97 protein-coding genes and 2 pseudogenes (1 of these 99 running past the window's edge) are annotated in these 115343 nt (G+C 69.2%); 59 read left to right on the top strand and 40 right to left on the bottom strand.

The window, feature by feature from the left end; all coding sequences use genetic code 11:
- Both OD750_RS09060 and OD750_RS09055 read right to left on the bottom strand, forming a co-directional pair.
- Window positions 1–241 carry the 5' portion of a hypothetical protein gene (locus OD750_RS09060; RefSeq protein WP_263544972.1) on the bottom strand. 212 nt of this gene lie to the left of the window's left edge, so only the first 241 of its 453 coding nucleotides appear in the window; it begins with the start codon at window positions 239–241; the stop codon falls past the left edge of the window.
- An 85-nt stretch (window positions 242–326) separates the two neighbouring features.
- Window positions 327–1466 (bottom strand): acyltransferase family protein, encoded by a 1140-nt coding sequence (locus OD750_RS09055; RefSeq protein WP_263544973.1) that lies wholly within the window; start codon window positions 1464–1466, stop codon window positions 327–329.
- 197 nt (window positions 1467–1663) lie between these two features.
- Here OD750_RS09055 and OD750_RS09050 point away from each other — a divergent pair, with 197 nt between their 5' ends.
- The 9 genes and pseudogenes from OD750_RS09050 to OD750_RS09010 form a co-directional block, all read left to right on the top strand.
- Window positions 1664–2209, top strand: a complete 546-nt coding sequence (locus OD750_RS09050) for an RNA 2'-phosphotransferase (RefSeq protein WP_263544974.1) — start codon at window positions 1664–1666, stop codon at window positions 2207–2209.
- Window positions 2206–3204, top strand: coding sequence for a glucokinase (locus OD750_RS09045; RefSeq protein ID WP_263544975.1), 999 nt, complete (start codon window positions 2206–2208; stop codon window positions 3202–3204). Before OD750_RS09050 ends, OD750_RS09045 begins: the two co-directional genes overlap by 4 nt.
- Complete coding sequence (locus OD750_RS09040) at window positions 3201–4208, top strand: glycosylasparaginase (protein WP_263544976.1); 1008 nt, start codon at window positions 3201–3203, stop codon at window positions 4206–4208. Before OD750_RS09045 ends, OD750_RS09040 begins: the two co-directional genes overlap by 4 nt.
- Entirely contained in the window at window positions 4205–4948 is a 744-nt protein-coding gene (locus OD750_RS09035) for a copper homeostasis protein CutC (RefSeq protein WP_263544977.1), read from the top strand. The genes OD750_RS09040 and OD750_RS09035 overlap by 4 nt, the downstream gene beginning before the upstream one ends.
- Window positions 4949–4955: 7 nt before the next feature.
- Complete coding sequence (locus OD750_RS09030) at window positions 4956–5369, top strand: hypothetical protein (RefSeq protein WP_263544978.1); 414 nt, start codon at window positions 4956–4958, stop codon at window positions 5367–5369.
- Between the two features lie 141 nt (window positions 5370–5510).
- Entirely contained in the window at window positions 5511–6440 is a 930-nt protein-coding gene (locus tag OD750_RS09025; RefSeq protein WP_263544979.1) for an MBL fold metallo-hydrolase, read from the top strand.
- Window positions 6431–7108, top strand: coding sequence for a DsbA family protein (locus OD750_RS09020; RefSeq protein WP_263544980.1), 678 nt, complete (start codon window positions 6431–6433; stop codon window positions 7106–7108). The genes OD750_RS09025 and OD750_RS09020 overlap by 10 nt, the downstream gene beginning before the upstream one ends.
- Window positions 7109–7187: 79 nt before the next feature.
- Window positions 7188–7508 (top strand): gamma-glutamylcyclotransferase family protein, encoded by a 321-nt coding sequence (locus OD750_RS09015; protein ID WP_263544981.1) that lies wholly within the window; start codon window positions 7188–7190, stop codon window positions 7506–7508.
- 67 nt (window positions 7509–7575) lie between these two features.
- A pseudogene (locus tag OD750_RS09010) lies at window positions 7576–7751 on the top strand (transposase); the annotation flags it as partial.
- Between the two features lie 141 nt (window positions 7752–7892).
- Here the strand turns inward: OD750_RS09010 and OD750_RS09005 are convergent.
- On the bottom strand, window positions 7893–9020 hold the full coding sequence (locus tag OD750_RS09005; protein ID WP_263544982.1) for an FIST N-terminal domain-containing protein: 1128 nt from the start codon (window positions 9018–9020) through the stop codon (window positions 7893–7895).
- A 401-nt stretch (window positions 9021–9421) separates the two neighbouring features.
- On the opposite strand from OD750_RS09005, the gene OD750_RS09000 reads away from it, so the two are divergent.
- Both OD750_RS09000 and OD750_RS08995 read left to right on the top strand, forming a co-directional pair.
- Entirely contained in the window at window positions 9422–9637 is a 216-nt protein-coding gene (locus OD750_RS09000; RefSeq protein ID WP_263544983.1) for a hypothetical protein, read from the top strand.
- 120 nt (window positions 9638–9757) lie between these two features.
- On the top strand, window positions 9758–10090 hold the full coding sequence (locus tag OD750_RS08995) for a gamma-glutamylcyclotransferase family protein (RefSeq protein WP_263544984.1): 333 nt from the start codon (window positions 9758–9760) through the stop codon (window positions 10088–10090).
- Window positions 10091–10174: 84 nt separating this feature from the next.
- Here OD750_RS08995 and OD750_RS08990 read toward each other — a convergent pair whose 3' ends face one another.
- Window positions 10175–11002, bottom strand: coding sequence for a carbonic anhydrase family protein (locus tag OD750_RS08990; RefSeq protein ID WP_263544985.1), 828 nt, complete (start codon window positions 11000–11002; stop codon window positions 10175–10177).
- Window positions 11003–11333: 331 nt separating this feature from the next.
- Between OD750_RS08990 and OD750_RS08985 the strand changes: the two genes are divergently transcribed.
- A complete protein-coding gene (locus tag OD750_RS08985) occupies window positions 11334–11786 on the top strand; it encodes a hypothetical protein (protein WP_263544986.1) in 453 nt (150 codons plus the stop codon).
- Window positions 11787–11929: 143 nt separating this feature from the next.
- Window positions 11930–12994, top strand: a complete 1065-nt coding sequence (locus OD750_RS08980; RefSeq protein WP_263544987.1) for a DUF5694 domain-containing protein — start codon at window positions 11930–11932, stop codon at window positions 12992–12994.
- 473 nt (window positions 12995–13467) lie between these two features.
- On the opposite strand, the gene OD750_RS08975 is transcribed toward OD750_RS08980, so the two are convergent.
- On the bottom strand, window positions 13468–13683 hold the full coding sequence (locus OD750_RS08975) for a type I toxin-antitoxin system SymE family toxin (RefSeq protein ID WP_263544988.1): 216 nt from the start codon (window positions 13681–13683) through the stop codon (window positions 13468–13470).
- A gap of 453 nt (window positions 13684–14136) precedes the next feature.
- On the opposite strand from OD750_RS08975, the gene OD750_RS08970 reads away from it, so the two are divergent.
- From OD750_RS08970 to OD750_RS08950, 5 genes and pseudogenes are all read left to right on the top strand, one after another.
- The gene (locus OD750_RS08970; RefSeq protein WP_263544989.1) at window positions 14137–14625 is read left to right on the top strand and encodes a CC0125/CC1285 family lipoprotein; all 489 of its coding nucleotides are present in this window, start codon (window positions 14137–14139) and stop codon (window positions 14623–14625) included.
- Between the two features lie 483 nt (window positions 14626–15108).
- On the top strand, window positions 15109–16389 hold the full coding sequence (locus tag OD750_RS08965; RefSeq protein WP_263544990.1) for a sugar MFS transporter: 1281 nt from the start codon (window positions 15109–15111) through the stop codon (window positions 16387–16389).
- Window positions 16386–17324 (top strand): annotated as a pseudogene (locus OD750_RS08960) (carbohydrate kinase family protein); the annotation flags it as partial. The gene OD750_RS08965 and the pseudogene OD750_RS08960, both read left to right, overlap by 4 nt.
- A 6-nt stretch (window positions 17325–17330) precedes the next feature.
- A complete protein-coding gene (locus OD750_RS08955; protein ID WP_263545068.1) occupies window positions 17331–18533 on the top strand; it encodes an AGE family epimerase/isomerase in 1203 nt (400 codons plus the stop codon).
- A gap of 16 nt (window positions 18534–18549) precedes the next feature.
- A complete protein-coding gene (locus OD750_RS08950) occupies window positions 18550–19932 on the top strand; it encodes a glycoside hydrolase family 47 protein (RefSeq protein WP_263544991.1) in 1383 nt (460 codons plus the stop codon).
- Here OD750_RS08950 and OD750_RS08945 read toward each other — a convergent pair.
- A complete protein-coding gene (locus OD750_RS08945) occupies window positions 19929–20288 on the bottom strand; it encodes a hypothetical protein (protein ID WP_263544992.1) in 360 nt (119 codons plus the stop codon). The two genes, OD750_RS08950 and OD750_RS08945, sit on opposite strands and share 4 nt — an antisense overlap.
- A 237-nt stretch (window positions 20289–20525) precedes the next feature.
- Here OD750_RS08945 and OD750_RS08940 point away from each other — a divergent pair, with 237 nt between their 5' ends.
- Window positions 20526–21263, top strand: coding sequence for a hypothetical protein (locus OD750_RS08940; RefSeq protein ID WP_263544993.1), 738 nt, complete (start codon window positions 20526–20528; stop codon window positions 21261–21263).
- Here the strand turns inward: OD750_RS08940 and OD750_RS08935 are convergent.
- The gene (locus tag OD750_RS08935; protein WP_263544994.1) at window positions 21243–22403 is read right to left on the bottom strand and encodes an MFS transporter; all 1161 of its coding nucleotides are present in this window, start codon (window positions 22401–22403) and stop codon (window positions 21243–21245) included. The two genes, OD750_RS08940 and OD750_RS08935, sit on opposite strands and share 21 nt — an antisense overlap.
- A 59-nt stretch (window positions 22404–22462) precedes the next feature.
- Between OD750_RS08935 and OD750_RS08930 the strand changes: the two genes are divergently transcribed.
- A complete protein-coding gene (locus OD750_RS08930) occupies window positions 22463–23074 on the top strand; it encodes a helix-turn-helix transcriptional regulator (RefSeq protein ID WP_263544995.1) in 612 nt (203 codons plus the stop codon).
- Here the strand turns inward: OD750_RS08930 and OD750_RS08925 are convergent.
- Window positions 23036–23734, bottom strand: a complete 699-nt coding sequence (locus tag OD750_RS08925) for an HAD family hydrolase (protein WP_263544996.1) — start codon at window positions 23732–23734, stop codon at window positions 23036–23038. The genes OD750_RS08930 and OD750_RS08925 overlap by 39 nt on opposite strands.
- Before the next feature lie 218 nt (window positions 23735–23952).
- Window positions 23953–25326: an FAD-binding oxidoreductase gene (locus OD750_RS08920; RefSeq protein WP_263544997.1), complete on the bottom strand. Its 1374-nt coding sequence runs from the start codon at window positions 25324–25326 to the stop codon at window positions 23953–23955.
- 176 nt (window positions 25327–25502) lie between these two features.
- On the opposite strand from OD750_RS08920, the gene serA reads away from it, so the two are divergent.
- The 3 genes from serA (at window position 25503) to OD750_RS08905 (ending at window position 30866) form a co-directional block, all read left to right on the top strand.
- A complete protein-coding gene (gene serA, locus OD750_RS08915; RefSeq protein ID WP_263544998.1) occupies window positions 25503–26738 on the top strand; it encodes a phosphoglycerate dehydrogenase in 1236 nt (411 codons plus the stop codon).
- 222 nt (window positions 26739–26960) lie between these two features.
- Window positions 26961–29369, top strand: coding sequence for a winged helix-turn-helix domain-containing protein (locus OD750_RS08910; RefSeq protein ID WP_263544999.1), 2409 nt, complete (start codon window positions 26961–26963; stop codon window positions 29367–29369).
- 96 nt (window positions 29370–29465) lie between these two features.
- On the top strand, window positions 29466–30866 hold the full coding sequence (locus tag OD750_RS08905; protein ID WP_263545000.1) for a hypothetical protein: 1401 nt from the start codon (window positions 29466–29468) through the stop codon (window positions 30864–30866).
- A 121-nt stretch (window positions 30867–30987) separates the two neighbouring features.
- Here OD750_RS08905 and OD750_RS08900 read toward each other — a convergent pair whose 3' ends face one another.
- The 3 genes from OD750_RS08900 to OD750_RS08890 form a co-directional block, all read right to left on the bottom strand.
- Window positions 30988–33942 (bottom strand): S8 family serine peptidase, encoded by a 2955-nt coding sequence (locus OD750_RS08900; protein ID WP_263545001.1) that lies wholly within the window; start codon window positions 33940–33942, stop codon window positions 30988–30990.
- A 61-nt stretch (window positions 33943–34003) separates the two neighbouring features.
- A complete protein-coding gene (locus OD750_RS08895) occupies window positions 34004–39466 on the bottom strand; it encodes an Ig-like domain-containing protein (RefSeq protein WP_263545002.1) in 5463 nt (1820 codons plus the stop codon).
- Between the two features lie 174 nt (window positions 39467–39640).
- Complete coding sequence (locus OD750_RS08890) at window positions 39641–41968, bottom strand: winged helix-turn-helix domain-containing protein (RefSeq protein WP_263545003.1); 2328 nt, start codon at window positions 41966–41968, stop codon at window positions 39641–39643.
- Window positions 41969–42131: 163 nt separating this feature from the next.
- Here OD750_RS08890 and trmY point away from each other — a divergent pair, with 163 nt between their 5' ends.
- Complete coding sequence (trmY, locus tag OD750_RS08885; protein ID WP_263545004.1) at window positions 42132–42725, top strand: tRNA (pseudouridine(54)-N(1))-methyltransferase TrmY; 594 nt, start codon at window positions 42132–42134, stop codon at window positions 42723–42725.
- On the opposite strand, the gene OD750_RS08880 is transcribed toward trmY, so the two are convergent.
- Both OD750_RS08880 and OD750_RS08875 read right to left on the bottom strand, forming a co-directional pair.
- Complete coding sequence (locus tag OD750_RS08880; protein WP_263545005.1) at window positions 42716–43129, bottom strand: hypothetical protein; 414 nt, start codon at window positions 43127–43129, stop codon at window positions 42716–42718. The two genes, trmY and OD750_RS08880, sit on opposite strands and share 10 nt — an antisense overlap.
- Window positions 43126–43680, bottom strand: a complete 555-nt coding sequence (locus OD750_RS08875; protein WP_263545006.1) for an RNA polymerase sigma factor — start codon at window positions 43678–43680, stop codon at window positions 43126–43128. The genes OD750_RS08880 and OD750_RS08875 overlap by 4 nt, the downstream gene beginning before the upstream one ends.
- Window positions 43681–43789: 109 nt before the next feature.
- Here OD750_RS08875 and OD750_RS08870 point away from each other — a divergent pair, with 109 nt between their 5' ends.
- Window positions 43790–44113 (top strand): DUF6249 domain-containing protein, encoded by a 324-nt coding sequence (locus tag OD750_RS08870; protein ID WP_263545007.1) that lies wholly within the window; start codon window positions 43790–43792, stop codon window positions 44111–44113.
- A 1263-nt stretch (window positions 44114–45376) separates the two neighbouring features.
- Here the strand turns inward: OD750_RS08870 and OD750_RS08865 are convergent.
- Window positions 45377–46933 carry an FAD-dependent monooxygenase gene (locus OD750_RS08865; RefSeq protein ID WP_263545008.1) on the bottom strand — a complete coding sequence of 519 codons (1557 nt, stop codon included), beginning with the start codon at window positions 46931–46933 and terminating at the stop codon, window positions 45377–45379.
- Between the two features lie 36 nt (window positions 46934–46969).
- Between OD750_RS08865 and OD750_RS08860 the strand changes: the two genes are divergently transcribed.
- Both OD750_RS08860 and OD750_RS08855 read left to right on the top strand, forming a co-directional pair.
- The gene (locus OD750_RS08860; protein WP_263545009.1) at window positions 46970–47536 is read left to right on the top strand and encodes a DUF1801 domain-containing protein; all 567 of its coding nucleotides are present in this window, start codon (window positions 46970–46972) and stop codon (window positions 47534–47536) included.
- Window positions 47537–47692: 156 nt separating this feature from the next.
- The gene (locus OD750_RS08855) at window positions 47693–48073 is read left to right on the top strand and encodes a VOC family protein (protein ID WP_263545010.1); all 381 of its coding nucleotides are present in this window, start codon (window positions 47693–47695) and stop codon (window positions 48071–48073) included.
- A gap of 360 nt (window positions 48074–48433) precedes the next feature.
- Here OD750_RS08855 and OD750_RS08850 read toward each other — a convergent pair whose 3' ends face one another.
- Window positions 48434–49216 (bottom strand): sterol desaturase family protein, encoded by a 783-nt coding sequence (locus OD750_RS08850; RefSeq protein ID WP_263545011.1) that lies wholly within the window; start codon window positions 49214–49216, stop codon window positions 48434–48436.
- A 180-nt stretch (window positions 49217–49396) separates the two neighbouring features.
- On the opposite strand from OD750_RS08850, the gene OD750_RS08845 reads away from it, so the two are divergent.
- Window positions 49397–51304, top strand: a complete 1908-nt coding sequence (locus OD750_RS08845; RefSeq protein WP_263545012.1) for a winged helix-turn-helix domain-containing protein — start codon at window positions 49397–49399, stop codon at window positions 51302–51304.
- 30 nt (window positions 51305–51334) lie between these two features.
- Here the strand turns inward: OD750_RS08845 and apyS are convergent, their stop codons facing one another.
- The 6 genes from apyS to apyO all read right to left on the bottom strand — a co-directional run bounded on the left by apyS (window position 51335) and on the right by apyO (window position 57777).
- Window positions 51335–52315 (bottom strand): RiPP biosynthesis methyltransferase ApyS, encoded by a 981-nt coding sequence (gene apyS / locus OD750_RS08840; protein WP_263545013.1) that lies wholly within the window; start codon window positions 52313–52315, stop codon window positions 51335–51337.
- Window positions 52312–54213, bottom strand: a complete 1902-nt coding sequence (gene apyD, locus OD750_RS08835; protein WP_272841903.1) for a RiPP biosynthesis radical SAM protein ApyD — start codon at window positions 54211–54213, stop codon at window positions 52312–52314. The genes apyS and apyD overlap by 4 nt, the downstream gene beginning before the upstream one ends.
- 55 nt (window positions 54214–54268) lie before the next feature.
- The gene (gene apyI / locus OD750_RS08830) at window positions 54269–55045 is read right to left on the bottom strand and encodes a RiPP maturation protein ApyI (RefSeq protein WP_263545015.1); all 777 of its coding nucleotides are present in this window, start codon (window positions 55043–55045) and stop codon (window positions 54269–54271) included.
- Window positions 55042–55887, bottom strand: a complete 846-nt coding sequence (apyH, locus tag OD750_RS08825; RefSeq protein WP_263545016.1) for a multinuclear non-heme iron-dependent oxidative enzyme ApyH — start codon at window positions 55885–55887, stop codon at window positions 55042–55044. The genes apyI and apyH overlap by 4 nt, the downstream gene beginning before the upstream one ends.
- A 61-nt stretch (window positions 55888–55948) precedes the next feature.
- Complete coding sequence (gene apyA / locus OD750_RS08820) at window positions 55949–56167, bottom strand: aminopyruvatide family RiPP (RefSeq protein ID WP_263545017.1); 219 nt, start codon at window positions 56165–56167, stop codon at window positions 55949–55951.
- 254 nt (window positions 56168–56421) lie between these two features.
- Entirely contained in the window at window positions 56422–57777 is a 1356-nt protein-coding gene (gene apyO, locus OD750_RS08815; RefSeq protein ID WP_263545018.1) for a RiPP biosynthesis cytochrome P450 ApyO, read from the bottom strand.
- 120 nt (window positions 57778–57897) lie between these two features.
- Between apyO and OD750_RS08810 the strand changes: the two genes are divergently transcribed.
- The gene (locus OD750_RS08810; RefSeq protein ID WP_263545019.1) at window positions 57898–59865 is read left to right on the top strand and encodes a right-handed parallel beta-helix repeat-containing protein; all 1968 of its coding nucleotides are present in this window, start codon (window positions 57898–57900) and stop codon (window positions 59863–59865) included.
- On the opposite strand, the gene OD750_RS08805 is transcribed toward OD750_RS08810, so the two are convergent.
- The gene (locus OD750_RS08805) at window positions 59859–60779 is read right to left on the bottom strand and encodes a glutaminase (RefSeq protein ID WP_263545020.1); all 921 of its coding nucleotides are present in this window, start codon (window positions 60777–60779) and stop codon (window positions 59859–59861) included. The two genes, OD750_RS08810 and OD750_RS08805, sit on opposite strands and share 7 nt — an antisense overlap.
- A gap of 128 nt (window positions 60780–60907) precedes the next feature.
- On the opposite strand from OD750_RS08805, the gene OD750_RS08800 reads away from it, so the two are divergent.
- Entirely contained in the window at window positions 60908–63190 is a 2283-nt protein-coding gene (locus OD750_RS08800) for a CocE/NonD family hydrolase (RefSeq protein ID WP_263545021.1), read from the top strand.
- Between the two features lie 43 nt (window positions 63191–63233).
- Here the strand turns inward: OD750_RS08800 and OD750_RS08795 are convergent, their stop codons facing one another.
- Entirely contained in the window at window positions 63234–63776 is a 543-nt protein-coding gene (locus tag OD750_RS08795) for a hypothetical protein (RefSeq protein WP_263545022.1), read from the bottom strand.
- 324 nt (window positions 63777–64100) lie between these two features.
- Here OD750_RS08795 and OD750_RS08790 point away from each other — a divergent pair, with 324 nt between their 5' ends.
- Window positions 64101–64790 (top strand): hypothetical protein, encoded by a 690-nt coding sequence (locus tag OD750_RS08790; RefSeq protein ID WP_263545023.1) that lies wholly within the window; start codon window positions 64101–64103, stop codon window positions 64788–64790.
- 18 nt (window positions 64791–64808) lie between these two features.
- Here the strand turns inward: OD750_RS08790 and OD750_RS08785 are convergent, their stop codons facing one another.
- The 4 genes from OD750_RS08785 to OD750_RS08770 all read right to left on the bottom strand — a co-directional run bounded on the left by OD750_RS08785 (window position 64809) and on the right by OD750_RS08770 (window position 68388).
- Window positions 64809–65840: an NADP-dependent oxidoreductase gene (locus OD750_RS08785; protein ID WP_263545024.1), complete on the bottom strand. Its 1032-nt coding sequence runs from the start codon at window positions 65838–65840 to the stop codon at window positions 64809–64811.
- A gap of 98 nt (window positions 65841–65938) precedes the next feature.
- Window positions 65939–66541, bottom strand: coding sequence for a TetR/AcrR family transcriptional regulator (locus OD750_RS08780; RefSeq protein ID WP_263545025.1), 603 nt, complete (start codon window positions 66539–66541; stop codon window positions 65939–65941).
- Window positions 66542–66575: 34 nt separating this feature from the next.
- Window positions 66576–68033, bottom strand: coding sequence for a tetratricopeptide repeat-containing glycosyltransferase family protein (locus OD750_RS08775; RefSeq protein ID WP_263545026.1), 1458 nt, complete (start codon window positions 68031–68033; stop codon window positions 66576–66578).
- A gap of 40 nt (window positions 68034–68073) precedes the next feature.
- Complete coding sequence (locus OD750_RS08770; RefSeq protein WP_263545027.1) at window positions 68074–68388, bottom strand: hypothetical protein; 315 nt, start codon at window positions 68386–68388, stop codon at window positions 68074–68076.
- A gap of 236 nt (window positions 68389–68624) precedes the next feature.
- Between OD750_RS08770 and OD750_RS08765 the strand changes: the two genes are divergently transcribed.
- Window positions 68625–69326 carry an ion channel gene (locus tag OD750_RS08765; protein WP_263545028.1) on the top strand — a complete coding sequence of 234 codons (702 nt, stop codon included), beginning with the start codon at window positions 68625–68627 and terminating at the stop codon, window positions 69324–69326.
- Window positions 69327–70618: 1292 nt separating this feature from the next.
- On the opposite strand, the gene OD750_RS08760 is transcribed toward OD750_RS08765, so the two are convergent.
- Window positions 70619–71524 carry a cyclase family protein gene (locus tag OD750_RS08760; protein ID WP_263545029.1) on the bottom strand — a complete coding sequence of 302 codons (906 nt, stop codon included), beginning with the start codon at window positions 71522–71524 and terminating at the stop codon, window positions 70619–70621.
- Window positions 71525–71660: 136 nt separating this feature from the next.
- On the opposite strand from OD750_RS08760, the gene OD750_RS08755 reads away from it, so the two are divergent.
- The 3 genes from OD750_RS08755 to OD750_RS08745 all read left to right on the top strand — a co-directional run bounded on the left by OD750_RS08755 (window position 71661) and on the right by OD750_RS08745 (window position 75807).
- On the top strand, window positions 71661–72605 hold the full coding sequence (locus OD750_RS08755; protein ID WP_263545030.1) for a DMT family transporter: 945 nt from the start codon (window positions 71661–71663) through the stop codon (window positions 72603–72605).
- Between the two features lie 75 nt (window positions 72606–72680).
- Entirely contained in the window at window positions 72681–73640 is a 960-nt protein-coding gene (locus OD750_RS08750; protein ID WP_263545031.1) for a thioredoxin domain-containing protein, read from the top strand.
- Window positions 73641–74622: 982 nt separating this feature from the next.
- Window positions 74623–75807, top strand: a complete 1185-nt coding sequence (locus OD750_RS08745) for a translocation/assembly module TamB domain-containing protein (RefSeq protein ID WP_263545032.1) — start codon at window positions 74623–74625, stop codon at window positions 75805–75807.
- Window positions 75808–75878: 71 nt separating this feature from the next.
- Here OD750_RS08745 and OD750_RS08740 read toward each other — a convergent pair whose 3' ends face one another.
- The 4 genes from OD750_RS08740 to OD750_RS08725 form a co-directional block, all read right to left on the bottom strand.
- Complete coding sequence (locus tag OD750_RS08740; RefSeq protein ID WP_263545033.1) at window positions 75879–76178, bottom strand: hypothetical protein; 300 nt, start codon at window positions 76176–76178, stop codon at window positions 75879–75881.
- A 212-nt stretch (window positions 76179–76390) separates the two neighbouring features.
- On the bottom strand, window positions 76391–77152 hold the full coding sequence (locus tag OD750_RS08735) for a DUF72 domain-containing protein (RefSeq protein ID WP_263545034.1): 762 nt from the start codon (window positions 77150–77152) through the stop codon (window positions 76391–76393).
- On the bottom strand, window positions 77149–77928 hold the full coding sequence (locus tag OD750_RS08730; RefSeq protein WP_263545035.1) for a DNA-formamidopyrimidine glycosylase family protein: 780 nt from the start codon (window positions 77926–77928) through the stop codon (window positions 77149–77151). Before OD750_RS08730 ends, OD750_RS08735 begins: the two co-directional genes overlap by 4 nt.
- Before the next feature lie 177 nt (window positions 77929–78105).
- Window positions 78106–78540: an Lrp/AsnC family transcriptional regulator gene (locus OD750_RS08725; RefSeq protein ID WP_263545036.1), complete on the bottom strand. Its 435-nt coding sequence runs from the start codon at window positions 78538–78540 to the stop codon at window positions 78106–78108.
- Window positions 78541–78872: 332 nt separating this feature from the next.
- Between OD750_RS08725 and OD750_RS08720 the strand changes: the two genes are divergently transcribed.
- The 4 genes from OD750_RS08720 to OD750_RS08705 all read left to right on the top strand — a co-directional run bounded on the left by OD750_RS08720 (window position 78873) and on the right by OD750_RS08705 (window position 85967).
- The gene (locus OD750_RS08720; protein ID WP_263545037.1) at window positions 78873–81740 is read left to right on the top strand and encodes a collagenase; all 2868 of its coding nucleotides are present in this window, start codon (window positions 78873–78875) and stop codon (window positions 81738–81740) included.
- Between the two features lie 187 nt (window positions 81741–81927).
- Window positions 81928–82872 carry a nuclease-related domain-containing DEAD/DEAH box helicase gene (locus tag OD750_RS08715; RefSeq protein WP_263545038.1) on the top strand — a complete coding sequence of 315 codons (945 nt, stop codon included), beginning with the start codon at window positions 81928–81930 and terminating at the stop codon, window positions 82870–82872.
- On the top strand, window positions 82872–83783 hold the full coding sequence (locus OD750_RS08710; RefSeq protein ID WP_263545039.1) for a 3'-5' exonuclease: 912 nt from the start codon (window positions 82872–82874) through the stop codon (window positions 83781–83783). The genes OD750_RS08715 and OD750_RS08710 overlap by 1 nt, the downstream gene beginning before the upstream one ends.
- Before the next feature lie 132 nt (window positions 83784–83915).
- The gene (locus OD750_RS08705; RefSeq protein WP_263545040.1) at window positions 83916–85967 is read left to right on the top strand and encodes a S9 family peptidase; all 2052 of its coding nucleotides are present in this window, start codon (window positions 83916–83918) and stop codon (window positions 85965–85967) included.
- A gap of 50 nt (window positions 85968–86017) precedes the next feature.
- Here OD750_RS08705 and OD750_RS08700 read toward each other — a convergent pair whose 3' ends face one another.
- Window positions 86018–86350, bottom strand: coding sequence for a hypothetical protein (locus OD750_RS08700; protein WP_263545041.1), 333 nt, complete (start codon window positions 86348–86350; stop codon window positions 86018–86020).
- Window positions 86351–86428: 78 nt separating this feature from the next.
- Complete coding sequence (locus OD750_RS08695; RefSeq protein WP_263545042.1) at window positions 86429–86761, bottom strand: hypothetical protein; 333 nt, start codon at window positions 86759–86761, stop codon at window positions 86429–86431.
- A 365-nt stretch (window positions 86762–87126) separates the two neighbouring features.
- On the opposite strand from OD750_RS08695, the gene OD750_RS08690 reads away from it, so the two are divergent.
- From OD750_RS08690 to OD750_RS08680, 3 genes are read left to right on the top strand one after another with little or no spacing between them, the layout of a single operon-like run.
- Complete coding sequence (locus OD750_RS08690; protein WP_263545043.1) at window positions 87127–87741, top strand: TetR/AcrR family transcriptional regulator; 615 nt, start codon at window positions 87127–87129, stop codon at window positions 87739–87741.
- Entirely contained in the window at window positions 87738–88847 is a 1110-nt protein-coding gene (locus OD750_RS08685; RefSeq protein ID WP_263545044.1) for an efflux RND transporter periplasmic adaptor subunit, read from the top strand. The genes OD750_RS08690 and OD750_RS08685 overlap by 4 nt, the downstream gene beginning before the upstream one ends.
- Before the next feature lie 29 nt (window positions 88848–88876).
- On the top strand, window positions 88877–91963 hold the full coding sequence (locus OD750_RS08680; RefSeq protein ID WP_263545045.1) for an efflux RND transporter permease subunit: 3087 nt from the start codon (window positions 88877–88879) through the stop codon (window positions 91961–91963).
- A gap of 54 nt (window positions 91964–92017) precedes the next feature.
- On the opposite strand, the gene OD750_RS08675 is transcribed toward OD750_RS08680, so the two are convergent.
- Window positions 92018–93760 (bottom strand): insecticidal delta-endotoxin Cry8Ea1 family protein, encoded by a 1743-nt coding sequence (locus OD750_RS08675; RefSeq protein ID WP_263545046.1) that lies wholly within the window; start codon window positions 93758–93760, stop codon window positions 92018–92020.
- Between the two features lie 218 nt (window positions 93761–93978).
- Here OD750_RS08675 and OD750_RS08670 point away from each other — a divergent pair, with 218 nt between their 5' ends.
- Together OD750_RS08670 and OD750_RS08665 are read left to right on the top strand one after the other, a co-directional pair.
- On the top strand, window positions 93979–95580 hold the full coding sequence (locus tag OD750_RS08670; protein WP_263545047.1) for a sulfatase-like hydrolase/transferase: 1602 nt from the start codon (window positions 93979–93981) through the stop codon (window positions 95578–95580).
- A 101-nt stretch (window positions 95581–95681) separates the two neighbouring features.
- Window positions 95682–97007: a PI-PLC domain-containing protein gene (locus tag OD750_RS08665; protein WP_263545048.1), complete on the top strand. Its 1326-nt coding sequence runs from the start codon at window positions 95682–95684 to the stop codon at window positions 97005–97007.
- Between the two features lie 79 nt (window positions 97008–97086).
- Here the strand turns inward: OD750_RS08665 and OD750_RS08660 are convergent, their stop codons facing one another.
- Window positions 97087–97656: a Slp family lipoprotein gene (locus OD750_RS08660; protein ID WP_263545049.1), complete on the bottom strand. Its 570-nt coding sequence runs from the start codon at window positions 97654–97656 to the stop codon at window positions 97087–97089.
- Window positions 97657–98053: 397 nt separating this feature from the next.
- On the opposite strand from OD750_RS08660, the gene OD750_RS08655 reads away from it, so the two are divergent.
- Window positions 98054–98785, top strand: coding sequence for a response regulator (locus tag OD750_RS08655; RefSeq protein ID WP_263545050.1), 732 nt, complete (start codon window positions 98054–98056; stop codon window positions 98783–98785).
- A gap of 96 nt (window positions 98786–98881) precedes the next feature.
- Here OD750_RS08655 and OD750_RS08650 read toward each other — a convergent pair whose 3' ends face one another.
- Window positions 98882–99589, bottom strand: a complete 708-nt coding sequence (locus OD750_RS08650; protein WP_263545051.1) for a Crp/Fnr family transcriptional regulator — start codon at window positions 99587–99589, stop codon at window positions 98882–98884.
- Between the two features lie 152 nt (window positions 99590–99741).
- On the opposite strand from OD750_RS08650, the gene OD750_RS08645 reads away from it, so the two are divergent.
- The 12 genes from OD750_RS08645 to OD750_RS08590 all read left to right on the top strand — a co-directional run bounded on the left by OD750_RS08645 (window position 99742) and on the right by OD750_RS08590 (window position 110638).
- On the top strand, window positions 99742–100782 hold the full coding sequence (locus tag OD750_RS08645; protein WP_263545052.1) for a hypothetical protein: 1041 nt from the start codon (window positions 99742–99744) through the stop codon (window positions 100780–100782).
- A gap of 7 nt (window positions 100783–100789) precedes the next feature.
- A complete protein-coding gene (gene hemN / locus OD750_RS08640) occupies window positions 100790–102190 on the top strand; it encodes an oxygen-independent coproporphyrinogen III oxidase (protein ID WP_263545053.1) in 1401 nt (466 codons plus the stop codon).
- A 135-nt stretch (window positions 102191–102325) separates the two neighbouring features.
- The gene (ccoN, locus tag OD750_RS08635; protein ID WP_263545054.1) at window positions 102326–103777 is read left to right on the top strand and encodes a cytochrome-c oxidase, cbb3-type subunit I; all 1452 of its coding nucleotides are present in this window, start codon (window positions 102326–102328) and stop codon (window positions 103775–103777) included.
- Between the two features lie 12 nt (window positions 103778–103789).
- A complete protein-coding gene (gene ccoO / locus OD750_RS08630; protein WP_263545055.1) occupies window positions 103790–104395 on the top strand; it encodes a cytochrome-c oxidase, cbb3-type subunit II in 606 nt (201 codons plus the stop codon).
- A 2-nt stretch (window positions 104396–104397) separates the two neighbouring features.
- Window positions 104398–104556, top strand: a complete 159-nt coding sequence (locus OD750_RS08625) for a cbb3-type cytochrome oxidase subunit 3 (RefSeq protein WP_263545056.1) — start codon at window positions 104398–104400, stop codon at window positions 104554–104556.
- Complete coding sequence (gene ccoP / locus OD750_RS08620; RefSeq protein ID WP_263545057.1) at window positions 104553–105458, top strand: cytochrome-c oxidase, cbb3-type subunit III; 906 nt, start codon at window positions 104553–104555, stop codon at window positions 105456–105458. The genes OD750_RS08625 and ccoP overlap by 4 nt, the downstream gene beginning before the upstream one ends.
- Window positions 105455–105736: a hypothetical protein gene (locus tag OD750_RS08615; protein ID WP_263545058.1), complete on the top strand. Its 282-nt coding sequence runs from the start codon at window positions 105455–105457 to the stop codon at window positions 105734–105736. Before ccoP ends, OD750_RS08615 begins: the two co-directional genes overlap by 4 nt.
- Window positions 105733–107154: a cytochrome c oxidase accessory protein CcoG gene (gene ccoG, locus OD750_RS08610; RefSeq protein ID WP_263545059.1), complete on the top strand. Its 1422-nt coding sequence runs from the start codon at window positions 105733–105735 to the stop codon at window positions 107152–107154. The genes OD750_RS08615 and ccoG overlap by 4 nt, the downstream gene beginning before the upstream one ends.
- Complete coding sequence (locus tag OD750_RS08605) at window positions 107151–107312, top strand: hypothetical protein (RefSeq protein WP_263545060.1); 162 nt, start codon at window positions 107151–107153, stop codon at window positions 107310–107312. The genes ccoG and OD750_RS08605 overlap by 4 nt, the downstream gene beginning before the upstream one ends.
- 13 nt (window positions 107313–107325) lie before the next feature.
- The gene (locus OD750_RS08600; protein WP_263545061.1) at window positions 107326–109749 is read left to right on the top strand and encodes a heavy metal translocating P-type ATPase; all 2424 of its coding nucleotides are present in this window, start codon (window positions 107326–107328) and stop codon (window positions 109747–109749) included.
- Entirely contained in the window at window positions 109746–109901 is a 156-nt protein-coding gene (gene ccoS, locus OD750_RS08595) for a cbb3-type cytochrome oxidase assembly protein CcoS (protein WP_263545062.1), read from the top strand. Before OD750_RS08600 ends, ccoS begins: the two co-directional genes overlap by 4 nt.
- Window positions 109898–110638 carry a sulfite exporter TauE/SafE family protein gene (locus OD750_RS08590; protein WP_263545063.1) on the top strand — a complete coding sequence of 247 codons (741 nt, stop codon included), beginning with the start codon at window positions 109898–109900 and terminating at the stop codon, window positions 110636–110638. Before ccoS ends, OD750_RS08590 begins: the two co-directional genes overlap by 4 nt.
- On the opposite strand, the gene OD750_RS08585 is transcribed toward OD750_RS08590, so the two are convergent.
- Both OD750_RS08585 and OD750_RS08580 read right to left on the bottom strand, forming a co-directional pair.
- Entirely contained in the window at window positions 110623–111195 is a 573-nt protein-coding gene (locus OD750_RS08585) for a hypothetical protein (RefSeq protein ID WP_263545064.1), read from the bottom strand. The genes OD750_RS08590 and OD750_RS08585 overlap by 16 nt on opposite strands.
- Window positions 111196–111269: 74 nt before the next feature.
- On the bottom strand, window positions 111270–111938 hold the full coding sequence (locus OD750_RS08580) for a CPBP family intramembrane glutamic endopeptidase (RefSeq protein ID WP_263545065.1): 669 nt from the start codon (window positions 111936–111938) through the stop codon (window positions 111270–111272).
- Between the two features lie 290 nt (window positions 111939–112228).
- On the opposite strand from OD750_RS08580, the gene OD750_RS08575 reads away from it, so the two are divergent.
- A complete protein-coding gene (locus OD750_RS08575; protein WP_263545066.1) occupies window positions 112229–114187 on the top strand; it encodes a LodA/GoxA family CTQ-dependent oxidase in 1959 nt (652 codons plus the stop codon).
- Window positions 114187–115343, top strand: a 1157-nt coding sequence (locus OD750_RS08570) for a tryptophan 7-halogenase (protein WP_263545067.1), incomplete at its 3' end; no start/stop codon positions are given. The genes OD750_RS08575 and OD750_RS08570, both read left to right, overlap by 1 nt.

The raw sequence follows: 115343 nt of genomic DNA, 5'->3' as shown, positions 1-115343 counted from the left end.
CGCGCAGCACCGCGGCGCGCCAGCGTTCGACGTCGGCGTCGCTCGTTCCGGGTTCGAACACCGCCACGTAGTCGAAGCGCGTGTCGGCGTCGACGCGCGCCTCGGCGGCCGCGACGGAGGCGGCGGGCTTGAGCGCGATCGCCGCTGCGGCGCACGCGCCGGCGAGGCAGAACAGCACCAGCGCGCGATGCAGGCGGCGCACGCGGACCGCGCGGCGGCTGACGGTGGCGTCGACGATCATGATTCCCCCGAACGTTCAGTTCGGCGGCGAATGTCCGCGATCGCCCGTGCGGGGAAAACCCCGCGTTCGCGGGGTATCTTTCGCGTTACCGGGCGTCGGCCGTCACGGCCCCGGCGCGAAACGCCGCCGCGCGCCGTTCGCGCAGACGCAGCAGCGGCCGTTCGATCGCGTAGTACAGCAGCGCACCGCCCGCGAGGGACGCCGCGGCATACGCGCCGAACGCGACGAAGCCGCCGTCGTCGAGCCACGCGCCGGCATGCGTCCGCACGAGATGAAAAATCGGCTTGTGCACAAGATAAAGACTGTACGAAATCGCCGCGAGCCACGCGGCGCCCGGCACGCGCACGCGCGCCAGCACGCCGCGATCGGATGCGCCGGCCGCGACGAGCAGCGCGAGGCCGAGCGACAACAGCGGATAGCCGAACGTCGTCGCCGCGAAGCCCGTGCGGTTCGAAAACAGCGCGACCGCCGCCGCGACCACGACGAGGCCGCCGAGCGCGAGCGCGTTCGCCCGCGCCGTCAGGTGCGTCCACAACATCGGCCGGTACGCGCGGATCGCCGCGAGCACGACGCCGGCCAGGAGGCCGTCGAGCCGCGTCCAGGTCGGATAGTAGATGTCTTCGATGAAGCGCTGGCCGAAGCTGCGCGCCACGCCCTCGACGCCGCGCACCGGCGCCATCTCGTGGACCCAGATCCAGCCGCGCAGCGCCATGCCGAAGGCGACGATCGCGACGCACACCGCGACGAAGCGCGCGACCGACGGGCGCCGCGAGAGCCACCATGCCGCGAGCGGAAACACGAGATAGAAATGTTCCTCGACGCACAGCGACCACGCATGCGAGAACGCGCGCTGGTGCTCGTAGTCGATGGCGAGGTTCAGCGTGAACGTGAGGAACTGCCACGGCGGCGCGATGCCGTCCGCTTCGCGAAATCCCGGCCACGCGAAGTACAGCGCGAGCACCGTGAGGTACGCCGGCAGCACGCGGTACGCGCGGCGGCGGTAGAAATCGCCGAACCGCAGCGCGCCGCCGCGCGCGAGCGGGGCCAGCACCTGCCCGCCGATCAGAAAGCCCGACAGCACGAAGAAGAGGTCCACGCCCATCCAGCCGGGCTCGGCGACCGGATCGAACGTGGGCCCCAGGCCGCCGACGATATACGAATGAAACAGCATCACCCACGCGACCGCGATCGCGCGCAACAGATCCAACCCGGGCAGACGGCTCACGAGATTCCCTTCAAGGTTTTGAACGAGGTTTCGATAAGACGAGGCGCATTGATTCGATCGGCGAGGTATGCGACAACGCGCGACGCACCGCGAGCATAGCCGCGCCGCGCATCGTTCCGCCGCCGCGTTCCGCGCGCCTGCGCCGAAGCGGTGGCGCGCGACCGGCGAGCCGGTACGCCGTTCCCTGCGAGCCACGCATGAAGCCCGACCTCGTCAAGATCAGCAAGTTTCTGAGCTACGTCCTGCGCCACGAACCCGACGCGATCGGCCTCGACCTCGACGCGCAAGGCTGGGCGAGCGTCGACGAACTCATCGCCAAGGCCGCCGCCAAGGGCACGCCGCTCGACCGCGACGGCATCGCCGCCGCCGTCGCGACGAACGACAAGCAGCGCTTCGCCCTGTCGCCCGACGGCGCGCGCATCCGCGCGAACCAGGGCCATTCGATCGCGGTCGATCTCGCGCTCGCGCCGCAGACGCCGCCCGACGTGCTCTATCACGGCACCGCGACGCGCTTCGTCGACAGCATCCGCAGGCAGGGCCTCGTCGCCGGCGAGCGGCAGCACGTGCACCTGTCGGCCGATCGCGCCACCGCGACGAACGTCGGCGCGCGGCACGGCGTGCCGATCGTGCTCGTCGTCGACGCGCGCGCGATGCATGGGGCCGGCCTCGCGTTTGCGCGTTCGGACAACGGCGTCTGGCTGACCGGCGCCGTGCCCGCGCAATACCTCGACATTCCCGCATGAGCGCGCGGCGGCTGATCGCGGCCGACGTCGGCGGCACGCACGCGCGGCTCGCGCTGGTCGACGGCGCGGGCGACCGCGTCGCGCTCGCGCGCTACGAGCGCTACGCCTGCGCCGACTTTCCGAGCCTCGCCGCGCTGATCAAGCAATACGTCGACGGCCTCGACGGACTCGGCGAGACGGCATCGATCGATGCGACCGTCGCGATCGCCGGCGTGCTCGACGGCGACCGGCTGATCAATACGAACCTGCCGTGGCCCGTGTCGTCGTCGCAGACGCGGCGCGAGGCGGGCCTCGGCCGCCTGCACCTGATCAACGACTTCGAAGCGCTGGCCTATGCCGCGCCGGCGATCGACGAGATCGACACGCGCCTGTTGTGCGGCCCGACGCGGCCGACGCTCGCGGGTCCGATCGTGCTGATCGGCCCCGGCACGGGCCTCGGCGCCGCGCTGTGCTTTCGCGGCCCGCCGCTGACGGTGCTGCCGACCGAGGCCGGCCACGCGGCGCTCGCGGTCGGCACGCCGCGCGAACTGGCGGTGCTGCAAGTGCTGATGCGGCGCTGGCCGCACGTCGACGTCGAGCGCGCGCTGTCGGGGCCGGGGCTCGTGAACCTCGCCGCGGCCGTCGCCGAACTCGAACGCGTCGCGCCGCGTCACGCCTCGCCCGCCGCGATCGTCGCCGCCGCGCGCGACGGCGACGCGGTCGCGGCCGAAGCGCTCGCGATGTTCTGCGCGCTGCTCGGCAGCTTCGCCGGCGATCTCGCCACGACGTTCGGCGCGAGCGAGGTGTACGTCGCCGGCGGCGTCGCCGAGCACATCGGCGACGACCTCGCGGCCGGCGCGTTCGCGGCGCGGTTTCTCAACAAGGGCGTGCTGCGCGAGCGGCTGGCGCGCGTCACCGTGCGGCTCGTCGACCACGGCAGCCTCGGCGTCGCCGGCGCGGCGCGCTGGCACCGGCGCCACGCGACGATAGAAAAACCGGCAAAGGGTTCGACATGACGACACGACGCACGTTTCTCGGCACCACGCTCCTCGCCGCCGCCGGCGGCACGCTCGCGGCGAAGGCGCCGTCGGAAGTGCGGCCGCGCGGCAACGCGCCGCGCGTGGTATCGACGTGGGACTTCGGCATCGGCGCGAACGCCGCGGCGTGGAAGACGCTCGCGGCGCAAGGCTCGGCGCTCGACGCGGTCGAGGCCGGCGCGCGCTGGGCCGAAGCCGACCTGTGCAACAGCACGGTCGGGCGCTGCGGCTATCCCGACCGCGACGGCGTGCTGACGCTCGACGCGAGCATCATGGACGGCGACGGCCGCTGCGGCGCGGTCGCGGCGATCGAAGACATCGCCCATCCGATCAGCGTCGCGCGCAAGGTGATGGAAGCGACGCCGCACGTGCTGCTCGTCGGCCAGGGCGCGCAGGATTTCGCGATATCGCAAGGATTCAAGAAAACCCCGCTGCTGACCGACGATGCGCGCAAGGCGTGGCAGGAGTGGCGCAAGACATCGAACTACGCGCCGCGCGTCAACGCGGAGCGCGACGGAAAACCCGGCGACAAGTCCAACCACGACACGCTCGGCATCCTCGCGATCGACGCGCACGGCAGGCTCGCCGGCGCGTGCACGACGAGCGGCATGGCGTGGAAGCTGCGCGGACGCGTCGGCGACAGTCCGATCGTCGGCGCCGGCCTGTACGTCGACGGCGACGTCGGCGCGGCCACCGCGTCGGGCGTCGGCGAGGAAATGATCCGCAGCGCCGGCGCGTTTCTCGTCGTCGAATTCATGCGCCAGGGCAAGTCGCCCGCCGCGGCGTGCCGCGCGGCGATCGACCGCATCGTCGCGAAGCGCCCGCAGGCGAGCAAGGGCGTGCAGGTGTGCTTTCTCGCGCTGAACAAGCTCGGCGAGGTCGGCGCGTGCGCGCTGCAGGACGGCTTCGTCTACGCCGTCTGCGACGGCGCCGACGCGGAATCGAACGTCCTGACCAAATCGACGTCGGTCTACGGCGCATGAGCGAACGCCGCATTCTGGAAATTGCCGCGAATTCCCTGACCTCGGCGCTCGCGGCGCAAGCCGGCGGCGCCGACCGCATCGAGTTGTGCGAAAACCTCGGCGAAGGCGGCACCACGCCGTCGTACGGCACGATCGCGCTCGCGCGCGAGCGGCTGACGATCGCGGTGTACGTGCTGATCCGCCCGCGCGGCGGCGATTTCGTCTACGACGGCGACGAGCGCGAGGCGATGCGCCGCGACGTCGCGATGTGCCGGCAGCTGCGCTGCGACGGCGTCGTGCTCGGCGCGCTCGACGTCGACGGCGACGTCGACATCGACACGTGCCGCGCGCTGATCGACGAAGCCGGAACGATGGGCGTCACGTTCCACCGCGCGTTCGACGCGGCGCGCGATCCGGTCGCGGCGCTCGAACGCATCGTCGACCTGCGTTGCGAGCGCGTGCTGACGTCGGGCGGACAACCGACGGCGCTCGCGGGCGCCGACGCGATCGCGGCCTACGCGCGGCAGTCGGCGGGCCGCATGCGCATCATGGCCGGCGCCGGCGTCAATGCCGCGATTCTGCCGGAATTGATACGACGCGGCGGCGTGAACGAAGTCCACGCGTCGGCGAGACGCCTGCGCGCTTCGCCGGCGACGAATCGCGCGGGGCTGCTGCCGGGTCTGGAGCCCGACTACATGGCCACCGACGTCGACGAAGTGCGCGCGTTGCGCGCGGCGCTCGACGGCTCGACAACGAAGTAGCCGATCCATGCGCACGGTCCGCTACAAGCGTCACGAATACCACTGGCCCTACCCGCAGCGCCGCAACGCGTCGCTGATCGTTCTGGTCTACGACATCCCTTATTTCGGCGCCTGCGGCATCTTTCCGCCGTTGCACGTCTGCAACCAGTGCTTTTCGAGCGGCGGCGGCGATGGCGGCATGAGTCCGGGCGCGAGCTGGGAGCCGTTCGAAATTTCGGCCGACGAATACGCTGAACTTGTCGAAGCGGTTCGCACACTCGATCCGAGCACACTCGCGGACCAGGCGAGATACGCGAGAGACAAGTTCGCGTTCGACAGCACGTTCGACGACATCGCGGATCAGTTCGACTGGATGGAAGCCGTCTGCGACAAGCATCGCGAAGCGTTCCATCGCCAGTTGTTCGGGCCTCGAAGCGACTGACGAAGCTTCGGACAACGCACCCGAAGTCACCTCGGCGCATTGTCCCGAAACCCATAACAGTCTTTCGGCCCGCACACCGTTTTTCGCGCGTCGGTATTGGCCTATCGTGGCGGCCGTGCATCCGCCATCGGGGATACCGTCATGAAAACGCACGCTTCGGGCATCGTCTGCGCCCTCGCCGCCATCGCCCTCGCCGCCTGCACGCCGCAGGCGCCCTCGCCCGCGAGTCCCGCGTCGCCGCCCGCGGCTGCGGCGCCCGTTCGCCAGGCGCTCAGGACCGACGTCTACAACCCCGGCGCGAGCGGCATCTTCCAGGTGGCCTCGACGCTCGTCACCGGCGCGAACGACGCGGTGCTCGTCGACGCGCAGTTCTCCACCGTCGACGCGCAGAAGCTGGTCGAGCGGATCAAGACCTCGGGCAAGCGCCTTACCGCGATCCACGTCAGCCACGGCGATCCCGACTACTACTTCGGCCTCGTCGCGCTGACGGCGGCCTTCCCCGACGCGAAGGTGCTCGCGACGCCGCAGACCGTCGAACACATCCGCGCCACCTCGGCCGCGAAACTCGCGTTCTGGGGACCGAAGCTCGGCGCGGGCGCGCCCGACCGCATCGTGATTCCCGAACCGCTGCAGGGCGATCGCATCGATCTCGAAGGCAACGCGCTGCAGATCGTCGGACTCGACGGCCCGACGCCCGATCGCACGGTCGTGTGGATCGCGTCGACGAAGACGGTGCTCGGCGGCATTCCCGTCGTCGCGGGCGAACACGTGTGGATGGCCGACACGCAGACGCCGCAGTCGCACGCCGACTGGCTCGCGATGCTCGATCGCATCGCCGCGCTCAAACCCGACACCGTGATTCCGGGCCACTTCAAGCCGGGCGCGCCGCAAGGTCTCGACGCGGTGCGCTTCACCGGCGACTACATCCGCGCGTTCGACGAAGAAACCGCGAAGGCCGCGAACGCCGATGCGCTGATCGCCGCGATGAAGCAGCGCTATCCCGATCTCGACGGCGTCTCGTCGCTCGAACTGAGCGCGAAGGTCGCCAAGGGCGAAATGCAGTGGCCGTAGTCGCGTCGTCCGCCGTGCTGCACTACGTCTACGATCCGCTGTGCGGCTGGTGCTATGCCGCCGCGCCGCTGGTAGAAGCCGCTCACGCGATAGCGAACCTCGCGATCGAACTGCACGGCGGCGGTCTCATGAGCGGCGCGAACCGCCGACGCATCGACGCGCGATGGCGCGACTACGTCATGCCGCACGATCGCCGCATCGCCGAAATCACCGGCCAGCCGTTCGGCGACGCGTACTTCGACGGCCTGCTGCGCGACACGTCGACGGTGCTCGATTCGACGCCGCCGATCGCGGCGATCGTGACCGCCACGACGCTCGCGGGCCGCGGACACGACCTGTTGCGACGCATACAGCGCGCGCATTTCGTCGAAGGCCGGCGCGTCGCCGACACGGCGGTGCTGCAGTCGCTCGCCGAAGATATCGGACTGGACGCGAACGACTTCGCCGACACGTTCCGACAGGTTTCCGGCGATGACGTCGACCGGCACATCGTCGAAAGCCGCGCATTGCTCGCCGAGGTCGGCGGTCGCGGCTTTCCGACGTTCGCGCTGCGCCGCGGCGCGGGCTGGCAGGTGCTCGACGTCGGGCCGCATCTCGGCCAACCGTCGCGCTGGACGGCCTATCTGATCGAACAGATCGGCATATCCGCGCAACACGCGACACGGTAACCTGCGCGGATCGGTCGCCGCCGCGCGCGCTGTCGCACGGTTCGCGGCGTGCGTCGAAACCCACCGTCGGAAACCATCGATGACCGAGCGTCTTTTCGTCTATGGAACGCTCGCGCCCGGAAAGCCGAACGCGCACGTGCTCGCCGACGTGCCGGGACGCTGGGAACCGGCGACGGTCACCGGCACGCTGCATGCCGAGGGCTGGGGCGCGGCGCAGGGCTATCCCGGCATCGTGCTCGACGACGACGGCGACATCGTCCCGGGTCTCGTCTTCTCGTCGGACGAACTCGCGAACCACTGGGCGCGCCTCGACGCGTTCGAAGGCGACGGGTACGAGCGCGTGATCGCGAAGGCGCGGCTGGCGACGGTCGCGTCGTCGAGGCCTTCATTTATCGGTTGAGCGGGCGCTAGGGATGGTCTGAACAAGCCTCGCGCCGCAGTGCAATAGTCCCATTCTGCAATCGCCAGTGAGCTTCTCCGACGCTGAGTACGCGGGCAAGCGCAAGAAGACGCGTCGGGAGATTTTTCTGGCGGAGATGGATCAGGTGTTGCCGTGGGATCGGTTGCCGGGGGGATCGAGCCCCACTACCCCAAGCAGGGCAATGGTCGGCCGCCGTACGCACTGAAGACGATGCTGCGGATTCTGAAGTTGAAGATGTCGAGCGGTCTGTAGCGCAATGCTCGAAAAAATTTAGCCGGGCCGCCGTCTAGTGCGAGGGCGAGAAGGTCATGTACGCCGTTGTCCCTACGAATTGGCATCGCCGCTCCCGAAACCGAACCGCGATCAGGTCGGGCGGGCAAGCGCGATCCCGCACAATGTCTGGTTGACGTGCTGGCTGTTGAATTGCTCGCCGTACGTTGAAAATCCGACGACCCGGTGAGAGGCGAATATCGACCCCACACTTTCAAGCAGTCCCGCGTTCTCAAGGTCGAGCCGGCGCAGCACACAGTCGAATGCAAGGATGACGGCGGGCTCGCCCACGCATCTGACCACATCGTCGAACGCTCGCTCCACGGTAGCAATCGGATCCGTTGTTTCGGCCAAAGTAACAATGGTACCTACCCCAACCGCGCTGAGGCAGGTCAGTGATCCGTCATGGTTCGCCTTGCTTACGGACCGCACGTAGTAGTCCTCGCCGAAGCGAATCATCATCGGGTGCCTTGCGAACACGTTCGCGTCTAGTGCTCCCGGAGAGACGCCTGCAGCGTTCGCGTAGGCCTCGGTCGCCGGTACACCGTTGAGCGTATGGATCGTTCGCTCCCTGGAATTGGTGCCGGTCACGACAAGCTTTACGGTGGTCGGCCGGAAATGCTGTAGCTTGAACGGGACGAAGGGCACCGTTGTTTCACAGTCGACATAGACGGCTGCGTCGCTCAGGAATTGACCATCGTGAAATACGAACGTCCGGTCGAACGCGAGGTCGTCGCCGGCGGAACCGCCAACGATTGGAATCGCGCCGACCGCCTGATAGAGAGCAGCGGTGAGGCGCTCTTCACACATCGACAGACCATCGCACAACAGCAGCCCGAAACGCCGTCGTCGTGGCATGCTTGAGATTTCGCGAGTGCCAATGCGCTGCGCGATCTGTTTCGCCTTGTCTTGGCAGTCAGCAAGCGGATGAATCAGATACGGGGTTGCACGAAGAACGCCGCCAAAAAATGCAACGGCGCAAATGCCATGTCGCACGAAGCCGCCCGGCCCGATCTGTCCCGCCGTAGTGCAGCCGACAGTCGGGCAGTCGAACGCCTCGGTCAGTGCATCGCCAAGCGCTTCGAGATCGTAGCCCACGGACGTAAAAAACAGCACGAAGTCGGGAGCCCGCGAGCCCCATTGCAAGACGATGTCCGCGACGGCGTCGCGAGGTATAGACGCGGTGCTGGCCGCCAACAGGGAAAAGTCCGGCGTGTTCATAAAAAACCTCGTGGCTAGCTTCGAGTATCGGCCGCCGCTCGACGATTCTTGAGCGCAACCGGCGAATTCGCGACGCTGCGGAGGTCAAGAATTTTCGGAGGATCCAGGAAGGTTCGCAGTCAGCGACGGTGCGCTTTGCCTCCCGGAGTCTCCTTTGCCGGCATTCGTCGACGCACGCAAGAGTGGCCGAAGGTCGCGTCCGTCGGGAGTTTTCAAGTCTCGGGGCTGGATCGTGGGCCTTACTATCTGTGCTGGCGACGTCGACAAGGACCGACCGAACGCGCCGGCGCTCCCGGCCCCGGAACGTAACAAATTGTGGAAATGGCGCTGCGACGCGCAGCGCGCCGCCGCCACGGGATGCCGCTTGCCCCCTCAGTGGTAATTCCGCAGGGGGATCTTCCATGTTTCAGCGCCACGTGCTCGCTTCGATGCTCGACCAGCTCCGCGACGCCATCGCGACGCGCGACGCCAACGCCGTCGGCCTGCTGCGCGACACGTCGACGGTGCTCGATTCGACGCCGCCGATCGCGGCGATCGTGTGCGCCGCGGCGCGGGCTGGCAGGTGCTCGACGTCGGGCCGCATCTCGGCCAACCGTCGCGCTGGACGGCCTATCTGATCGAACAGATCGGCATATCCGCGCAACACGCGACGCGGTAACCTGCGCGGATCAGTCGCCGCCGCGCGCGCTGTCGCAAGGTTCGCGGCGTGCGTAGAAACCCACCGTCGGAAGCCATCGATGACCGAACGTCTTTTCGTCTACGGAACGCTCGCGCCCGGAAAGCCGAACGCGCACGTGCTCGCCGACGTGCCGGGACGCTGGGAACCGGCGACGGTCACCGGCACGCTGCATGCCGAGGGCTGGGGCGCGGCGCAGGGCTATCCCGGCATCGTGCTCGACGACGACGGCGACATCGTCCCGGGTCTCGTCTTCTCGTCGGACGAACTCGCGAACCACTGGGCGCGCCTCGACGCGTTCGAAGGCGACGGGTACGAGCGCGTGATCGCGAAGGCGCGGCTGGCGGACGGTGATGTCGTCGACGCGTTTATCTATCGGTTGAGCGGACGGTAGCGATCGCGCCAAAAGCCCGCATCGCTCAACCACAGAAACGCCGAACCCGTCGGCGTCTCTGCGGAAGACGCGAGACCCTATCCCTCAAGGCCGCGGCGATTTCGGCGTAACGAGGTACACCGTCGGCGGCGGCGTCGTGTACTGCCGGAGCGTGCGCACGTTGGTCCGCGATACACCCGCTGCCTGCAATGCCGTCATCAGGTCGCTGATGCTCGTGTCGTTCGTCCGTATCGGATCTCTCAGCACGAACCACCGGATGCCCGGCGTGCACGGCGGCGTCGTCAGCGATCCCATGTAGTGGAAGAACGGCAGCTGCGTGAACCGGCGCAGTATCCGGCCGACGTCGACCGCCCTGGGCGCGGAGGTCTGCACACCGAGCGAAGCGGTCGCCTCCGCGAGCGTCGTGTCGACCCCGCCGCCCAGTTCCCACTGCGCCGCGAAGACCGCGACGTTCTTGTCCGCGTCCACCGCCTTGATGTGCATTTCCAGCCTCGCGTCTCCGGACGCGAGGTGCTCGCGCGCATTGTGGAAGTGGAAACCGATCGGCGTATAGGTGACGCCGCCCGATTTTCCGCCGACGCCCGGATTGAACGTCACCGACGGACCCGGGTTCGGCGTGAACACGACGTTGCGCTCGAAAGGATCGAGCGTCGCCTGCGTGACGACGTACGAATCGTTCCACGGTGTCGGTGCGAAGTTGATCAGATCGATCGGCGACTGCTGCGACGACGTATCGCGGCATTGCGCCGGCCAGCGGTCGCTTTCGGGATAGTTCCAGCTCGGCTCCGACGCACCGGCGTATTCGCCGGACGCGTAGGGCTCGGCCGCATGGCCGCCTCCCTCGCGCGGCGCGTGCGCGCAACCGGAAACGGCGCAAAGCAGTACGACGACCAGCACGGATTTGAACACCATGGGGCACCTCATCGAGAGACTTGCCGCTGCGCGCCGGGATGCGTCGACGAGGCGTCGACGGAACCCGGCTCCGGGCGTTCACGGGCATCGAACGGCGAGCGTGCCGACGCGTCGCCGCGACGAATCGCGGCGGTCACGGCCGCCCCTTTCGGCGTGACGCTGATTTTTACACTAACAGCACTTTTTACCAGCGGCAAGCGGAATGATAGGCGCTCGCGCGTTGTTCCGCTGCGCGCTTCGTGGTGAGGTTTTCGCGGCGCAAACCGGCTGTCCACGCGGACACGCGCGGGTTCGGCTAAGCTCGCGCGATCTTCTCGCGCAAGGCTCCGACATGAAGGCGCTCTACCTTTCCCTGCTGCTCGCGCTGCCGGTATCGCCCGCTCCGTCGTTCGCGCAAACCGCCGCCGTCGTGCGCGACATCGGCAAGACCGATGCGCTGCGCAAGCGGCTGCTCGACGCGCTGCGCACGCCGATCGAGAAGGATCTGGGCCAGGAGGTGCAGTTCGTCGTGCGCACGCTGCGCGTACAAGGCGACTGGGCGTTCGTCGTCGCGCAGCCGCAAAAGCGCACCGGCGCGGCTATCGACTACGCGAAGACGCGCTACGCCGAAGCGATCGCCGAGGGCCTGTTCGACGGCGGCACCGTGTTCGCGCTGCTCAAGGGCGAGCGCGGACAATGGAAGACCACCGCTTTCGTCATCGGCCCGACCGACGTCGCGTACGCCGCATGGCCCGACGAATACGGCGCCCCGGCGGCGCTGTTCGGGCTGCCCGCGGGCGACTGAGCCGAAAGGGTACCTGCGCGCCGATGCAACCCTGCACGGCGGTTCGTGCATCTACGCCCGCGGATTCGACGACCGCGACCCGTGCCGACAACAGGCCTCGCGCGCGCGTCGGCTCGCCCACGCAACACGTCTTCGGAGCGGATATGCACAAACGGTACGCGGCACTCGGCCTCACCCTCGCGGTTTTCTCGATCGGCGCCTCGGCGCGGCAGCCCCTGCCCGCGCTCGACCGCGAGGTCGCCGGCGATCGCACGCAGATACTCGTCCTCGGCTCGGTCCATCTGTCCGGCATGCCGAAAAGTTTCAAACGCGAATCGATCGAACCGGTGCTCGACAAGCTGGCCGCGTTCAAGCCGCAGATCGTGACGATCGAAAGCCTGCCCGGCGAGCAGTGCGACCACGTCGCGCGGCATCCGGCGATCTATCTGCCCGAAGACCTCGAGCCGTACTGCCGCAGCACCGCCGAAGCGAAAGCCGCGACGGGCCTCGATGTGCCGGCGGCGACGGCGAAAGCGTACACGACGCTCAAGACCTGGCCGGCCGATCCGACGCCGGCGCAGCGCCGCGAACTGGCCTCGGTATTCCTCGCGGGCGGCGAAGCGGCGTCCGCGCTCGTGCAGTGGCTGCGCCTGCCGCCGGCCGAACGCAAGGCCGGCGACGGCCTCGACGCGACGCTCGTCGCGCAGCTCGAAAAATTCGCCGCGTCGAACAACGAAAGCTTCGCGATCGGTGCTGTGTTGGCCGCGCGCCTGGGTCTCGAACGCGTCTACGCCGTCGACGACCACACCGGCGACGCCGCGCAGTTCGCCGACGCGAAAGCCTACGGCGATGCGGTCATGAAGGCATGGGAAGCGGGCGCCGGGCCGGCGAAAGCGATGCGCGAACGCGACGAGGCGCTGCGCAACGGCAGCGACATGCTCGCGCTGTACCGCTACATCAACCAGCCGGAAAACCAGCGCATCGCGATCGAAGCCGACTTCGGCGCCGCGCAGCGCGACCCGTCGCCGCAGCGCTACGGGCGGCAGTATGTCGGCGGCTGGGAAGCGCGCAACCTGCGCATGGTCGCGAGCATCCGCGTGGCGTTCCGCGACAGGCCCGGCGCGCGCGTGCTGTCTATCGTCGGCAGCTCGCACAAGCCGTGGTTCGACGGGCTGCTCGGGCAGATGCAGGGCGTCGATATCGTGGATGTGCAGAAGATTTTGAAGTGAGGCGTGCCGGTGCGAATCGTGCCGGCAGCGCGTCGACGCTGCCGAAACGCCGGTTTTCGAGGCGTTTCGGCGCCAAAACGACGCGTTGAGTATCCACCAGTCATCGTCGAGTGATTTTTACTGACCCCCGGGTAACGCACTACCCGACCGTGAGTGCGGCGCAGTCGCGCGTGAGTACGCGTCAGTGACGCGAGACTGATCGCCACTCGACGCCGGGCAAAAATCACTCGCCGGCCGGTACCGCGGATATGGCGGTCGAGTGACGATCACTCACGCGAGACTGCGCGGCACTCACGCGTGAGTGATCACGGGTCGGCGGTCTCTGATTTTTGCGCAACGATGAGTGATGGCCACCCGACGCGGGTCTCCGCCCGCGCGGCAGACCGAAATACGGCGGCGTTCGGGACGTTGCGTGCGAAAAACGGGGGCTGACGCAAAGCAGCCCCGCGAACGGGGCTGCCGGGACGGTGGCGCTAGACGCGCGTGATGACGAGCTTGCCGGGCGTGGCGACGACGTCGAGTGCGTCGGCGGGCGAAAAGCCGGCGGTGGCGAGCCAGTGGCCGCAGAGGCGGATATAGGGAACGGGGCCGGATTCGCGGTAACGCGTGGCGGTGGCCGGGTAGATCGTCGTGCCGACGTGCAGACGCTTCCGGATGGGGTTTCGTGCGGTAGGCTTGGGCTTGGCCATGATCCACTTCCTTATAAGTGGGTTTTGGTTAGCGAACGGCGTGGTGACAGCCGCGCCGTTCGCGCTTACCCAAGCGGCCGATCGATGTCGCGCTTTCAGCCTTTCGCTTTTCAGCTTTCGGCGATTGGTCGCTGTGGGCGACCTTTCAGAGCCCCGCGCGCAGGCCGGTCAAGGATTCGGTTTTATCGAACTTGCGCAGTCCTTGACCGGCCGAGCACGGGGCTATGCTGGGACGACCGCAGCGAACAGTTGTATTGCCCGACACGCCGCGAGCTTTTCACCGATTGTCGAAAATTTGCATCGTTGTTTCTTTGTCTCCCCTTAACGAGACCGAGCATTCGCGCGCAAGTGGCGCTTCAAGCGACGGACGCAACTGCCGCGTTGCTGAGGACTGGAGCTGAGAGGTTCGTAGCCATAACATCAGGCTTAGGGGCATGGACTTGGAGGGGGACCATGAACAGTAAACTTGCCGGTATTCTTAGTTTCGTTACGCTGCTGTCAGCATGTGCAACTACCTACCAACGAACCGGTTTCTCCGGCGGCTTCTCGGAAACGCAGCTCGCACCGGACGTCTTCAGGGTTTCCTTCTCGGGTAACGGATTCACCACACCGGAACGCGTTCAGGATTTTGCAATGCTTCGGGCCGCGGAACTTTGTAGTGGCGTCGGCCACCCGTATTTCGCGGTCGTCGACTCTGTTGACCAGTCGGTTACGCAGAACGTCACTATGCCCGGCATGGCGCAAACGACGGGGCAAGTTAACGTAGTCGGGAACACAGCGGTCTATAGCGGAACTACGACTTACAGCCCCGTACAGACTTACTCGTTCTACAAGCCCGGGGTCGGGATGATGGTCCGCTGCCTTCGCGAGCAGATCGAAGGCAGTATGACCTTCGACGCACAGTTCCTAAGCACGACCATTCGAGCAAAATATGGTCTGTGAGAATCGTGGGATGACTGTTTCGACAGTCGCGTCGCGACTGGCGCCACGACTGGCTGCTCAATCCATATGTCACCGGTGATCAACTAACGCGGCGCACAACATCGTCATTCCAGCGCAAGCTCACTGCTGTCCGGGATAAATGTGCATAGTGCCGGCGAGTGTATTTTTTCTGTCAGAACAACGAAGACCTCGGCGTCGCCCCCTCTCCCAACCCTCTCCCCCAAGCAAGCTTGGAGGAGAGGGCTCGAGCGCCGCGACGCCTGAATCCTCGGCTCCTTCTCCCCCAACAGCGTTGGGGGAGAAGGTTGGGATGAGGGGGCGACGCACATGATCTCGTCGAGGTTTTGGTTTTCGTCGCTACCGTGATACGGCGAGGATCGCCGGCGATTGCTGCACCGCGCCATGCATTCATACTCACGTCTATGGCCAAATTAGATCGATCCAGCCCGCATCGCACCTAGCGTCCTACACCCCGGAGCCCCCATGCCCCAGCACCACCGCTCGGCCCTCGTCGTCGTCACGGTGATGTTCTTCCTGTGGGGCTTCATCACGGAGCTCAACGACGTCCTGATTCCGCATCTCAAGGACGTGTTCACGCTCACGTACTGGCAGGCGATGCTGATCCAGTCGTGCTTCTTCGGCGCCTATCTCGTGATGTCGATCCCCGCCGGCCGCGTGATCGCGCGCGTCGGCTATACGCACGGCATCGTACTCGGCCTCGTCGTCGCCGGGTGCGGCGCCCTCGCCTTTCTGCCCGCCGCCGCGTTTCATTCGTATCCGCTGTTTCTCGGCGCGCTGTTCGTGCTCGCCACCGGCATCGTGCTGCTGCAGGTGTCGGCCAATCCCTACGTCAGCCTGCTCGGCGCACCCGAGCGCGCCGCGAGCCGCCTGAGCTTCGCGCAGGCCGTCAATTCGCTCGGTCATACGCTCGGCCCCTACGTCGGCGGCCTCTTGATCCTCGGCGGCACGGTGCTCGGCGCCGACGCGCTCGCGCGCCTCTCGCCCGACGAACTCGCCGCGTACCGGCAGACGCAGGCGAACAGCGTGCAGCTGCCTTACGTCGGCCTCGCCGTCGCGCTGTTCGCGCTCGCAGTCGTCGTGAAACTGTTTCGCCTGCCGCCGATCGTCGAGGCGACCGAACAGGCCGCCGACCATCGCACCGGCTTCGCCGAGGTGTGGCGCCATCGCCGCCTGCGCTACGGCGTCGTCGCGATCTTTCTCTATGTCGGCGCCGAGGTGACGATCGGCAGCTTTCTCGGCAACTACCTCGCGCGACCGGACATCGGCGCGGTCGCGCCGGCCGACGTCGGCGGCTATATCTCGATGTACTGGGGCGGCGCGATGATCGGCCGCTTCGTCGGCGCGGCGCTCTTGCTGTCGGCCGATCCGCGGCGGCTCGTCGTGATCTACGCGGCCATCGCGATGGCGCTGCTCGCGACGACGATCGCCGCGAGCGGTTCGATCGCGATGTGGAGCGTGCTCGCGGTAGGCCTCGTCAACTCGATTCTGTTTCCGACGATCTTCACGCTCGCGATCGAAGGCCTCGGTCCGCTGACGCAGCGCGCGTCGAGCCTGCTCGTGACCGCGATCTTCGGCGGCGCGGCGATTCCGTTCGTGCAGGGCGCCGTCGTCGATGCACTCAAAGCATCGCTCGGCGACGAGACCGCTGCGCTGCAATATGCCTTCCTGATTCCTCTTCTGTGCTACGCGTACGTCGCGTGGTACGCCGCGCGCGGCTCGCGCGCTCAGTTGGACCGTTCATGACGAAAATCGTGTGTTTCGGCGAGGCCCTGATCGACTTCCTCGCACAGCCGCCCGCCTCGCCCGACGCGCCGCGCGCGTTCCTGCAATATGCCGGAGGCGCGCCCGCCAACGTCGCCGTCGCGTGCGCGCGGCTCGGCGCCGACGCGCGGTTCGTCGGCATGGTCGGCGCCGATCTGTTCGGCGATTTCCTCGTGGAAAGTCTCGACGCGGCCGGCGTCGGCACGCGCGGCGTCGTGCGCACGAGCGCGGCGAAAACCGCGCTCGCGTTCGTCGCGCTCGACGCCGACGGCGAACGCAGCTTCAGCTTCTACCGCCCGCCCGCGGCCGACCTGTTGTTTCGCGCCGAACACTTCGCGGCCGACGCGTTCGACGGCGCGTTCGCGCTGCACCTGTGTTCGAACAGCCTGACCGAAGAAGCCATCGCCGCGACGACGCTCGACGCCGCGCGGCGCGCGCGCGAAGCCGGCGCGCACGTCTGCGTCGATCTGAACCTGCGCCCCGCGCTGTGGCCGATCGATCTCGATCCGCGCGCGCGGCTGTGGCGGCTGCTCGACGAGGCCGACATCGTGAAGCTCACGCGCGCCGAACTCGACTTTCTCGCGCCGGGCGACGCGCCGGCCGTGCTCGCGCGCCTGTTCGCCGCGCGCGCGCAACTCGTCGCGATCACCGACGGCGCCGCGCCGGTCGAATGGCATACGCGCACGCAACGCGGCACGATCGACAGCTACGCCGTGCGCGCGATCGACACGACCGGCGCCGGCGACGCGTTCGTCGCGGGCATGCTGTGCCGCCTCGCGCGGCACGCGGCGATCGACGATCCGCGCGCGATTGACGACGCGCTGCGCCACGGCGCGGCGGCCGGCGCGCTCGCGGTCACGCGTCATGGCGCGTTCGCGGCGATGCCGGCACTCGCCGAGGTCGAAACCCTGATCGAGAACGCGATGACCGCGACGCCGCCCGCCCCCGACTTCCGTTCGCCCGACGCGCTGCGCGCGCACATCGCGCACACGATGGCGTTCTACCACCCGCGCTGCATCGATCCGCAGGGCGGCTTCTTCCACTATTTCCGCGACGACGGTTCGGTCTACGACGCGTCGCACCGCCACCTCGTCAGCAGCACGCGCTTCGTCTTCAACTACGCGACCGCGTATCGCGAATTCGGCGAGCCGGACTATCTCGACGCCGTGCGCCACGGGCTGCGCTATCTGCGCGACGCGCACCGCAACGCCGATACCGGCGGCTACGCGTGGACGCTGCGCGACGGCAAGGTCGAGGACGATACGAACCACTGCTACGGCGTCGCGTTCGTGCTGCTCGCGTATTCGCACGCGCTGCAGGCCGGCGTCGACGACGCGCGCGCGTGGATCGACGAAACGTGGGACCTGCTCGAGGCGCGCTACTGGGACGCGGCGTTCGGCCTGTACCGCGACGAGGCCGACCGCGACTGGCATTTCTCCGCATACCGCGGACAAAATGCCAATATGCACCTGTGCGAGGCCATGCTCGCGGCCTTCGACGCGACCGGCGAGCGCCGCTGGCTCGACCGCGCGCTGACGCTCGCGCAGAACATGACGCGGCGCCAGGCCGACAAGGCCGGCGGCCTCGTCTGGGAGCACTACGACATCGACTGGAACGTCGACTGGAACTATCACCTCGACGATCCGAAGCATCTGTTCCGGCCGTGGGGTTTCCAGCCGGGCCATCAGACCGAGTGGGCGAAGCTGCTGCTGATCCTCGATCGCCACGTCGACGCCGACTGGCTCGTGCCGAAGGCGCGGCAGCTGTTCGACGTCGCCGTGCAGCGCTCGTGGGATGCGTCGCGCGGCGGACTGTACTACGGCTTCGCCCCCGACGGCCGCATGTGCGACGACGACAAGTATTTCTGGGTGCAGGCCGAATCGCTCGCGGCGGCGGCGCTCCTGGCCGCGCGCACCGGCGACGCCGCGTACTGGCAGTGGTACGAGCGCCTGTGGGCGTATTCGTGGACGCATTTCGTCGACCACCGCCACGGCGCGTGGTACCGCATCCTCGACGCCGACAACCGCCGGTACTCGGACGAGAAGAGCCCCGCCGGCAAGACCGACTACCACACGATGGGCGCGTGCTACGAAGTCATGCACGTGCTGCGCTCGCACCGCTCGTAAGCCCTCGGAGGCTCGCATGTTCGCCCGACGCATCCTCACGCTCGCCGTCGTCGCGCTCGCCGTTGCCGGCTGCGCGAGCGCTCCCGCGACGAAATCGTCGTCCGCGATGACCGAACGCGAGGCGAGCGCGCTCGCCGATCGCGTGAAGACCGAAACGCGGCATGCGTGGCAAGGCTACGTGAAGTACGCGTGGGGCCACGATGCGTTGAAGCCGCTGACGCGCGCGCCGCACGACTGGTACGGACCGTCGCTGCTGATGACGCCGGTCGACGCGCTCGACACGCTGCTGATGATGGGCCTCACCGACGAGGCGAAAGCCGCGCAGGAGCTCATCGTCGCGAAGCTGTCGTTCGATCACGACGTCGACGTGCAGGTGTTCGAGGTGACGATCCGTCTGCTCGGCGGCCTGATCACCGGCTACCAGATGACGCGCGATGCGCGGCTGCTCGCGCTCGCCGACGATCTCGGCCGGCGCCTGATGCCGGCCTTCAAGTCGAAGACCGGCCTGCCTTACCGCTACGTGAACCTGAAGACCGGCGCGGTGCGCGACGGCGTCAGCAATCCGGCCGAAACCGGCACGCTGCTGCTCGAATTCGGCATGCTCGCGAAACTCACCGGCAAGGCCGACTACTACGACGCGGCCAAGCGCGCACTCGTGGAAACGTATAACCAGCGCTCGCCGATCGGACTCGTCGGCTCGCAGATCGACGTGGAAACCGGCGCGTGGACGAACCCGAGCGCACACATCGGCGGCGGCATCGATTCGTACTACGAATATCTGTACAAATGCTGGCGCTTGTTCGGCGACGCCGACTGCAAGCGGATGTGGGACGACAGCATCGGCCCGGTCAACCGCTATCTCGCCGACGAAGTGCGCGGCGGCGAACTGTGGTACGGCCGCGCCGACATGAACACCGGGCAGCGCACGGTCACGCGCTACGGCGCGCTCGATGCGTTCATGCCGGCGCTGCTCGCATTGAGCGGCGACGTCGACCGCGCGGCGCGGCTGCAGGCGTCGGGGCTCGCGATGTGGCGCGCGCACGGCATCGAGCCCGACGCGTACGACTACGCGGCGCAGAAGGTGCTGCGGCCGACGTATCCGCTGCGGCCCGAGATCGTCGAGTCGGCGTATTACCTGCACCGCCTCACCGGCCGGCCGGAATATCGCGCGATGGGCAAGGAGATGTTCGAGGACTTCGTGCGCTGGTGCCGCACCGACGACGGTTACGCGGCGCTCAAGGACGTGACGACGAAGGAACGCGACGACGCGATGGAGAGCTTCGTGTTCGCCGAGACGTTCAAGTATTTCTGGCTGCTGTTCGCGCCGCGCGACGCGTTCGACTTCGACGCGGCGACGTTCAACACCGAGGCGCATCCGTTGCGGTTGCCGGCGCGCTAACGCCCGTGCGTCGCGGGCAGGCACCCCGCCGCCGCGAGCGTTCGCCAATCGGCCGTCAACGGCCGCCACACGCCGTCCTCGCCGAGCAGCAGCGTGCGGCTGAGCCGCCGCCGCGCCTCCGGCGTGAGCGGTCGCACGCCGCCGCGCGCGTCGCCGCACGCGGCCGGCGCGTCGAGCCCCTGCGCCCGCCGCCACGCGTGATAATCCTCGGCCTTGTCGGCCGTCAGTTCGATGCGGAGCGCGACACCGCCGCTCTGCGCCGTCGATGCGATCGGCATCACGCCGAACGACAGCGCGAGCAGACAATGCCATCGGCCCGCACCGATGGACTGCTGCTTCCGGGCACCCGCTTTCATGCCCTGCACCTCTACTGCAAGCGGCCCGCAAAGTGCGCGGGCCGGTGTTGCCCCTTGCCGTCGATGCTAGGCGCCGCTTTTTTGTCCCGCTAGTGGACAGATATACAACCTGTAAGATGAAACAGGTGACAAAACGCAAAAACCGCGACCGCGAACACCGAAGAGCCCGGCGCTTTTCTTCGCCGCGACAGCGGGTTACCTTGCGCCGGCGCGGGGATCTCTTCCAAGGTGAAATTTATGTCACTTACACGTCTGGTCGTGCGCGCGATCGCGTGCGACGGAAAGTTTCTCGGCCCCGACGCGGGCGGTGCGTGGATCACCGTGCGCGATCCGGCCACCGGCGTCGTCTACGCCGACCAGCTCGTCACCGGCACGAGTTCCGGCCCCGCCGATCTCATGACCGTCTCGCAGCCGCGCACCACGCCGGTCGCGCCCGACGCCGACACGCCCGCGCTCGACATCACGATCGACCTCGCCCAGCCCACCCTGCTCGAAATCAGCGCCGAAGGGCCGTGGAAACTGCAGCCACAGGGCATCGGCATGAATCGCGTGGTCATGACGCAGACGGTGCTGCCCGGCGTCGGTCTCGTCGGCGAGGTGCTGCCGGGCGGCATCGCGACCGGCTTCCAGATCCAGATTCCCGGCCTCGCGGTGACGCTCGACGCGCCGATCGGCAAGAGCGGCCTGAGCGTCGACATCGGCGCGTACGTGTCGATGATGTGCGGCTGCAAGATCTCGACGTCGCCGCCGTGGCCCGACAGCGATTTCGTCGTGACCGCCGACGTGTTTCACGGCGACGCGCTGATCGCGTCGGTGCCGATGCAGCTGACGTCGACGCCGAGCCAGTATTCGGCCACTTATCTGCCGCCGCAGATTCCGCGCGGCAGCCTGTACACGGTGCGTGTGCGCGCGTCGCAGAAAAGTTTTCCGAACTCGGGCGTCAGCAACGTCGTGTCATTCGTCGCGGGCTGGTAGCGGGCGTATCGCCGCGAGCATCAGTACGAGGCACGCGGCCGACAGTATCGCGCCGCACCACGCGGCGGCCGGCCACCCGCCGCGCGCGACGCACCACGCCATCAGCGGCGGCCCGAGCAGCGAGCCCGACGCGCCGAATTGCGTGATGAGGCCGTTCGCCGCGGGTATCGCCGTCGGCGAACCGGCCGCGTGCGGCAGCAGCGAGAACGCGATCGCCGGCAGCACGCCGGAGATCGCGTTCAGCGCGACGGCGACCGCCGCGACCGTGCCGAGCTGCGGCAGCTGGCGGAATACGAAGAACAGCAGTACGGCCGGCACGATCACGCAGACGGCGATCGGCCAGCGCAAGCCCGCGCGGCGATGCGCGAGCCACGCGGCGAGGGCGCTGCCGGCGACCGTGGCGAACGAGGCCAGGCCCGTGAGCAATCCCGCCGTGCGCGGCGTCGCGCCGGCCTCGTCGACGAGAAACGTCGGCAGCAGCGCGAGCAGGCCGACCTCGAACAACGCATAGCAGCCGAAGCCGACCGCGAGCTGCCACGCGCGCAGGCCCGCGCCGCGACGCCCCTCGCCGCCGAACGAGGCGCCGGCGCCGCGGACGGTCGTGAGCCACGTGACGACGAACGCGACGGCCGCGATGGCTGCGCTCGCGACGATCGCGCCTCGCCACGACGACGCTTCGGCGAGCGTACCGGCGCCGATCGCGCCGGCCGCGACGCCGGCCGGCACGAAGCTCGACCACAGCGACAGTGCCGGACCGCGCTGTGCATCGGTCGCGGTTTCGATGATGAGCAGCGGCGCGGCCGTGACGACGCCGAGATAGCCGAGCCCTTCGAGCGCGCGCCACGCGTACATCGACGTCGCACCACCGGCGAGCGACTCGCCGATGCCGGCGATCGCGATGAGCCCGATGCCGGCGAGCAGCGTCGGCTGCAGGCCGGCGCGGCGGCCGAGGCTCGCCGCGACGCGGCCGAGCGTCGCGCCGCCGATTTCCAGCAGCGAGATCACGAACGCCGCGGCCGTCAGCGACATGGCGAGTTCCACGCGCGCCAGCGGCATCAGCGCCGCCATCTTGCCGAGCTGCGCGGCGGCGATCACGCCGAGCGCGTAGTACCACACGATGCGATATCCGCGGTTTTGCATGCGAACTCCGGTTAAGATGCGCGCGCCCGCGGCCCGTGCCGCCCGGCGAGAGAAACCCGATGAACACTTCCGTCATTGCCTGCCGCGACGCCGCGCAACTCGCGCGCTCGCTGCGCATCTGGCGCATGCTCCGGCGCATCAAGCAGCACCATGCCGGCGAACTGCTCGGCGTATCGCAGGCGACGATCTCGCGCTGGGAGAACGGCAACCTCGCGCCGACGCCCGACGAGCAGACCGCGATCCGCGAACTGCTGCACGCGCGCCTCGACAGCGCGGCCGACCGCGAGCTGGCGCGCATGGTCGACGAGTCGACGCGCGCGGTGCATCTCGTGTGCGACCTCACCCACCGCCTGCTCGCGCTGTCGGCACAGCGCGAACGCCAGTGCAGCATTCCGCGCAACGATCTGATCGGCCGCTCGCTGTGGCGCTATGCGAGCCCCGAAATCGTCGCGGCGGAAAGCACGCTCGCCGACGTCGGCTGGTTCGAAGCGGCGCCGCCGGCCGTGGAGATCCGCACCGGCGCCAATACGTCGACCGAGGTGCGGATACTCAAGAGCCGCATGCGCTGGGTGCGCTTTCGCCTGTCCGACGGCAGCTACGCGCGGCTCGTCGAAACGATCGCGCTCGAGCCGTCAGCCGATCCGCCTGAGCAGGTCGGCGAGGCCGCCTAGCGCGTCGATCTGCACGAAGCGCGGCGCGTCCACCGGCGCGTCGACGTGCTCGTGCACCCACGTCAGCGCGTGCGGCACGTACACGCCCCAGCTGCCCGCGGCGATCGCCGGCACGATGTCGGATTTGAGCGAGTTGCCGACCATCATGCCGCGTTCGGGTCCGTCGCCGTGACGCGCGAAGATGCGCTCGTAGGTGCCGACGTTCTTGTCGCTGACGATCTCGATCGCGTCGAACATGTCGCCGAGGCCGGAAAGTGCAATTTTGCGCTCCTGGTCGAACAGGTCGCCCTTGGTCACGAGCAGCATGCGATACGAACCCTTCACGTGTTCGAGCGTTTCGCGCACCTGCGGCAGCATGTCGACCGGATGCGCGAGCATCTCGCGGCCGGCGTCGAGGATGTCGCGCAGCGCCTTCGTGCCGATCGCGCCGCCGCTGACGTCGATCGCGGTTTCGACCATCGACAGCATGAAGCCCTTGATGCCGTAGCCGTACAGCGCGAGGTTCTTCTTTTCGGCCTGCAGCAGATGATGCGAGATCGCGTCGGCGTCGCCGTAGTCGGCGAGCAGATCGGTGAAGCGCCGCTCGGTGATCCGGTAGAAGTGCTCGTTCTGCCAGAGCGTGTCGTCGGCGTCGAAGGCGATGGTGGTGAGGGTGGGCATGTGCGGTTTCCGAACGCCGATCGAAGGACTCCCTCTCCCCCAAGCTCGCTTGGGGGAGAGGGTCGGGGTGAGGGGGAAGACGCCGGAGTCTTCGTCGAGGCCGACGAAACGTGATGCGTCGCCCCCTCACCCCAGCCCTCTCCCCCAACGGCGGTTGGGGGAGAGGGAGGAGCGCAAAGCCTATCCCCGCCTTCGCCCCAAGTCCCGGAATATCGTATTCACGGATCGAACAACTTCCCGGGATTCATGATCCCGTGCGGATCGAACACCCGCTTCATCCCGCGCATCAGCGCGATCTCGGCTTCGCTGCGCGCGCTGGCCAGGTACGGCTTCTTCACGAGCCCGATGCCGTGCTCGGCCGAGATGCTGCCGCCGTGCGCGTGCAGGATCGCCGCCATGCGCTTCGTCACCGTCTCGCACTGCGCGATGAAATCGGCGTCCGACACGTGCGCCGGCTTCACTACGTTGATATGCAGGTTGCCGTCGCCGATGTGGCCGAACCACACCACGTCGAAGTCGGGATATTCGCGCGTCAGCAGCACCTGCATCGCGTCGAGGAAATCCGGCACCACGGCGATGCGCACCGAGATGTCGTTCTTGTACGGCCGGTACTTCGCGAGGCTTTCGGTGATTCCTTCGCGCAATTTCCACAACGCCGCAGCCTGCGCGTCGCTCTGGGCGATCACGCCGTCGGTCACGAGGCCGCTTTCGAGGCAGTGCTCGAACACGGCCAGCGCCTCGGTTTCGTTCTCGTGGAACTCGGTCACGACGTAGTACGGGCTCGCCGTCTCGAACGGATTCTGCGCGCCGTGCGCGACGACGTGGTGCAGCGCGCGGTCGGTGAAGAACTCGAAGGCTTCGAGCTTCAGGCGCCGCCGGCATTCGCCGAACACCCGCATCAGCGCGTCCATTGCCGGCAGCGCGAACAGCATGACGTTGCACGGCGGCGGCGGTTCGGTCAGTGCGAGCGTCGCTTCGACCACGAGTCCGAGCGTGCCTTCCGATCCCACGAAGAGATGCCGCAGGTCGTAGCCCGTCGCGTTCTTGACGAGGCCGCGGTTGAGTTCGAGCAGTTCGCCGCCGCCGGTCACCACTTTCAGGCCGGCGATCCACTGCCGCGTATTGCCGTAGCGGATCACGCGGATGCCGCCGGCATTCGTCGCGATGTTGCCGCCGATCTGGCACGAACCGCGCGCGCCGAAATCGACGGGATACATGAGGCCGTGTCCGCGCGCCGCCTCGTGCACGGCCTGCAGCGCGATGCCCGGCTGCACGGTCAGCGTGCGGTCGACCGCGTCGAAGCCGAGCACCTTGTTCATGCGATCGAAGCTCACCACGAGTTCGCCGTGCGCGGCGACCGCGCCGCCGGAAAGCCCCGTGCGTCCGCCCGACGGCACGATCGCGACGCGATGCGCGTTCGCCCAGCGCACGATGCCCTGTACTTCGTCGATCGAGCCCGGCAGCGCGATCGCGAGCGGCGCGGGCGTCCAGCGGCGCGTCCAGTCGCGGCCGTAGTGTTCGAGATCGCCGGGTTCGGTGCGCAGCACCAGGTGCGGCAGGTAGCGGGCGAGTTCGGCGAGCGATGCGGTCATGGGCGTCTCGATTCTCAAGCGGGCGAGCCTGCCAGCGTCGCGCGGCAACGTCTACTGCTGCGCTGCCGCAAACCGGCGAAGTTCTGGCATAGTCTGGGTGTCCACAACCGGCGACCGGCACCGTACGGTGCCTGCGTGCCGTTGCGGAATCTTCTTTTCATTCGAACACTTAGGCAATGAAAAAGACCTCGTTTCCGAAGCAGGACATCCGCGTTCTCTTGCTCGAAGGCGTCAGCCGCAGCGCGGTAGAGACGTTCAAGGCCGCCGGTTATTCGCAGATCGAATATCACGAAAAATCATTGCCCGAAGCGGAGCTGAAGCTGCGTATCGCCGAGGCGCATTTCGTCGGCATCCGCTCGCGCACGCAGCTGACGGCCGCGGTGCTCGGCGAAGCCAAGCGCCTGCTCGCCGTCGGCTGCTTCTGCATCGGTACGAACCAGGTCGATCTCGCCGCGGCCGAACTCGCCGGCATTCCGGTGTTCAACGCGCCCTACTCCAATACGCGCAGCGTCGCCGAACTGGTGATCGCCGAGGCGATCCTGCTGTTGCGGCGTATTCCACAAAAGAACGCGGAATGCCATCGCGGCGGCTGGTCGAAATCCGCGGCCGGCAGCTTCGAGGCGCGCGACAAGGTGCTCGGCATCGTCGGCTACGGCCACATCGGCACGCAGGTGGGCCTGCTCGCCGAAGGCCTCGGCATGCGCGTGATCTACCACGACATCGAAACGAAGCTCGCGCTCGGCAACGCGCGCACGTCGGCGGGCCTCAACGACCTGCTCGAACGCGCCGACGTCGTGACCCTGCACGTACCCGAAACGCCGCAGACGAAGCTCATGATCGGCGCCGACCAGCTCGCGCGCATGAAGCAGGGCGCGACGCTGATCAACGCCTCGCGCGGCACGGTCGTCGACATCGACGCGCTCGCCGCCGCACTGCGTTCGGGGCACATCGGGGGCGCCGCGGTCGACGTGTTTCCGGTCGAACCCAAGGGCAACGACGACGCGTTCGTCTCGCCGCTCGTCGGCATGGACAACGTGATCCTCACGCCGCACGTCGGCGGCTCGACGCTCGAGGCGCAGGACAACATCGGCATCGAAGTGGCCTCGAAACTCGTGCGCTACAGCGACAACGGGTCGACGCTGTCGGCCGTCAACTTCCCCGAGGCGTCGCTGCCCGAACATCCGACGAGCCGGCGCCTCCTGCACATCCACCGCAACGTGCCGGGCATGCTCTCGCGCATCAACGACATCTTCTCGCGCGAGAACGTCAACATCGACGGCCAGTACCTGCAGACCGACGCGAACATCGGCTACGTCGTGATCGACGTGTCGGTGGCCGAGGAGCGCGCGGCGGAACTCAAAGACGCGCTCGCGGCGATTCCCGGCACCTTGCGTACCCGCGTCCTGTACTAGTGGCCTGTAGCAGACAAATCGAAAGTAGCTCACTCGTCCTGGCCGCGCAGTACTTGCTGCTCACTCGGCCGATAGCGGGTGCTATCGGCCTCGCTCCGCAGCGGCGTCCTGCACGATGCGTCCTTCGCGATCCCTCTTCCGATTTATCTGTTACAGGCCACTAGGCAGAGACTACCCCCATGACGGGAGCGTATCCTCGCGCTCCCCGCATCACGGCCGCTTATGACCCACCGCGCCTACCGCTTCGGCGACTACCGTCTCGACCCGGCGACGCGCGTGCTCGCGCGCGGCGACGAGCCCGTCGCGCTGCCGTCCAAGGCGTTCGACTGCCTCGTGTACCTGATCGAGAACCGCTCGCGCGCGGTCGGCCGCGACGAGCTGATCGCCGCGGTCTGGGGCAAGGTCGACATCGGCGACAACGTGCTCGGCCAGACCGTGCTGTTCGCGCGCCGCGCGATCGAGGACACCGGCAAGGAACAGCACGCGATCCGTACGATCGTGCGCTACGGCTACCACTGGGTCGCGCCGATCGAGATCGAGACGGTCGGCGAACCGGCGACCGCCGAGGCGACGCCCGCGCCTTCGATCGCGCCGGCACCCGTCGCCGCGCCGGCTCCGGCCGCGCCGCCGCCACCCGCGCCGGCAGCTTCGCCTGCCCCGATACCCATCGAACCGCGGCGCCGACTGCTGCTGCCGGCGCTCGCGCTCGGCGCGACAGCGCTCGTCGCGGCGTTCGCGTGGCAGCGCTGGCGCGAGCCGGCACCCGCCCCGGTCGCGAGCGTCGGCGCCAACCTGCTGGTGCTGCCGGCGACGGTGACGGGCGACGACGAATCGAGCTGGGTACGCCTGGGCGTGATGGACCTCGTCGCGTCGCGCCTGCGCGCGGCCGGCCTCGCGGTGGTGCCGAGCGACAACGTCGTGGCGCTCGCGCGCGGACTCGACGGCGCCGCGCTCAAGCGCGAACGCCTCGAAGACCTGACCGACACGACCGGCGCGCAAGTCGTCGTCGACGCGCAGGCCGAGCGCATCGGCGACGCCTGGCGCATCGCGCTGCGCACCGTGCACGGCCGCGAGCCGCCGATCGACGTGCAGGAAACCTCGCCGGACCTTCTCGGCGCCGCGCGCGTCGCGGCCGACCGCCTCGCGCAGCGGCTCGGCGGCGCGCCGGCCGCGGCCGACGGCGACACGACGAGCGAGCCCGCGTTCGCCGCGCTCCTGCAGCAGGTCGACGCGGCGATGCTGTCCGACCGCCTCGACGCCGCGCAGGCGCTGCTCGAACGCGCGACGCCGCAGCAGCGCGAGCGTCCCGAAACGCGGCTGCGGCTGGCGCAGATCCACTACCAGGCCGGCCGCTTCGACGCCGCGCGCAGCGCCTTCACCGAACTCGCCGCGAGCGTGTCGGCCGAACAGGACCCTGTCGTGCATGCGCGCGCGATCTACGGCCTCGGCGTGCTGGCGATGATCGCGCGCGATCCCGCCACGGCGATGCCGCGCTTCAACGCGGCCGTCGCCCTGCTGCAGGGCCGCGGCGTGCCGGCGATTCTCGGCCGCGCGCTCGCGGCGCGCGCGTCGGCGCATGCCACGCAGAACGATTTTGACGCGTCGATGACCGACCTCGCCGCCGCGCGCGTCGCTTACGAAAGCGCCGACGACGGCCTCGCGCTCGCGGTGCTCGACGCGAACGTCGGCGCGTTCGAACTCTTGCGCGACCGCCCGGCCGAAGCGGCCGCCGCGCTCGACCGCGCGATCGCGCGCTTCGCCGCGTTCCGCATGCACGCGGCCGAACTCAACGCCCGAGACGCTGCCGCGCACGCGCGCCTGATGCTGCTCGATCCGCGCGCCGCGCTGGCGCTCGAGGCGCGCATGCACGAACTCGGCGAGCAGGTGGCCGATCCGCAGCGGCGCGCCACCGCGACGCTCACGCGGGTGGAAATCCTCGCCGCGAACGGCCAGACGGCGAACGCGCGCGTCCTGCTCGACGCCGTGCGCGCGGCCGGCGGCGATGGCGCCGATCCGGCGATCAAGGCGCGCGCCGACGCGATCGCGGCGCGCCTGGCACTGGCCGACGGCGACGCGGCGCAGGCGGCGACGCTCGCCGCCGCGGCGCTGATATCGCTGCCGGACAACGACGACACGCGGCAGGCCGCGCGCGCGCGCCTGACGCTCCTGCGCGCGCAGCTCGCGAGCGGCGGCAAGCAGGACGCCGCGGCGAGCGTTGCCGCGATCGCCGAGTGGGCGCGCCGCGTCGCAACGCCGGGCGCGACGACGTACGCGAAACTCGCGCAGGCCGAGGCCGCGGCGAGCGCGAACGCGCCCGACGCGGGCACGCAATTCGAAGCCGCGCTCGCCGCGGCGGATCAAAATCGCATTCCGATCGACCTCGTCGCGGTGGCGCAAGGCTATACCCGCTGGCTCGCAACGCATCTCGATCCCGTTCGCGCGGGCGTGCTCGCCGAGCGGCTCGGCGCGTGGGCCGACCACGACTACGACGCGGCGCTGCTGCAGCTGACGCTGTACCACGCGCTCGGCCAGAACGCCGCGTGGCGCAGCGCGCTCGACCGCTGCCGGCGCACGGCCGGCGAACGCGCGATTCCGGCCGCGCTCGCCCAGGCGCCGTCGAATCGGCTATAGCCTTCGCGAATGCGGCTTTGACGGGTTCGGTATGCGTGACACGGAACTTCCTTCGACGCTTGCCGGGTCGTCGAACCCGATCCGGAGGAACACCCGATGCATCGCAACACCCCGCACCGCCGCACCCTGGCCGTCCTGATCTGCGGCCTCTTCGCCGCCGCCGCATCCCCCGGCTTTGCCGCCGACGGCCAGCTCGATCCCGCGTTCGGCACCGGCGGCACGAGCTTCATCCTGCCCGACGGCGTGCAGGCGCACGAATTCCGCACGACCGTGTCGACGGTGCTGGCCGACGGCAGCATCCTCGTCGGCGGCACGCGCAACAAGATCTTCCAGAACAACCCCGACCCGCACATGCGCGCGGTGCTCGTGCGCCTCCTGCCCGACGGCACGCCCGACCCCGCGTTCGGCAATCTCGACGGCATTCCCGGCGTGCACGAATACCCCGACCTCGTGCCGGGGGACCAGCAGCAGATCATCGAGGCGATGCGCGTACTCGAGGACGGCTCGATCGTCGTCGCCGGCAGCGCGAACGCGTTCGGCCCGCTCACGGGCTTCGTGCTCAAGGTCGGCGCGAACGGCGAACTCGACGCAACCTTCGACGAAGACGGCATCGCGCTGATTCCCGGCGTGTTTCTGCACGGTCTCGCGATCGACGCCGCGGGCCGCGTGATCGTCGGCGGCGAACGCGCGACGCCGAGCCTCGATTCGGCGATCCTCGCGCGCCTCAACGCCGACGGCACGCGCGACACGACGTTCGGCACGAACGGCATCGTCACGCTCGACACCGGCGCGAACAGCACGTATTTCACGACGCTGACGCTCGATGCCGCCGGCCGCATCCTCGTCACGGGCCAGGCGGCGACGCCGGACTTCACGTACGACGCGCACGTCACGCGCCTGACCGCCGACGGCGCGCTCGACCCGACGTTCGCCGGCGGCGGCATGCGCCGCTTCACGCCGCCGGGACACGCCGCGTCGACCTACAACGGCGTCGACAACCTCGTGCTCGACGCGCGTGGCCGCATCACGGTCAGCGCGTACTACAACACCGACGAGAACGGCGTAAACGTCGCGCTCGGGCGGCTCGACGCCGACGGCACCGACGATCCGTCGTTCGGCAGCGCCGCGACGCCGGGCTGGCGCGACGTCGATCTCGTGCCGGGCGCGTGGGGCCGCTACGTGTCGGGCCTCGCGCTGCAGAGCGACGGCAAGCTCGTGTTCTCGGTGAGCTACGCGGCACCGAAATCGAAGCAGGGCTTCATGGCGCTGCGCACCAACGCCGACGGCAGCGCCGACACGAGCTTCGGCACGAACGGCAAGTTCGAAGTGGACCTCGCGCCCAACGGCATCTACAGCGACTCGACCGCGCTCGTGCTGCAGGCCGGCAAGCCGGTGATCACGGGCCAGAGCGCGCGCACGACGGGCTCCAACCTGCTCGACTTCGCGGCGGTGCGGCTCGACGGCGATCTGATTTTCGCCGATCGCCTCGGGGATTGAGTTCGGGGTTTGCGAACCGTCCGGCACGACGCCGGGCGGTTCTTCGTCCGCAAGACCGCCGCGGCACGGCACCGGCGCGGAGGGGATGGCACGCCGGTGCCGCACCGCAACGTCCCTTGCGCTAGCGCTCGACCGGCGCCTCGCCGCCGAGCGCGATCGCCTGCCCGCCGGCCGTCGTGCCGAGCGCGCGGATCACCCAGTTCGCGTTCGAACCGATCGCCTCGGGATTGAGCCGCAGGTTCGCCGTCGCGAGGTTCGGGTCTTCGCCCGCGTAGTCGCCGACGTACGAGCGGCGGCGGAACACCGACAGCTCGCCGGTCGCCGGTCGCGGCCCGGTGCCGGTCGGACTCGCCAGCGCGATCACGACGTCGCCCGGCCCGTTCAGCACGATCGGCGGCGCGAACGTCACCGTGCGCAGCCGCGCGCCGGCCGTCGATACGACGTAGTTCTTGAACGAGCCGGCCAGCGTCGCGCCGTTCGACGGGTCGCGGTCGTCGTCCTGGTACACGTAGACGTCGTAGCGGTCGCCCTGCGCGACGTAGCTCGGCGAACCGGTGAGGAACGTCGCCGACGTCAGCGTGATCGGATACGCCGAGGCCGGCGGCGAGAAACGGTTCGCCCACAGAAAATTGCAGCGCGGCTCGCAGCCGATCGCGCTGTAGCCGGCGCTGAACGCGTCGATGCGGAAGTTGCACCAGCCGCCCGCGCAGTCGACCGACACGGCGCTGCCGCGCACCGCCACCGGCAGGTGCTGCACCGGCGAGCGCCCTTCCTTCTCGCGCAGCCGCACGCTGCCGAACGACAGCGCGCCGGGCTGCGTCACGTCGACGATTTCCGCCTCGAACGCGAGCGTCTGCGTCTGCCCCGGCGCGAGCGTGAACGTCGACGGCGTGGCCGTGAGCCTGTATTGCGCGGGCTGGTCGAACTCGACCGTCCAGGTGCCGGTCGCATCGAGCCGGTTGCGCACCGTGCGCGTGAACGTGCACGACTCGCCGCACTGCATGTCGCGCAGGCTCGCAAGGTTCAGCGCCTTGATCGGCAGCGTGCCGCCCGACGGATTCGCGGCGCGGTAGTTCGCATCGGTCTCGTCGAACGTCAGTCCCGCGAGCGCCGCCGCGGCGACGTCGATGCGGCCGCTGCCGACGTCCTCGCTCGTCCACGGCGTCGTGCCGTTCTCGCGCGTGCCGGGCACCGCCGTCGTCATCAGCGCCGACTTCACCTCGCCGCCCGACCACGACGGATGCAACGCGCGCAGGAGCGCCGTCGCGCCGGTCACGTGCGGGCTCGCCATCGACGTGCCGCTCAGGATTTCGTAGTCGCCCGACGCGGGGTCGGTGGCCGCGTAGATGTCGACGCCGGGCGCCGACACGTCGGGCTTGGCGAGATCCTCGAGCGGCGCCGGCACCGGCCCGCGCAGGCTGAAGCTGCCGATGACGTCGCCCTGGCGCGCGGTCAGGCCCTGGCGCCGATAGTCCCCGCGCGCGCCGGCGGCCGGTTCGAGGCCGTCGGCGAACACGCGGTCGGCCGGGCCCGGAGCGTCGACGTGCGCGCCGACGAACGCGACGAGCGCGTCGGCGATCGCGAGCGACGAGATGCTGTACGCGGTCGCGCCGGCCGGCGCGCCGTCGGTCGCCATCGTGAAGTTCGTATCGACGTTGTTGACGACGATCGTCGCGTCGGCGCCGGCCGCGGCGGCGTTCGCGATCTTCTCGCCGAAGTTGCAGCCGCCGCGCCGCACGATCGCGATCGATCCGTTGAAATATCCGGCAGGAATTCCACCGTCCGCCGTGCACGCGCCGGGGTTTCCGGCGTAGAACCGCAGCGGCGCGCGCGGCCGGTCGATCGTCTGCGGCGGCGGCAGCGTCGCGCTGCCGGGCGTCAGGATCATGTCGCTCAGGAGCGGGGACGGCTCGCCCGGTCCCGTTACCGTCAGCAGCGGGCCGAGGAAGCGGTCGTGCGTCGAGGCGGCGACGGTCGTCACCCACGGACCGAGATTCGCGACGAGCCCGGTCGGCACGGCGCACTCGGCGCCGGTGTTGCCGGCCGCCGCGACGACGGCGATGCCGCTCGTCGCGGCGGCGAGGAAGTGCGCCGAGTCGTTCCACGGATCGCCGCCGCCGCAGCGCGGGCCGATCGAATAGTTGACGACGTCGACGGCGTCGGCGATGACGTTCTGCACGGCCGACCGCAGCATGTCGTCGTAGCAGCCGGTCGCGATGCACGCCTTGTAGCTCACCACCTGCGCGCACGGCGCGACGCCCGACATCGCCCAGCCGGCCGGCAGCATCGGCGCCGGCACGGCCGAGCCGTCGATCGCGTTGCCCGCCGCGGTCGACGCCACGTGCATGCCGTGGCCGACGCCGGTTTCGGGCGCCGGGTTCGAACCGGTGCAGCGCACGCCGTCGTTGGCGACGCAGTCGCGCGCGACGAGCTTGGGCGCCGCGGCCGAGAACCCGCACGCGGCGTCGTTGCCGAACGACGGGTGCGCGCGGTCGACGCCGCTGTCGATGACGCCCACGCGCATGCCCTGCCCGCGCGTGGCGCTCGCGCCGAACGGCAGCGACGTGCCGTTCCAGACGCGGTCGGCGCCGATGAACGCGGGGCCGCGGTACGACGAGAGCGGATGCACGCGCACCGGCGCGACGCGCGCGACGTGCGGCAGGCCGGCGACGATCCGCGCCTCGCCGGGCGACAGCGCGACCGAGACGCCGTTTTCCGTCACCGCGTATTCGTACGCGACGGCGACGCCGCGGCCGAGCGCGGCTTCGATCGCCGCGACGTGCGCGGCGCGGCGCGATTTCAGATGATCGAGGTAGGCGCGCGACGGCGCCGAGTCGGCGTCGAGCGCGTGCCGCGCGAACGGCACGTCGAACGGCGCGGTGCGCGCGTAGCCGGGCACGCCGCCGGTGTACGCGGCGAGGCCGGCCTCGTCGAACGTGACGAGATAGCGGCCGACCGGCGACGCGTCGACCTCGCGCACGGCGAGCGCGTCGGGCGTGGCCGCGCCGGCCGGCGCGCCCGCGGCGCACGCGAGCGCGATCGAGGCGCACAGTGTTCGGAATGCGAAAAGTTTCATGGTGTATTCCGTAGCATTCGAGGGCGCCGCGCGCCGCTGTCGCGGTGCGCGGCGCGGTGGTTCACGGCGACTGGAAGCCGTCGGCGAAGATCCGGTCGTTCGTTTCGCCCACGGTGAGCGACACCGGGATGCGCACGAGCGCGCGGCTGCGGTCGTTGCTGAACGCGCACAGCTGCGCGCGGTAGTCGCCGGGCGCGAGACCCGCGGCGTCGAGTCGCAGTTCCACCGGCGTGTGCGAGCCCGGCGTCAGGAGGCCGCCGACCTGGTTGAGCGACAGCCACGGCACCTGCGACGGATCGGCGCATGCGCCGCCGGTCGTCGCGATGCTCATCGCGTACATCGAGAAGTAGCCGTACGAGGAGATCGGCTCGATCGGGAACGATCCGATGCGCCACGGCGCGCCGGTCGCAAGATCGATCGCGAACATGCCGCCGCCGCCGAGGTTGTACAGGTGCCCGGCCGCGAGGTACAGCGTGCCGGTCGCGTCGTCGAAGTCGAGGCTGTGCGGCCCGTTGTTGATGAGGTCGAAGCCGAGCGAACCGACGTACGCGGCCTTGCCCGTGGTCTTGTCGATCGCGACGAGCGCGTTGCCGATCGTGTCGACGCCGTACATCGCGCCGTCCGGCGCGACGGCGATGTCGGCGATGCACAGCGGGCTGCCGGTGTCGATCGCGCCGACGCGCGTGCCGCGGCCGGTCGCGGGGTCGACCGTGTACAGGTCGGATGCATTGCCGGCCGAGCAGAACTGCCCGCCGGTCGTCGATGCGTACAGCGTGCGGGTGGCCGGGTCCCACGCCATGCCGGCCCAGCGCGGGTACGGCGGCTTGTCCCAGCCCTGCGGCGCGCTCACCTGCGGGTCGGCCGCGATCACCGTGTACTCGCGCGAGGTGGGGTCGTACGTCGCGAACGTGAAGTCGCTGTCGGCCGCACTGTTGTACATGTAGATTCTGGTGAAATCGTCGCCGACGAAATCGCCGCCGTAGATCTGGCCGAGCGCGGCAGTGCCGTACGACTGCACGAACTGCGACGGATCGGCCGCGTCGAAGCTCACCGGATACGTGTAGCCCGACTCGTACGCGACGCCGTACGCCGGTACCGCGAACAGCGAGGCGTCGCGCGCCGGCGGCGCCGCGCGATACGGCCCCGCGAGCGCCGCCGGCGGCACGAGCTGGTCGACCGGGGTCGGCACGAAGACCGAGCCCTCGGGCGGGAAATGCCCGCGCGCGGCGGCTTCCTTGAGCGACCAGTCGAGGTTCAGGTCGCCGGCGTTGCCGATGACGAGCGTCTGCGCGGCGACGCCGCCCGGCGCGACGCTCGCGGCGACGCTTTCGCGGTCGAGCGTGATCTTCGGCCGGCCCACCGCGATCGCGACGTCGGCCGACGCGTAGTGCGGCACGTCGGTCGGCGTCCAGGTGATCGACGTATTGTTGCCGAGCACCGGGCTGTCGTAGCTGTACTGGATCGACTGCGGCGGATCGGCGTACGTGCCGAAGTCGACGAGGCCCACGCTCGCCGAGCCGCCGTTGTCGGGATTCGGCGACGCGACGACGTCGAAGTTCAGTTCCTTGTAGACGTAGTGAATGCGGCCGGTGGTTTCCTCGAACACGGCCTGGAACGTGATGCCGCCGGCGGGGTTCGGGAAGCTCGCGTGGTCCTTCTCGTGCCACTGCACGATGAAGCGGCGGTTCGGCGCCGTGCCGACGGTCTGATGGTAGACGTGGCCGTTCGGGCCGAGGTTGTCCCAGTACGGCAGCACGTAGTTCATGCCGTCGAAATAGACCGATACCTCGGCCGCGACCTCGCGGTTGTCGCCCATGAACGGCGGCACGGTCAGGAGCGTCGGCACGGGACACGCACCGTCGCCGGCGCCGCGCTGCAGCTTGATCGTGCCGGCGTTGTTGATGCACGCCATGCCGACGCCGTCGAGAAACGTCTGGCCGAAGTACGTGATCGGAAACGGCAGGTCGTACAGCGGCCGGCCCTCGTAGACGCCGGACGACACGTCGGCGCCGGTCGCGCTGATGTCGGTGAACGCGACGCCCGAGTTCGGCGTGACCTCGTAGTTCGGCCGGTTCGCCGCGGCGGTCCATGTGAACTTCGGCGCCTGCGTGTCGCCGCCGACCGAGATCATGCGGTTGTAGCGATACGTCTCGCCCGGCGCCAGCGGGTGCTCGAGGCGATGAAAGAAGCGATCGGCGCCGAGCAGCTGGTACTGCGTCGCATTGCCGTACGTCGCCATCGTCAGCGTGTGGTGGTTGAGCGTGACGCTGCCGCGGTTGATGACGGTGAAGCAGTAGTTGAGCGCGGTGCCGGCCGGCGCGTCGAGCGAGGTCGCGGTGCCGCAGGTCGGGGGCGGCGACGTGCTGACGGTGACGCGCAGCTCCAGGCCCCCGTGGTCGATCGCCTCGTTGCGCAGCGCGAACGACGTGGCGAGGCCGCCCGCCGTCGCGGTGACGGCGTACGCGCCGCCGGTCGCGTTGGCGCGCGCGGTGACGCGCGCGACGCCGTCGGCGTCGGTCGTCGCGGTCGTGGCCGACAGCGTCGCGCCGGCGCCGCTCGCGGGCGCGTCGAACGTCACGTCGATGCCGCGCACCGGCCGGCCCTGCGTATCGTTCACGCGCACCGCGAGCGGCGCGGCGAACCCGGTGCCGACCGCGGTGATCTGCGCGCCGCCGGCGGCGACCGTCACCGTGCCGACGCGGTCGAACACGGCGTCGATCGTGCAGTCGCCGAGGATGCGGCCGGTCGTGTACGTGCCGCCGGCGAGCGTGCCGCCGCAGCCGCCGATCGTGGCGAGGAAGTAGCCGGCGTCCGGCGTCACCGCGAAGTTCGCGGTCTGCGCGAACAGCACCGACTGCGGCGTGGCCGGGCTCAGCGCACCGTGCGCGCCGGCGGCCGGCGTGACGGTGTAGGTAACGGTGTCGAGCAGGAAGTCGGCCGTCACGGTGCAGTGCGACGTGACCGGGCCGGTGGTGTAGACGAGGCCGTCGAGCGTCCCGCCGCAGCCGGTCACGGTGCCGATCACGTAGCCCGCGTCGGGCACGATCGTGAACTGCGTGGTGCCGCCGGGGCCGACGCTCTGCGGCACGTTCGGCGTGATCGTGCCGTTGGCCGCCGCGTACGGCGTGACGGTGAACGCCGCGACGTCGATGCCGCCGTCGGCGGTCAGCCGCACGATGCCGCGCCGGTTGTATGCGCCGACGGTCGTGAACCAGCCGCCGACGACGATCTTGCCGTCGGCCTGCACCGCGATCGCCGTCGCGCGGTTGTTCAGCGGCACGTTGAACGCGGCGTCGAGCGCGCCCTCCGCGGTGAGGCGCGCGAGGCGGGCGCGAGGCTGCCCGTTGGCGTTCGCGAACTCGCCGCCCACCAGCACCTTGCCGTCGGCCTGCACCGCGATCGCGCGCACGGGCGAGCCGATCGTCGCCTCGAACGCGATGTCGCGCGTGCCGCCCGGCAGCATGCGCACGAGCCGCGAATCGACCGGCGTGCCGTCGCCGAGATTGATGTTGGCCTGGCCGCCGATCAGGTAGCGGCCGTCCTCGTAGCGATACAGCGCGTAGACGGCGCCGCCGGCCGCCGGAAACGTGGCGTCGAGCGTGCCGTCGGCGTTGAGGCGCGCAAGGCCCCGCTTGGCCGTGCCGTTGTACGCCGTGAAGCCCCCGCCGATCACGATCTTGCCGCCCGGCTCGGCGACGACGGCGTACACCGTGGTGCTCGCGCCGGCGCCGGGGTCGAACGTCGTGTCGAGCGTGCCGTCGGCGTTGAGGCGCGCGACGCGGTTGATCTCCACGCCGTTGACCACCTGGAACGCGCCGCCGATGACGATCTTGCCGTCGGCCTGCACGGCCGCCGCGTACACCGTGCCGAGGATCTGCGCCTGGAACGTCGCATCGACGGTGCCGTCGGCGCGTACGCGCACGAGTCCCACCTGGCTGCCCACGAGCGTCGCGCCGTCGGGCTGCCGCGCGAGCGCGTAGACGTTGCCTTCGGACTGCGGATACGCGCTCTCGGCGTTGCCGCGACGCGGTTCGAGCCGCGCGAGCGACTGCCGCGGCAGGCCGCCGATGCGGCTGTACGTGCCGCCGGCGATGATGCGGCCGTCGGGCTCGAGCGCCACGGCGTCGATCGAGCCGTTGGTGTCGGGGTCGAAGAACACGTCGTCCTCGTCGATGTACGTGGCGACGATCGTGCAGTCGCCCCAGATGTAGCCCGTCGTGTAGACGTTTTCCACGCGCGTGCCGCCGCAGCCGGCGATCGTTGCGAGCGCGAAGCCGGGATTCGCCGCGATCGTGAACTCGCGCCGCGTGCCTTCGTCGACGAAGAGCGTGCCCGACGGCGAGATCGTGCCGTTGGTCGCCGCCGCGGTGACACGCAGCGGGCCGGCCGCGCCGTTGTCGAGGCGGCCGTCGGCGTGCACGCGCGCGAGCCGGCCGCGCGGCAGGCCGTTGATGTTGGCCCACGCCCCGCCGATGACGGTCTTGCCGTCGGGCTGCACGGCGAGCGCGCCGATCGACTGTCCGCCGGCGTTGAAGTCGCCGAACGTCGTATCCGGAGCGCCGTCGGGCAGCAGGCGCAGAAGGCCGCCGAAGCCGTTCGGCACCATCAGGCGGCCGTCGGCGCGCCGCGCGATCGGACCGTAGACGCCCGCGAGCGCCGGCGGCACGAACGTCGGGTCCACCGTGCCGTCGACGTTCATGCGCACGAGATGGCCGTAGGTCGTGCCGTTCATCGACAGCGCGTTCCACGCGCCGACGACGAACTTGCCGTCGGGCTGCACCACGAGGCCTGCGATGACGTTGGCGAGCACGTCGGGCACCGGCGTCGCCGTGTCGGCGCTGCCGTCGGGCATCAGGCGCGCGAAGAAGTTCTGGCCGCCGACGAGCACGCGGCCGTCGGCCTCGCCGGCCAGCGAGTACACGTCGCCGGTGATCGTCGCGGCCGGCACGAACGCGAGGTCGAGGCTGCCGTCGGCGTTCAGGCGCGCGACGCGGTTGCGCGGCTCGCCGCCGACGCCGCCGAACACGCCGCCGACGAGAATCTTGCCGTTGGCCAGCGGGTGGATCACCTTGATGCGGTTCTCGAAGCTCGATCCCGTGGTGAACGCGTCGACGAAGCTCGTGTCGACCGTGCCGTCGGCGTTCACGCGCAGGAGGCCGCCCTTGCCGTTGACGCCGGCGCCGGCAACGAGCGCGCGTCCGTCGGGCAGCGCCGCGACGGCGTTGGCCTGGTCGGTCGCGACGTTGACGAACGCGGTGTCGAGGTTGCCGTCGGCGAGGACGCGCGCGAAGTGGCTGCGCGCCACGCCGTTGATCGTCGAGAACGCGCCGGCGACGAGCACCTTGCCGTCGGGCTGCACCGCGACGCTCGTGACGATGCCGTCGGCGTAAGGGCTGAACGCGTGCGCGGCGGTGCCGCAGGCGAGCGCGAGCGCGGCGAGCGCCCGGCCGGCGTAGCGGCGCAGCCGGTCGCGCGCCGCGTCGCGGCGGCGCGGCGGCGCCGCGGTGTGAAGGTCGTTGTGCATCGAAATCCCCGTAGAGGTCGGGCGCGTGGATCGCGCGTTGTCGTTGTGCGTGCCGCCGCGCGGGTTGCGCGGGGCCGTCGCCGACTCTGCGCGAACGGTTCCGCGCCGGCCGCCACGGCCGCTGACGGCGCGTGACAGGCGATGACAGCGCGTGACAGCCGGCGCCGCGAGGCGCTACGGCGCGGCCGGCGCCGCCGTCAGCGCCGCGGGAATCGCGCGCTCGCCGGCCAGCGTGCGCGCGGCGTCGAGCGCCAGGCGCCAGTTGTCGTGATTGCCGAGCGCGTGGAACACCCGCGCGCGCAGCAGCGCGCAGTCGTAGTCGTCGCGCGTCCATACGCCGACACGGCCGGCGAGTTCGGCGGCCTTGGCGCGCTCGCCGCGCGGCAGCAGCCAGTCGACATAGGCCTGCGCCGCGAACAGCACGAGCGCCGGCGTACCGGCGTCCTCGGCGATCGAGAGCGCGCGCTCGAAATCGCGCCGCGCGGCGGTGTCGTCGCCGCCGTGGCTCGCCCACTCGGCGCGCGCGATCCAGAACACCGACGAAAGGCCCTCGTCGTGCTCGGGCAGCCACGGCGCGATCTTCGCGTCGGTCGCCTGCCCGAGCGCCGAGAGCGCGCGCTGGCGCAGCAGTATCAGATAGGCGTAACGGTCGTATGAAGGATCGCGCGGCCATTTTTCGAGCGCGGCGTCCACGGCCCGCACGACGTCGGCCATGCGGCCCTCGTGCCACGCGAGATCGGCCTGCATGTCGTACAGATAGCGCAGCGACTCGGGCCGCAGCCCGCCGTAGCGCTCGCGCGCGTCGCCGACCACCTCGCCGGCTTCGCGGAAGCGGCCGAGCGCGATCAGCAGGCGCACGCGCCGGTTGACGACCGTGAGCGCGAGCCCCGGATCGCCGATGCGCTCGCGCAGCGCCCACTGCCGGTCGCTGAGGTTCGCGACCTCGGGCCATCGCAAGAGGCCCGCGTAGGCGTCGTTGAGCACCAGTCGCAGCGTAACCACCCGCTCGACGACGCCCAGCGCCTCGTATTGCGTCATCGCCGTGTCGAGGTAAGGCAGCGCGAGATCGAGCCGCTTGCGGTCGATCTGCAGCAGTCCGAAGCCGGCCTCGACGTGCGCGACGCGCAGCGGGTCGCCGGCCTGTTCGGCGATGAGCCGCGCGCGGCTGTAATCCGACGCGCCGCCGTCGAGATCGAACAGCGCCGCGCGCGCCAGGCCGCGCCGCGTGAGCGCGTCGGCGAGGTCGAGCGGCGCCGGCACGTGCTCGAGCACGCCGACGGCGGCGTCGAGATCGGCCACCGCGCCCGCGAAATCCGAACGCCGGAACTTGAGATTGCCGCGCAGCGTCAGCGCCCTGCCTCGCGGGATCGGCGCGCCGCCGATCGCCGGATCGGCGAGCAGCCGCTCCACCGCCTCGGCGGCCTGCGCGTGGCGGCCGGCGCGGAAATCGAGATCGGCGAGGCGCAGCCGCACGTCGGGCAGCGTCCGCGCCGATTCGGGCAGGTCGTTCAGGATCGTGCGCGCCAGCTCCAGCTGGTTCGTCAGCGACGCCGCCTGCGCCTGCTGCATGCGCCGCTGCACCGCATCGGAGCCGGCGTCGTCGCCGGCCGGACGCCGGCCGAGCGCCGCGGCGAGCAGATCGGCCGCCACGGCCGCCGCCCGGATCGGGTCGGCCTCGCGCGCCTGGACGCGGCGCGAAGCACCGTCGGCGCCGAGCGCCGCGAGTTCGACGGTCCAGCGCTCGCCGGCCGACGCGACGACGCCCTGCACGATCAACCCGGCACCGAGCACGGCGCGTACGCGCGCGTGGTCGGTCGGCGCGACCGGCGAATCGGCGCCGTACAGCGCGGTGACGACGGTCTTGCTCGGCGACACGCGCAGACCGGCGCCGCGGAGGCGCTCGGCGATGAGGTCCATCGCGCCAAGTTCGAGCCAGTTCGCGTCGGCGTCGGCGCGCACCGCGATCGGCAGCACGACGAGCGCATTCGCGGCGGCCGCCGCGTCGCGCGCCGCGGCGCCGTCGTGCGGCCACCAGTGCACGGCGACCGCGCCGCCGAGCGACGCGAGCAGGGCCGCGGCGAGCACCCAGGCGCGCCGGTGCGAACGCGGGCTCGCGGGCGGCTTCGATTCGGCGGCATCGGGGCTCGCGAGGGCCGGCGCGGCGTCGGCCGGCGGCGAGGACCGTTCGGTGTCGACCGCGGCGACCTCGCCGACCCAGCGATACCCGAAACCCGGCGCCGTGCGGATCATGCGCTGTGCCTGCGCGTCGTCGCCGAGCGCGCGCCGGGCGCGCGCGATCACCTGGTTCAGATGCCCCTCGGTGACGTCGGCGCGGCCCCAGACCGCGGCGACGAGCTCGTCGCGTCCGACCGCGCGGTCGCGGTGTTCGATCAGCCAGGCGATGGTGTCGAAGACATACCGGTTGACCGGCAGCAACGTATCGCCGCGCCACAGCTCGCGTTCGGCGATCCTGACGCTGAAGTCCTCGAAGGTGTACCGCACGACGTTCGACCGATCCGTACCTGAGCGTCGGTCGATCATAGCGCCGCGATCCGGTTTTGCGGATCGCACGCGAGGCCTTCGCATGCGGCGATTGACTGACGCGGGCTTACGTGTCCTGATCGGCGGCCCTTCCGATCCCGCCGGACGCCCGGCCGCGACGAACATGCGAACCTTCGTACTCAGAGCGCGTGCCGCGCCCACGGACAGCCGCAAGCTCCTGGCCGGCGTCGGCCAGGAGGCGCACACCGAGATCCTCGCGCACACGCTGATGAACGCGATCTTCGTCGCGCAGTCGCACCGCGCGGACGTCGTCGTCTACCTCGTGCTCGAGAGCACGCCGGACTATTCGCGCACGATCCGTTTCGACGCCAATGCGATGCACGACATCGGCGGTTTTCACGAGCAGGCGCTGCTCGGAAAGGTCGCGAAGGCGCTGGATGCATCGCAGGGCATGGGCAAGGAAGAAACGCGTCCGGTGGAAAGCGGCGTGACGGTGCGCACCGTCAGCTTCGAACGGCTGGTGCAGGAACTGGCTCAAACGCACCGGCTGTACGTGATGGACCGGAAAGGCGCGCCGATCGGCGAGCTCGCATTCGACGCCGATCCCTGCTTTCTGCTGACCGATCACATCCCGATGCCGAAGAACACGTTCCACGGCCTCGAACGGCTCGGCGCGAAGAAGATTTCGCTCGGATCGAAAATGTTGTTCGCGTCGCAGTGCGTCGTACTGATCCACCACGCGCTCGATCAGCGGTAGCGCCGCGCGCCCCACCACTGCGCGAGCGTCGAGACGCCGACGCAGGCCGCGAGCGCGAGCACCCACGCATTCGTCGCGACCGGCACGCTCGCGAGCGCGGCGCCGCCGTCCCGCAACAGGAAGAACAGCCCGGCGCCGCCGAGCAGCGCGACCAGCGCCACCGCGAAGCGCTGCTCGAACCGTCCGGCCCGCGCAGCGTCCTCGCGGGCGCGCCTGGCGACGACGCGCGCGAAATCCATCGGCAGCGACGGCACGACCGGCTCGCGCAGCGCGCGCGCCACCGCGCGATAGCGCTGCAAGCGGGCGTCGCCGCCGGGCGCCTCGCAACGGCGTTCGGCGTCGAGCGCGCGTTCCTGCAACGCCCATTCGCGTTCGAGTTCGTCTTCGCGCGATTCGGTACTCATACGGCAACTCCTTCGAGCGTTTCGCGCAGCCGCGCGCGCGTGCGGAACAGATGGCTCTTGATCGTACCGGCCGCAAGACCGGTGATCTGCGCGATTTCCGGAATCGGCAGTTCGTCGAGATGGTATAGCGTCAGCAACGTGCGCTGCAGCGGCGGCAGCGCGTCGATCGCCGTGTGCAGGTACCGATGCCGCTCCTCGTCGGCCCAGGCGGCTTCGAGATCGAACCCGTCGTCGACTGCGTCGAGGAGATCGACTTCGTCGTTGCCCGCCGGTTCGGCGATCGGCAGGCGCAGGCGTTCCATGTGCCGCAGCGCCACCGTGTACGCGACGCGGCCGATCCACGACTTGAGCTTGCTTTCGTAGCGGTACTGCCGCAGGTGCTGATGCACGCGCAGAAACGCCTCCTGACACAGGTCGCGCGTGTCCTCCGGATGGCGCACGATCCGGTAGATGATGTGCCAGCACAGATCCTGGTGCGCGCGCACGAGACGCTCGAACGCGCCGGGCGCGTCGGCGAGCACCGCGTCGACCATCTCGCGGTCGGGATTCATGATTCGACATCGTCCATGGCGCAACGGATACGACGAGTGCGCAACCGGTTGCAACCGTTCGCGCGATCGCCGTATCCATCGCCACGTAGCCAAACACCGGGAAACCGACATGGACCACCAGACCCTCGTACCCGTCACCCTGTTCCTGTGCATCACCTATGCCGTCAAACTCCTGATCGATGCGAGGGTGCGCGTGCTGCTGCTGCGCTCCGCCCCGTCGGACATGGAGATCGGCAACCTGCTGCGGCTCGAAGAACAACGCACCCGGCAGGCCTCGCTGCGTACCGGCATCACGCTCGTGACGATCGCGCTCGGCTTCGGCCTGATCGAACTTTTCAGCATCCGCGAGATCACGCCCGGTGCGATCGCGATGCTCGCCGCGGCGACCGGCCTGGGCAACCTCGCGTTTTACTTCCTCGCCCGGCGACTTTGATCGTTCGGCGGCGCTGATCGCGCAATTTCCGCTGCTGCATCCGCGGGGCCATATCTTTGTTTTTTGCTTTGTCGCTGACACTCGGCTCTGGACAAAGCGTTTCGCTCGCTGCCGCGAGCCTGCTCGCCATCCCGGCGTACGCTGGGATCCAGCTGTTGATGTGGTTGTTGCTTTGTATTTTTTGTTCTGCGTTGAACAAAGCGTTTCGCTTGCTGACGCCCGCTTTTTTGCTCGTCATCCCAGCGAGGAGCGAAGCGACAACGGCGTAGCCGGCCCGGAGGGCGAGCGACGCAGTCGCGAGTCAAGCTGGGATCCAGATCTTGACTTTCGCTTCGTCGCTTTTACTCGGCTTTAGACAGAGCGTTTCGCTCGCTGCCGCGAGCGAGCAAGGGGGAGTTGCTTGTCCAACTCCCCCTTGCATCCCCCAAGGACACCCCACGGCCGCGGTTTGCGGGCATCCATGCCCGCAAACTCCGCGAGATCGCTACGGGGTTCGTTGAAGGGCCATCCATGGCCCTGCAACGAACTCGCGCGCATCCCTGCGCGCGACCCTGCGGGCTTTCCTCCGCGATCTCGCCGCGACCGACGGGGCCCCCGGGTAGAGCGGGCGGCTTCCTGCCGCCAGAGGCAACAGCGACAGCAACGGACGAAGCGTGGCGCTTCTACAGAGCCGTCATACCAGCGAAGGCCGGTATGACGAGCGAAGAAACAGCGAAGCTGCAGCCGCAGCCACAACGGAAGCCTTCAACGTCGCCGCTCTCGTTGCCGTTGCAGGCGCTGTTGCCGTTGCTTCTGGCGGCAGGAAGCCGCCCGCTTCACCCGGGGCCCCATCTGCCGCGAGCAAGCGACCGGTGATCAGGCCCGCAGGGGACGCACATGGATGTGCGTCGTCCGTCGTGGGCCATGGATGGACCATCGACGGACCCCGCCGGGCGCTTGCGGTCCCCGCAGGGCAGGATGCCCGGAGGGGCGCGGCTGTTGGGGTGGTTTTCTTTGCTTACTTTCTTTGTCCACACAAAGAAAGTAAGACGCTCGCCGGCAGGCGAGCGGAACGCTCTGTCTACAGCCAAACAACAACAACGAAGCGATCGTCAACGATAACAACGTCGAAAAAAGATCCCAGCGTCCGCCGAGATGACGAGCGAACAATCAGAACTTGGACACCCAAGATTCAATCCCGACTGTCCTCGATTTGCCCGAATTCCTGGGTGTCCAAATTTTCGCGGGTGTCCAAAATTTCGGGGGCACCCGAAGTCTTTCACTCTACGCCGCGGCCTGCGGTCCGAACCAGGTCGTCAGCGCGTCCACGAGCCCCTGTGCGGTCCGGTCCCCGACCCACGCTACGTACCCGTCGGGCCGGATCAACACGGCGCCGGGCGCCGCCACGGCTCCGAGTACCGGCAGCTCCCACGCCCCCGCGTATCGCACGTCGACGGACGTCACCCGGTTGGCCCAGGGCCCGATGTCGAAGGCTCGGGGCTCGCCGAAATTGAGCAGCAGCGGTCGCGCCGCGTGCAGCAGGGTGTAGACCCGTAACGGGCCGCCGACGGTCGTCACGTCGAGATCGGGCATGCGGCGCCCGAGCAGCGGATGTCCGTCGCCGAGGTCGTAGCGAATGTCCAGACCGGTCATCATCGCGGCGAACCGCTTGCGCGGCTCGTCCATGCCGACGATCTCCGCCACGGTGTCGCGCAGCGCCGTCGTGCGCTCGTCCGGGCGGCGCAGCGCGATCGACGCCATCGTGATGCGCAGCACGCGCGCGGCGACCGGATGGCGCTCGGCGTGATAGGTGTCGAGCAGGCTTTCCGGCGAGATGCCGTTGATCACCTGCGCAAGCTTCCAGCCGAGGTTCATCGCATCCTGCATGCCGGTGTTGAGGCCCTGCCCGCCGTCCGGCGCATGCACGTGCGCGGCGTCGCCGGCGAGGAGTACACGCCGCTCGCGATAGGTCGCGGCCTGGCGCGTCATGTCCGTGAAGCGCGAGATCCAGGTGGGGCTGTGAACGCCATAGTCGGTGCCGTGCGCGGCGACGAGCGCGGCGCTCAGATCCTGCAGCGTCGGTTCGGTCGCCGGTCCGACGGTCGCTTCGGTCACCATGATGCGCACAGGTCCGCGATCGAAGTAGACCACCTTGCCGTCGACGATCTCGTACTCCAGCCGCCCGAAGGAATGGACGCCGAGCGCATTGCGATGAATGCCCCACTCGGGCTCCTGCGCCAGTTCGACCTCGGCGAGCAGGCTGCTCGTCGTCGGATCCCAGCCGGGGAAATCGATGCCCGCCGCCTTGCGGACGAAACTGCGCCCGCCATCGCAGCCGACGAGATAGGCCGCGCGCAGCGACCCGCCGTCGGACAGCGTGACGTCGACGCCGCTATCGTCCTGCGCGAGCGCCGTCACGTCGCGCCCGCGATAGAACGTCACCGGCAGCTCCGCGACCCAGCCGGCGAGGATGCGCTCGATGTGGTTCTGCCACAGCCCGAGTCCGTAGTTGTGCCGCGTGGGAAAGCCGCTGATGTCGAAGCCGACGCCGGCGAACCCCGCGACCTGCGCGGTCTGCCCTTCCGCGAGAAACTGCTCTGCGATGCCGCGCTGATCGAGCATCTCGATCGTGCGCGAATGCAGACCGCCCGCCCGCGCGCCGGCGAGCGCCTGCGTGGCGCGCCGTTCGACGATCGCGACGTCGACGCCGGCCAACGCCAGTTCGCCCGCCAACGTCAGCCCCGTGGGGCCGCCACCGACAATCACTACCGCATGTCTGATCGCATTCATCTCACCGCTCCTCGTTGGGACCCGTAACGGTCGGCGATTGAGCGACAACACCCGGGGCTTGCGGCAAGCCCCGGGTGGTTTAAGATAGTGAAACGGGGAAACGCGAATCTTCCGCCTTACCGTTTCGTCCGCCATGCACGAACCGCTTCCCGGCGAAACCGCTCGGACCCAACCGGCAGCGACATGCGCCGACCTGAATCTCACCGTGTTGCCTTGGATCTGCGCGGCCTGATCGGTCACCAGGACCTCTTTCGCGTCTCCGGCGGCGCGACCCGCGATCCGGCCGTCGATGCCTGGCTGTCCGGCCCTCCCGAGGAACTGCGCGCGATCGCCCGATACTGGTTCGCGCAGATGCGCGCCTGCGGCGGCGATGTACGAGCGCTGATGCACGACGGCTGCCCCGTCGCCTGCGTCGACGACGCCCCGTTCGCGTACGTCAACACGTTCAAGCATCACGTCAACGTCGGGTTCTTCCAAGGCGCGATGCTCGAGGATCCGGCCGGACTGCTGCTCGGGAGCGGCAAGCGCATGCGGCATGTGAAGCTGCTGCCGGACGCCGGACTCGCCGTCGACGCGCTGCGCGATCTGATCGACGCCGCCTACCTCGACATCAAGGCCCGCTTGCGCGCCGAAGACGCCTCGAAAGACGGCTGACGCCGTGTCCGCAGGTTGCCGTCCGCCATTCGCTACGGTTATACAGATCTGGTTTTTCGCATTTGCGACACCGCCGCACTACCACCGGCATATCGCAGGACTGCACTGCGCCCCGACAGCCACTCGCCAACCCGGACAAGACAACGGAGAACTCCCATGAGACGCACGTGGACGATCATCGGCGTTCGCGACGTCGCCGCCAGTTTCCGGTGGTATCAGTCGCTGCTCGACCTGCCACCGACGGCACCGGCACACGACTACTTCGGGCAGATTCTCGACACCGACGGTACGGTGCTGCTGTGCCTGCATCGCTGGGGCGCGCACGAGCACCCGACTCTCGCGAGCCCGGACAACGCCGAACCCGGCAACGGTCTGCTGCTGTTCTTTCGCGTGGACAACTTCGACGCGGCGCTGCGCCGTGCGCGCGAACTCGCGACCGCGCTCGACGAGGAGCCGAACCTCAATCCCGCCACGGGAACGCTGGAGTTCGCGTTGCGGGATCCGGACGGCTACTACGTCATGGTCAGCGCGCTGTGACCGCACTGCCGGGCTGAGCGGTTGCCGGACTCGACACTCTCGCATGCTTCGCCGGACGCGCCCCAACGAGACTTCGCAGGCACGTGAGAGATATCGGCCGACAACGGCAGTACTCCATCGGCGAGGCGGCGCGGAAACGTCAAACGACATTGCCGTGCGGCGCGATTCGGCCGATGGCGGCTGGTCGCCCCCTGATACAGCCCATGCCGAAACCGATCCGTCGCCCGGCAACGACGGTCGACGCCGTTGCCGCCTCGCCGCCGCGCGGAGCTACGAGCCGCCCGTCCGCGCCCGATCGAATGCCGATGTTTCCACTATTCGCCAAATATCCGATTGAACCGGCCGGCGCGGCGGCATCGATCAGCGTCCCGCGGACCTCGCGTCAGGCTCGAAGTCGCCCGCGGCAATATCCTTGAACGCGAGAAGCTGCGCGACCTTCGCCGAAGCGCCGTCATAGAAGCCGCTTGCGCCGGCGAAGTCCTTCGGGTTGCGAAAGGTGCCGAACAGGATGTCGAACAGCGGCAGGTCGGAATAGTTGTACCGGTGTATGCCGCGGGCGTGATGAACGCTGTGGCTCTCCGGCCGCTGCACGATGTATCCGAGCCATTGCGGCGTGCGGACGTTCAGGTGCTGGAACACGCCCAGAAACATCGTGGCGTAGAGAAAGTACGTGACGGCCTGGACGCCGAGCCCGAGCACCACGGTCAGACTCAGGCTGGCGAGGAACGTGAAACCCACGATGTCGAGCGGGCTGAAGTAGAACGCGCCGTAGCTGTCCACGCGTTCGGCGCTGTGGTGCATCTGATGGAAGGAACGCCAGAGCCAGTTCACGCGGTGCATGGTCCGGTGCCAGACGTAGACCAGAAACTCGTAGACCAGCACGGCGATCCCCGCCCCGACGAACGGATCGAGCGCTTCGAGGTTGAACCACCGGTACCGCGCCAGCGTGTCGCCCCAGAGCAGCGGCAGATACGACGACAGATAGAAATAGAACACGAATACGACCAGCGCCCGGGTCTTCCAGCCCTTCACGTGAGGCAGGGTACGCGCCGGGAACAGCGCCTCCAGCAGTATCAGGACGCCGTACAACGCAAGGACGGTCAGGGAAACGGGATCCAGCAGTATTTGCAGCGGCGTAGGCATATCGGCTCATCCGGGTAGCGTCGTTCGACCGGGTGCGACATTGACTGACGGGCCGGAGCGCCGCATGGCGCCTGGATAATTTTTGCGTAATGGTTTGATAATCGCCCGCGGGGCCCGCCCCCGCCGTCGGGAAGACCGGCCGACCGGGTCGGCACACGCGCGAGCACGGGCGACGGTCGAATGAAATACCGGATAGCGCAATACGTCATCGACACGACCCGGTTTCGCATCACGAGCGGCGATGCCGCCGTGCCCGCCGAGCCGAAGGTGTTCGATCTTCTGGTGTACCTGATCCGGCATCGCGACCGGGTGCTGTCGAGGGACGAGCTGTTCCGGGAAGTCTGGGACGGACGCGAAGTGTCGGATGCTACGCTGAGCAATCACGTCAAGAGCGCGCGCAAGATTCTCGGCGACAACGGCGAGCTGCAGAAGACCATCCTGACGATCCGCGGTCGCGGTTATCAGTTCGTCGCGCCGGTCGACGAGATCCCGGATGCTCCGCCAGACGCCGGGAACGAAGACATCCCGGAACCGCTATCCGTCGCGCCTCCCCTCGCCGGCCCTGCTCTCGCCGGCCCCGCCGTGCCGGCCCCGCGCCGGCTTCTGGCGACAGCGATCGCGCTGCTGTTCGCGGTGCTGATCGGCTGGTACGCGTTCGCGTCCCTGCGCCCGCGCCCGCCCTGGGACGTGCCGTACATCGTCGTGGTTCCGTTCGACGTCTCCGGCGACGCGCGCGACGCCTGGACCCCCTTCGCCGACCAGGTCACGCGCGAGGTGATCCGCAACCTGCGCAAGATATCCGGCCTGCGCGTGGTGCCCGCGACGTCGGCGTTCGCCTTCAGGGACGACAAGAGCCGCGACCACATTCGCCGCCAGCTGCCCGACGTGCGGTTCGTGCTCGACGGCGCGGTGAGCGTCTCCGCCGGCAACGCGCTGCGCATCACCGCCGAACTGGAGGATCTGAACACGGGCCTCGTCGTCTGGGACGACGCCTACGAAGGCCGTACCGACGACACGAACCTCTTCGCGATGCAGTCCGGCATCGCCGCCGCGGTGTCGGACTCGCTCAAGGTGGCGATCCTCGCCGAAGAACGGCGCGCGCTCGACGCGTTTCCGACCGCCAACCTCAACGCCTACGAGGCCTACGTGGCCGGGCGGTTCGAGCTCGGCCGGATCAGTCACGAATCGCTGCCGCGCGCGATCGCGCTGTTCGACAAGGCCATCGCCCTCGATCCGAAGTTCTTCGACGCCTACATCGCCAGAAGCGATGCCTACCGCCAGTTGTTCGCGTACTTCGAACCGCCGGTCGAGATGCTGCAGAAGGTCGTCGATTCGCTCGCGCAGGCGCGGCAGCTGCGGCCGGATTCCGCCGAGGCCTGGTCGTCGCTCGGCCTGACTTACGTGATGGCCTGGCGCTGGAAGGATGCCTGGACCGCGTTGAACATGGCCCGGCGCCGCGACCCGACGCTGGCGCAGACGGAACTGGGCTTCGCGCTCTACTACTCGGGGCTCGGCGAGGCCGACAAGGTCAAGCGCGCGCTGGCCGACGCCGAGCGCCTCGATCCGCTCGACACCGAGATGGCCGACTGGGGAAACTGGGCGCTGTTCATGGTCGGCGAAAACCAGGCCGCGCGGGAATGGGCCGACAAGCGGATGCGGCAACACCCCGACATCGGACCGGTGTTTTCGGGCGCCAGCGTCGGCGCCTACATCGCCGGCGACCACGAAACAGCGATCCGGCTCGCGCAGCGGGGCGTCGAACTGGACGCCTCGTCCGTCGCGCTGATCATGCTCGCACAGGCGTACGGCTACGCGGGGCAGCGGGAAAAAGTGCTGCCGCTGCTGGAGAGGGCCGCGACCGTGGGCACCTACACCTGCCCGTACGAATCCGCCGTGGCGTATCTGAGCATCGGTGAGCCCGAGCGCGCGATGGATCTGCTCGACGAGGCCGTCGCCAAGCGTTCGAACTGTCTCGTCTTTCTGCGCAACGATCCGCGGCTGGCGCCGATCCGGCAGCATCCGCGCTACGCGATTCTGCTCAGCCGCGTCGGACTGGACGACGTGTCGGTCGCGTCGTACAAGAAGTGACGTGGCCCGCCCGCCTCGCGCCCCGAGATTTCACAACGCAACAATATGCACGAATCGCGTCGTCGTCTCGTCCTCGACGCAATGCGCGAGCCGGCATCCGGCGCTGCGGTACAGCGCATCCCACGCCTCGCGCGTCGCGGCGGGTATCCCCTGCCCCGAAATGGCCTGCGCGAAATCGTGCAGCAGCGTCTGCCGGTCGGCCGGCAGCGTCGTGCCGAGCCGGCCGTAGTAGTCGGCGACCACGAGCACGCGCTCCGGAAACGTCGCGCGCAACCCCTTGAGCCATGCGACGAACGCCTCGGCGCCGTTCGCGAACCATTCGTTCGCGACGTCGCCGGCCACGAGCAGCCGGATCTGCGATCGCACGCGTTCGGGCAGCGCGATCCACGTTTCGCGACTGTCGCCGCGCACGATCGTCACGCGCCTGGACACGCCGGCCTCGCGCATCCGTTCGCGCGCGACGCGGCACATCGCCGCGTTCGCATCGATGCCCCACGCGCGCAGCGTCGAATCCTGCAGCGCCATTGCGAGCAGCAGGCTGCCGGGGCCGCAGCCGAGATCGAGCACCGGCGCGAGATCCAGTTGCAGCACGATCGCCGCGACCGGCGAGTCGACGCGCACCGGCACCTGCGCGAACGCCTGCGCGTGACGCCGACGGTCGACGAACGCGCCCGCGCGTCGCGGCGCGACGAGCGACGCGGCGAGTCCCGCCGCGTTCGGCGCGAACGCGCCGGCGTAGAGTTCGATCTGGAATCGCGCGGCGACGTCGTATGCGTCGGTCGCGCGAAACACGTCGCCGCCGCGCTCGACGAGATCGGTGCGTGCCGCGACGAACGCGAGCGTCGCACGCAGCAGCGCCTCGTCGAGCGACAGCCTTCGTGCCAGTGCGCGCGCCGATCGCGGCTTGCGCAGCAGCGCGTCGAACACGCCGAGTTCGGTCAGCGCCGCGAGCGCGTGCGCCAGATGCAGACCTTCGACGGCGTCGAACGCGGACAGCCGCGCCGCGCTCAACGCGCGCGCTCCGGCGCGAGGATGCCGAGCGCGACGAGCCGTTCGAAGAACGCGGGTGCGATGTCCGCGTCGAGCGCACGCGCGACGTCGGCGCAGCGCCGCGGTTCGTCGAACAGGCCGACGATCGCGGCCACGCCGTCGTCGACGCGGTACGCCGCGGCGCGCTCGGCGCCGGCACGCACGAGATACGTCACGCGTTCTGCGTCGATCTCGTCGTCGAGCAGGTCGCGCCCTTGCGCCGCCTGCGCGATGCGCGCGAGCCAGCGTTCGCAGTCGTGCATCGCCGGCAGCACGCGCACGGCGAGCCGGTATTCGCACCGCGCGTCGTAGCGCGCGTCGATCGCATTCGTGCCGCCGGCCTGCGCGTCGTGCAATTCGAGTCCGTAGCGGAACAGCGACGCGACGTGATGATGCGCGCCGAATTCGCGCGCGACGACGGCGAGCAGCGACGCCGCGTCGGCCGTCGCCGACGCATCGCGCCATGCGCCGACGAGGCGGCTCAGGCGATCGTCGTAGCGCTTCAACGCATAGCGCAGCACGAGCGGGCCGACGCGGCGCAGCACGTCCATCGCCTGCACCGCAAACGTGCGCCGCGCGCGCGGCAGCAACGTCGGATAGTGGTAGTACGTCTGGAACGTCCCGGGATCGCCGAGCACGAGATCGCGGTCGCCGCCGTTGAGCAGGTATGCGTTGAACGGGCTCGAGAATCCGTCGTACGCGATGCGCGCGCCGAGTTCGTCGTACATCGGCGTGCCGGGCTCGGGCTGCAGGATGTGCAATTGTGCAAGGTTTCCTTCGTCGGCGCAGCGCCCGATCATGTCGAGCGTGTCGTCCTGGTCGTCGGTCGTTTCTTCGGGATAGCCCGTGATGAACGACGTGGTCGTCGCGATGCCGACGCGGCGGGTGACGGCCAGCGTCGGCGCGACGAGGTCGAGGTCGAGCCGCTTCTTCGCGATCTTCTGCATGCGTGCCGAACCGGTTTCGATGCCGAAGTACAGACCGACGCAGCCGGCGTCGGCCATCTGTTCGAGCAGCGCCTCGTTGACGCAGTCGACGCGCGCCGACACGCGCCAGCGGAAGCCGCGCCCGCGCACGGCTTCGCAGAACTCGCGCACTTTGCGTTTGCTCACCGTGAACATGTCGTGGTCGAGCTTGAAGTCGCTGTAGCCGTACGCGTCGCGCAGCCGTTCGAGTTCGCGCACGAGCCGCTCGGCCGATTTGAGGCGGAAGCTGCGCTGGAAGAAGGTCGCGGTCGAACAGAACGTGCACATGAACGGACAGCCGCGCCCGGCTTCGACGCGCAACAGGTCGAGCCCGAGTTCGGCGATCGGATAGTGCTCGTACGGCAACAGCGGCAGGCGGTCGAGATCCTCGACGATCGGCTTGCCCGGCGTCGCGCGGAACGCGCCGTTCGCGCCGCGCCAGCTGATGCCCGGTATCGCCTCGAATGCGCGGTTCGGCAGCGCGGCGAGCACCGCCGGCAGGATTTCGTCGGCTTCGTGCCGCACCACGACGTCGAAGGGCGCGTAGCGTTCGAGGATGTGCCGGTCGAGCATCGTCGCGTGCGGACCGCCGAGCATCACCGGCAGGTCGGGCTCGGCGCGCTTGAGCCGCTGCGCGACGTTCAGCGCGAACAGAAAGCTGCAGCCGAGCGACGTGAAGCCGACGGCGTCGGGGCTCTCGCGCAGGATCGTTTCGGCGGCGCGCGCGTACAGCGTCTCGTCGTACGGCAGTTCGCCCGTGCGCACGAGGCGTTTCGGATCGTAGATGCGCACGCGATGGCCGTCGCCTTCCGCGGCGGCGGCGAGCGCGAGCAGGCCCAGGTGCGGATGCACGTCGAGCATCGCCAGATCGCCGGCGTCGGGCAGCACGAGGTTGTCGACGAGCACGAGTTTCATCGAGCAGGTTTCATTGAGCGGGTTTCATCGAGCGGGTTTCATCGCGAGCGCTTCATCATGCGGGCAGCTCGACGAGTCCGATCGACGCGAACGCGGCGAGCGCGCGCCGGACGGCGCCGATGGTCGCCCGGCCGCCGCCGAGCCGGCGCGCGAGCTGCGCGATCGAGCGTTCGCCGTCGAGGCTCGCGACGAGGTACTGGCCGAACGCGTCGAGCTCGACGATCGCGATCTCGCCGCCGTCGTTGCGCCAGAAACACAGGCGGCGCGCGCCGCGTTCGACGGCCGCGAAATCCGGCGCGGGCCGGTACGCGATCGCCGCGACGTCGCGCGGATCGCAGTCGAATTCCTCGACGATCGCCGTGCCGGCGATGCGCGGCGCGCGCGCGGCGCCCGCCGCCGGTGCCGGCACGTGCCACGGTCCCAGCCGCGCGAGCGCATGCTCGTGGCGCAGCATGTCGCGCAGCAGCGCCTGCGCCGGTTGCGCCGCGTCGAGCCACGTCAGCGCGAAGTCGACGAGATCGGCCGCGCGCTGCGGCACGCTCGCCGCGTACGGCACGCCCGATGCCGCGCGCTGCATCGCGTACGCCGCGAACAGATCGATCTCGATCGCCGCGGCGCTCATCAATCGGAAGCTCAGCGCGAATTCGGCCCGCAGGTTGTTGTGGCGCACCTTGACCGCGAGGCCGGCGAACTTGTGCAAGGTGTCGAGATCGAGCGCATCGGGCGCGACGCCGAGGCGTTCGAGCGCGGCCGGTTCGTCGCGCCACTGCGCGATGCGGCGCGGATCGTCGACGCCGGCGACGAGCACGGCGTGCACGCGCGCGGCGTTCATGCGGCATCCAGCGCGCCGCGCAGGCGCGACAGGTGCTGCGCGAGGATCGCCTGCGGAAACGTGGGCGACCAGTTGTATTCGACCGTCAGCGCGCGCGGCCGAACGCGGCGCAGCACGGTGTCGAGCAGTTCGAACACGAGCGGCGGCGCCGGCATCGCATGGTCGTCCCAGGCGACGCCCGACTGCGACGACAGCCCCGACACGTGCACCTCGACGACGCGTTCGAGTGGCCAGCGCTCGAGTTCCGCGCGCGGCTCGACGCCGGTGTTGATGCAGGTGATGAGGTAGTGCGTCAGATCGAGCAGCAGGCCGACATCGCAGCGCTGCGCCACCTTGCCGACGAAGTCGGTCATGCCCATCGTGCTGCCCGGCACGTCGAAATATTGCGGCGAATTTTCTACGATCAGTTCGACGTCGCCGAGCCGCGCGCGCGCCGTCGCGAGGTTCGCCGCCACACGCTCGATCGACTCCTCGCTCAGTTGCGGGCACACGGTGTAGCTCAGCGTCGTGGGCTCGGCCGCGGGATCGTCGGCGTCTTCGGCCGCGATGAACGCGAGGTGTTCGCCGATCCATGGCGTCGCGGTCTGCCGCGCGACGGACGCGACCGCGTCGAACGTCGCCGCCGACGGCGGCACGTTGCCCGCGACCGACAGGCTCGCGCAGTGCAGCACGAGCGGAATGCGTTGCCGGATCGCCGCGAGCGCCGGCGCGTGACGCAGCTGCTCGAACGGAATCTCGAGATAGTCGATGCCGTCGGGGTTGTCGTCGAGGTACGCGAGCGCGCTCGGCCCGTACGCGAGCCCGAGGCGCGTGCGCGCCGGATCCGATTCGAATCGTCTCACGTCGACTCCCGTCCCGCGCACGAAACGCGTGGCGCGCGGCCCTGCCGCGCGCCACGTCGGCTCAATCGTACAGCCAGGGATCGCCGAGCCTGCCGCCGATCAGATCGACCTTGCTCAGCGTGATCGTCAAAGAACCTTTCGCGATGCATTTCTGGATCGCCGCGATTTTCTTCGCGTCGAGCGGCATCGTCAGCTTCAGTTTCGGAATGGCGCCGGCCACGCTGACCGACGCTTTCTTGCTCGCCGTCTTCTTCGCGGCGCCCTTGCCCGTTACTGCCATGATCTGCCCTCCGTCGTGCGCATGAGCCTTCGGCCCGAAAGCGACAAACAGATTTCCGGATAGGTCTGAACAGGCGTCGAGTTCGAATTTCTGTGGAGGCCGCGTATCCCCACAACCCCCGCCGAATACCTGCTACGCAGGCATTCGGCGGCCCCCTTGACTCAAGGGGGCTCCAACGGCAAAAGCAAAACCCGTACTCCAGACCGTCTCGCGCTGCGCGAAATTCAAACGATAAATAACCCGATTGTCAATAGTTATTGTTCTTTAAAATCCACCAAACGCAATAATCCGCCGAAAATCGCGCCGCCCTCCGCCGCACGGCGCACGCCGCGGAACCGCACGACCGGATCGTGCGTCGGCAGCAGCATGATGTGCACGCGCCAGTCGACGGCCTGGTCGCCTGCGAGCACGATGTCGGCGCAGCGCGCGAGCGCGGCGACCGCGTCGCCGACGAGCCTGAGCGCGAGCGCGCGGCCGACGCACGCGTGGCCGCCCGCGCCGAACGGAAAATAGTCGAACGGCGACGGCCGCGTGCCGAGCCAGCGCGACGGCGAGAAACGCCGCGGCTGCGCGAACGTGCGCGGATCGCGATGCGCCAGGAACGGGCACAGCACGATCTCGCTGCCGCGCGGCAGCGCGGCGCCCGCGAGCACGACCGGCGCCGCGGTCACGCGCACCATCAGCGCGTTCGGCGTCAGCACGCGCAGCGCTTCGTCGACGACGCGCTCGACGAGGCCGTGCCGCGATCCGTCGTCAGGCGGCGCCGCACGCAGCGCCGCGCGCACGTCGGGGCGCTGGCTCAAGAGCAGCACGAGCCACGTCAGCGCGACCGCGACCGGCTCGTAGCACGAGATGAACGCGACGTTCGCGTGCGCGACGAACGCGTCGTCCGACAGCGCGTCGTTCTGCGCGAGACGCGCGAGCGCGCCGTCGCCGTGCGCCGCGCGACGCCATGCGCGCAGCGCGGCGTCGGCGGCGAGTCCGCGGCGGATCAGCGCCGCGCGCACGTCGGCGTCGCCGCCCTGGTTGCCGAGCGTCGCCGCGCGGCGCAAGTGGAAATATTCCATCAGCGTCGACGTGGCGAACGCCGCGTCGCCGAACAGCACGCGCGACGCGAGCGTCAGCGTCAGCGCGCGCATCGCGTCGAGCAGACGCACCGCCGAGCGGCGGCGCCAGCGCGCGCACTGCGCGGCGACGAGCGTCTCGACGTCGCCGCGCGCACCGGCGTCGGCGAGCGCGGCGCCGACGATGCGCTTGTCGCGTCCGTGTGCCTCGCCGCGCATGCTGTGCAGCCCCGCGTTGAGGTTCTGCAGCGGCGCCGGCAGATCGAGCAGTTGCGCGGCGGAGATCGGCAGCGCGTAGTTGTCGATGTCGGTCAGCACCGCGCGATGGCGGTCGGCGCCGAATACCGCGACGACGCCGGCGCAGTCCGGCGCGCGCGACAACAGCGGCGCGCCCTCGCCGATCACGAACGCGTCGCCGTGGCGCCGCCGCGCGCGCGCGAGCCATGCCAGCGGGTCGCGGCGCAGTCCGCTCGCGTCGCCGGCGCGCGGCAGGGCCGCGTCGATCGCGTGCACAATGTCGCCGAGTGGCTTTCCCTGCATCTGCATCGTCGAACGCTCCGTTCGCACCGATAGCAGCGCAACGACGCGGCGCTGTCAACGTCTGCACCGTGTCGCATTTCAGGTTCGTTCAACGCGATAAGCTCGCGGCGCTCGATCGGGGGAACCATGCGAACCGTACTTTTCGCCGCCGCGCTGTGCGCAAGCGGCGCCTGCCTTGCCCAGAACGCGGCGTCGTGGACGTCGCTCGACGCGTACGCGAACTTCGAGACCGCGGGCGCAACCGCGACGATCGCCGGCGACGCCGACCGCGACGCGACGATCGCGCTCGAGATGCGCCGCGTCGGCGACCCGGCGTTCCGCACCGCGCATCCGCTCGTGCGCGTCGACGCGACGCATCTCGTCGGCAGCCTGTTCGCGCTCGCGCCGAACACCGCGTACGAAATCCGCGCGACGCTGACCGATCCCGACGGCGTGACCGGCAACGCCGTGCGCACGCTGACCGCGACGACGCGCATCGACACGCTCGTCGAGCCGTCGCTGCGCACGCTGTACGTGTCGCCGGCCGGCAGCGACGGCGCGAACGGCCTGACGCCCGGCACCGCCGTGCAGACGATCCAGCGCGCCGCCGATCTCGCGCAGCCCGGCGACGTCGTGCGCGTCGCACCGGGCGTGTACCGCGAAAGCGTGACCGTGCCGCGCTCCGGCACGGCATCGCAGCCGATCGTGTTCCGCGGCGACGGCAACGGCGTCGTGCTCGACGGCTCGGCGACGCTGCCGGCCGATACCGCGTGGACCGCGCTCGCGAACGGCGTGTGGCGCACGACGCTCGCGTTCGACACGGGCCACGTCGTCGGCGAACAGGGCCGCCTGTACCGCTACGGCTCGCTCGCGGCGCTCGGTGCGCTCGCGGCCGGCGCGCCGGGCGGCTACTGGTTCGACGGCGCCACGCGGCAGCTGCACGTGAAGTTCTTCGACAACCAGGCGCCGGCCGCGCACACGATCCACGCGGCGCGCTTCGAGAACGGCTTCGTCGTCGACGGCCGCGCGTTCGTGCGCATCGAAAACTTCGAGATCCGCTATTTCGGCGCCGGCGACTACGGCAAGGCGGTGTACCTGCGCTACGCGAGCGACGCGATCGTGCGCGGCAACCGCATCCGCGACATCGGCGCGGCCGGCGTGTGGGTCAAGGGCGGCGACCGGCACCGGATCGAGGACAACGCGTTCACCGATACGTCGATCGCCGGCTGGCCGTGGGATTCGACGAAAGGCAGCTCGGCCGAGAACTCGGCCGTCGTGTTCACCGACGACGTCGGCCGCGGCCACGTGATCCGGCGCAATACGACCGACGGCGGCTTCAACGGCATCGCGCCGTGCGGCGGCAGCGCGCCGCCGGGCGCGTTCACGACCGAAGTCGACGTCTATCGCAACGACCTGCGCCGCCACAACGACGACGCGTTCGAGCCCGAGGGCTGGTGCGCGAACGTGCGCATCTTCGACAACACGATCCGCGATTCGCACATGGCGTTCGCGGTCGCGCCGGCCGCGCCGGGCCCGACGTGGATCGTGCGCAACGTCGCCTGGAACACCGGCAATACGCGCACGAGCCAGACCGACGGCTACACCGCGAGCGCGCTCAAGATCAACAGCGGCTATCCCGAAGCGGTCGGGCCGCTGCTGATCTATCACAACACGCTGGTGACGACCGCACCGGCGACCGACGCGCTGAACCTGCTCAATCCGGGCAACGCAACGCTGCTGCGCACGCGCAACAACATCGTCGCCGGCACGCGCTACGTCGTCGCCAAGGTCAATCCGATCGCCACGGACATGAACTACGATCTCTTGTATACGACCGACCCCACGCGTTTCGCGCGCTGGATGAACGTCAGCTACGCGAATCTCGCGGCGCTGCAGGCGCTGCCGGGGCTCGAGACCGACGGCGTGCAGGCGCCGCCGCAGCTCGTCGCGCCGGCCGCCGGCGATTTCCGACTCGCGGCCGGCAGCGCGGCGATCGACCGCGGCGCGGTGCTGCCCGGCATCAACGACGGCTACGCGGGCGCGGCGCCGGATCTCGGCGCGTTCGAGTTCGGCGATACGATTTTCGCGAACGGGTTTGAAAGCACCGCTCAATAGGCCCCGAAGATCGACAACCCGGTTGCCGCGGCGAAACGCTCGACCGCCGCTGCGGCCGCGATCGAGTTGCCGGCCGCGTCGAGCGCCGGCGACCATGCGCAGATCGCGAGGCGCCCCGGCGCGATCGCGACGATGCCGCCGCCGACGCCGGTCTTCGTCGGCAGGCCGATACGCCAGGCGTAGTCGCCCGAGGCGTCGTACGCGCCGCACGTGAGCATCACCGCGTTGACGCGGCGCGCGGCGGGCGCGTCGAGCACGGCAATGCCCGGCGACTGCACGCCGTCGGCCGCGAGAAACAGCGCCGCGCGCGCGAGATCGCGGCAGCTCATCGCGATCGCGCACTGCGCGCAGTACGCGTCGAGCAGCTGGGCGACGTCGCCGTCGAGGTTGCCGAAGCTCTTCATGAAATGCGCGATCGCCGCGTTGCGGTCGCTGTGCAGGCGTTCCGAACGCGCGACGGCGGCGTCGATCGCGACGTGCGTCGATCCGAGCAGCCGATGCACGAATTCGAGCACCGCGCGCTCGGGCTGCAGGTAGCGCCGGCACAGCACGTCGGCGATCACGAGCGCGCCGGCGTTGACGAACGGATTGCGCGGAATGCCGCGTTCGCGTTCGAGCAGCACGAGCGAATTGAACGGCGTGCCCGACGGCTCGCGGCCGACGCGGCGCCACAGGTCGTCGCCCTCGCGCTGCAACGCGAGGGCGAGCGCGAACAGCTTGGAAATGCTCTGGATCGAGAACGGCACGTCGGCGTCGCCGGCGCTGAACACCGCGCCGCCGACCGTCGCGACCGCGATACCGCAGCGCTCGCGCGGCACGTTCGCGAGCGCGGGAATGTAGTCGGCGACGGCGCCCTGCGCGGTCAGCGCGCGCACGTCGGCGACGATCGATTCGAGCAGTTCGCGGTAGTCCAACGTTCTGGGGCGATTGCGGCGGGCCGACGACGATAGCAAGCGCGACGGCGCGCGGCAAAACACCTATCGTTGCGACCCGCACGCCGTCTCGTGCATCCGTCGTACCGTCATCGCCTGCCGGAACCCCCATGCCGACGTTCGTTCGATTCGCCTGTCTGTTGTTGCTGTTCATCGCCCCCGCGCACGCCGCGACGTTCGACCTCGCGCCCGGCGCGCTCGCCGACGATGCCGCGATCGATCGCGCACTGCCGGCGCTCGCGCGCGACGTGCTCAAGACCTATGCCGGCCCCGACCGCGAAACCGACCTCGATGCGCGCTTTCGCCTGCAGCTCGTCGCCGGCGACTACGCCGCCGCCGAAGCGAGCCTCGCGAAACTGCACGCGCTGACCGCGCGCCGCGCGCCGCCGCAGAGCCTGGCGACCAACGTGCAGTACGCGATCTATGCCCGCGCGATGCAGGCGCCGAACGCCGCGACCGCCTTCGACGTCGCCCACGCCGCGGCGTTCCGCGCGACGTTCGCGAAGCTCGACGACAGGACCTCGGCGCTCGTCGCGCGCGCGCTCGACCTCGACCGTTCGTTCCTGCGGCAGTCGCTCGACGGCGCCGTGGCCGCGGCGAAAGAAAAACCCAAACTCGAACTCGCCGACGCGCTCGCGCTCGTCAAGGCGTACCAGATCGAGCGCGTCTACGCGCGCATCGGCCCCGCGAGCGTTCCGCTCGTCGCGGAAGACGACGCGCGGCGCTACGTGATCGAGCGCGACGTCGCGATCGCCTCGTCGGACGGCACGCCGCTGTGCGCGCTCGTCGTGCGCCCGCGCGGCGCGAAGGCACGGCTGCCCGCGCTGCTGAACTTCACGATCTACACCGATGGCAACATGTTCACCGAAGCGCGGCGCACCGCATCGAACGGCTACGCCGCGGTCGAAGGCATGACGCGCGGCAAGGGCTGCAGCACCGCGCAGGCCGTGCCGTACGAGCACGACGGCCGCGACGCCGCCGCGGTGATCGACTGGATCGCCGTGCAGCCCTGGAGCGACGGGCGCGTGGGCATGTACGGCGGCAGCTACGAAGGCTTCACGCAGTGGGCCGCGGCCAAGCGCATGCCGAAGGCGCTCAAGGCGCTGATGCCGTCGGTGACCGCCGCGCCGGGCATCGACGTGCCGAAGGAAGGCGGCGTGTTTTTTAGCTTCGTATACTACTGGCCGTTCTACGTGACGAACAACCGCACGCTCGACAACGCGCCGTACACCGACCGCGCACGCTGGAACCGCATGGCGGCGCAGTGGTACACGAGCGGCCGCGCGTACCGCGACCTTGAAAAGATCGACGGCACGCCGAACCCGACGTTCGCGCGCTGGCTCGATCATCCCGACTACGATGCGTACTGGCAGTCGATGATTCCGTATCGCGACGACTTCGCGCGCATCGACATTCCGGTGCTGACGACGACGGGCTACTACGACGACGCGCAGATCGGCGCGCTGTACTACCTCACGCAGCACTATCGCTACAAGCCCGATGCGCGGCACTACCTCGTGATCGGCCCGTACGATCACATTCGCGGCCAGCGCGGCACGGTGTCGCGCCTGGGCGAACCGCTCAAGGATCTGTGGGGCTACAAGACCGACGCCGTCGCGCAGCTCGACATCGGCGCGCTGCGTTATCAATGGTTCGACCACGTGTTCCGCGGCGGCCCGAAGCCTTCGATCCTCAAGGACCGCATCAACTACCAGGTGATGGGCGCGAACACGTGGCGCCACGCGCCGTCGCTCGCGGCGATGAGCAAGGAGCGCCTGCGGCTGCATCTGTCGACGGCGGACGACGGCACCCTGAAACTCGCCGCGAAAGCCCCCGCGGCCGACGCAAAGCCCGCGACCTTGCGCGTCGATCTCGCCGACCGCGGCGACATCGACCGCGAACCGGCCGGCCGCGGCGGCGTGACCGATACCGCGATCGACGCCGCGAACGGTCTCGTGTTCGAGAGCGAGCCGTTCGCGCAGCCGGTCGAACTGTCGGGGCTGTTCGCCGGGCATCTGGCGTTCACGACGAACAAGCGCGACTTCGACGTGACCGTGCGCCTGTACGAGCGCAGCGCGAGCGGCGAATATTTCCAGTTGTCGCGGTACATCACGCGCGCGAGCTACGCGGACGATCTCACGCGGCGCGCGCTGCTCGCGCCCGGCGAAAAGCAGGCGATCGACTTCACGAGCGGCCGATTGACGAGCCGCCGCTTCGCGCCGGGCAGCCGGCTCGTCGCGCTGGTGCAGGTCAACAAGATCGCGATGATGCAGATCAATATGGGCAGCGGCAAGGACGTGAGCGACGAGACCGGCGCCGACGGCGGCGAGCCGCTGAACATCGACTGGCACGGCGACAGCTGGCTCGAAGTGCCGCTGACGCGCGGCCGTTGAGGCGCGCTCCTCCGGCGGCATCGGAGGAGCGCGGCAGATCGGCTTACGTACCCGGCAACTCGTTGACGCACGGCAGCACGTCGACCGAGTACGTGTGCTGCGCGATGACGAGCGACTGGTCGTCGACGAAGCCCGGGCCGATCGTGCCCGGCCCTTCGACGTGGCCGCGCACGCGAACCGTGTAGTCGCCCGGCGTCGTGACGGTGCACGCGACGACGGTGCCGACGCTCTTGGCGCGCAGATTGCTCTCGGTCGTATCGCCGTCGTTCGAACACAGCGCGCTCATGATGTCGTTCGTCGGCGCGGTGGTGCGCGACGTGACGTTGAGAATGCCCTGGTTCACGACGATGTCGAATTCGACGTGTCCGCGCTCGACCTGGCATTCGGAGAAGTAATGGATGACGAGCGTGGCCGGGCGCGTGATCACGATCTGTTTGGAGATGAACAGCGCGTCGGCGGGCCCGGTCGGCACGACGACGCCGCCGGTGTCGATGCCGACGACGACGGGCTGCGCGACGGCGAGCGGCGAAGCCGCGACGCCGAGCAGCAGCAGGGCGGCGGACGAAACGAGGGTATGCAGGTTCATGACGGTGTCCTCACGGTAAGGGAAAGGCACGGCGGTCCAATCGCCGGACCGGCGAGGCGCGGGATTCGCGCTCGGATTGCTTAGTCGTGAGTCGGCGGGAAAGCCCGCCACTTTTCCGAGACGATCGCTATGCGAGCGCCATGCCGCTTTGATGTCCATGGCGAGTTTCGGTGTCGCCCCCTCACCGCATTCCTCTCCCCCGACGGCGTCGGGGGAGAGGAAGTCGCGCTTGCCGACGACGCGGCAGATGCCGCGCATCGCGCGAATCGCACAACGCCGGAAAATCCCCGTGTATACTCCGCCGCCGAGCCACAGGGGGCACGCATGCACTCGACGCCGTCGCTGTTCATCATCGCACTGCCCCGTTCGCTGTCCACCGTCGTCTACGAGCACGCCGCCGCCGCGCTGAACCTGCGCATGCCGGCGTGGACGAGCGCCGGCGAGATCTTGAACGGCGACCGCCTCGTGCTGACGCACGGCGAAGATGGCAGCCGCAAGTTCACGCCGCCCGAGCGTTCGGTCGAATTCACGCGCGTGCAGCGCTTTCTCGACGACGTGGTGCAGCCGGCCGGCGTCGCGTACAAGGACGTCGTGCAGCCGTTCGCCACGGCCGACTGGCTGCACGACAAGAACCTGCACGTGCTGCATATCCGCCGGCCGCTCGCCGACGTCGCGTGGTCGTTCGAGCGCGCCGGCTGGCACTATCCGGCGCAAGCAGCACCGGCGCGCGGCGACGACACCGAACGCCTGCTCGGCGGCCTGCTGCGCGCCGCGCGCACGCTCGCGTCGGTGCGCGCGGTCACGCTCGACTTCGACGCCGCGATCGACGACGAAGCCGCGTTGCGCGACGCGCTGCGGACTTTGTATCCGCAGCGCGCGCTCGCACCGATCCGCTATCGCGACGACGCGTTTCTCGCGTACGCGCGCGACGTGCGCGAGCGCCGCCGGCACCCGCGCTGGCGGCTGCTCGACGAGCGCATCCGCGAACTCGAAGACCGCGCGACGCTCGACTGACTCGCCGGCAGCCGCGCCTCAATCGGCGACGCGCACCACGAGCTTGCCGAAGTTGCGGCCTTCGAGCAGGCCGGCGAACGCCGCCGGCGCGTTTTCCAGACCGTCGACGACGTCCTCGCGCAGCTTCACGCGGCCGCTCGCGACCCACCCGCCCATCTCGCGGCGGAAATCGTCGTAGCGATCGGCGTAGTGGTCGAGGATCACGAAGCCCTGCATGCGGATGCGCTTCTGCACCATCATCGTGGTCAGGAGCGGCAGCCGGTTCGGGCCGGTCGACGTGGCATCGTCGTTGTAGTGCGCGATCACGCCGCACACCGGCACGCGCGCGCCGATGGAAAGAAGCGGCAGCACCGCGTCGAACACCGCGCCGCCGACGTTTTCGAAGTACACGTCGATGCCGTCCGGGCACGCGGCGGCGAGCCGTTCGGCGAACGCGGGATCGTGCCGGTCGGTGCACGCATCGAAGCCGAGTTCGTCGACGGCGTAGCGGCATTTGGCGGCGCCGCCGGCGATGCCGACGACGCGCGCGCCCTTCAGTTTGGCGATCTGTCCGACCACCGCGCCGACCGCGCCCGTCGCCGCGGCGACGACGACGGTTTCGCCCGGCTGCGGCCGGCCGATATCGCCGAGGCCCACGTACGCCGTGAACGCCGGCATGCCGAGGCCGCCGAGTGCGAGCGACGGCTGCGCGAGATCGCCGAGCGCCACGAGGTCGTCGCCGTTCGACAGCGCGTAGTCCTGCCAGCCGGCATTGCCGAGCACGACGTCGCCGGCCTGAAACCGTGGATTTCTGGATTTCGCGACACGACTGACCGCGCCGCCCGGCATCGCCGCGCCGATCGCCACCGACGGCGCGTAGGTCGGCCCGATCTCGTTCATCAACTGGCGCATGTACGGATCGAGCGACAGGTACAGCGTGCGCAGCAGCACCTGCCCGTCGTCCGGCTCGGGCACGGCGGCTTCATCGAGATGGAAATGCTGCGGCGTCGGCACGCCCTGCGGGCGGGCGGCGAGCACGATGCGGCGATTGACGGTATCGCTTTGCGGCATGGGTTCAACTCCTGCGAATGGCACAGTGGAGAGGAATAAATTAGACCGGTCGTCTAGTTCACGAGCGCAAGAAAACAGTGCGGTACAGGCTTGAAATATCAGGAATCGTGCTGAGTAAGGCCCAGCAACTGCCGCGTGCCGGCCATGGCCGTGTCGAGCGGTGTACGGTCGCGGGCGATCTTGGCCAGCAGGCTCGCGCCGAGCCAGCTCTGGTACAGCGCGACGGCGGTGGTACGCGCATCCGGCGCGGCCGGCACCGAACCGTCGGCGCTGCCCGCGTCGATGCAGCGCGCGAGGCGCTCGACGACGCCGTCGGTACCGCGCTTGAGCGCGGCGCGCATGCTTTCGGAGAGGTCGCAGACTTCGGCGCCGAGCTTCACCGCGAGGCAACGGCTCTGCGCCGCGTCGCCCGTCTGCGAATCGAGCCAGTCGCGAAAGTAGGCGAGCAGGCGCTGCGCGGCCGTGCCGGGGCCGTCGAGCAGCGCGTCGGTGCGCGCGTGGTTGTCGGCGAAATAGGCTTCGAGCATCGCCTCGCCGAACGCTTCCTTCGAACCGAAGTAGTGATAGAACGAGCCCTTCGGCACCTTCGCCGCCGCGAGCACTTCGGCGAGACCGACCGCCGTGAAACCTTTGCGCAGCATCAGCGGATGGGCGACGTCGAGGATGTGCTGGCGGACGTCGGTGGCGGCGGGGGTATGCATGGCGCGGTACTCTAGTCGCAATTAGACCGGTCGTCTAGTCGACGACCAGGGCTTGCAGCGCCGCCGCGACGCGCGCGATCGCATCGCCCCACTCGCCCGGTTCCCGCTGGCGGAACAGGCGCATCGACGGATACCACGGCGAGTCGTCGCGCTCGCGCTGCCAGCGCCAGTCGGCCGGTTCGCCGACGAGCAGCCACGTCGGCCTGCCGAGCGCGCCGGCGAGATGTGCCATCGCGGTATCGACCGTGATGATGAGATCCATCGCTTCGACCAGCGCCGCGGTCTGCGCGAAATCGCCGAGCACCGGGCCGAGATCGACCGCGTTCGTGCCGGCGAGCGCACCGCTTTCCTCGCCAAACTGCAGCGAGTACAGGCGCACGCCGGGCACGTTCGCCAGCGGCAGCAGCGCGTCGAGCGGACAGTCGCGCCGCGCGGCGGCCGGATGGCTGCGCAGGCTCGCCCGGACGAAGCCGACCTTGAACGTCCCGTCGTCGTGCGCCGCGAGCGCTTCGCGCTGCGCGTCGACGAGCGGCGGCGCGCGCAGATAAGGCACCGGCGCGATCGCGTCGCCGTGCGGCGCACCGGCGATCCGCGCGAGACTCAAGAGTGGAATTTGCCAATCGTAGCCTTCTACCGTCTCGTCGTGGCGCACGAGGCGCTCGACGCCGGCGAGCGAAGCGTACAAGGCAAACAGCGGCGCCGGCACCTGCAGCCAGCAGCGACCGCCGCGTTCGCCGATCGCGCGCACGCAGCGCGCGAACTGCAGGTGATCGCCGAGCCCCTGCTCGATCCACACCATCACGACGGCGCCGTCGAGCGGTTCGCCGTTCCACACCGGTGCCGTGCTGCCGGGAAACTTCGGCGGCGCGGCGCCACCGAAGCGCCATTCGTAGTGCGGCCACGCTTCGTCGTAGCGGCCGTCGGTCAGCAGCAGACTCGCCAGATCGTTGTGCGACGGCGCGAAATCGGGCGCGAGCGCCAGCGATGCGCGCAACGCCGTTTCGGCGTTTTCGCGCCGGCCGAGCCGCGCGAACATCGTCGCCTGGTTGTGCCGCGGCGCGTGCCACGCGGGCGCCGCGGCAGCCGCGGCGTCATAGTTGAGCAACGCCGCAAGCGGACGGCCGGCGGATTCGTGCAACTGGCCGAGCCGGTTGTACGCGTCGGCCCAGCCCGGCTGCAGGCGCAGCGCTTCGTCGCACGCGGCGACCGCCTGCCCGGCATCGCCGACGTCGCGCAGCACGCCGGCCATCGCGTAGTGCAGTTCGGCGCGCTCGGGCATGTGCGCGAGCGCGCGCACGAGCACGTCGAATGCCGCATGCGGCGCGCCGAGCGCCTGGTGCAATGCGGCGAGACTCACGATCGCCGGCACCGACGCCGGCTGCGCGGCGACCGCATCGGCGAGAACGGCCGCCGCATCGGCCAATGCGCCTGCGCGGGCGAGTTGCGCGGCCCGCGCAAGGGCGGCGTCGGAATCGGCGAGGATCGCGTTCATAGGGCGTCGGAGCCGGCGCGACCGGCCGGCTCCGCGACGCTCACTCCTGGTTCGCGTAGACGAGCGAGGTCGGACCGTTCGGACCGGCCGGGAAGCACATCCAGAACGTCACCATCGCGTCGTCGCGATCGACCGTCACGGGCTTCGCCTGGTACGACTGGTTCACGTAGCCAAGCGTCACCTGGTAAGGCGGCCGGCCGGTCGCCGCGGCGTTGACGACCGCGTACGACTGCGGCGCGACGGTGCCGGTCAGCGAACCGGACGAACCCTTGATCGTGTAGAGAATTTCGCGCGGGTTGAACACGACGAGGTCGTTGGCTTCGACCTGTCCGTCGGCAATCGAATTGATGATCATGGTTTGCGTTCCTGTTGGATGAAGGGTCGAGACGACGGCGGCTCGCCGGCAAAGTACCGTCGCCGCGCGCTCGCGCTTCCCTGCCAGAACTGTCAGGCGCGCGCGCCGCGCCGCACTGTCGATTTTTACAGGTTGCACCATTCGCTCTTTTTGGATCCGTACACGCCGGCGCGCAGACGGCGCCGCATCTTCGGCGTTCGTGCGCGAACGGCGGCGATCTGCTCTACTTCGCGCCCATGACGAACCGACTGCCCCTCAAGATGCTCGCCGGCCTGCGCCGCAACCCGTCCGCCTCGCTGCTCGCGGTGCAGCTGGCCGGCGTGGCGCTGTACCCGTTCATGGAAAACACCGACGCCGGCCGCGCGCTGTTCGGCGTGTTCGGCATCGCCGTGCTGGCGCTCGCGCTACGCGTCGTCAACCGCAGCCCGGCGCTGAACTGGATCGCGTGGACGCTCGCGCTGCCGGCCGTCGTGTTGCTGCTGGTCGCGGGACTGACGCCCTACGGCGGCGCGATGCCGTACGCGCAGTTGTTCGAAGGCGCGTTGTATCTGTACACGGCCGCCGGCCTCATCGCCTACATGCTGCGCGACCACCGCGTGAGCCTCGACGAAATCTACGCGGCCGGTGCGACGTTCACGCTGCTCGCATGGGCGTTCGCGTTCGCGTACTCGGCGTGCCAGCACTGGTACCCGGGCAGCTTCACGGCGGCCGTCAACGCCGAGGCGCCGCGAACCTGGCTCGAACTGCTGTACCTGAGCTTCAGCGTGCTCTCGGGCGTGGGGCTGTCGGACGTGATGCCGATCCGGCCGCAGGCGCGCGCGCTGGTGATGCTCGAGCAGTTCGCCGGCGTGATGTACATCGCGCTCGTGGTGTCGCGCCTGATCGGTCTTGCGACGTCGCGGGCGATCGCGGGGGCGCGCGAGATCGGTGAAGTTTGATCGCTTTGTAGTTTTTGCCTGGCTTGGACAAAGCGTTCCGCTCGCTGCCGTGAATCCGCTCGTCATCCCAGCGAACGCTGGGATCCAGCTTTTGATGTTGTTGTCGCTTTGTATCTTCTGCTCGGCGTTGAACAAAGCGTTTCGCTCGCTGCCGCGAATCCGCTCGTCATCCTGGCGAACCCCAGGGCCCAGTTTTTCTTGTTGCTTTGTAGTTTTTGCATGGCTTTGAACAAGGCGTTTCGCTCGCTGCCGCGAGCGAGCAAGGGGAGTTGCTTGTCCAACTCCCCCTTGCATCCCCAAGGACACCCCGACGGCCGCGGTCTCCGGGCATCCATGCCCTCCGACTCCGCGAGATCGCTCCGGGGTTCGTTGATGGGCCATCCATGGCCCGTCAACGAACTGCGCGCATCCCTGCGCGCACCCGCTGCGCGGGCTGATCCTCCACGATCTCGCCGCGACCGACGGGGCCCCAGGGAGAGCGGGCGGCTTCCTGCCGCCAGATGCAACAGCAACAGCAACAGCAACAGCAACAGCAACAGCAACGGCAACGGCAACGGCAACGGCAACAGACGAAGCGCGGCGATTTCTTGGCTCATCTCTGCTTCTGCCTTCGCCTTTTCTCTGCTCGTCATACCAGCGCAGGCTGGTATCCAGCTCCTAGGCCCGGTTCTCGCGGACACCGACAAGCTGGATACCGGCCTCCGCCGGTATGACGGTTTTGTAGAAATGCCGCGCTCCGGCCATTGCCATTGCCGTTGCCGTTGCCGTTGCTGTTGCCGTTGCCGTTGCCGTTGCTGTTGCTGTTGCCGTTGCTGTTGCTGTTGCTGTTGCCTCTGGCGGCAGGAAGCCGCCCGCTTCACCCGGGGCCCCATCTGCCGCGAGCAAGTGCCCGGCGATAAGGCCCGCAGGGGACGCACACGGATGTGCGTCGTCCGCCGCGGTCCAGGATGGACCATCGACGGACCCCGCCGGGCGCTTGCGGTCCCGGAGGGCAGGATGCCCGGAGGGCGTGGCAGCTGGGGTGGTTTTCTTTGCTTACTTTCTTTGTCCACACAAAGAAAGTAAGACGCCCGCCGGCAGGCGGGCGGAACGCTTTGTCGAAAGCCAAGCGAAAACGACGAAGCGACCGTCAACGACGACAGCAACGTCAAAAGCTGGATCCCCGCCTGCGCTGAGATAACGAGCGAAGCGTGACTTCGGCCAGTCGAAGCAAAACGTGCCCCACCCCGTCAGAGGGCGAATTCGCTCCATTCAAGCGAAGCCCCCGGAACGAGCGCAAGCCGAAGAACCCGTTACACCGCCGCGAACGCCCGCACCGTAAACGTCCCCATCCCGCGCACCTTCGGCGGCGCCGCCGTGAACCGGAAGCCGCTTTCCGGCAGCTGCTCGAGCCCGCGCAGATGCTCGACGATCGGAATGCCCGCGCCGAGCAGGATCGTGTGCACCGGCCGCTCGCCGCCCGACGTGTCGTCGATGTTCAGCGAATCGATGCCGACGAGCTTCGCGCCGGCGTCGACGAGGTATTGCGCCGCCGCCGCGGTGAGGTGCGGATGCCCTTCGAAGTAACGGTCGGTGCGCCAGTGGGCCGCCCACCCCGTGTGTACGAGTACCGCCTTGCCGGCGACGTCGCTCGCCATGAACGCCTCGCGATCGATCGCGCGACCGCTCATGCCGGTCACGCGCACGACGACGCCCGGCAAATTCGCCAGCCTTCCGACGTCCACGTCCGCCAGATCCTCGCCGTCGGCATAGCGATGGAAAGGCACGTCCACGTACGTGCCGGTGTTCGAGCACATCGCGATATGGCCGATCTGAAATTCAGTGCCGGGCGCGTAGTGCGCGCGCGACGCCTCGCGGCTCAGAAAATCGCAGACGATCGGCGCCGGCAGTCCGCGGTACGTGATCATGCCGTGTTCGATCGTGTGCGCGAGGTCGACGATCACGGGCGCGTCCATCGACACCGCGCCCGCCGCGCTCGCCGCGGCGCGCTTGTGCCGTTCGCGGATGATCGTCTTGTTGAGAATGCGCACGGCGCCGACCATCAGCAGACGCAGGTCGCGCACGATGTACGCGGCGAGCGCGGCATCGTCGATGTCGTCGCCGTCGATGTCGAGGCGAAAACCCTGCCCCTGGATGCCGCCGCCGTTCGAGAAGTCCACTTCGAAATCGAACGCCACGCGCTTGTCGTCGCCGCTCATCGTCGCTCCAGGAAAGTCGCACGGTCGCATAGCATGCAACGTCGCGCGCCGCCGCAACAGCGAGCGTTGCTCGACGATGCTTCGATGAAAACTATCGGCACGGTTTCACGCCGCGCACGCCGCCTATACTCGCCGCATGTCCGTACCGCCCTCCGGCCGCGACGCCGTCGCCGCGCCGACCGCCACGTCTTCGATCCCGCTTGCCGACTACCGCCGAGGCCTCGCACTGGCCGGCGCCGGCGCCGTGCTGTTCTCGGCCAAGGCGATCGTCGCCAAACTGATGTACCGCTACCACGTCGACGCCGTCACGGTGCTGACGCTGCGCATGATCTTCGCCGCGCCGTTCTTCGCGGCCATCGCCGCGTGGCAGTGTGCGAAGCGGCCGTCGCTCGCCTGGCGCGACCGCGCGATGATCGTCGGGCTCGGCCTCGTCGGCTACTACCTGTCGAGCTTTCTCGATTTTCTCGGCCTGCAGTACATCACCGCCGGGCTCGAACGGCTGATCCTGTTCCTGACGCCGTCGTTCGTGCTGCTGATCAGCACGTTCGCGCTCAAGCGCCGCATCGCCGGCCGGCAATGGCTCGCCATGGCGATCGCCTACGCCGGCATCGTGCTCGTGTTCGCGCACGACCTGTCGTTCGCCGGCGACAAGGTGGCGCTCGGCACGGCGCTCGTGTTCGGCTCGGCGCTGTCGTACGCGCTGTACCTCATCGGCACCGGCGAACTCGTCGCGCGCGTCGGGCCGACGCGGCTCGTCGCCTACGCGATGTGCGTGTCGACCGTCGCGTGCGTGCTCCAGTACGCCGTGCTGCGGCCGTGGAGCGCCCTCGTCGACCTGCCCTCGCCGGTCTACGGCCTGTCGGCGATCAACGCGGTGTTCTGCACCGTCGCACCGGTCGTGCTGACGATGTGGGCGGTCGCGCGCATCGGCGCGCCTAGCGCGTCGCAAGCGGGCATGGTCGGGCCGGTGTCGACGCTGCTGCTCGGCGCGTGGCTGCTCGCCGAACCGATCACGCTGTGGCAGTCGGCCGGCTGCGCGCTCGTCATGAGCGGCATGTACGTGCTGTCGAAGAAGCGCTAGCCGCGGCATCGCCGGTTTCGCGTTGTACACTCCGACCGCGCGGCCGCCGATCGCCGCGTTCATCGGAGCCGTCCCATGTCGTTGCGTTTCGCGTTCGCGTGCCGTTTCGTTTTTCTCGCCGCCGCCGCACTGCCGGCCGCCGCGCAAACCCCGGCGCCGCCGGAGCCGCCCGCCCCGCCGCTGCACCAGCAGATCGTGGCGAACCTCGTGTTCCAGTTTCCGCAGCTGGCCAACGCGGGTCCGAGCGTCGAATCGCTGTCGCCGCCCGGCGTCGACGGCCTGCGCACGGGCACGCTGAAATTCGACAAGGGCCGCACGCAGCAATTCATGCTGTCCGAGCGCGGCACGCTGTATCTGTTGCAGGGCAAGCCGATCGAGATCCTCGACGTCGCCGCGCTCGATGCCGCCAAGGCGCAGCGCGAACAGACGCAGGCGAAGGAAGCCGCCGAACGCCACGCGCAGCTCGCCAAGGCCACCGCCGGCGTCGCGCACCGCGGCAACGCGAAGGCGAAGATCACGCTCGTCGAGTTCTCCGACTACCAGTGCCCGTACTGCGCGCGCGCATCGAAGGCCGTCGACGAACTGCTCGCCGCGCGCGGCGCCGACGTGCGCTACGTCGTCATGCCGTTTCCGCTCGATTCGATTCATCCGTGGGCGCGCAACGCGGCGCTCGCGGCGCAGTGCGCGCAGCAGCAGAAAGCCGACGCGTTCTGGGCGCTCAACGACGCGTACTACAACCAACAGGGCACGTTCAACAAGGACAACGTGCTGCCCAAGAGCCGCGAACTCGTGGCCGCGGCAAAGCTCGATCTCAAGCGCTGGGACGCCTGCGTCGGCAATCCCGAATCGAAGGACTACGCGAGCGCGCTCGCCGCGATCGACGCCTCGGTCGCGCTCGGCCGCGCGATCGGCGTCAACGCGACGCCGTCGTTCTACGTCAACGGCCGCAAGTTCGCCGGCGTGCCGAGCGCGCAGGCGCTCGCGAACTACCTCGCCGACGCGCCCGGCGCCGCGCAAGGCGCGCCCAAGCCTTGAGCGCGCGCGGCCCGGCGGCGCGGCTCGCGCGGCGGCTCGTCGTCGCGCTCGCGCTCGTCTGGGCCGCGTACGTCGTCGCGATCAACGTGCTGCTGAATACGCCGCTGGGACCGCAGATCGTCAATCGCAAGCCCGAGAAATTCTCGCTGCACTGGCAGCACGGACTGTCGCTGTGGCCCGGCGACATCATGATGTGGAAGGTCGTCGCGCGCGGTCACGTGCGGCAGGTGGAATGGCACGCGACGGCGACGCGCGCGAGCGGCCGCATCGGCATCCTGCCGCTCATGACGCGCACGCTCGACGTGCCGTGGGTGATCGCCGACGACGTCGACGCGACGCTGACGCACGCGCCCGACCTTGCGCCGCCGGAACACCGTCCCGGCGGCTGGACGCTGCGCTTCGGCGGCATCGAAACGCCGCATCTGCGCCGCGTGCGCTACGGCGACACCGAACTGACCGGCGACGGCTCCGCGCGCTTTTCGTTCGTCAAGGTGCTGCGCGGCGGCGCGATGGAAATCCTGCCGTCGCGGTTCGCGCTGCGCGACGTCTCGGTGCGCCACGGCAAGCGGCACTGGCTGACCGGCGCCACGCTCGACGTCGATCTCGCGATCGCGCGGCATCGGCGCGACGAGGCGGCCGGCTGGCGCAAGCTCGCGCTGACCGACGTGCGCGTCGCCGCGCACGGCCGCACGCCAGGTCTCGCGCTCGTCATGGATTCGACGCGGCACCTGCACGGCACCGTCGACGATGCCGCGCACGGCAATCTCAAGATCGACCTGCACCTCGCCCGCGGCGAGCTCGCGCGCGGCGGCAAGTTCGACCTCGCCGTGCCGCTGACGGCCGACGCCGGCGGCAAGGCGTCGCAGGCGACCGCGACGCTGGCCGCGACGGTCGGCGAACGCATCGATCTGTCGTTGCAGCTGCCGCCGCCGCCCGACGGCGAAGGCGGCATCGACGCACAATTGCACCTTGCGACAAAAAAATGCCGCTCGACGGCGCGTGGCACACGCTGCTCGAACACGTCGGCGGACGCGTCGGCGTGCGCTGGCGCTTCGAATCGCTCGCGTGGCTCGGTCCGCTGCTCACGCGCGTGTCGTGGCTCACGCTCGACGGCGCCGGCGCGATCGACGCCGAGGTGAAACTCGAGAACGGCGCGATCGCGCCGGGCACGACGCTGAAGATTCCCGACGTCGCGCTCGACGCCGTCGTGCAGGGCCATCGCATCGTCGGCCGCGCACGCGCCGACGGGCGCATCGGCGCCGGCAGCGACGGTACGCTCGCGCCGCGGCTCGATATCGCCGTCGACGAATATCGCATCACGTCGGACGACGATGCCAAAGCGGTGTTCGGGCTCGGCAAGAATCTCGCTCTGTCGTTGTCGTCGACCGGCAAGCTCGCGCAGTTCCGCGACAAGCTCACAGCGCAGCTCAAATTCGGCGACGCGCGGATTCCCGATATCGGCGTGTACAACGCCTACCTGCCGCAGCACGCGGTGAAGCTCCTGCGCGGCACCGGCACGCTCGGTGGCGACGTGTCGCTCGACGCCGAGGGCCGCATCGCCCGCGGCACGCTCGGCGTCGCCGCCCGCGGCGCGCAGCTGCGTTTCGGCGAGATCGAACTCGAAGGCGATGTCGACCTCGGCGGCAAGCTCGCGCAGGCCGACCTCGGCGGAAAGCGCTTCGACTTCGACGGCACGACGCTCAAGCTGCGCAACGTCGCGGTGACCAATAGCGATCGCGCGAACGCCGTCAACTGGTGGGCCGACTTCAGCGTGAAGCGCGGCAGGCTCGAATGGGCGCGGCCGTTCAACCTCGACGCGACGGCGAACGCGCAACTCGCAAACGTCGGCGTGCTGCTCGCGCTGTTCTCGCGCCACCGTGACTACCCGGGCTGGGTGCTCAAGCTCGTCGACGCCGGCACGACGCAGCTCGCGGCGCGCGTCGACATCAAGCCGGGCCGGATGATCTTCGACGACGTCGTCGCGCAGAACCGCCGCTTCGAACTCAAGGCGCGGCTGCGTCATGCCGACAAGGCCGTCGACGGCAATCTCTACCTCGGCTGGGGCAAGCTCGGGCTCGCGCTCGACATCGACAATGGCAAGCGCGACTTCAAGCTGATCGGCGCCGAGAAGTGGTACGACGCACAGCCTTCGCTGCTGTCGAAATAGCCGTTCGCAGCGTTATGCAATAGACCACAGGTTGCAAAACGCAAACGTCCACCGTTGCGCCGCAGCGCGCGTCAGCCGGCGGCGGCGTGCACCGCGTGCGCGTCCGTGCGCGCGCGGCGGTTCCACAGCGGCCGCGCGCGGTCGGCCTCGATGCGCGCCTTGTGGCTTTCGCCCGCCGGCGTCAGGCCGAGCACGCAGAACGACTCCTCGCCCTCGAGCGAATCGTCGATGCGGCGCGAGGTGCCGAGGCGCAGGTAGCCGCACGCCGAAAGCGCGTCGCGCAGCCACTGCGCGGCGAGGAAGTCGGGCTGGCCGCGCCGCCAGACGGTCGGACCGCTCGCGACGTCCTGCAGAAAAGAAAGCTCGTTCATGGGAATCCCCTTGCCGGTTTGGCGTAGTCATCGCAACAACCGTGCCATCCGATGCGGCGCCGCCGACGCCGCATTCGGCCTTACGCCCGCATGATCGTTTCGTGCGGCATGCGGCATTCCGCATGATCGGTCTCGCGTGCGCGACGCACGATGCACGACCGCTCACGCAAGGTTCAGCGGCACGGCCAACGAGCGAACTCGACGGCCGCGGATCAGGTGCGCAGACGCCCGGTGCCGGTCAGCGCGCACAGCGCGAGCGCGTTCGGCATGGCGCGGCCCGCGGCGGTGTTGTCGAACACGCACCAGCTGTCCGCGCCGCGCGCGCGTTCCAGCGCGAGGCGCCGCGCGATCGCCGCGAGCGCCGCGGCGCGGTAGTCCGACCAGTACATGCGCGGCGCACCGTGCAGGCGCGTGTAGCAAAGCGAGGGGTCGCCGCCGGGCTCGGCCGCCGCGGTGTTCAGCGCCGGATCGGCGGCGACGCGCGCGACGCGCAGGCGCCGCAGCAGCTCTTCGGCGGCGTCGCCGAACCACGACGCGTGCCGCGGCTCGACGCACAGCCCGCCGCCGTAGCGTGCGCGAAACGCGCGCAGGAACAGTCCGGCATGGCGCGCATCGAACGCAAGGCTCGGCGGCAGCTGCACCAGCAGCACGCCGAGTTTGTCGCCAAGCGGGCCGACCTCGCCGAGAAACGCGTCGAGCAGCGGCAGCGTGCCGACGAGGCGACCGTGGTGCGTGATCGTGCGCGGCAGCTTCGCCGCGAAGCGGAAGCGCTCGGGCACGCTCGCGGCCCAGCGCCGGTACGTGGCCGGCCGGTGCGATCGGTAGAACGACGAATTGATCTCCACCGCCGGAAACACCGCGGCGTAGCGTTCCAGATGCGTGCCTTGCTCCGGAAAGAACGGCTTGTCGTCGCGGCTGATGGCCCAGCCCGCGCAGCCGATGCGCAGCGCGGCGCCGGCAGGCGGCGCGTTCATCCGGCACGCCGCCGTGTGGTGCGCTTGCGCGCGTGCGCCCCGTCGCCGTAGCGCACCTGGCAGCGCGGGCAGAAGAACGCGCGGCGCTTCGTCGTGCCGAGCGTCGCAAGTTCGATAGGGCCTGCGCACTCGGGACATTCCTCGCGCGCGTGCACGAGCAGGTGCCGCTTGAGCACATTGGCCTTTTTCCACTTGAGGAACTCGAACGCGTACGTGCGCGCCTCGCGCACCATCGCGTTGCGCCTGACCGGCGGCAGCGCGCCGACGCGCGACGCCGGGTGCACGCGGATGCGAAACAGCACTTCGTTCTTGATGATGTTGCCGACGCCAGCGAACACGTCCTGGTCGAGCAGCGCGTCGCACGCGAGGAGGTTCGGCCGCTCGGCGAGCTTGCGACGCGCGAGCGACGGGCTCCACGCGTCCGACATCACATCGCCGCGCCAATCGTAGACCTCGTCGAGCGGCTCCTCGATCAGGCGCAGCGCGCTCGCGTAGAGGTTCAGCTCGCCGCGCGCGCCGGCCAGATGCAGCCGCGGCGTCGCGCCCTTGCGTTCCGAGTCGATCGCGTAGCGGCCGAACAACAGAAAATGCACGCGCAGCGTGAAGCGGTCGAACTCGACGAGAAAATGCTTGCCCCACGAGCGCAGCGCGACGATCTTGCGGCCGACGAAGCGCGCGGCATCGAGTTGCGTGTTGCCGCTCGCTTCCTTGATGCGCATGCCGACGAGGTGGGCGGCTTCCTCGCACAGGATGACGATGGTCGGTCCCTCGGGCATGGCGTCGGTCGATGGCGCGGCGTGCGTTGCCTCGCTGCGACGCAATCGGCGTGCCAGCGCCATCCGCCGCGACGGCGCGGCGGCGCGACGGATGAAGATGCAGCGCGCGATGCGGATTGCATGACAGCCGTGCGCACGGCATGCCGGCACACGAATGCGCGATGCGATACGACCCCGCTAGCGCCGAAACTCCTCGCGCAGCACGGTCTCGGTCACGACCGACATCACTTCGGGCTGCGCCGACAGCCAGTCGCGCGTGTCGGTGACGGCATCGAGCGTGTCGGTCGCGACCGCGAGGATCAGGTCGATCTCTCCGCTGACCGAACTGCAGCGTTCGATTTCGCGCCGCTCGCGCAACCGCGCGAGCAGCGCCGGCGCCGGCGTGCGCACGAGCCGCACGACGAGATACGCGCGCACGAGCGGCACCTGCGCCGGCCAGTCGACGTCGGCGCGGTAGCCGCGGATCACGCCGCTCGCCTCGAGCCGCGCGACGCGCTCGCGCAGCGAGCTTCGCGCAAGACCCACGCGCGCGGCGAGCGTCTTGAGCGGCAGGCGCGCGTTGCGGCACAGAAGGTCGAGCAGCTGGCGGTCTTTCGCATCGAGTGCGTGCATGGCGGGCCGGACGACAAAGTGGCGGTGGCAACGTCCGAGATGTCGGGTGACGGCGTCATGCCTGCGGCCGTTCAATGGATCCGGCGACGCGGCCGATTACGCCGCTTCGCATCGTCCGCGGTCGCGTCGAATACCGACGCTTGCGGCGGCGTATTTGTATGAACGCGATGCCGGGGGGCGTCGCGACGCGGCACCGGGACGATGCCGCGTTGCACCAAAGTGAACTCGTTCACACGTCGGCCGCGGCGCGGCCGGCGTCGGACGGTCACGCGCCGCACGCGGCGACGGACAAGACCGTCGGCGGCACACCACATCAACCACGAGAGGGGAACATGTCCACGAGTCTCACGTTTCAACCGCACGCGATCGTGCGTACCGCGCTTGCCGTCGCGCTCACCGCCGGGTTCGCCTTGGCCGCGACGTCGACGTTCGCGCAGGAGATCGGTGCGGAACGCTTTGCCGCGCCGTCGTCGCTCGGCAAGACGGCCGCGCTCGACGCCGCCGCGCCCGACGCGCATCTGCGCCGCGAACCGCAGCCGGCGTCGCGGCGTCCGCCGCAGTCGTCGCCCGACGCGCGCCGCGCCGACTACGACCTGCCCGACGACGCCGCGCATAAAGCGCACCGCCCTTCCGCGTCGATCGCGAAGGCCGTCTGCGACACGTCGGTGTTTGCGTCGGCAACCGGCGCGAGCCTCGTCGCGGCGATCAAGGGCGCGAGCACCGAATGCGTCAATTCGTTGTTCGGCCTGTCGGGCTCGACGGCCTACGGCGCGTTCCGCGAAGCGCAGATGGTGACGGTCGCGAACGCGTTGCAGAGCGCCGCGGCGAGCTACAACGGCACGAACGCGAGCGGCATCCTGCAGTTGATCCTGTACCTGCGCGCCGGCTACTACGTGCAGTTCTACGACACGGCGGTCGGCAGCTACGGCACGTCGCTCGTCAACGCGATCCGGCCGGCGATGGATGCGTTCGCGGGCAGTTCGAGCTTCGGTCTCGTCAACGACGCGCACGGCGAGATCCTGTCCGAGTTCATGACGCTGATCGACAGTTCGACGCAGAACGCGCGCTACCTCTACGTGGTCAAGCGGCTGCTGGCGAGCTACAACCCGTCGACGTTCGCGCCGTACTACTGGATGAACGCGTCGGTCAATTCGAGCTTCTATGCGCTGTTTCGCGGTCACCAGGTACCCGAGTTCGTCACGCTCGTGCAGTCCGACACTTCGATCGTCGACACCTTGTACAACTTTGCCAACAACCACTTCTCGCAGCTCGGCGGCGACAACGGCTATCTCGTGTCGAACGCCGGCCGCGAACTCGGCCGCTTTCTGCAGTACACCGGCAGCCTGAAGTCGCTCGCGCAGTCGCGCGCGCGCACGCTGCTCGAACGCAGCTCGGTCACCGGCGCGAGCGCGCCGCTGTGGGTCGGCATCGGCGAAATGGTCGAGTGGTACGACAAGGCCAACTGCGGCTACTACAACCTGTGCGACTTCGTCGCGCGCGTCGAAGCCGCCGCATTGCCGATCACGCACAACTGCAGCAGCACGCTGCGCCTGCGCGCGCAGTCGATGAGCGCGTCCGAACTCGCCTCGACCTGCACGACCGTCGCGGGACAGGAGAACTACTTCCACACGAAGCTCGCGACCAATCGCACGCCGGTCGCGAACGACAACAACGCCGCGCTCGAAATGGTGATCTTCGATTCGAGCACCGACTACGGCACGTATGCCGGCGCGCTGTTCGGCATCGACACGAACAACGGCGGCATGTACCTCGAAGGCGATCCCTCGGTCGCCGGCAACCAGGCGCGCTTCATCGCGTACGAGGCCGAGTGGGTGCGCCCGACGTTCGAGATCTGGAACCTCACGCACGAATACGTGCACTACCTCGACGGCCGCTACGACATGTACGGCGACTTCGGCGCGGCGATGACGCAAAAGACCGTGTGGTGGGTCGAAGGCCTCGCCGAGTACCTGTCGTACAGCTATCGCAATCTTGCCTACACCGCGGCGGTCGACGAGGCGGCGGCCGGCACGTACGCGCTGAGTCGCGTGTTCCAGAACGACTACAACAGCGGCACGACGCTGGTCTACCGCTGGGGCTACCTCGGCGTGCGCTATATGTTCGAGCAGAAGCCCGCCGACGTCGCGTCGATCCTCGCGCTGATGCGTCCCGGCAACTACACCGGCTACGCGAGCTTCATGAGCGGCCTCGGCACGCGCTACGACGCGGGCTTCCGCACGTTCCTCGCGTGCGTGGCAAATCCCGCGTCGACCGGCTGCGGCGGCACGCCGAACGTGCCGCCGACCGCGAACTTCGGTTTCGCGACGAACGCGCTGACCGCGACGTTCACCGACGGCTCGACCGACAGCGACGGCAGCATCGCGTCGCGTCAGTGGAACTTCGGCGACGGCAGCACGTCGACCGCGACGAATCCGTCGAAGACGTACGCGGCAGCCGGCACTTATACGGTCAGCCTGACCGTCACCGACGATCGCGGCGGCACGGCCACGACGACGCGCAACGTCACCGTGGCCGCGTCGACGACCGGCGCGCTGCAGAACGGCGTGGCGGTGACGGGCCTCTCGGGCGCCGCGAACGGCACGCTCGCCTACACGTTCGACGTGCCGGCCGGCGCGACGAACCTGCGCTTCGCGATGTCGGGCGGCAGCGGCGATGCCGATCTCTACGTGCGCTTCGGTTCGGCGCCGACGACGAGCGCGTACGACTGCCGGCCGTATGCGGGCGGCAATGCGGAAACGTGCACGATCGCCAATGTGCAGGCGGGCCGCTACCACGTGCTCGTGCGCGGCTACAGCGCGTTCTCGGGCGTGTCGCTGACGGCGAGCTTCACGCCGCCGTCGACCGGCCTGCCCGAGTGCACGAACGCCGACGTGCGCGTGCTCGGCAAGAACTGCCAGCGCGGCAACGCGTCGGCCACACAAGGCAACTATGCGCACTTTTACCTGAATATTCCGGCCGGCACCGCGCAGCTGCGCATCACGACGAGCGGCGGCACCGGCGACGCCAACCTGTACGGCAACACGGCGAGCTGGGCGTATACGACGAGCTGGACGCAGCGCTCGACGAACGCGGGCAACGGCGAGGCCATCGTCGTCAACAACCCGCCGGCCGGCTACTACTACGTGAGCCTGCACGCGGCGAGCGGGTTCTCCGGCGTGACGGTGCGCAGCGAGTACTGATCGTCGTTCTTTGCGGTATCACTTCAACTCGGCCACGGACGGCCGTTCTCAACGGAAGGCGCGACGCCGCCCATATTGACAGTGTGACTTCGTTGTTTTCGAGAAGAGTCCATAAAAGCACCTGTCTTGCAGGCGCTCGCGAGGCGCGCTACCGTGGGATGCGTCGATGGATCGCGGGAGGGCGCGCTTGGCCAATCTCATCCCGGGTGTGCCGCGCAAGAACGGCGGGGAACGTCGTTTCGCTCAACGACTCGTCGAAACGCTCGAAGACGACTACTGGGCTTGGCACGACGTCGCTGTCGGACGGCTGCAGCGGCGCCCCGACTTCGTCGTCCTCCATCCTCGCCGGGGCCTGCTCGTACTGGAGGTCAAGGATTGGAAGATCGGCACGATCCACGACTTCAACAAATCGTCGACGACGCTGCTCACCGACCGCGGTCTCGTCGAAGCGGCGAACCCGATCAGACAAGCGCGCGGCATTCTGGAGTATTTGTGCGACATGCTGGAGCGCGATCCCGCGCTCGTGAATCCGCCCGGACACTCGCATGCGGGAAAACTTGCAATGCCGCGCGGTCACGGCGTCGTACTCGCGAATATTTCACGGGCGACGTTCGTCGGACACGGGCTCGATACGATCTGGCCCGAAAACCTCGTCATCTGCCAGGACGAAATGGCCGAAGGAGTCGACGCGGAAGCGTTCCAGGAACGCTTGTGGAACATGTTCAATTATCAATTTCGCGAACCGCTGACGCTGCCGCAGATCGATCGTATCCGCTGGCACCTGTATCCTGAAATGCGCGTGCACGCGCCGCTGCAAGCCGACCTCCTGTCGCCTCCCGATTCCGACCCCGGCACGCTGCCGATACCCGACATCGTGCGCGTCATGGACCGGCAGCAGGAGCAACTCGCACGCTCTCTCGGCGACGGGCATCGCATCATCCATGGCGTCGCCGGGTCCGGCAAGACGATGATCCTCGCCTATCGGTGCGTGCATCTGGCGCGGAGCCTCGACAGGCCGATACTCGTTCTGTGTTTCAACCGCACGCTCGCCGCGAGACTCGCGCATGCCGTCGACATCCAAGGACTGCACTCGCGCGTCGACGTACGCAGTTTCCACGTCTGGTGCGCCTGATGCTGCGTACCTACCACGTGCCGTCGCCGCCGAACAACGGCGACGCAAAAGCCTTTTTCGCGTCACTGGTCGAGGCCGTCGTGCGCGGCGTCGAGCGTGGCGCGATTCCTCGCGCGCAGTACGGCGCTGTGCTCATCGACGAAGGCCATGATTTCGAACCGGAGTGGTTCCGTCTGGTCGTGCAGATGATCGACCCTGCGACCAACGCGCTGCTTGTCCTCTATGATGATGCGCAATCTATCTATGCGGCAGGGACACGGCGCAAATTCAGCTTCGCGAGCGTCGGCATCGAGGCGCGCGGGCGCACGACCGTACTCAAGCTCAACTATCGCAATACCTACGAAGTGCTGGCCGTCGCCCGTGCGTTCGTCAACGACGTCTTCGGCGCGGACGACGGCGACGAGGACGCTCCACATGCCATCGCGCCCGAAAGTGTCGGTCGACACGGCCCGGTGCCTGAGCTTGCGCGCTGCACATCTCTCGCGGCCGAAGCACAGATGCTCGCCGCCCAGATCGCCGACGCATCCGCCGACGGCCGACCGCTGGATCGCATCGCGGTGCTGTGGCGCCACGGCGCGCATGCCGACGCCGTGGCACGCGTGCTCAATCGTCGAGGACTGCCTTACCGCTACGCGAAGGACAGCCGGGACAAGGATTCTCTCTTCGACGGTCCACCGAGCGTCAAGCTCGTCTCGATACACTCGAGCAAGGGCTTGGAGTTCGAACAGGTGTTCATTCCCGCCGTCCATGCGTTTCCCGGAACGGACGACGATGACGCCATCGAAGCGAAGCTGCTGTACGTTGCGATGACGCGCGCCACTGAACGGCTCGTCATGACCTGTTCCGCGGAAACCGGTTTCGTCGCTCGCATCGACAGCGCCATCGACGCCGCCAAGCGTGCGTCCGCGTAGTCGGGCGACGAATCGGGCATTACTCGAAAAAGCCGACGCCCGCGTATCACGCTTTTGCGCAAACCAACGTCACTGTCGCGCCGATACGGCGCTGCGCACAATCGCGGTTCCCGTCCGAACCGGAGTGCGTCCATGCGTCACAGCCTCATCGTGGTGGCCCTGATCCTGTGCGGAGTCGCCCACGCCGGCGACGCGCCGACCGATCCGCGCGTGCTGCAGCCGATGGACGTGTTCGGCCTGGAGTGGGCCGACGCGCCCGAGCTGTCGCCCGACGGACGCAGCGTCGTCTACCAGCGCCACTGGTTCGACGTGATGAAAGACCGCAAGCGCGCCAATCTCTGGATCGTCGACGCCGACGGCCGCCGCAACCGTCCGCTGACGAGCGGCGCCGCGAACGACGGCGGCGTCGCGTGGTCGCCCGACGGCAAACGCCTCGCCTACGTGGCCGAGGCCGACGGCAAGGCGCAGATCTTCGTGCGCTGGATCGACACCGGCGAGTCGGCCGCGATCACGCATCTGACGCAAGGTCCGCGCGCGCTGTCGTGGTCGCCGGACGGCAAGCAGATCGCGTTCGTCGCGCGGGTGCCGGCCGAGTCCGAGCCGCTCGCGAAACTGCCGACGCCGCCGAAAGGCGCCGAGTGGTCGCCGCCGCCCAAGCTCGTCGATCGCGTGATCTATCGCATCGACGGCGCCGGGTACGTCGATCCGGCCTACACGCACGTGTTCGTCGTCTCGTCCGACGGCGGTGCGCCGCGGCAGGTGACGCGCGGCAAGTACAACGTCAACGGGCAACCGGCCTGGACGCGCGACGGCCGCGCGCTGATCGTCTCGTCCAACCTCGCCGACGACTGGGAATACGAGCCGCTCGAAAGCGAGCTGTATCGCGTCGATCTCGACGGCGGCGAGCCGCAGCGGCTGACGCGGCGCAAGGGTCCCGACGCCAATCCGGTGATCTCGGCCGACGGCAAGCGCGTGGCCTGGCTCGGCTTCGACGACAACGGCAAGCCGTACCAGGGCTCGCACGTCTACGTGATGGACGTCGCCGGCGGCAAGCCGCGCGCGCTCACGGCCGATTTCGACTATGACGCCGACGGCCTCGCGTGGGACGGCAGCGCCGCACTCGTGTTCCACTACGACGACCACGGCAAGACGAAGATCGGCCGCGTCGGCGCCGACGGCGGCAAGGTGCAGGTGCTCGCCGACGATCTCGGCGGTACGGCGATGGGCCGGCCCTACGGCGGCGGCGCGATGTCGGTCGCGGCGGGCGCCGTCGCGTACACGCGCGGCACCGAATACCGCCCGGCCGACGTCGCGCTGATCGCGCGCGGCGGCAAGCCGCGTTCGCTGACCGCGTTCAACGACACCCTGCTCGGCCACAAGACGCTCGGCAAGGTCGAAGAAATCACCGTGAAATCTTCAGCGGACGGCCGCGACGTGCAGGCGTGGATCGTCACGCCGCCGAACTTCGACGCGAAGAAGAAATACCCGCTGCTGCTGGAAATCCACGGCGGCCCGTTCGCGAACTACGGTCCGCGCTTCGCGCCGGAGACGCAGCTGTACGCCGCCGCGGGCTACGTGGTCGTGTACGCCAATCCGCGCGGCAGCACGAGCTACGGCACCGAGTTCGCCAATCTCATCGACGATGCGTATCCCGGCCAGGACTACGACGATCTGATCAGCGTCGTCGACGGCGTGATCGCGCGCGGCTACGTCGACGACAAGAACCTGTTCGTCACGGGCGGCAGCGGCGGCGGCGTGCTCACCGCCTGGATCGTCGGCCACACCGACCGCTTCCGCGCGGCCGTGGTCGCCAAGCCCGTGATCAACTGGTACAGCTTCGTGCTGACGAGCGACTTCTACACGGTGTTTTCGCGCTACTGGTTCTCGGCGCAGCCGTGGGAAGCGCCCGAGGCGTACATCAAGCGCTCGCCGATCACCTATGTCGGCAACGTCAAGACGCCGACGATGATGATCGTCGGCGAGGTCGATCACCGCACGCCGATCGGCGAAGCCGAGCAGTTCTACCAGGCGCTCAAGCTGCGCCGCGTCGACACCGCGCTGGTGCGCATTCCGACCGCGTCGCACGACATCAACGAGCGGCCGGCCAACATGATCGCGCAGGTGCTCAACACGATCGGCTGGTTCGAGCGGTATCGCGACGGCAAGCGCGACAAGAAGGACTGAGCGCGCGCGTCGGGGTCGGGTTCACGGCGAACCCGGCCCCGACCGGTGCGTCAGTCGACGATCCACAACGAGAAATAGTCGTTCTGGTCGGTGCGCGTGGTGTCGGTGATGCCGCGCAGCGTGATGGTGTGCTGGCCGGGGCCGAGCTTGATCGGAAAGAAGAAGGTCGGCAGCGCCAGATGCTGGTTGGCGTTGTTGAAGAACTGCGGCACATCGCCGAGGTGCTGGTCGTCGAGGTAGACGGCCACGCCGCAGATCGCGGCGGGCAGGAACGACCAGCAGCTGCCGGACAGTCCGAGGGTCAGGTTGCCGGTGATCGGCACGCTGAACGGAAATTTCAGCGGCAGGACGCCGCCCTGGTTCTGCACGATGTAGTACGACACGAAAGTGCTCCTGTGCTTGGGCCGCAACGAACGGCGGCACGCCCCGTCGCGGGGCAGTCGTTGGCGGGTCGCGGCGGATCAGTCGATGATCCACAAGGAGAAGAAATCGTTCCGGTCGGTGAGGATGGTCGATGACAGCGCCCGCAGCGTGATCGTGTGCGGGCCTTCGCCGAGGTTGGCCGCAAAGATCTGCGTCGGCAGCGCCTGGTGCAGACTGGGATTGTTGAAAAACAACTGGGCCTTGCCGAGCGACTGGCCGTCGAGCAGGACCTCCACGCCGCCCGGGTTGTTGGCGGTGCTGCTCCAGCAGCTGCCGGAGAAGGCGATCGTCACGTCGCCGCTGATCGGCGCGGTGAACGGAATATTCAGCGGCAGCGGTCCCGTCTGGTTCTGCGCGATGATGAACGTCATGGCATGGCTCCTGTGGATGGGTCGGATCGGGGCGCCATCGCGAGCGACGCCGCCGGCCTCCCGGCCGCGGATCACCGACGCCGTGCCCCCGTGCGGCGTATCGAACACCCCTAGCGCAAGAACGCGCCGATCGCCGTCAGTCGCGTGCGCGATCGCGACACACGGGCGGTATCGACCGGGCGGTATCGACAAGGACAGCCAGTGACCTGGACGCACGGCACACTCGCTGTCCGCGGCGTTGCCGATCGCAACGCCGCGCCGGCCGGTGGCGATTGAAGATTTAAATCCGACCGGCCGGACGGTTGAAAACCGACCGACCGGACGGTATTGTCTCGCCCATGGTCAGAACCACACCCGCAGAGTTGTTGAACACCCTGCTCGACGCGGCCGAAACGGTCGTGCTGCGCCAGGGCATCGCGAACCTGACGCTCGATGCAGTCGCCTTCGAGGCGCAGCTCTCCAAAGGCGGGCTGCTGCATCACTTTCCGTCGAAGGACCGCCTCGTCGAGGCGCTCGTCGCGCGCTCGGCCGACAGCTGGCGCCAGTGCTTCAACGACGCGTACGACCGCACCGCCGAAGGCCCGGGACGCATGTCTCGCGCGCTGCTCGACCACTGCCTGTCGGACGCCGAAGGCTGGACGGTCGAGCTGCAGCGCAGCTCGTGCGCCTGTTTCGCGGCGCTCGCGCAGAACCCGTCGCTGATGCGGCCGATGCGCGAGGTCTACGCCGAGCTGCATCGCCGCGTCGCCGACGACGGCCTGCCGCCGGGCGTCGGCGAAGCGGTCGCCGCGGCGATCGACGGGCTCTGGCTGTACTGGGTGCTCGGCCTCGCGGACGTGAATCAGGACCTCGTCGCGCGCGTGCGCGGCGCACTCGAAGACCTGCTCGCGCGCGCGCTGCCCGCGGCAGCCAAACCCAAGCCCAAGCGCGCGCGCAAGGCTCCTGTACCTGTGAAAAGGACTAAAGGTATACGCTCATGAACACCAAATCCTGGATCGCCTCCGCCCTGCTGCTCGCCGCGCTCGCCGGTACCGGCACCGCGCTTGCCCTGTGGAAGCGCTCGACCGTGCAAGCCGCCAACGCCGCCGCGGCCAACCAGCCCGAACCGGTCGAATCGGTCTCCGCGGTGCCGGCACGGCAGCACGAACACCGCGACGCCACCACGTCGATCGGCACCGTCGTCGCGCTGCGCTCGATCCGTCTGCGCAACGAAGTGTCCGGCACCGTGCACAAGGCCGCGCTGACGCCCGGCGCGATCGTCGACGCCGGTACCGTGCTCGTCGCGCTCGACGTGTCGGTCGAACAGGCCGAACTCAAAGCGCAGGAAGCCGAAGCCGCGCTCGCGCAGACGATGCTCGGCCGCACCGAGCGCATGACGCAGCAGCGCGCGATGTCGGCGACCGAACTCGACCGCGCGCGCTCCGAGCGCGACGTGAAGCTCGCGCAGGTCGCGCGCACGAAGGCCGTGATCGCGCGCAAGACGATCCGCGCGCCGTTCCGCGCGCGCGTCGGCATCGCCGACGTGCACCCCGGCCAGTTTCTCGAGGAAGGCACCGAGCTGACCACGCTGCAGGGCGTCGACGACGGCGCCAATGTGGACTTTTCCGTCGCGCAGCAGGTGGCGGCGGGCCTGAAGAGCGGCGACGCCGTCGACGTCTACGCGAACGACGACGCCAAGCCGCTCGCCGCGACGATCGTGGCGACCGACGCGCGCGTCGATCCGTCCACGCGCAACGCCGTCGTGCGTGCGCGCATCGACGGCGCGAACGTGCCGGCGCCGGGCGCGTCGGTGCGCGTGCGCGTGCCGGTCGGCGCGGCGCGCGCGACCGTCGCGGTGCCGGCGAGCGCGCTGCGCAAGGGACCGAGCGGCGATCATGTGTTCGTGATCGCGCAGGACGCGCAAGGCAAGACGCGCGCGCAGCAGCGCGCTGTGCGCGTCGGCGCGATGCTCGGCGAGGAAGTGGTCATCGATTCGGGGCTCGCGGCCGGCGAACAGGTCGCGGCGTCGGGCTCGTTCAAGCTGCGCGACGCGTCGCTCGTCGCCGTCGCCCAACCGGTCGCCTCGGCGGCCGGCGCCGCGAAGTAACAAAGCGCGAAGCCACGAGGACTACGGACATGCGTTCGTTTACGGACATCTTCATCAAACACCCCGTGCTGGCGGTGGTGGTCAACCTCATCCTCGCGCTCGCCGGCTGGCGCGCGCTGACCGCCCTGCCCCTGCAGCAGTATCCGCAGATCGAAAGCACGTCGGTCATCATCACGACCGTGTACACCGGCGCGAGCGCCGAGACGGTGCGGGGCTTTCTCACCACGCCGATCGAGCGCGCCGTGTCGGCGATCGGCGGCGTCGACCATCTCGAATCGTCGAGCCGCGCGGGCGTCAGCACCGTCACGGTGCGCCTGAAGCTCAATCACGACAGCACGAAGGCGCTCGCCGAAGTCACCGCGCGTCTGCAGCAGGTGCGTTCGGAACTGCCGCAGGAAGCCGAGCCGCCGGCGGTCGAAGTGCAGCGCGCCGATCGCCCCTACGCGACGTTCTACGTCAGCTTCACGTCGTCCGAACGCACGCTGCCGGAGGTCACCGACTGGCTCGTGCGCTCGCTGCAGCCGCAGTTCGCGACGATCGCCGGCGTGCAGCGCGTGACGATCGAAGGCGGCCGCCAGCTCGCGATGCGCGTCTGGATCGAACCGCAGCGCCTGGCCGCGCTGAACCTGTCGCCGGGCGACGTGCAGTCGGCCCTGCAGCGCAACAACTATCTCGCCGCGGTCGGCCAGACCAAGGGCGATCTCGTACAAATCAACTTGTTGACAAATACCGATCTGCGCACGACCGAGGAATTCAAGAACCTCATCGTCGCCGAGCGCAACGGCGCGATCGTGCGCCTGTCGGACGTCGCGCGCATCGAACTCGGCGCCGAAGAGGCCGAGCTCGTCGGCAAGGTGAACGAAAAAGACGCCGTCTACCTCGGCGTGTGGCCGCTCATCGGCACGAACGAGATCGAAGTGTCGCACCGCCTGCGCGAAGAACTCGCGCGCATCCGCCCGACGCTGCCGAAAGACATCGACATGCAGGTGGCGTACGACGGCACGAAGTTCATGGAAGCCGCGCTCGGCGAAGTGACGAAGACGCTCGCCGAGACGGTGCTGATCGTCGCGCTGGTGGTATTCCTGTTCATGGGTTCGGTGCGCACCGCGCTCGTGCCGCTGATCGCGATGCCGGTGTCGCTGCTCGGCGCCGCGCTCGCGATGCTCGCACTCGGCTTCAGCCTGAACCTCCTGACCATGCTCGCGATCGTGCTGTCGGTCGGCCTCGTCGTCGACGATGCGATCGTCGTCGTCGAGAACGTCGAGCGGCACGTCAGCGAAGGCAAGTCGCGCATCGAAGCCGCGCTCGTCGGCGCGCGCGAGCTCGTCGGCCCGATCATCGCGATGACGATCACGCTCGCGGTCGTGTACGCGCCGATCGGCTTCCAGGGCGGCCTCACGGGCGCGCTGTTCCTCGAATTCGCGATCACGCTCGCGGTCGCGGTGATCGTCTCGGGCGTCGTCGCGGTCACGCTGTCGCCGGTCATGAGCTCGCGCTTCGTGCACGCGCACGGCCACGAAGGCCGCCTGACCGCGTTCGTCAACCGCGTGTTCGACCGCGTGCGCAACCTCTACGGCCGCCTGCTCGACGGCGCGCTGAACATGCGCGCGGCGATCGTCGTCGCGGCGGCGGTCGTCACGTTCGCGGCGTGGCCGTTGTATACGCATTCGCGCCAGGAGCTCGCGCCGGTCGAAGACCAGGCGCACATCAGCTTCTTCTTCGAAGCGTCGCCCGACGCGTCGCTGCCGTTCGTCGATCGCGAGGTCAAGGCCGTATCGGCGCTCGTCAACGCGTTCCCGGAAGCCGAGTACATGTGGGCGCTGACCGCGCCGTGGGGCGGCTTCGGCGGCATGGAAGCCAAGCACTGGCACGAGCGCGGCCGCACGACGGAAGAAATGTACGGCGAGGTCTACGGCGCCGTGTCGCAGGTACCGGGGCTGCGCGTGTTCCCGCGTCTGGACCCGCCGCTGCCGACGCCGGGCCAGTACGACGTCGAGCTCGTGCTGCAGAGCGAGGCCGCGCCGGAACAGATGCTGGAAACGGTCGGCGCGATCCTCGACGCGGGCTTCAAGAGCGGCAAGTTCCTGTACGTCGACACCGACCTCAAGATCGACCTGCCCGAAGCGCGCGTCGTGATCGACCGCGAACGCGTAGCCGATCTCGGGCTCGATCTCGCGAGCGTCGGCCAGGAACTCGGCACGCTGCTCGGCGGCGCGTACGTCAACCGCTTCAACTATTTCGACCGCAGCTACAAGGTGATTCCGCAGATCGGCGAGAAGGACCGCGCGTCGGTCGCCGCGCTGCTCGATCTGAAGATCAAGACGCCGGGCGGCCAGCTCGTGCCGGTCTCGTCGTTCACGCGCATCGAGACGGGCACCGCGCCGCGCGCGCTCAACCGCTTCCAGCAGCGCAACGCGGTACGCGTGTTCGGCGGCGTCAATCCCGGCGTGACGAAGGCCGAGGGCCTCGCGGTGCTCGAAGACGCCGCGCGCGCGTCCGGCGGCCGTCACGTCGCGATCGACTACGCCGGCGAGTCGCGCCAGATTCGCCACGAAAGCGCGGCGCTCACGGTCACGCTGATGTTCTCGATCATCCTGATCTATCTCGTGCTCGCGGCGCAGTTCCATAGCTTCCGCGATCCGCTGATCGTGCTGCTCGGTTCCGTGCCGCTCGCGATCTCGGGCGCGCTGCTGTTCAGCTTCCTCGACCTGACGACGATCAACATCTATTCGCAGGTGGGCCTGATCACGCTCGTGGGCCTGATCGCCAAGGGCGGCATCCTCATCGTCGAGTTCGCGAACGCGCGCCAGGCGAGCGGACTGACGCGCGAGGTGGCCCTGCGCGAGGCGGCGATGACGCGGCTGCGGCCGGTGCTGATGACGTCGGCGGCGATGATCTTCGGCCAGCTGCCGCTGGTGCTCGCCACCGGCCCGGGCGCGCAGGCGCGCAACAGCATCGGCATCATCCTCGTCGCGGGCATGGTCGTCGGCACGCTGTTCACGTTGTTCGTCGTGCCGGTGTTCTATTCGCTGCTCGCCGAGGACCATCACGCCGACGGCGAGACGAACCTCGACGACGAGCCGCAGCACGGCGGCGGTCGCGTCGCCGTAGCGTAGGAACCACGCGCGCGATCGTTGCGACGATCGCGCGCGTTTCAACGCCGCCGAAACTCAGTCCTCGCGAATATAGCGCCAGAAGAACTTCACCGCTTCGATGTGGGCGCTGCCCTTGCGGCCGCCGACCTTCCACAGCGACGAGCCCATGTCGTCCGACGGACTCGCGATCCACTCGTTGCCCCCGCCGCCCCCGCCGCCGATCTGGCGGTTCTTGTTCGTCTCGAAGTACAGCGCATCGAGCGCAGCGCCGGCGCGGCCCCACACGCCGATGATCTTCTCGCCGGGCTCGAGATCGTGCGCATGCGTCGAACCGCCGCGCTTGCCGTGCAGCCCGCCGGAAACGCCGCCGTAGAAGATCTCCAGGCCGTCGACGCGCGCGCCGGCGTACACGACGATGCGCGTGATCGGCTTGTTCTTCGGATCGTCGAGAAATTCCGTGCCGCCCTGCCCGCCGACCGGGCCGGTCTGCATATCGACCGGAATCTGCGTGGGCTTGTCGGTCACCGCCGGATCGAGATAGCGCCACGTGCGCGCGGGACTCAAGAAACGGTCCAGCTCCGCGCTGAACTGCGAGCGCACTTCTTCCTGCCGGTCCACGTGCGCCTTGCGCGCGAGCGATTCGGCGTTGCCGGTCCCGCCGGTCAGTGTGTTGTACGACCATTCGCGACGGAAGCCGTCGTACTCGTCGTGCGCGGCCCAGCGATGCGTCGTGCTCGGGCCGACGACGCCCCACTCCGTGCTCTCGGTATGCACCACCTTGACCTTGCCGATGCGCCATTCGAGCGCGCGGGCGCGCGACAGCGTCGCCGCGGCGGTGAACTTCTTGATTTTGTCCTGCAGGTCTTTCAGATGCTGCGCGGCGTTCCTGTCGTCCTCGTTGTAGATCTGTTTGTACGAGGTATACAGCTCGCGCAGCGCGGCGAGGCGGATCGTTCCGAGCGCGACGAAAAACGGCAGGCGGCGCTGCGGATCGGCCGGATCGAAGAAGAACGGTTCGGCGGCGTTGAGGAGGCCCAGCAGCGTCGTGAACATGCCGCCCTTGATCGCGGAGCCGTACTGCTCCTTGTTGTACGCGGCGAGCTGCAGGCGCAGGCCGTCGAGCAGCTTGGACAGCTGATCGAGCTTGTCCTGCTCGATCAGCTCGCGCACGAGATCGTTGACGTAGCGGCGCATCTGATCCCACACGCGCGCGTTGCCGTCGTCGGCCGGCCAGAACAGTCCCATCAGCGCCGACAGGCCGCCGCCGATCTCGGGCACCTTGTTGACGATGCCGATGACGATCGTGCGCGTCTTCCCCGACGAGTCGGCGATGAAGTCGCGGCCGCTGATGCCGTCGAGCGAATCGCTCTCGGGCACGAAGCGCACCTTGGTCCAGTCGGCCGTGCCGCCGGGGCGGCCGCTCTGGACGATGTTCTCGCCGGTCGCGCTGGTGCCGCCGTCGGCGACGATCGTCTTCTCGCTGTGACACGCGATCAGGTAGTAGTGCATGCCGTCGCCGGCAGGCATGAAGCGGAAGTGTTCGTTCCACTCGCCGTCGGACGGATCCCACTGGCACAGCACCGTACCGTCGTCGTGCGACGCGCGCGCGACGTCTAGGCTCTTGCCGCTGTGCACCGACCGGATGGCGTAGTGACGCGCGCTCAGCTTGCGGAACTGGAACAGCTGCTTGTTCGAATTGACGTCGACCGGCGACTGCCGCACGCGCATGCCGCGGTGGATGTCGCCGACATCGAAGCACTTGTCGCTGTGCTTGAACACGATCCTGTAGTTCTTGTCGCCGACTGGATAAAACGCCATGTCCCGCCTCCCTGATCTCTCGGTTGCAAGGGGCTTGGCATCGGGCGCGACCGCGCCCGCGCCGCGCGGCCTGAAACCGCGACGTTCGGAAAAACTCCCCCTGTTCGCTTTGTCCAAGCGTGGAAACCTTTGCACGTCTATCATGGGCGCGCGCCGTGCGGGCGGCGCGGCGCGGGCCAGTCGGACACCCCCAAACGCAACGAACAGGAGCCACGACGATGAGCCTTCCGACCAACCCGAGTTTTCTGATCTTCGTCACCGACCAGCAGCGCGCGGTGCAATATTTCCCGTCGACGTGGGTCGACGCGAACCTGACCAATCTCAACGCGCTGACCGCGAACGGCGTGACGTTCGTCAACGCGATCACCAACGCGTCGCGCTGTTCGCCGTCGCGCGGCGTGCTCGCCACGAGCCTGTACGCGCCGGCGAACGGCCTCGTCGTGGTCGGCGGCACGCTGTCGCCGCAATGGCCCACGCTGTCGGCGACGCTCGCCAAGGCGCTGCCCGGCTACAAGGTCGGCTACGTCGGCAAATGGCACATGACGCAAAGCTTCGTCGGGCCGGCGAACGTGGTGCCGAACAAGCCGTCGACGCTCGCGGGCGAAAACGCGACGATGCTCGACACCTACGGTACGCCGGGCTGGGACGCGCCCGACGCCGGCACCGCGCTCGGCTGGTCGCCGGCGATCGCGCCGCCGAAGACGCCGCCGACGCAGGACGATCCGTTCACCTGCACGTCGAATACGCTCGGCGGCGGGCCGAACAGCTACAACCGCAACGACGCGCGGTTCGCGCAGGACGCGATCGCGTTTCTGACCGGCCTCGACGCGAACGAATCGTTCGCGCTCGTCGTCTCGCTCGTCAATCCGCACGACGTCTGGACCGACATGTATTCGGGCCTGCTGGCGCTGGCGTATCCGGAGTTTCCGCAGGCGTTCGACGCGCTGACCGGCGCGGGCGACTTCGCGCTGCCCGACAGCTACAGCGCCGACGACCTGTCGACCAAGCCGACGATACAAACGACGATCCGCAACAATTACACGTCGACGTGGGCGCAGAACAACGGCGTCAGCCCGGTGCCGACGATGCTCGATTCCGACGACGCGCTGACCTACCTGAAGTTCTACGCATACCTGACGTATCTCGCCGACCAGCAGCTGCAGGACGTCTACGCGACGCTCAAGGGGCTGCCGCAATTCGACAGCACGATCGTCGTGCGGCTCGCGGACCACGGCGAGATGGGCATGTCGCACGGCGGCTCGATGGAGAAGGACTGCAACGTCTACGCCGAGACGATCAACATCCCGTACATCTTCAGCAACCAGGGCATGTTTCCGCAGGCGGCGACGTGCGACGCGCAGGCCGGTCTCGTCGATATCGTGCCGACGCTGCTGGGCCTCGCGGGACAGACGACGTCCACGCCGATGCAGGGCACCGACCTGTCGTCGCTCGTGCTCGACCCGACCGCCGCGGCGCCGATCGACTGTTCGATCTTCACGTACGACGACGACTACCCCGTGCACATCCGCGCCGTGCAGGCCGCCGCGGGCGCGGTCAAGGTGAGCGGCGCGCCGACGACGTGCGCGTACAAATATGCCGTCTACTACCAATTGGACAATGGCGCAGTCGATACGTCGACGCTGCAGTTCGAACTCTACGAGCCGGGCGTCGGCGGCGAAATCGTCAACCTGCAACCGACGAACACGGCGCTGCAGGCCGCGCTGCACACGCTGCTGACCGATCGCATGGCGGCGATCGACGACAACGCGCCGGCGGGCGCCGGCATGGTCACGCCGTCCGGCTGGCCGGCCACGCCCTAGCCTACGCCGCAACTCCGCGCCTTTCGTCGTTCGTTCAGGCGCCGCCGCGATCTCGCGGCGGCGCCTCGTTCTTTTCTTTGTCCACTTTACGGAGCAGCGCCATGTCCGTCGGTTTTCTGATCAACTTCGTCAACAACACGTCCGAAAGCGTCGTTCTGACCGCAAAGGTCACCGACATCGACGACTGGAATTCGCCGATAAAGGAGAATCCGGACGTCGACATCCAGAAGGTGCCGCTCGCGGCGTACGGCGTCGGCGGCGACATCCATCTCGAGCGGCACGACCACCGATCGACCGCACCGTTCGATGTGACCGCGACATTCGCGAACGGCGCCGTGTTCGTGTTCCGGCTCGACGGCTGCGACGCGACGCAGTTCGACGAGCGCGCGTCGATTCCGGTCTCGCGGGGCGGCGAGACGCACGGCGTGATCCAGGTGCTCGTCCACCACGAGGAGGTCGGCGGTTCGTGGAACCGCATGACGATCGTGCTCGTGCCGCCGGTCGACACGAAAAACTGGATGGCGAAGTACCCGGATCGCAGCCTTACGCAGCTCAACATTCCGGGCACGCACGACACCGGCACCTACGGCGGCAACGGCGAGGAAGGCACGCGCTGTCAGACGTTGACGATCGCGCAGCAGCTCGAAGCCGGCGTGCGATTTTTCGACCTGCGCCTCGTGCTGAACCCGAAAGCCGATCCGGACGACCTCGGCATCTTCCACGGCGACTATTTCCAGAACGTGTGGCTGCGCAAGGACATCATGCCGAACGTGGTCGCGTTCCTCGCAAAGAACCCGACCGAATGCGTGATCTTCGCCGTCAACCGCGACAGCGGCATCAACGGACCCAAGGGCGAACCGATCAACGACGTGCTGCACAAGATCCTCATCGAGACGATTCCGCACGACAAGCTCTACGACAACAACGGCACCGTGCTGCACGAGCGCACGCTCAAGGATCTCGCCGGCTGCGTCGTGCTGCTGCGCCAGGATCTGCCGCAGACGTTCGGCTTCAACGTGTCGAACTGGCCCGACGACCAGGCTTACTCGTCGACCGACATCGGCGTCGACGGCAAGGTCGAGCTGCAGAACGCGTACGAATACGGCATCAAGCGGCTGCCGTCGATCACCTATCACGACAAGTGGGTCAACGTGAAGGCGCATCTCGACCGCGCTATCGCGCCCGGCGCCGATCCGACGCACTGGTTCATCAACTTCACGAGCGCGAGCCACACGCCGCCGACCGCGCTGTACTACCCGTGGGATTTCGCGACCGGCAAGAGCTGGGGCGTCAACTATCTGTTCTCGCGCTGGCTCGTGCAGCGTGCGCCGCGAGGCGGGCTGCGCCTCGGCACGATCATGATGGACTTCCCCGAGAAGCCCGACGCGAACACGCTGATCCGCCTGCTGCTCGCGCTGAACGGCTGACGGGACGAGCGATCGGCAAGGCCGCGCGACCGCATCGGGGCGCGCGGCTTTCGCGACAACCGAACAGGTACCGGCGACGTCAGCGCGTCGGCGCACGCGGCGCCGGCGCCGGCCGCGACGAGCGCACCGGCGAATAGCCCGCGGCCGGGTTGATCGACGACCCGCCCGGCGGCGTTTTCCAGGCCTTCGAATCGGTCACCGCGACGACCGGCAGCCAGATGCGGCAGCCGCCGTCCGGCGTGCGTTCGCGGCGCGAATTCAGATAGTAGTCGCGGTCGATCGTGTCGCAGCGCTGTTGTTCGATCCGCGTGACGACGCGGTCCAGCGTGCCGGCGAACGTCGCCTCGTCGCCGATGCGGAATTCCTCCCGTGCCCGGCCGCTGACGTCGCACGCGAGAAACAACTGGCCGTCGCCGCGCTGCAGAAACGGCGCCGGCCGTCCGTCGGCCTGCACGCGGCGACCGCGCACCTCGATGCACACCTGCTTGTAGATGCTCGTCAGCGCAACGATACGGCCGCCCCAGAGCACGACCTCGCCTTCATGGCCGCCGTACGCGGCGGCGCCCGGTTCCGTGCCGCGGCTCGGCACATCGCGGGCCGATGCGGCGGCGGCGGCGGCGAGCAGGACGACGATCAGGACGAAGCGCATGGCAGTTCCTCGATGCGAGCCGGTAGCACACGGTAGCAGAGTCGCCGCGTGCCCGTCAGCCGCCGGTCTTCGCCGCCCGCCCGATCGGCGCGACGATGGCGTCGGGTTGCGGCGCCGGCGACAGTCGGCTCGCGCCGAGCGAGTTCGCCATGTGCCTCTCCTCATGAAGAGTGCATGAGCGCCGCAGCGCGCCGCGGCGACGAGCGGCAGGCCGGATGGGAGCACCGCGAGCCGCACGGCGCGAGGGCCGCCGGCCGACGGCTGCGCGGGCACCGTTGTTGAATATATGAATCAATATTCGTTGAAACGACGGACCGGCGCGGGCGCGGCGATGCGCCGCAGCGCCAACGCGCGCGCCGGACGCTACAATCGCCGCACGCCCACAGCCCGTCATGCCATGTCCGCGTCCCCGGAACCGCCCGTTCCGCACCTGCTCGCCGTCGACGACGATCGTGAAATCCTCGACCTGATCGAGCGCTATTTCCGCCGACAGGGCTTCGCCGTGACGACGGCCGCCGACGGCGACGGCCTGCGCCGCGCGCTGGCCGCGCACGCGATCGACGTCGTGCTGCTCGATCTCGGCCTGCCCGGCGACGACGGCCTGACGCTGACGCGCGAGCTGCGCAAACACTGGAACGGCGCCGTGATCATCGTGACCGGCCGCGACGATTCCATCGACCGCGTGGTCGGCCTCGAGCTCGGCGCCGACGACTACGTGACCAAGCCGTTCGACCTGCGCGAACTGCTCGCGCGCGTGCGCAGCGTGTTGCGCCGAATGCCGCCGCGCGCGGCATCCGCGCCGGCCGGCGGCGTCGCGCGCTTCGCCGGCTTCCGCCTCGACCTGCGATCGCGCGAACTCGTCGACGCGAACGGCCGTGCGATCGAACTCACGACCGGCGAATTCGACGTGCTGCGCGCGTTCGTCGAGCAGCCCAATCGCGTGCTGTCGCGCGACGACCTGATGAACCACCTGCACGGCCGCGACGCGGGGCCGTACGACCGCGCGATCGACATGCAGATCGGCCGCCTGCGGCGCAAGATCGAAACCGACCCGGCCAGACCCGCGCTGATCAAGGCCGTCCGCGGCGCCGGCTACCTGTTCGCCCCGGCCGTGGAACGCGGCGCGTGAGCGGCGACGATCGCGCGGCGTCGTAACGCGCGCCGTTCGAGGGGCGACAGCCAGGTCGGCCGCGGCACGTGCGTCAAACGGGTGCCGCCTGTGAGCTCAGGCCGCGCGCGACGCGACCGCCGCACCCGCACCTGCCGCCGCATCGAGCCGCTCGACGCACGGAATGCGCACCTCGCGCCGCTCGACCGCGATCACGCCGTCGGCATCGAGATGCGACAGCGCGCGCGTCACCGTTTCGTGCTTGAGCGCGAGGTAGTTGCCGATGTCGACGCGGCTCATGCGCAGACACAGATGATGCGCGCTGTAGCCGAGCGCGCGCTGGCGCCGCGCCAGGCCGCGCAGGAACCACGCCACGCGCTGCTCGGCCGACAGCGTCGCCAGCGCCAGCAGCCGTGCGCGATCGCGACGCAGTTCGGCGCCCATCGCCTCGGCCAGCATGCCGTGGAGCGCAGGCACGCCGCGACACGCGTCGAGCACGGCCGGATACGCCAATTCCACGATTTCACACGTATCCAGCGCGATGGCGTCGCCGATGTGCGCGCCGGCGCCGATCGCGTCGCAGCCGACGAGATCGCCGCGCATCGGAAAGCCCGTTACCTGCTCGCGGCCGTCGTCGGCCACGAGGCTCGTGCGCAGAAAACCCGCGTGCACGAAATACAGCGCATGAAACGCCTGGCCGGCGCGATACAGGTGCTGGCCGGTGCGCAGCCGGCGGCGCGTCGTCGGCAGGTGCGGCGCGAGCGCGTCGACGTCGAAGGCGGCGGTCGCGGGCCGGATCGGCGCCACCGTGTCGGCGAGTTTCATGCGTTGCGCTCCGTAAGGGCCTGCATCACACGGTAGCGCCGCGGCTCAGCGCGACGACCACGCGCCGGCAACGTCCGGTAACAGTCGGTAACAACGCGCCGTTGTTGATCTGCCTCAACGTCGCGCCGCCGCGCCGTCGCATAGTCGCTGGCATGGACTACGGATTTCGCTATCGACACGGCGTGCACGCGACCGCCACGGCATTCGTCGACCCCGCCGCGGTCGAGGCGTGGGACGCGTGGTTCCGCTGGCGCGACGGCAACGAACTGCGCGACGTGACGATCGACGCGACGTGGTCGCGCGTGACGCGAGCGCTGTGCGCGATCGCCGACGGCGCCACGGCGCGCGACGAGCAGCGCATCGGCGACGCGATCGGCAACTGGCGGCTCGTCGTCGACGCGCGCGTGCTCGCCGGCGCCGGCACGCCGGGCTTCGCGTGGCCGCGCCACGACCTCGTCGCCGCGTTGAATCTCGCGCGTTTCGTGTCGCTGCCGTTCACGCCGAAGGCCGCGTTCCAGCGCGAGGCGTTCGACGATGCGGTCGACCTTGCGCTGCGCGCGCTCGACGACATGTGCCGCGCGGCCGACACCGCACGATGCGCGCCGCGCCTCACCGTCATCGGCCTCGCCGACGCGCTCGCGATGCTTGGCGCCGACTACGCCTCGGCGCAAGGCCGCGCCTGTGCCGCGACGATCGCACGTCAGCTCGCGCAGGCCAGCCTAGACGCGTCCATGCGCCTCGCGCGCGAACGCGGCGCGAGCGACGCGTCGCGGTTCGACGCCGCCGCGCTCGTACGCGCCGAATGTCTCCGGCTGCCGGCCGCCACGATCGACGCGATGCGCCGCGACGGTCTGCGCTTTCCCGCCGTGACCGCGATCGTGCGCCAACCGCGCCTCGCACTCGTCGCGAACAACGTCGCCGACGCGATCGACCCGCTCGCCGGCGAGCGCCGCACCTACACGATCGCCGGCGCGCACGGCGAGCGGCGCGTCGTCGCTTCGGGTTTCGCGCTGACCTTGTGGCGCCAGCTCGGCGCCAGGCCCGCCGATGCACCGCCGTTCGCCTGCGATGCCGACGTCGGCGCGCGCGAACGCCTGCTGATGCGTTCGGCGCTGCAGCCCTGGCTCGATCATCCGATCGACGCCGCGCATTTCCGGCCCGCTTCGGCGGCACTTCCGCCAGCTGCCCCATAAGCCACGAATGAAAACCTATACGCCTCCCGTCTTCGACGCCGCGCTCGTCGGCCGCTACGATCTCAACGGCCCGCGCTACACGTCGTACCCGACCGCACCGCTGTTCCGTCCCGACTTCGGGCCCGAGCAGTTCGCCGAACACGCGCGCCGCTCGAACGAAGGCCCGTCGCCGCGCGGCCTGTCGGTCTACGTGCACGTGCCGTTCTGCGCGAGTCCGTGCTTCTACTGCGGCTGCACGCGCGTGATCACGCGCGATCGCGCGAAGGCGCAGTCGTATCTCGACGCGCTCGTCGCCGAGATCGATCTCGTCGCGCCGCTGTTCGATCGGCGCCGCGCGGTGTCGCAGCTGCACCTCGGCGGTGGTACGCCGAACTTCTTCGACCTCGATCAGATGGCCGTGCTGATGGCCGCGCTGCGCCGGCGCTTCACGCTCGACGACGGCGACGGCCGCGAGTTCGGCATCGAGATCGACCCGCGCTGCGCGACCGGCGACTACGTGCGCGGGCTCGCCGCGCTCGGCTTCAATCGCCTCTCCGTCGGCATCCAGGATTTCGACCATGACGTGCAGGTCGCGATCAATCGCGTACAGGGCGTCGAGGAAACCGCCGCCATCATCGGCGCGGCGCGCGACGCGGGTTTTCGGTCGGTCAGCGTCGACCTGATCTACGGCCTGCCGCGCCAGACGATCGACGGCTTCGCGCGCACGCTGCACCACGTCGTGACGCTCGCGCCCGATCGCGTCGCCGCGTACAGCTACGCCCATCTGCCCGAAACGTTCAAGGCGCAGCGGCAGATCCGCCAGAGCGAGCTGCCCGACGCGCGCACGAAGCTCGCGCTGCTCGGTCTCGCCGTACAGCGCCTCGGCGCGGCCGGCTACGGCTACATCGGCATGGACCATTTCGCGCTGCCGCGCGACGAGTTGGCGCGGGCGCACCGCGACGGAACTCTGCAGCGCAATTTCCAGGGCTATTCCACGCGCGGCGGCTGCGATCTCGTCGGCCTCGGCGCGAGCGCGATCAGCCGCGTCGGCGACAGCTACAGCCAGAACGCGAAGGAGCTGCCGCTGTACTACGCCGCGCTCGAACACGGCCGGCTGCCGGTGCGGCGCGGCCTCGCGCTGCGCTTCGACGACCGCCTGCGCCGCGACGTGATCGAGCGGCTGATGTGCCGCGACGTCGTGGACTTTGCGACGATTTCCCGTCTGTACGACATCGACTTCGCGACGTACTTCGCCCCCGAACTCGAACGCCTGAAGACGCTCGAGCGCGACGGCCTCGTCAGCGTCGGCCGCACGCGCATCGCGGTGACGCCGCGCGGCCGTTTTCTGCTGCGCGTCGTCGCGATGGCGTTCGATGCGTACGTCAAGCGCCCGGGCGAGAGCGCGCCGCGCTATTCCCGCGCGATCTGACGACCGGCAATCGCCCCCTGCGGCGCCATGCCACACCCATTCCCCGTGCCGCACGCCGCAAGTGTTGATCAGGATCAATCCACGCCGGGCGCGTCTGCCGAACACTTCCGCCACGAACAATCCGCCGGAGCCCGCATGCCAAACGCGACCACCACGTACGCAACCACGGACGCGACAACCTACAACGACAAGGTCGTCCGGCAGTTCACCGCCGCGACGGTGATCTGGGGCGTCGTCGGCATGGCCGTCGGTCTTCTGATCGCCGCGCAGCTCGCATGGCCGTGGCTGAACTTCGACCAGCCGTGGCTGACCTACAGCCGCCTGCGACCGCTGCACACCAATGCGGTGATCTTCGCATTCGGCGGCTGCGGCCTGTTCGCCACCGCCTACTACATCGTGCAGCGCACCTGTCAGGTGCGGCTGTTCGGCGACCGCCTCGCCGCGTTCACCTTCTGGGGCTGGCAGGCGGTGATCGTGCTCGTCGCGATCACGTTTCCGCTCGGCATCCAGCAGAACAAGGAATACGCCGAACCGGAGTGGTTCATCGACATTCTGATCGCCGCGGTGTGGATCGTGTTCGGCGTCGTGTTCTTCGGCACGCTCGCGAAGCGGCGCGTCAAGCACATCTACGTCGCGAACTGGTTCTACGCCGCGTTCATCATCGCGGTGGCGCTGCTCCACATCGTCAACAACCTCGCGATTCCGGTGTCGCTGACGAAGTCGTACATCGTGTATTCCGGCGCGGTCGACGCGATGGTGCAGTGGTGGTACGGCCACAACGCGGTCGGCTTTTTCCTGACCGCGGGCTTTCTCGGCATGATGTACTACTTCGTGCCGAAGCAGGCCGACCGCCCGGTGTATTCGTATCGTCTTTCGGTCGTCCACTTCTGGGCGCTGATCGCGATCTACATGTGGGCCGGCCCGCATCACCTGCACTACACGGCGCTGCCGGACTGGGTGCAGTCGCTCGGCATGGTGTTCTCGCTGATCCTGCTCGCGCCGTCGTGGGGCGGCATGCTCAACGGCATCCTGACGCTCTCGGGCGCCTGGCACAAGCTGCGTACCGACCCCGTGCTCAAGTTCATGATCGTCGCGCTGTCGTTCTACGGCATGTCGACGTTCGAGGGGCCGATGATGTCGATCAAGACGGTCAACTCGCTGTCGCACTACACCGACTGGACGATCGGCCACGTGCACGCCGGCGCGCTCGGCTGGGTCGGCTTCATCACGATCGGCTCGCTGTACTGCCTGATTCCGCGCCTGCGCGGCCGTCGCGACATGCATTCGATGCGCGCGGTCGAGACGCATTTCTGGCTCGCGACGATCGGTATCGTTCTGTACATCGCTGCGATGTGGATGGCCGGCGTGATGCAGGGCCTGATGTGGCGCGCGACGAACCCGGACGGCACGCTGACCTACACGTTCGTCGAATCGCTGCGCGAAACCTATCCCTTCTACATCGTGCGCGTGGCCGGCGGCGCGCTGTACCTCGGCGGCATGCTGCTGATGGCGTGGAACACGTGGAAGACCTGGCAGGTCGAGCGCGAGCCCGAGCCGGTGCTGATTCCGACCGCGGTCGCGGCGTAAGGAGCGCCCGTCATGGACCATTCGAAGATCGAAAAAAACGTCGGCCTGCTGGCCGTGCTCACCGCCGTCGCGATCAGCTTCGGCGGCCTCGCCGAAATCGTCCCGCTGATGTTCCAGGCGCAGACGATACAGCCGGTACCGGGCCTGAAGCCGCCGGCCGCGCTCGAACTCGCCGGCCGCGACGTGTACGTGCGCGAGGGCTGCTACAACTGCCATTCGCAGATGGTGCGCACGCTGTCGTTCGAGACGCAGCGCTACGGCGCGTACTCGGTCGCCGGCGAATCGGTGTACGACCATCCGTTCCTGTGGGGTTCCAAGCGCACCGGACCCGACCTCGCGCGCGTCGGCGGCCGCTACAGCGACGACTGGCACCGCGTGCATCTCGTCAACGCGCGCGACGTCGTGCCCGAGTCGAACATGCCGGGCTATCCGTGGCTCGCGAACGCCCCGGTCGACCCCGACGAAATCCAGGCGCACATGCGCGGCCTGCGCGCGATCGGCGATCCGTACACCGACGCGGACATCGCGAGCGTGGGCTCGGCGGTGATCGGCAAGACCGAACTCGACGCGCTCGTCGCCTACCTGCAAAGCCTCGGCAAACACGCCCCGAAGGAGTGAGCATGATCTCCGGCATCTTAACGGCCGTTCTGCTGGCCGCCTTTCTCGCGCTGACCGCATGGGCGTATTCGCCGCGCCGGCGCAGCCGTTTCGCCGAAGCGGCGGCGCTGCCGCTCGCCGACGACGTGCGCGCGCGCGCCGACGACGCAGGTGCGCCATGACGACGTTCTGGAGCGCGTTCGTCATCGTCATCGTCGTCGTCAACATCGCCGGCTCGCTGTGGCTGCTGTTCGGCAACGCGCGCGCCACACCCGGCGAGACCACCGGCCACACCTGGGACGAAGACCTCACCGAATACAACAAGCCGCTGCCGCGCTGGTGGATGGGCATGTTCGTGCTGTCGGTCGTCTTCTCGATCGGCTATCTCGTGCTGTATCCCGGCTTCGGTTCGTTCGCGGGCAGCCTCGGCTGGTCGTCGGCGAAACAGCACGACACCGACGTCGCGGACGCGAACGCGAAGCTCGACACGCTGTTCGCGCAGTTTCGCGGCCGTCCCGTCGCCGAACTCGCGCACGATCCGAAGGCGCTCGCGATCGGCCGCAACGTGTTCGCCAATCACTGCGCCGCGTGCCACGGCTCGGGCGGGCGCGGCGCGCCGGGGTTTCCGAACCTGACCGACGACGACTGGCTCTACGGCGGCGACGCCGACACCGTGGTCAAGACGATCGCCGACGGCCGCGCGGGCACGATGCCGCCGTGGGAGGCGATGCTCGGCGACCGCGGCGTCCGCGACGTCGCGCAGTACGTCCGGCAACTCGCAGGCCTGTCGCACAACGACGTGGTCGCCCTCGCCGGCCGCGAACGCTTCGCGGTGTGCGCCGCATGCCACGGCGCCGACGGCAAGGGCAACCGCGCGCTCGGCGCGCCGAACCTGACCGACGACGTGTGGCTCTACGGCAGCGACTTCGCGTCGCTCGACGCGACGATCCGCACGGGCCGCCACGGCGTCATGCCGGCGTGGCAGCCGATCCTCGGCGAAGACCGCGTGCGCCTCGTCGCCGCGTGGGTGCTGTCGCTGTCGAATCCCGCGCCCGCCGCGGCGCCCGAAAAGGCCGCGCCGTGAAACCGCCGGCCGCGCGGCGCGACCGCACCCCATCGACCGCCCGTATCGGTGCGATCGTGTGGCCGTCGTTCTTCGCGGCCGGCGTCGCGACGACCGTGTTCTTCGCGGTCGTCGACCCGCTCGAACTCGCCGCGATCACCTGGGCGCGCCTGCCGGTGACGCGCGGCGCCGGGTATACCTTGGGATTCTTCATGTTCTGGAGCTGCACCCTGGCGTCGAGCGCGTTCACCGCGTGGCTCTCGACCGGCGCGCCGCGCCGCCGCGGCGGTCTGCGATGAACCCCGCGAAAAAACCGAAGACGATCGAACTCGCGCTCGTCGGGGGCGACGCCGATTTGCTGTACGCGCGGCAGCCGAAGGTGTATCCGCGCGAAATCGACGGACGCTACACGCGCCTGCGCGTCGCCGCGGTGTTCTGGCTGCTCGGCATGTTCTACGCGTTTCCATGGCTCTCCTGGGACGGCCGCCAGGCCGTGCTGTTCGACCTGCCCGCGCGCAAGTTCTACATCCTCGGCCTCACGTTCTGGCCGCAGGACTTCTTCTACATGACGTGGCTCCTCGTCATGGCCGGCCTCGCGCTGTTCTTCTTCACCGCGCTGGCCGGCCGCCTGTGGTGCGGCTACGCGTGCCCGCAGACGGTGTGGACCGAGGTGTTCCTGTGGATCGAGCGGCGCGTCGAGGGCGATCGCAATCGCCGCATGAAGCTCGATGCCGGCCCCTGGACGCGCGAAAAGATCGTGCGCAAGTCGGCCAAGCAGTTCCTCTGGATCGCGTTTGCGCTGTGGACCGGCTTCACGTTCGTCGGATTCTTCACGCCGATCCGCGAACTCGCATCGAACACGGCGGCGCTGTCGCTGTCGGGTTGGGAAGCGTTCTGGATCGCGTTCTACGGCTTCGCCACCTACGGCAACGCGGGCTATCTGCGCGAGCAGGTGTGCAAGTACATGTGCCCGTACGCGCGCTTCCAGGGCGCGATGTTCGATCGCGACACGCTCGTGATCAGCTACGACGCCGCGCGCGGCGAGCCGCGCGGCGGCCGTCGCCGCGGCGCCGATCCGGCATCGCTGGATCTCGGCGACTGCATCGACTGCAACGTCTGCGTGCAGGTGTGCCCGACCGGCATCGACATCCGCCACGGCCTGCAGGTGGGCTGCATCGCCTGCGCCGCTTGCATCGACGCGTGCGACGCGGTGATGGACAAGATGCAGTATCGGCGCGGCCTGATCCGCTACACGACCGAGCGCGCCCTCGCCGGCGGTCGCACGCGCGTGCTGCGGCCGCGCATCGTCTTCTACGCGTTCGTACTCGCGGCGCTCGCGGCAGGCCTCGCGTGGAGTCTTTCGCACCGCAGCCTCGTGCTCGCCGAGGTCATCCGCGACCGCAACGCGCTGTGGCGCGAGGGCCGCGGCGGCAGCGTCGAGAACAGCTACACGCTCAAGATCGTCAACAAGTCGGACCGCGCGCTGCACTTGTCCGCCACCGTGCGCGCGCCGTTCGCGCTCGAGATCGTCGGCGCATCCGGATTCGCGGTCGAACCGTCGGCGGTCGCCGCGATCCCGCTGACCTTGCGCGCGATCGCGCCACCGGCCGGCCGCCACGATGTCACGCTGGAACTCGTGGAAGAAGCGACAAATCCAAAAGACGCCGCGACGGTACGCGTCGTCACCCGCTATTTCGCCCCGGAGCCGAACCCATGAAGCGTCCCACCCCGTGGTACCGCGTGCCCGAAGCCTGGCTCGCCGTCGCCCTGCTCGGCGCCGGCGTCGCCGCCGGCATCGCGCTCGCGGTCGTCGCCTCGCGCCTGCCCGACGCGCGCATTCCCGACGCGCCGCACGCGCGCATGACCGGCAGTTGAGGCGAGGCGCGCGATGACCGCCTGCTTCCACTGCGGCGAACCGATACCCGCGGGCGTCGACCTCGCCGCGCGCGTCGGCGACGCGTCGCACGCCGTGTGCTGCCACGGCTGCGCGGCGGCGGCGCAATGGATCGCCGGACTCGGCCTCGCCGACTACTACCGCCTGCGCACCGAGCCCGCGGCGCGTCCCGACGAAGACGCCGCGTTCGACGCGTGGGACCGCCCCGCGCTGCAGCGCATGCACGTGCGCGAGCATGGCGGCAGCGAACCGGGCGAGCGTCGCGCCGAGATCGTGTTCGTCGTCGACCGCCTGCGCTGCGCCGCGTGCGCGTGGCTGATCGAACGCGCGCTCGCGAGTCTCGCCGGCGTCGCCGAGGTCGGCGTCAACGCGGCGGCGCGGCGCGTGCGGCTCGTGTTCGATCCGACCGTCGCGCGACTGTCCGACGCGATGCGGCTCGTCGCGCGGCTCGGCTATGCGGCGCGGCCACTTGAAGCCGCCGCGCTCGACGCGCTGCGCCGCGACGAAAACCGCGACGCCTTGAAGCGCCTGATCGTTGCCGGCCTCGGCACGATGCAGGCGATGATGTACGCGGTCGCGCTGTATGCCGGCAGCTTCGACGGCATCGACGTCGCGACGCGCGATTTCTTCCGCTGGCTCGGCTTTCTCGTCGCGACGCCCGTGGTCGCGTACGGCGCGCAGCCGTTCTTCCGCGGCAGCCTGCGCGAATGGCGCGCGCGGCGGCTGTCGATGGACACGCCGGTCGCCGTCGCCGTCGCGCTGATCTACGTCGCGAGCCTCGTCGAAACGATCGCCGGCGGCCGCGAGATCTATTTCGACTCGGTCAGCATGTTCGTGTTCTTCCTGCTCGCCGCGCGCTACGTCGAACTGCGCGCGCGGCACCGCGCCGGCGATCTCGTCGACGCGCTCGCGCGGCTGCAGCCCGCGACCGCCGAACGCATCGGCGACGGCGGCACCGAAACCGTCGGCGTGCACGAACTCGTCGCGGGAGATCGCATCCGCGTCGCGGCCGGCGCGAGCGTGCCGGCCGACGGCACGCTCGCGAGCGCCGCGTGCCGCGTCGACGAATCGCTGGTCTCCGGCGAATCGACGCCGCGCCGCCGCACGACCGGCGACGCGCTGATCGCCGGCAGCCTGCTGCTCGACGGGCCGGTCGAACTCATCGTGCGCCACGTCGGCGCCGACACGGTGCTCGCCGGCATTGTGCGGCTCGTCACGCGCGCCGCGACGGAAAAACCGCATCTCGCGCGCGACGCCGATCGCCGCACGCGGCATTTCGTCGTCCGCGTGCTCGTGCTGACCGCGGCGACCGCGCTCGCATGGCTCGCGCTCGATCCGTCGCGCGCGTTCGACGCCGCGCTCGCGGTGCTCGTCGTGAGCTGCCCGTGCGCGTTCGCGCTCGCGGTGCCGACCGCGCTGACGCGCGCGGTCGCCGTGCTCGCGCGGCGCGGCGTACTGGTCGTCGACGGCGACGCGCTCGAAGCGCTCGCACGCGCCGACGTGTGCGTGTTCGACAAGACCGGCACGCTCACGACGCCGCGCATCGAACCCGCCGACGTCGACGCCGTGCGCGGCGACGCGGATCGGGCGCTCGGTATTGCCGCGGCGCTCGAACACGGCTCGACGCATCCGCTCGCGCAGGCGTTTCGTGCTGCCGCCGCCGATCTCGCGCTGCCGGTCGCGTCGGCGTTGCGGCACGTCGGCGGCGCGGGCGTCGAAGGCGTCGTCGACGGCACGCGGTATCGACTCGGCCACGCCGATTTCGCCGGCGCGGCCGACGCGCGCGACCGGCTCGTGCTCGCCGACGATGCCGGCGTCGTCGCGTCGTTCGTCGTGCGCGAACGCCTGCGCGACGACGCGGCCGACGCGCTCGCCGCGCTCGCGGCCGACGGCGTCGCGCTCGACATCGTCAGCGGCGATGCGACGAACCGCGTCGGCGACGTCGCGCGGCGCCTGGGTATCGACAACTGGACCGCGCAGGCGACGCCGCGCGACAAGCTCGAGCGCATCCGCGCGCTGCGCGGCAAGGGACGCATCGTCGCGATGGTCGGCGACGGCATCAACGACGCGCCGGTGCTCGCCGCGGCCGACGTCGCCGTCGCGCTGGCCGGCGGCGCCGCGCTCGCGCAGGCCGCGAGCGGCATCCTGCTCGCCGGCGACCGGCTCGACCGCCTGATGCCCGCGCGGCGGATCGCGCAACAGATGCGGCGCACGATCCGGCAGAACCTCACCTGGTCGGCCTGCTACAACCTCAGCGTCGTGCCGCTCGCGGCGCTCGGTCTGATACCGCCGTGGCTCGCGGCGATCGGCATGTCGGCGAGCTCGCTCGTCGTCGTGCTCAATGCGTTGCGCATCGGCGCCGAACCCGCGCCGCGCGCCGCGGACGACATCGCGCAACCGGTCGAGGCGGCGTCATGAACATCATCCTGCTGCTGATTCCGCTCAGCATCGTGCTGCTCGCGGCCGGCGTGTACGCGCTCTTCTGGGCGATCGACCACGCGCAGTTCGACGATCTCGACACGCCCGCGCTCGCGCCGCTGACCGACGACCGCCGCGACCCGCCGCCGTGACCGGCACGCCGACGCTCGTCGCCGCGTTCGCGCTCGGCCTTGCGGCCAGCGCGCACTGCGTCGTCATGTGCGGCGGTATCGCGAGTGCGCTGGGCGTTGCGACCGCACGCGACGCGCGCGGCGGGCCGCGCGCGTCGCTGCTCGCGGGCTATCAGCTCGGCCGCATCGCGTCGTACGCGCTCGCCGGGCTCGCGTTCGGCGGCGTCGCCGGCGGCTTCATCGCGCGGCTCGACGATCCGGCCGTGCGCGTCGGGCTGCGAGCGACCACGGCCGCGACGATGCTCGTCGCCGCGCTGTTCGCGTTCGGCGTGCTGCGCGATCCCGGCGCGCGACTCGGGCGCCTGATGTGGCCTCGCATCGCGCCGGTCGCGCGGCGCCTGCTGCCGGTGACGACGCTGCCGCGCGCGTTCGCGTTCGGCACGCTGTGGGGCTGGATGCCGTGCGGCTTCGTCTACACGATGCTGCTGGTGGCCACCGCGTCGTTCGACGCATGGCACGCTGCCGCGACGATGGCCGCGTTCGGGTTCGGCACGATGCCGGCGCTCCTGGCCAGCGCGTTCGGCGTAGCGCACTTGTCGCGTTGGATCAATATCCACACTGCGCGACGCGCGGCCGGCGCGATTCTCGTCGCCGGCGCGGTGCTGACGCTCGCGGGGCCGTGGCTCGCGGCGCGGCACGCGCCGTGGTTGCACGCGCTGCTGCCGTACGACTGCGCGCCCGCTCAGTCGATGCGATAGACGCGCGCCTTGGGCATGTCCTCGTCGACCTCGAGGAACCACCGCCCGGCGATACCGGCGATCACCTGCACTTCCGGCGACTCGAGCGTCATGCGCAAGGTGAGGCTGCCCTTGAGCACCTTCCAGCGCTGGCCGTTTTCGAGTTCGAACACGGTGCCCGGTTCCCACGACGTGATCGACCCTTTCAGGCGGCTCTTGATCGGGCTTTCGTCGTGGCCGAAGAACTTGCCGCCCGGCTCGGACGCCTCGCGCATCGCTTCGGCCTTCGCCGCTTCGACCTGCACGGCCTGCTGCGCGCTCGCCTCGGCCTTCACCGCTTCGATCTTCGCGGCCTGCGCGACTTCGGCTTCGGCCTTCACGGTTTCGACCACTTTCTTCGTGTCGTCGCGCAGCAGGCGATTGAGCAGCGCGAGCTGCGCCGGCGTCAGCGCGTCGAGGCCCGTCGCGCGCAGCTCTTCGGCGTTCAGTCGCTTTTCGAGATCGACATAGGGCTGTTCGGCGGCGGCGGCCGCGGCGAAAACCAGCGCCGCGGCGGCGGCGAGAGCGCGAAGACGCATGGCGATTCCTTGAGAATGCTTGAGGCCGCGCACTGTATGACGGTTGTGTGACCGTTCTGCGACAGCGCGCCGGATCAGTCGTCGAGGCCGAAGAACGCCCACGCGACGGCCACGCTATCGATGAACCCGTGCGCGAGCACGCACGTCCACAGATTGCGTCCCGAGAGCAGATACGCCGCACCGAGTATCAGCCCCGCGATGCCGGAACTCACGATGCCCGACGGCCCCTTGTAGTAGTGGCCGTAGCCGAACAGGACGGACGCGATCACCATCGCCGCGAGGTACGCCGCGGCCGAACCGCCGCCGGCTTCGCCGCCGCGCGTGATCAGATAACCGCGGTAGACGACCTCTTCGCCGAACGCCGCGAACGTCCACACGAGCGGCAGCGCCAGCGCGGCGATGCGCAGATTGCCGGCGATCGAATCGGCGCCGGCCGGCTCGATGGCCGGCGGCCAGAACATCGCGGTCACGGGTTCGATCAGCACGATGTCGAGCACGATGCGCAGCGCCGCCGCGGCGAGCGCGATCAGGATGATTCGCCGCCACGAGTCCGGCCGCCGGAATCCGAGCGCCGAGAAACCGCCGTTGCGCAGCCGCACCGACAGCATGCCGAGTACGACGAGGATCGGCACCTCGTTCGGGACGACGCGAAACACGTTGTGGCCGACGACGATCGCCGCGGCCAGCACGAATTCGGCGGCGCTCAGCACGCGCGAGGTGCGCAGGCCGTCGAGCGTCGGCACGAAACCTCAAGAGTCGGACATCGCACGCTTCCCGCTGCAAGCCGGGGCCGACTCTAGTGTTGACTTCGTACTAGCGCACGGGCCGGACGCCACTGGGCCGGACGCCACTGGGCCGGACGTCACTGGGCCTTACGTCACGGTGCCGCCGCCGGCGCAAGTCTGCACGGACGCAAGCGCGAAAACGCACCGCCGACTGTCGTCCGTCGACGCCGTTGACTTGCCGCACTGTAACTTTTAATACTTGTTGCATGCTTATAAAGTTCCATCAATCCCGACACGAGGACGACGCCATGTCCGGCAAGCCCGCAGACACCGATATCGTACGCGCCGCGATCCATCCCGCCATCGGCGTCGCGCGCGTCGGCAACAGCGCGAGCGCGTGGTATCTCGCGCCGCAGGTGCCCGATCCGCCGTCGCAGCCGCTCGGCTACTACCGCGACGCCTACGGCGCGCTCAAGCGCGAAGGCGTGCAGTTTCGCGTGTACGGCTACAACGCGGCCGGCGAAGCGGTGCGCGAGCTGACCTGCGGCGATGCCGACATCCAATGGCACGTGCACGTCGCGAACCGCAAGGCGCAGTGGTACCAGTGGCAGATCGCGATGGACATACCCGAAGCGGCGAAAACCGTGCTGCCGCTGCGCAACGCGAAGGTGACCGACCGCTCGACGCTCGCGATCGACGCGGGCCTCAAGACGATCGCCGGCCGCGACGCGCCGCCGGTCGATCTCGCCGGCGCGTTCACCGGCGTGCCGGTGAAGATCGGCGAGATGTCGACCGACGCGGACGGCCGCCTCGTGTTTCTCGCCGCGCACGGCGTCTCGGCCTCGCCGACCGGCGCGCCGATCTTCATCGAAGGCGACGACAATTCGTTCATCAACGCCGACGACTGGTACGACGACACCTGCGACGGCCCGGTCGGCGCGACCGTGAGCATCGGCGGCCGCGAGATTCCGTGCGAGGCGGCGTGGGTCGTCACCGCGCCGCCGAACTACGCGCCGCAGGTGAAGGCCGAGCGCACGCTGTACGACCTCGTCTACGACCTGTACGTGCAGGCCGGCTGGCTCACGGCGCCGGCGGTGCCGTCGTTCACGTACGACGTGTATCCGATCCTTCAGCGCCTGTCGGGCCTGCAATGGGTCAATGCGGGCTTCTCCACCGCGTTCGGCCACAACGGCCGCTACGACTTCGAGGATCCGGCGTTCGTCGCGCGGCTCGCCGCGGCGCCGCCGCCGACCGGCTACGACCCGAACGCCGAGCTGCGCCGCCAGGTGTTCAACGCGTTCCGTCCGCCCGACCCGACCGACGGCAACCAGTTGCCGTGGCCATGGCTGTACGGCGACGCGATGACGATACCGGCCGGCCCGAGCCCGCGGCAGAACGCGAGCGTGAGCCAGACGCAGTACGACGTGCTGTCGCAATGGGCGAACGGCACGTTCGACGCCGACTTCGGCAGCGCTCCGCCGCCGCCGTCCTGCATCGACGACGTACCGCCCGCGCGGCAGCCCGCGACGCTCGATCGCGCGGCGCTCGAATTCTGTCTCGCCGACGCGTTCCACCCCGGCTGCGAAACGACGTGGCCGATGCGACATCTGTCGATGTACGTCGCGCCGTTCCGCATCCGCGCTCGCCCGCCCGGCGTGCCCGAGCGCGACTACGGCCCGACGCTCGACCAGCGCCAGGCGCTGGCCATCACCGGCCCGCTGCACGCGCAAGGCCCCGGCGACATCTCGCGCTGGATGGGCCTGCCGTGGCAGGCCGACACGGCGTACTGCCGCGCGGGCTACGACACCGCCTACGATCCGTTCGCGCCGACGTTCTGGCCGGCACGCGTGCCGAACCACGTGCTCACCGCGAGCGACTACGCGATCGTGATCGATCCGTCGCAGCCGCTCGAGCGGCGCATCGACGCGTTCGGCAACCGCACCGACTGGACCAAGCCGCTGCACGGCACCACCGCGCAGCAGATGGAACAGATGGTGCGCATCTTCGGTTCGATGGGCCTCGTGGAAGTGCGGCCCGGCGTGGTCGGCGAGCCGGCGTTTCCGGCCGTGATGATGGTCGCGTCGTACGGCCCGGACGTGCCGCCGGCCGACGCGGGCAGCGTCGCCGAACCGCCGCTCGCGAAAGGCGCCGTCGCGGCGACCGACGATGCGAAGCGCAGCGCGCACGGCCTGCCGCGCGGCACGAACTTCGAATCGACCGACGAGGCGCGCCGCGCGCCGCTGCCGGTGCGCTACAAACGCGACTAGTGGAAAGATACGACATCGCGATCGCCGGCGGCGGCCCCGCCGGCAGCGCCGCCGCGATCGCGCTCGCGCGCGAGGGCTTGCGCGTGCTCGTCGCCGACGCGGCGCCGCCAAACGCATTCAAGACGCGTGCCTTCAAGATCGGCGAAGGACTGCCGCCGAACGCGCGCAGCCTGCTGCGCGAACTGCGCATCGCCGAACCCGCGCTCGCCGCCTGCACGGTGCCGAGCTACGGCACGCTCGCGGCCTGGGGGTCGCACACGTTGCACGCGAACGACACGCTGTTCGGCGTGCACGGTGCGGGTTACTCGCTCGATCGCGCCGCGTTCGACGCGACGCTGCGCGATGCGGCAGCCGCCGCCGGCGCCGAGATCGTCGGCGATGCGAGACTGGTACTGGTCGACGACGCGGCGCGCGACGACGTGCGGCTGACGCTGCGCACATCGAACGGCGAACGCGCCATCCGCTGCCGCCGCGCGATAGACGCCGGCGGCCGCGCGGCGTCGCTGTCGCGCCGTGCGGGCGCCGCGCGGCACCGCGACGACGCGCTCGTCGCGTTCTACTTGCGGCTCGCCGCGACGCGCGACGGCGACGCGAGCGGCAGCACGTTGGTCGAAGCCGTCCCGGACGGCTGGTGGTACAGCGTGAGGCTGCCGCGCGGCGGACGGCTGGTCGCGTTTCTCGGCGACGCGCCGGACGCCGATCGACGCCGGCTGCTCAGCGTCGACGGGCTGTGGTCGAAACTCGGCGAAACCACGCATTTGCAGGCGCTGTGCGCGGCGCACGGCTATCGGCCGAACGGCACGCCGCGCGGCGCCGACGCATCGGGCGGCCGGCTCGACCGCGCCGCCGGCGACGGCTGGCTCGCGGTCGGCGACGCGGCGCTGGCGTTCGATCCGCTGTCGTCGAAGGGCATCGCGAACGCGTTGTACACGGGGCTGGCCGGTGCGCGCGCGACGCGGGCGGTACTGGCCGGCGACGAAGCGGCCGCCGCCGGCTACGCGGCGCATGTCGCGGCGATCCACGCCGCCTATCGCGCGCAGTTGGCGCAGATCTACGCGCTCGAAACGCGCTGGCCCCACGCGCCGTTCTGGCGGCGGCGCCAGACGGTGCCCGATCGGGCACACCGCTCCCCTTCAACCGCACCCGATTCACCCCA

The organism is Tahibacter soli, from assembly GCF_025717065.2.
In the GTDB taxonomy this organism is placed as follows: domain Bacteria; phylum Pseudomonadota; class Gammaproteobacteria; order Xanthomonadales; family Rhodanobacteraceae; genus Tahibacter; species Tahibacter soli.
The sequence above is the reverse complement of the archived record's forward strand: the minus strand, read 5'-3'. Positions and strand labels throughout refer to the sequence as shown.

Excerpts from the sequence above, each read along its gene's own strand:
- OD750_RS08990 (WP_263544985.1), bottom strand. The coding sequence starts at position 11,002 with ATGGTGTTCAAATCCGTGCTGGTCGTCGTACTGCTTTGCGCCGTTTCC.
- OD750_RS08795 (WP_263545022.1), bottom strand. The coding sequence starts at position 63,776 with ATGAACCTGCATACCCTCGTTTCGTCCGCCGCCCTGCTGCTGCTCGGC.
- OD750_RS09045 (WP_263544975.1), top strand. The coding sequence starts at position 2,206 with ATGAGCGCGCGGCGGCTGATCGCGGCCGACGTCGGCGGCACGCACGCG.
- OD750_RS08675 (WP_263545046.1), bottom strand. The coding sequence starts at position 93,760 with ATGGCGTTTTATCCAGTCGGCGACAAGAACTACAGGATCGTGTTCAAG.
- OD750_RS08720 (WP_263545037.1), top strand. The coding sequence starts at position 78,873 with ATGTCCACGAGTCTCACGTTTCAACCGCACGCGATCGTGCGTACCGCG.
- ccoG (WP_263545059.1), top strand. The coding sequence starts at position 105,733 with ATGAACCCCGCGAAAAAACCGAAGACGATCGAACTCGCGCTCGTCGGG.
- OD750_RS08600 (WP_263545061.1), top strand. The coding sequence starts at position 107,326 with ATGACCGCCTGCTTCCACTGCGGCGAACCGATACCCGCGGGCGTCGAC.
- OD750_RS08800 (WP_263545021.1), top strand. The coding sequence starts at position 60,908 with ATGCCGACGTTCGTTCGATTCGCCTGTCTGTTGTTGCTGTTCATCGCC.
- OD750_RS08670 (WP_263545047.1), top strand. The coding sequence starts at position 93,979 with ATGAGCCTTCCGACCAACCCGAGTTTTCTGATCTTCGTCACCGACCAG.
- apyO (WP_263545018.1), bottom strand. The coding sequence starts at position 57,777 with ATGCAGATGCAGGGAAAGCCACTCGGCGACATTGTGCACGCGATCGAC.
- OD750_RS08705 (WP_263545040.1), top strand. The coding sequence starts at position 83,916 with ATGCGTCACAGCCTCATCGTGGTGGCCCTGATCCTGTGCGGAGTCGCC.
- OD750_RS09000 (WP_263544983.1), top strand. The coding sequence starts at position 9,422 with ATGTTTCAGCGCCACGTGCTCGCTTCGATGCTCGACCAGCTCCGCGAC.
- OD750_RS08770 (WP_263545027.1), bottom strand. The coding sequence starts at position 68,388 with ATGATCATCAATTCGATTGCCGACGGACAGGTCGAAGCCAACGACCTC.
- apyA (WP_263545017.1), bottom strand. The coding sequence starts at position 56,167 with ATGGCAGTAACGGGCAAGGGCGCCGCGAAGAAGACGGCGAGCAAGAAA.
- OD750_RS08925 (WP_263544996.1), bottom strand. The coding sequence starts at position 23,734 with ATGCCCACCCTCACCACCATCGCCTTCGACGCCGACGACACGCTCTGG.
- OD750_RS08930 (WP_263544995.1), top strand. The coding sequence starts at position 22,463 with ATGAACACTTCCGTCATTGCCTGCCGCGACGCCGCGCAACTCGCGCGC.
- OD750_RS08810 (WP_263545019.1), top strand. The coding sequence starts at position 57,898 with ATGCGAACCGTACTTTTCGCCGCCGCGCTGTGCGCAAGCGGCGCCTGC.
- OD750_RS08710 (WP_263545039.1), top strand. The coding sequence starts at position 82,872 with ATGCTGCGTACCTACCACGTGCCGTCGCCGCCGAACAACGGCGACGCA.
- OD750_RS08945 (WP_263544992.1), bottom strand. The coding sequence starts at position 20,288 with ATGAAAGCGGGTGCCCGGAAGCAGCAGTCCATCGGTGCGGGCCGATGG.
- OD750_RS08665 (WP_263545048.1), top strand. The coding sequence starts at position 95,682 with ATGTCCGTCGGTTTTCTGATCAACTTCGTCAACAACACGTCCGAAAGC.
- OD750_RS08660 (WP_263545049.1), bottom strand. The coding sequence starts at position 97,656 with ATGCGCTTCGTCCTGATCGTCGTCCTGCTCGCCGCCGCCGCCGCCGCA.
- ccoO (WP_263545055.1), top strand. The coding sequence starts at position 103,790 with ATGGACCATTCGAAGATCGAAAAAAACGTCGGCCTGCTGGCCGTGCTC.
- OD750_RS08605 (WP_263545060.1), top strand. The coding sequence starts at position 107,151 with ATGAAGCGTCCCACCCCGTGGTACCGCGTGCCCGAAGCCTGGCTCGCC.
- OD750_RS08870 (WP_263545007.1), top strand. The coding sequence starts at position 43,790 with ATGGACCACCAGACCCTCGTACCCGTCACCCTGTTCCTGTGCATCACC.
- OD750_RS09050 (WP_263544974.1), top strand. The coding sequence starts at position 1,664 with ATGAAGCCCGACCTCGTCAAGATCAGCAAGTTTCTGAGCTACGTCCTG.
- OD750_RS08680 (WP_263545045.1), top strand. The coding sequence starts at position 88,877 with ATGCGTTCGTTTACGGACATCTTCATCAAACACCCCGTGCTGGCGGTG.
- OD750_RS08650 (WP_263545051.1), bottom strand. The coding sequence starts at position 99,589 with ATGAAACTCGCCGACACGGTGGCGCCGATCCGGCCCGCGACCGCCGCC.
- OD750_RS08765 (WP_263545028.1), top strand. The coding sequence starts at position 68,625 with ATGACGAACCGACTGCCCCTCAAGATGCTCGCCGGCCTGCGCCGCAAC.
- OD750_RS08880 (WP_263545005.1), bottom strand. The coding sequence starts at position 43,129 with ATGAGTACCGAATCGCGCGAAGACGAACTCGAACGCGAATGGGCGTTG.
- OD750_RS08955 (WP_263545068.1), top strand. The coding sequence starts at position 17,331 with ATGACCGCGACGCCGCCCGCCCCCGACTTCCGTTCGCCCGACGCGCTG.
- OD750_RS08655 (WP_263545050.1), top strand. The coding sequence starts at position 98,054 with ATGTCCGCGTCCCCGGAACCGCCCGTTCCGCACCTGCTCGCCGTCGAC.
- OD750_RS08940 (WP_263544993.1), top strand. The coding sequence starts at position 20,526 with ATGTCACTTACACGTCTGGTCGTGCGCGCGATCGCGTGCGACGGAAAG.
- OD750_RS09025 (WP_263544979.1), top strand. The coding sequence starts at position 5,511 with ATGAAAACGCACGCTTCGGGCATCGTCTGCGCCCTCGCCGCCATCGCC.
- OD750_RS08950 (WP_263544991.1), top strand. The coding sequence starts at position 18,550 with ATGTTCGCCCGACGCATCCTCACGCTCGCCGTCGTCGCGCTCGCCGTT.
- OD750_RS08685 (WP_263545044.1), top strand. The coding sequence starts at position 87,738 with ATGAACACCAAATCCTGGATCGCCTCCGCCCTGCTGCTCGCCGCGCTC.
- OD750_RS08935 (WP_263544994.1), bottom strand. The coding sequence starts at position 22,403 with ATGCAAAACCGCGGATATCGCATCGTGTGGTACTACGCGCTCGGCGTG.
- OD750_RS08755 (WP_263545030.1), top strand. The coding sequence starts at position 71,661 with ATGTCCGTACCGCCCTCCGGCCGCGACGCCGTCGCCGCGCCGACCGCC.
- OD750_RS08875 (WP_263545006.1), bottom strand. The coding sequence starts at position 43,680 with ATGAATCCCGACCGCGAGATGGTCGACGCGGTGCTCGCCGACGCGCCC.
- OD750_RS08920 (WP_263544997.1), bottom strand. The coding sequence starts at position 25,326 with ATGACCGCATCGCTCGCCGAACTCGCCCGCTACCTGCCGCACCTGGTG.
- OD750_RS08845 (WP_263545012.1), top strand. The coding sequence starts at position 49,397 with ATGAAATACCGGATAGCGCAATACGTCATCGACACGACCCGGTTTCGC.
- serA (WP_263544998.1), top strand. The coding sequence starts at position 25,503 with ATGAAAAAGACCTCGTTTCCGAAGCAGGACATCCGCGTTCTCTTGCTC.
- ccoN (WP_263545054.1), top strand. The coding sequence starts at position 102,326 with ATGCCAAACGCGACCACCACGTACGCAACCACGGACGCGACAACCTAC.
- OD750_RS08645 (WP_263545052.1), top strand. The coding sequence starts at position 99,742 with ATGGACTACGGATTTCGCTATCGACACGGCGTGCACGCGACCGCCACG.
- OD750_RS08575 (WP_263545066.1), top strand. The coding sequence starts at position 112,229 with ATGTCCGGCAAGCCCGCAGACACCGATATCGTACGCGCCGCGATCCAT.
- OD750_RS08985 (WP_263544986.1), top strand. The coding sequence starts at position 11,334 with ATGAAGGCGCTCTACCTTTCCCTGCTGCTCGCGCTGCCGGTATCGCCC.
- OD750_RS09035 (WP_263544977.1), top strand. The coding sequence starts at position 4,205 with ATGAGCGAACGCCGCATTCTGGAAATTGCCGCGAATTCCCTGACCTCG.
- OD750_RS08740 (WP_263545033.1), bottom strand. The coding sequence starts at position 76,178 with ATGAACGAGCTTTCTTTTCTGCAGGACGTCGCGAGCGGTCCGACCGTC.
- OD750_RS08965 (WP_263544990.1), top strand. The coding sequence starts at position 15,109 with ATGCCCCAGCACCACCGCTCGGCCCTCGTCGTCGTCACGGTGATGTTC.
- OD750_RS08850 (WP_263545011.1), bottom strand. The coding sequence starts at position 49,216 with ATGCCTACGCCGCTGCAAATACTGCTGGATCCCGTTTCCCTGACCGTC.
- OD750_RS08775 (WP_263545026.1), bottom strand. The coding sequence starts at position 68,033 with ATGAACGCGATCCTCGCCGATTCCGACGCCGCCCTTGCGCGGGCCGCG.
- OD750_RS08995 (WP_263544984.1), top strand. The coding sequence starts at position 9,758 with ATGACCGAACGTCTTTTCGTCTACGGAACGCTCGCGCCCGGAAAGCCG.
- OD750_RS08780 (WP_263545025.1), bottom strand. The coding sequence starts at position 66,541 with ATGCATACCCCCGCCGCCACCGACGTCCGCCAGCACATCCTCGACGTC.
- ccoS (WP_263545062.1), top strand. The coding sequence starts at position 109,746 with ATGAACATCATCCTGCTGCTGATTCCGCTCAGCATCGTGCTGCTCGCG.
- ccoP (WP_263545057.1), top strand. The coding sequence starts at position 104,553 with ATGACGACGTTCTGGAGCGCGTTCGTCATCGTCATCGTCGTCGTCAAC.
- OD750_RS09040 (WP_263544976.1), top strand. The coding sequence starts at position 3,201 with ATGACGACACGACGCACGTTTCTCGGCACCACGCTCCTCGCCGCCGCC.
- OD750_RS08905 (WP_263545000.1), top strand. The coding sequence starts at position 29,466 with ATGCATCGCAACACCCCGCACCGCCGCACCCTGGCCGTCCTGATCTGC.
- apyI (WP_263545015.1), bottom strand. The coding sequence starts at position 55,045 with ATGAACGCCGCGCGCGTGCACGCCGTGCTCGTCGCCGGCGTCGACGAT.
- OD750_RS09005 (WP_263544982.1), bottom strand. The coding sequence starts at position 9,020 with ATGAACACGCCGGACTTTTCCCTGTTGGCGGCCAGCACCGCGTCTATA.
- OD750_RS08625 (WP_263545056.1), top strand. The coding sequence starts at position 104,398 with ATGATCTCCGGCATCTTAACGGCCGTTCTGCTGGCCGCCTTTCTCGCG.
- OD750_RS08725 (WP_263545036.1), bottom strand. The coding sequence starts at position 78,540 with ATGCACGCACTCGATGCGAAAGACCGCCAGCTGCTCGACCTTCTGTGC.
- OD750_RS09015 (WP_263544981.1), top strand. The coding sequence starts at position 7,188 with ATGACCGAGCGTCTTTTCGTCTATGGAACGCTCGCGCCCGGAAAGCCG.
- OD750_RS08695 (WP_263545042.1), bottom strand. The coding sequence starts at position 86,761 with ATGACGTTCATCATCGCGCAGAACCAGACGGGACCGCTGCCGCTGAAT.
- OD750_RS08750 (WP_263545031.1), top strand. The coding sequence starts at position 72,681 with ATGTCGTTGCGTTTCGCGTTCGCGTGCCGTTTCGTTTTTCTCGCCGCC.
- OD750_RS09030 (WP_263544978.1), top strand. The coding sequence starts at position 4,956 with ATGCGCACGGTCCGCTACAAGCGTCACGAATACCACTGGCCCTACCCG.
- OD750_RS08785 (WP_263545024.1), bottom strand. The coding sequence starts at position 65,840 with ATGCCGCAAAGCGATACCGTCAATCGCCGCATCGTGCTCGCCGCCCGC.
- hemN (WP_263545053.1), top strand. The coding sequence starts at position 100,790 with ATGAAAACCTATACGCCTCCCGTCTTCGACGCCGCGCTCGTCGGCCGC.
- OD750_RS08730 (WP_263545035.1), bottom strand. The coding sequence starts at position 77,928 with ATGCCCGAGGGACCGACCATCGTCATCCTGTGCGAGGAAGCCGCCCAC.
- OD750_RS08585 (WP_263545064.1), bottom strand. The coding sequence starts at position 111,195 with ATGCGTCTTCGCGCTCTCGCCGCCGCCGCGGCGCTGGTTTTCGCCGCG.
- OD750_RS08980 (WP_263544987.1), top strand. The coding sequence starts at position 11,930 with ATGCACAAACGGTACGCGGCACTCGGCCTCACCCTCGCGGTTTTCTCG.
- OD750_RS08975 (WP_263544988.1), bottom strand. The coding sequence starts at position 13,683 with ATGGCCAAGCCCAAGCCTACCGCACGAAACCCCATCCGGAAGCGTCTG.
- OD750_RS08970 (WP_263544989.1), top strand. The coding sequence starts at position 14,137 with ATGAACAGTAAACTTGCCGGTATTCTTAGTTTCGTTACGCTGCTGTCA.
- trmY (WP_263545004.1), top strand. The coding sequence starts at position 42,132 with ATGCGAACCTTCGTACTCAGAGCGCGTGCCGCGCCCACGGACAGCCGC.
- apyD (WP_272841903.1), bottom strand. The coding sequence starts at position 54,213 with ATGAAACTCGTGCTCGTCGACAACCTCGTGCTGCCCGACGCCGGCGAT.
- OD750_RS08910 (WP_263544999.1), top strand. The coding sequence starts at position 26,961 with ATGACCCACCGCGCCTACCGCTTCGGCGACTACCGTCTCGACCCGGCG.
- OD750_RS08895 (WP_263545002.1), bottom strand. The coding sequence starts at position 39,466 with ATGCACAACGACCTTCACACCGCGGCGCCGCCGCGCCGCCGCGACGCG.
- OD750_RS08745 (WP_263545032.1), top strand. The coding sequence starts at position 74,623 with ATGCCGCTCGACGGCGCGTGGCACACGCTGCTCGAACACGTCGGCGGA.
- OD750_RS08760 (WP_263545029.1), bottom strand. The coding sequence starts at position 71,524 with ATGAGCGGCGACGACAAGCGCGTGGCGTTCGATTTCGAAGTGGACTTC.
- OD750_RS08735 (WP_263545034.1), bottom strand. The coding sequence starts at position 77,152 with ATGAACGCGCCGCCTGCCGGCGCCGCGCTGCGCATCGGCTGCGCGGGC.
- OD750_RS08790 (WP_263545023.1), top strand. The coding sequence starts at position 64,101 with ATGCACTCGACGCCGTCGCTGTTCATCATCGCACTGCCCCGTTCGCTG.
- OD750_RS08855 (WP_263545010.1), top strand. The coding sequence starts at position 47,693 with ATGAGACGCACGTGGACGATCATCGGCGTTCGCGACGTCGCCGCCAGT.
- OD750_RS08900 (WP_263545001.1), bottom strand. The coding sequence starts at position 33,942 with ATGAAACTTTTCGCATTCCGAACACTGTGCGCCTCGATCGCGCTCGCG.